This is a genomic window from Micromonospora sonchi (assembly GCF_014646235.1).
Taxonomy (GTDB): domain Bacteria; phylum Actinomycetota; class Actinomycetes; order Mycobacteriales; family Micromonosporaceae; genus Micromonospora; species Micromonospora sonchi.
Window position 1 is genome coordinate 1 of the sequence record NZ_BMNB01000031.1, and the last position, 81,746, is coordinate 81,746.

Genomic DNA, 81,746 nt, shown 5'->3' on the forward strand with positions numbered 1-81,746 from the left:
CTCCATCGGCTACCACCGCAGCAATGGCGAACCCAACATCGCCCGAGCTACCCGACGCGCCAACCGACGATCTACAGAACTCATCGATGCCGTAACCAGGAGTAACCCGACTACGCAATAGCCCTGGTGACCGGGCCGATGCCGGACGGGTCTTGACGGCGTAGTAGGTCGACGGTGCGATCTGCGCCGGTGTGTCTTCCAACGCCCGCAAGACCGACTGGACACCGTGCTGTTCCTTCTGCGAGTCGACGAACGCGACCCTCATCGCGACGGCCGGTCCAGTTCGGCCGCGAAGAAAGTCGCCGCGGAGCGCAGGATCTGGTTCGCCCGCCGCAGCTCACGATTCTCCCGTTCCAGGGCGGCGATGCGTTCGGCATCGCTGCTGGTCGTGCCCGGCCGATCACCGGCGTCGACCTCTGCCTTCTTCACCCAGGTCCGCAACGCCTCCGGATGAACCCCGAGCGACCCAGCGATCCGCCGGATCGCCCCGACCGCCGACGCCGGATCCCGACGAGCCTCGACCGCCAACCGGGTCGCACGCTCACGCAGCTCATCGTTGTACTTCTTCGGTGCAGGCATTGCCGGTGTTCCTCCAGGTTTCGATGTCTCCATCTAACCCGGGGCGGAACACCCCCTCAGCTCGACAAAGCACGGCCCAGGCACGACCAGGCAGCCAGCGTCCGGTACCGCGTGCGGGCAGAGCGCGCAGGCCAGGACGATGGCGACAGGCCCCGCGCCAACTCCACCACCGGCCGCCCCACCCGCCGCGCCAACTCCCGCGCTTGAGGGACAGACGTCCGGGCCGGGTCGCCTCAGCGAGAGCCGGTGGCGGGACGGTTCGGCCGCTCGCGCACCGCTCGACGTCAGCCGGGGCGGTTCGGCCGCTCGTGCCGCTCGACGTCAGCCATGACGCGTCAGCCGCCGGCGCCTTCCGCCGCCCCGTCCGCGGTCAGGGCGCCCTCCGCGCCGTCGCTGTCGAGGTGCACGTGCTGGTGGCCGTTTCCTGCATCGATGTTGATCTGGTCGAGTTGCGTCGCGGCCACCGACCACGTGGTCACCGCGAGCGCTGCCTGTCGCGTCGCCAGCGTCAGCAGCTCCGGTTGCCGGTCGGCGGGAGCGGCCACGGCCAGCGCGACCGTCTCAACGGCGACGGCGGCCAGTTCCACCGCGCTGCGCAACCCGCCGCGGGCGACGTTGGTCGCGGTCATGCCCGACGGCGGGTCGGCGAACTGCGCCGTCAACCGGCGCATGACGTCTTGCCACTGACCGACCTGAGCCGCCTCGGGCGCGCGCCCGGCTGCCGGTTCCTGCCGGACGGCAAGGAGGATCGGCCCGAGTTCCTCCCCCGTCCGGCGTGCCATGTCGGTGAGTTCGACGATCTGCTGCGCGTCGCGCCTGAGGTCCGCCTCGTGCAGCTTCGCGACGCTGGACTCGGTCGCGCTCGGTCGCCCGACGGCGTAGCCGACCAGGCCGCCGAGGAGGCCCACGACCAGCGCCGCCACGATGCCCACCGCGACGGCACGCGCCGGAGGACGTCCCGGCCGGGCCGGCGAGGTCGACAGATGAGAGGGCCGGCCGGTTCGACGGGACATGACACTCCTCGCATCGAAAGCTGTACGGCTCGGAGCCTAACCCTCACACCACAACACGTCGACACTTGCGCATGCCCCACAAAACCTTTGATCGGAACTGACGAGAGGGTGATGATCGTCCGATGTCCGCCACTCGTCGTGAGCTGCTGCGCTGGCAGTTCGAGCTGACCTGGTCGTTGTTCGAATACCACCTGGACCGGTTGCAGCCGGCACACTTTCGCTGGGAGGCCGCCGAGCATTCCTGGACGGTCCGCCCGGACCCGGCCGGCCGGTGGGTGCCGGACTGGGCCGACACCGAGCCCGATCCAGTGCCGGTTCCCACGGTCGCCTGGCTGACCTGGCACATCGGCTGGTGGTGGAGTGTCGCCACCGACCACCTCCAGGGCCGGCCGCCCCGGGAACGCACCGAGGTCCACTGGCCCGGCGACGGCGAGGCCACCATCGCCTGGCTGCGCGAGTTGCAGGCGGAGTGGCTCACCGTGCTGGACCGGCTCACCGACGTCGACCTCGACGCGGTCGCACCGTTCCCCTGGCCGCGCGACCCGCAGCACACGGTCGGACACCTGCTCGCCTGGGTCAACGCCGAGCTGATGAAGAACGTCGCCGAGATCGGCCAACTCCGGTTGCTGTACGAGGCGCGGACGGCCTGAGCCACCCCGTGCAGCGGGTCTGGGGGCCGCCAGAAGGCCGTCGCGCCGCTAGGGAGCGGCCATTCGGCGGGTGAGTTCGGCCGCCCGGTACGCCGCGACCTGACGTGCCTGCGCCGCCACGAACCGCCGCAGCGGCGCGGGCGCGAAGGCGGTGACCTGCTCCCGCACCTGGGTGCCGTCGGTCACGGCGACCAACTCCACCACCGCGCGCAGTCGCACCCGTCCCGGGCTGCGTACGTCGCTGACCAGTCGGTCGGGCCGGTGCGGGGTCAGGCGTACCCGGATCGGGTTGTCCCAGCGCAACGGACCGAACAGCCGGAACCGTTCGACGGCGAGATAGTCGACGATCTCCTGCCCCTGCGCGTCGTGGCCGGGCCGCACGTCCCGCACCGCGACGACCAGTGGCGACAGTCCGATGTAGCTGTGCGGGTCGCTCAGGTGGCGGTACACCCGCTCCGGCGACGCGGCGACGACAGCGGTGGTCTCGAAGGCGATCGGCGCCTGGCGTTCCTCGGGCACACCCCATCCTGGCACGTCCCGGACCACGGCAACCGCCGCCGATCCACGGTAGTGGCCCGGGGGGAGCGTTCCGACACCTAGAACGCTCCCCCCGGGTGGATCTCTGCTCGTCGTACGGTCACTCCCGCAGTAGCGGCAGCACCCGTTGGCCGAGCAGATCGATCCCCTGGTACGGGGTGAGGCCGTGTGGGGTGCCAAACTCCACCCGGCTTGCCCCCGCGTCGAACACGGCGGCGGCCTGCGCGGCGACCTGTTCGGGTGTGCCGGAGAAGGCGAACAGGTCGAGCAGGTCGTCGCCGATCAGCGCGCCGGCCGCGTCGTCCTCACGGCGGGCGACGTGGTCCTGGATCCGGGCGAGCAGTTCCGGATCGACCTCGACGGTGGGGTCGAGGGCGGCGACCACCGCGAGGTACATGGCCACCTCGGTCCGGGCCATCCGGCGGGCCAGCGCGCCGTCGGTGTCGACGACGGTGACCGCGCCCAGCACCACGCCGGTGCCGTGCCCGTCCGCCTCGTCCAGCCAGGCACGCATCGTCTTGGCCATGGCCGGATTCGCCGACCCGCCGACCTTGACCTCGCTGGCGAACGCGGCCGCCGCCCGGGCCGTCTGCTGCCCCCAGGTGCCGACCAGCACCGGCACGTCCGGGCGTACCGGGGTGTACCGCAGGGTGGTGCCGGGCTCAATGCTGAACTCCCGGCCCTGGAAGCCCTCGCCGTCACCGGCGAGCAGTCGCCGCACGACCTGCACCGTCTCGGCGATGCGCCGCAACGGCCGTGCCTGCGGCACCCCGACCTGTTGCAGCCAGGTGCCCCGGGCCAACCCGAGGTACGCCCGGCCGTGCGAGGCCAGGTCGAGGGCGGCTACCTGGCCGGCGACCTCGACCGGGTGCAGGGTGAACGGGTTGAGGCAGGCCGCGCCGAGGCGGATGCGGCGGGTGTGCCGGGCCGCCACCAGCAGCGGGAAGATCGGCGGCTGGTACATCAGGTCGCCGAAGACCGACAGCACGTCGAAGCCGTGCCGCTCGGCGAGCTCGGCCAACTCGGCGTACTCGTCGGCGGACTTGTCCGATTGCAGGCCGATGCCGACCAGCCGTTCTCCGTTCACGTCAACTCCTCGGTGGGGATCTGCCGGCGGCCGGTGCGCTCGATCCGCATGATCACCCGCTCGTCCGGGTCCGGGCAGGCCACGTGGCTGTCCCGGGCCATCCAGTCCCCCTCGGCCAGGGCCCGTTGCTTGGCCGGCAGCAGGGGCAGGCACGCGGCCAGCGCGTACACGCAGAAGTGCTGGCCGGCCGGGATGCTCAGCCGGCAGGATTCGGTCAGGTCGAAGTGGTCGCCCACCTTCATGCCGCACACCGAGCGACCCTCGATGCGCTCCACCACCACCCGCAGGTCGTAGACGTCGGTGGTGGGCTGCTCGCTGTGCTCGCTCATCGCACGGCCTCCGCGTGGTGGTGCACGATCCGCCAGCCGCTCTCCGCGCGGCGCAGCACGTCGGTGACCCGGAAGCAGACGTCCGGGCGGTCGTCGCCGTGGCGGGCGCGCAGCACGTACCGGACCAGGCCGGTGTCGCCCCAGGCGTCGGCGCGCAACTGCTCCGGCGCCACGGCCACCGGGGCCGGGCCCGTCGCGCCGGCGGCCCGCCGGTCACGCAGCTCGTCCAGCGCGGCCAGACCGTGAAGCAGCTGGTCGGCGTCGGACTCCCAGATGGTCAACTCGGGGTGCAGGTGGGCGTCGAAGGCACGCCGGTCGCCGAGTGATCGGTACATGTCTTCGATGGTGCTGGTGAGTTCGTCGATGCTCATCGGGGTCACTTCCGGTCGAGGGCGGGGGTGCCGGACCGCAACGTCTCGGCGAGGCGGGCGCGCAGCGGCTCCAGGCCCATCGGCCCGAGCGCCAGCGCGGTGTGGTGGAACCGTTTGCGGTCGAACCCGGCGCCGGCCCGCCGTTCGGCGTCGCGGCGGGCCTGCTGCCACAGCCGCGCCCCGACCTTGAAGGCCAGGGCCTGGGCCGGCCAGCCGAGGTAGCGGTCGACCTCGAAGCGGGCGGTCGCCGCGTCCAGGCCGGCGACGCGGGTGAGCAGGTCCACGGCGACCGCGGGCGTCCAGCGGGCAGCGTCGGTGAACCCGTTGCCGGCCGGGATCGGCAGGTCGAGGTGCAGGCCGAGGTCGATGACGACGCGGGCGGCCCGCCACATCTGGCCGTCGAGCATGCCGAGCCGTTCGGCGGGGCCGGCGTAGAGGCCGAGTTCGTCGGCGAGCCGCTCGGCGTAGTGCGCCCAGCCCTCGGCGTACCCGTGCACGTGGCAGAGGGTGCGCTGCCACGGGTGCAGGTCGGTGAGGGTGAGGGTGATGGCGTGTTGCAGGTGGTGTCCGGGCAGCCCCTCGTGGCACAACGTCCCGACGTGACGCCAGACGGGCACGGTCGACTCGCCCGGCGGCACCGACCACCAGATCCCACCGGGCCGGGTCAGCGCGGCGTCGGGTGGGGTGTAGTACATGACGCCGGACGCGGCGGGGCTGATCCGGCACTCGACGTGCCGGGTGGCCGCCGGGATGTCGAAGTGGGTGCCGTCGAGGGCGTCGGTGAGCAGGGCGGTCCGTCGGCGCAGCCACTCCTCCAGCGCCGGGCCGACCGGCACCCGGCCGGCCGGGTCCGCGTCCAGCGCCGTCCGCGCCGCCGGCACGTCCGGGTGCCCGCACTCGGCCGCCGCGGTGCGCAGCTCGGCGGCGGTACGCGCCAGCTCCGCCCAGCCGTAGGCGTACAGCTCGTCGAGGTCGACGGTGGCGCCGAGGAAGGCGCGGGAGGTGATCTCGTACAGCTCACGGCCGACACCGTCCACCTCGGACGCGGCGGGAGCCAGTTCGGTACGCAGGAAGGCGGCGAAGTTCGCGGTGGCGGCGGTGGCCAGCCGGGCGCCCTCGGCCAGCCGGGCGGCGAGCGGGCCGCTCGGGCAGCCGGCGACGAGCCGGCCGTAGAAGTCCGTGTCGCTCCAGCTCGCGCACTGCTCGGCGACGACCAGCACCTGCCGGCGGGCGACCAGTTGTCCGCGCTGCGCGGAGCGGCGCAGCGTGGCGGCGTACTGGTCGAGGGTGGTGGGTAGCCGGTGCAGGTGGGTGGCGATGTTCGCCCAGTCGTCGGGGGTCTGCCGGGGCAGGTTGTCGAAAACCTGCCGGGCCAGGTGCACCGGGGTGGCCAGCGGGGCCAGCAGGCGGGTGGTGAAGCCGGCGTCGTGCAGCGCGACCTCGCTGGTCAGCCGGTCGGCCAGGGCGCCGGCGAGCGCGCGTTCGCCCGGAGTGTGCGCGGTGGTCGTGGCGACGGCGGTCGCGGTGCCCCGGGCCAACGCGGCGCGGGCGTCGAAGCCCTCCGGTGACAGGTTCATCAGCTGCGATTCCGGCGTACGCCCGGCCGCCTCGGCGGCCTGCGGGTCGAGTTCGGCCAGCGCGGCGAGGTAGTCGTCGGCGACCCCGGTGATCCCGGTCATCGCGGTGCCCGGGTGCGCGAATGGTCGTCGCGGTAGACGACGCCGCCCTTCATGACCAGGTGCAGGCTGCGCAGCGCGGAGACCGATCGGGTCGGGTCGTCGCGCAACACCAGCAGGTCGGCGTGCTTGCCGGCCTCGATGCTGCCGAGCCGGTCGGACTGGCCGAGCCATTCGGCGGGCCGGATGGTGGCGGCCTTCAGGGCGTCCGCCACGGGCATCCCGGCGTCGACCATGAACTCCAGTTCCCGCACGGTCGCGGTGGTCTCGTCGTAGCCGGCGTGCGGCGGCATGTCACTGCCCAACGCGATCGGCACACCGTTGCGGATGGCGTGCTGGAGGCTCTCCCAGTGCCGGGGCCCGGCGGCGAGCGCCCGCTCCATCAGCCAGCCCGGCACCCCGGAGTCGCGGAAGAACTGTTCGCAGCGGCTGACCACGATGGTCGGGACGTACCAGACGCCCTTGGCCGCCATCAGCCGGGTGACCTCGTCGGTCAGCTCGTAGCCGTGCTCGACGCAGTCCAGGCCGAGTTCCACCGCCCGGCGTACCGTGTCGGCCGGGCCGGCGTGCGCGGTGACCTTGCGTCCCCAGTCGTGGGCGACCCGGATGACGGCGGCCATCTCGTCGTCGAGCAGCTGCGGGGTGTCGATCGCCTCGTACTGGCCGGCGATGCCGCCGGAGATGCACACCTTGATCAGGTCGGCGCCGGCGCGGATCTGCTCCCGGGTGATCCGCCGGAACCCGTCCGCGCCGTCGGCCTCCAGGGCATCGGCCTCCCAGCCGTGGCCCCCGGTGCAGCACAGCGCGTGCCCAGCGGTGAAGATCCGCGGCCCGTCCACGGCCCCGCCCTCGATGCCCTTGCGCAGCGCGAAGTCGGCGTAGCGGCTCTCGCCGACCAGCCGGGCGGTGGTGACGCCGGCGTGCAGGGTACGTCGGGCGGAGTCGGCCATCAGCAGCACCAGTTCGGCCAGGTTGGAGCGCTGCACCGCGTCGCCGAGGTGGCCGGGCAGGCCGAGGGAGAGGTGCACGTGCATGTTGGTCAGGCCCGGCATGACCACGTCGCCGCCGAGGTCGACCACCCGGACGTCGCCGGCCTCGGCGAGCACGTCGTCGACCGGGCCGACGGCGCGGATCATCCCGTCGGCGCCGATCCACACGCCCCGGTCGGGCTGGAGGTGGTCGTCGACGCCGTCGTAGAGGGCGAGGTTGACCAGGACCTGTTCGGTGACGGTGTGCATGTCGACGTCCTCAGTGCGCGGGCACGGCGGCCGGGGCCACAGTGGGGTCGTTGAGCCAGCAGGCAGCGCTGCGTCCGCCGAGCTGGAGGGTGGGCGGCTGGTCGCCGCAGGGGGCGAAGGCGTGCGGGCAGCGCGGCCGGAACCGGCAGCCGGTGGGGGCGTTGGCCGGGTCGGGCACCTCCCCGGCCAGGGTGCCGGGCAGCCGAGGGGTGGGGCCGATCTGCGGCACCGCGTCGATGAGCGCCCGGGTGTACGGGTGACGCGGATCGCGCCACAGCTCGCGGGTGGGCGCGGTCTCGACGATGCGGCCCAGGTACATCACGGCGGTGACATCGGCGATCTCGTGCACCAGGGCGAGGTCGTGGGAGATGAACAGCATCCCCATGTCGAGGTCCCGGACCAGCCCGACCAGCAGGTTGACCACCTGGGCCTGGGAGGAGGCGTCCAGGGCGGTGACCGGCTCGTCGGCGATGATCATCTTGGGTTGCGGGGCGAGCGCCCGGGCGATGGCCAGCCGCTGCCGCTGCCCGCCGGAGAACTGGTGCGGATAGCGGTCGGCGGCGGCGGCCGGCATGCCGACCCGGTCGAGCAGCTCGCCCACCCGGTCCCGGCGGGCCGCGCCGGTCACCGTCTCCGCCACCCCGTCGAGCAGTTGCGCGCCGATGGTGCGCCGGGGGTTCAGCGAGGCGTACGGATTCTGGAAGACCATCTGGAGGCCGATCTCCGCACCCGGTCGACGACGCCAGCCCAGTGGGGTGACCGGGCGGCCGGCGTAGCGGACCTCACCGGCGCTCGGCGCGGTGAGTCCCACCGCGGCCCGGGCCAGCGACGACTTGCCGCAGCCCGACTCGCCGACCAGGCCGACGATCTGTCCGGGCGCCACGTCCAGGCTGACCCCGGCGACCGCGCGTACCCGCCCGCGTCCCCGGAAGCGGTACTCCACCTCCACGTCCGTGATCCGCAGCAGATCCGTCATCGGGTCGCCACCTCCAGGTGCGGACGGACCACGCAGGCCACCGAGCGGTCCGCGCCGGCCGGAGCCAGGGGCGGCGGTGCGGTGCCGCAGGACGGCTGCGCGTACCCGCAGCGGGGTTGGAACGGGCAGCCCGGCGGCGCCTCCCCGGGCGCCGGCGGGCCGCCGGGGATGGGCCGCAGCGTGCCGACGGCCTGGGTGCCGTGCGGTCGGGCGCCGAGCAGCGCGGCGGTGTACGGGTGGGTGGGTGCGGTGAGCAGCGCGCCGGTCGGGCCGGTCTCCACCACCCGTCCGGCGTAGAAGATGTAGCCACGGGTGGTCAACGCGCTGAGCACCCCGAGGTCGTGGGTGATGAACGCGACGGCCAGGCCGGTCTCGGCGCGCAGCCGGTCGAGCAGGGCGAGGATGCCGGCCTGCACGGTGACGTCGAGGGCGGTGGTGGGTTCGTCGGCGATCAGCAGCCGGGGCCGGGCGGCCAGGGCGATGGCGATGGCCGCCCGCTGCCGCATGCCGCCGGAGAACTGGTGCGGATAGGCGCGCATCGCGCGTTCCGGGTCGGGGATGCGGACCTGGTCGAGCAGCTCCACCGCCCGGCGGTTCGCGGCCCGGCGGTCCATCCGCAGGTGCACCCGCATGTGTTCGGTGAGCTGGCGGCCGATGGTGAGCATCGGGTGCAGGGCGGCGGTGGAGTCCTGGAAGACCATGGCGATGCCCCCGCCCCGGACCCGCCGCCAGCCACGGTTGTCCAGGCCGAGCAGGTCGGTGCCGGCGAAGCGGGCCGAGCCGGTGACCGTCGCGCCGGGCGGGAGCAGGCCGAGCAGGGTCTGCGCGGTGAGGCTCTTGCCGCAGCCGCTCTCCCCCGCGATGCCGACCAGTTCGCCCTCGTCGACGGTGAGCGACACGTCGTGCAGGATCGGCAGCGGTCCGCGCGGGCCGGGCAGGGTGACGGCGAGGGAGTCGACGTCGAGCAGCGGTGCCATCAGCGTCCCTTCGCGTAGCGGGGGTCGAGCCGGTCGCGCAGCGCGTCGCCGAGCACGTTGAACGCCATCACGACGGTGAGGATGGCCAGGCCGGGGAAGACGCTGACCCACCACATCGACAGGTCCTGGGAGCCGAGAGCCACCATCGAGCCCCACTCGGCGGCCGGCGGGCGGGGACCCAGGCCGAGGAAGGAGAGCGCGGCGAGCAGCAGCACCGCGTTGCCGAGCTCCAGGGTGGCCAGCACGATCGCCGGCCCGATGCTGTTGGGCAGTACGTCGCGGCGCAGCGCGCGGACCGGCCCCACACCGAGCAGCCGGGCGGCGCTGAGGTAGTCGTCGCCGCGCATGCTCAGCACCGCGCTGCGGATGACCCGCGCGTACACCGGCCAGGAGACGATGACCAGGGCCAGCACGGCGTTGCGGGTGTTCGGGCCGAACGCGGCGGTCACCGCCATCGCCAGGATGATCTGGGGGAAGGCGAACACCAGGTCGGTCAGGCGCATCAGCGCCTCGTCGACGAACCGGCCGAGGTATCCGGCGATCAGCCCGAGCAGGCCGCCGACGAGCAGGGCCAGCGAGACGATGGCCAGGGCCAGCGGGATGGAGAGCCGGGCGCCGTGGATCACCCGGCTGAGGATGTCCCGGCCGAGGGAGTCGGTGCCGAACCAGTGCGTCGCCGACGGCGGAGCGTACGCCTCGGGGCTCTGCGCGAGCGGGTCGTAGGGGGCGATGAGCGGCGCGAAGAGCGCCAGCAGCAGCCAGCCGCCGAGGATGACCAGCGCCGCCACGGCGATCGGCTGGCGCCAGATCGGCCGGCCGGTCTGGCCGCCGCGCAGCCGGCCGAGCCAGCGGCGTCGGGTCAGCGCCCGCTCCACCTTCGGATCGGGAGCCACCGGGTCGGGTGCGATCATCGTCATGACAGCCGGATCCTCGGGTCGATGAGCCCGTACAGCAGGTCGACGGTCAGGTTGACCAGCGTGTAGACCAGGGCCACGAAGAGGCTGACGCCGAGGATCGACGGCAGGTCCAGCGCGGTGGCGCTGCGGTAGGCGTACTGGCCGAGGCCGGGCCAGCCGAAGATGCTCTCCACCAGCACCGTCCCGGACAGCAGCGAGGCGAAGGCCAGGCCGGAGACGGTGACCACCGGGACCAGGCCGGCGCGCAGCAGGTGTCGGCGCAGCACCACCCGGGCCGGCAGACCCTTGGCGTACGCGGCACGGATGTAGTCCTGTTGGAGCACCTCCAGCATGGCGGAACGGACGAAGCGGACCAGCAGCGCCACGGTCAGCGAGGTCAGCACCAGCACCGGCAGGGTCAGGTGCTGGGCGGCGTCCCAGGCGACGTCCCACTGGCCGGCCAGCGCGGCGTCGACCGTGTACATGCCGGTGACGGTGGGCGGTGGGCTGAACCCGGTGGAGAGCCGCCCGCCGCTGGGGGCCAGGCCGAGCTGGTAGAAGAAGACGTAGAGCACGACGAGCGAGAGCCAGAACGGCGGGGTGGAGAGGCCGAGCAGGGAACCCACCCGGACCAGCTGGTCGGTGAAGCGGCCGTTGCGCACCGCCGCGAGCATGCCGATGCCGGTGCCGATCAGCAGCGCCAGCACCATGGTGGGGATGGCCAGTTCCATGGTGGCCGGCACGTACCGCACCAGGTCGTCCAGGACCGACCGGCCGGTCTGCTGGGAGATGCCCAGGTCGCCGTGGAGCAGGTTGCCCAGATAGTGCAGGTACTGCGCCCAGAGCGGCTGGTCCAGGCCCCACTTCTCGCGGAAGGCGGCCACCGTGGCCGGGTCGTTGAGCGCCTGGTCGGAGAGGTTGGCCGTGACCGGGTCGCCGGGCACCACGTTGACCAGCCCGAACGTCACCACGGTGACGCCCAGCAGCAGCCCGGCGGTGATCGCCAGCCGCTTGGCCAGGAAGACCAGCAGCGGGTGTGCCCGGCGCGGCCGAAGCCGGGACGCGGTCGTGCTGACCGCGCCCGGCTCGCCGTCGTGGACCGTCGTCATCGGTGGCCGATTACTTCCGGCCGACCGCGGCGACGTCCACCTGCCAGCCCGCGGCGGTGTAGTCCGCGCCGGTCAGGTCGGCGGTCGCCACCACGGTGGAGGAGTTGCTGGCCAGCACGACGTACGGGGAGGACTGGTTCATCAGTCGCTGCCACTCCTGCATCGCGGTGGCCCGGGCAGCCAGGTCGAGGGTCTCGATGACCTTCTCGCCGGCGGCCACGATCGCCGGGTCGGCCCGCTCCACCGTCCAGCCGGAGCGCAGCGCGGTGGCCTGTCCGGGCGCCATGTTGTTGATCAGCGAGTCGGCGACCGGGTAGTTCAGGCTCTGCGGGGTGAAGCCCAGCGCGACCTTCCCGCCGCGCATCTCGTCCAGGAAGGTGGTCAGCGGCTGCGGGTTCAGCTCCAGGGTGATGCCGGCCTCGGCGACGTCGCCCTGCACCTTGGTGGCCACGGTGCCCAGGTCCACGCCCTTGTAGGTGATGGCCGGGTAGTTGAACTTCACCGTGGGGTTGGTCAGGTTGGCCTCCGCGAGCAGCGCCTTGGCCTTCGCCACGTCGCGGGTGGACGCCTCGCCCTCGGGCAGCGTGCCGGGGAAGGCGGGCGCGACCAGGCCGGCGCCGGGCGCGGCGCCCTGGCCGTACAGCGCGGCGACGCCCTGGTAGTCGATGGCGGCGCGCAGCGCCTGGTTGAACTTGGGGTTCGAGGCCACCGCCGACACGGTCGGGTCGGCGTTGAGGAAGAGGAAGTAGACGGTGTCCTGCACGCCGGAGGTCTGCAGGGTCTCCGGCAGACCGTCGAGGAGCTTGCCGGAGATGTCGAGCGAGATCTCGGCGGCCTCGGCGCGCTGCATGGTCAGCTTCTGGGTCTGCACGTCCATGTTGCGCAGCACCACCCGCTCGAACTGCGGCTTGTCACCCCAGTAGTTGGGGTTGGCCTCCAGCACCACCTGGGACTCCGGCTCGTACGACTTCAACACGTACGGGCCGCTGCCGATGGAATTGGTGTCGAGGTACTGCTGGGCGTTGTCGCCCTGCGCGGCGTCCTCGCCGTCCTTCGCGCCGTTCTCCCTGGCCACCTTGGCGTTGAGCACAGCGGTGGAGGGCATCGAGAGCACCACCGGGACGTTCGGGTTGGCGGTTTCGGAGGTGACCACGACCGTGCTGTCGTCGGTCTTGCTGACGCTCAGCTCGCTGACGGTGACCGCCGGGCTGCCCTTGATGTTCTTCAGCCGGTTGAGCGAGAAGACCACGTCGTCGGCGGTGAGCGGGCTGCCGTCGGAGAAGGTGACCCCCGAGCGCAGCTTGAAGGTGAACGTCTTCGCGTCCGCGGAAGCCTCGTACGACTCGGCCAGCGCGGGGACCGGCTTGCTGACGTCCGATCCCTCGAAGGTGAGCAGGGTGTCGTAGAGGGCGTGCACCGCGGTCAGGCCGGTCGCCTCGTAGACACGGCCGGGGTCGAGGGTCTTGAGCACGAACGAGGTGTTCACGGTGAGGGTGGTGGCGCCACCACCGCTCGCGTTCCCACCGCTGCCACCCGCGGTGCAGGCGGTGGTGGAGATGATGGCCAGCGTCGCCAGAGCGAGCGCTCCGGCGCGGAGCCGGCGGGGGGACACCGACATGCTGTTCCTACCTTCTATGTCGCGGGTCCGCCTGACGGATCCCGCTGCGACACCACCACCGGTCAGGCTCACGTGCCGGTGACGGGATCTCGGGTTTTCAAGAAAGCCGTCTCAGGGTTGGATGTAGCCGGACTCCGCGTTCGTCCGGTTCGTGCCTCGGCGCGGCATGTCTAGCAATACCGAACACTGCCCGCCTCTTGTTTGACCACCCTAAACAGTGCTGTATAGCTTGGTCAAACATTTCTAGCTACACTGTTATCGGATCGAGGTTTAGATGCTCGGTGACCGGCTCCGCGACCTGCGCCAGCAGCACACCTTCACGCTGCGACAGCTCGCCACAGCCGCCGACGTGTCACCCGCCCTGCTCAGCCAGATCGAGAACGGCGCCACCGATCCGAGCCTGTCCACCCTGCGCAAGCTCGCCCAGGTCTTCGACACCTCGATCGCCGAACTCTTCACCGAGCCGGAGGCACCGGCGGTGCACGTCAGCCGGGCCGGCGCCCGCAGTCTGCTCACCGCTCCCCCGGGCCAGATCACCTACGAGCGGCTCACCCCCGGCCGGGGGGACCTGGAGGTGCTCCAGGCCCGACTCGCGCCCGGCGACGCCAGCTCGGCCGAACCCTGGGCCCACCCGTCGACCGAGTGCGCCATCGTGGTCAGCGGCGAGGTGGTCGCCGAAATCGGCGGCGAGTCGTACGCTCTCGCGACCGACGAGGCGGTCACCTTCGACTCACGCCTGGCCCACCTCTACCGCAACGCCAGCGACCGGCCGGCCCACCTGATCATCGCGGTCACCCCACCCACCCCCTAACTAGCGGTAAGGAAGGGCCCCTTCTTAACGCCTCGTGTACAGGAAGGGCCCCTTCTTAACATTCAGCTCGGGTAGTCGGGCCTCTGGGCGGAGGGGACCCCGAGGTAGCAAGCAGGCACCGGCCGAGGGGAGCGCTTGATCATCACCGATCGCCGTTTCGCCGTGATGGCGGTGTCCCGAGCGATCGGACACCGCCGTACCGACGGAACGGAGTCGATCAACTGGCTGCGGAGGTCAGCGGCCGGTCGCTGAGAGAGACGCAATAGGACTGATGGTGCTGCGGCACGTCCTTGGCGTCGGCTGGCAGCGCCGTCGTCGTCGTCGGCCATGCCACGCCGGCATGGCTCCATCCTCTGCCTTGCCCGCCTCGGCCCGCCTCAGCCACATCGCCCTATTGCCGGTCGCTCTTTCTACATCCAGCTCGGTGGTCGGGCGTTGATCACCGATACGCTCCCGGGTTCTGCGCGACGGGATCCGGCCGAGGCGGCCGCACGTGGGTGGTGCACGATCGGGGTATGACGTTCGATGGGTTGGCGTACACCGGTACACCGCACGACCGGGCAGCGAGCCTGCGCACCGATCCGGGCTGGGTCGATGCGCAGCTCTGCCACGACGACACCCGGGTCGTACCGATGTGGCGCGACCGCACGCTGCTGACGGCCACCGGGCAACCGGCCGTGCTAACCGCCGGTCCGGGTCGTGCCGTGGTGGCCGCCGCCGGCCAGACCGTCCTACTGGGCCTCGACGGCACCGCGGCGACCTTCGCCGTGGACCTGAGCGAGGTCGAGGAGGCGGAGGTGCTGCGGCTCGCCGCCGCCGACACCAGCACCGACCTGCGCGCCCTGGCCGCGACGCTGTCCGGTCCGCTCGCCGCTACATTGGCGTACGCGCGGGGAATGCTGCACTGGCACCGGCACACCCGGTACTGCGGCTCGTGCGGTACGCCCACCAGCAGCGCCCACGCCGGCCACCTGCGCGTCTGCGATGGTCGGGACTGCGGCCGGCAGATCTTTCCCCGCCTGGAGCCCGCCGTCATCGTGCTGGTGGAAAGTCCCGACCCGGAGCCGCGTTGCCTGCTGGCCCGCCATCACGGCGCCGGGCCGGACCGTTTCTCGTTGCTGGCCGGGTTCGTCGAGATCGGCGAGGGCCTGGAGGGCGCCGTCCGCCGTGAGGTCGCCGAGGAGGCCGGCGTCACGGTAGACCGGGTGACCTACCGAGGTTCACAGGGCTGGCCGTTCCCCGCCGGCCTGATGGTCGGCTTCCATGCCCGGGCCGTCGACGAGACGATCGCCGTGGACGGCGCGGAGTTGCAGGAGGCACGGTGGTTCACCCGCGCCGAGGTCGTCGAACGCATCGTCACCGGTCCCGGATCCGGCCCGGTCGATTCCATCGGCGGCCGGCTCCTGCGCTCGTGGGCCGGCCTCGACGGAGCCTGAACCTCGGAATTCAGGTCAGTTTCATCGGCGGCTGGTTGCTACGCTGCTGCACCGCACCTGACCGCCGCCGGGATACCCCGGCCGGCGTCGGCTGCGATCTGTGTCGATGTCGAAGGAGCATCATGCGTTTGATCCGGGCCGCCGCACTGACCGCGGTGGTGACCCTGTCTCTGCTCGCCAGTGGATGTGGCAGCGCTGACGATCCCGCACCGACCGGCGAGGGCACCCGCTCCGCACCGGCCGGCGACAGCACCTCCTCCGCGCCGACCGCGCCGGGGCCGAAGGTGGTCGCCTCGACCAGCTGGGTCGGCGCGCTCGCCAAGGCCGCCGGTGCCAGCGAGGTCACCCTCGTCGCCCCAGCCGACGTCGAACACCCGCCGGACTACAAGCCGAAGGCCCGCGATCTCAAGGCCGCTGCCGACGCCGACTACGTCCTGTACGCCGAGACCGACGGCTTCGCGCCCCGGCTCATCAAGGCCGCCGGCGACGACAGCGAACTCATCACAGTGATCCCCGTCGAGGCCACCCCAGGGAAGATCACCACGGAGGTGACCCGGCTGGCCACCACGTTCGGCACCTCCGACGCGGCGAAGGCGTGGCTGAGTACCTTCAACGCCGAGTACACCGCCCTGTCCGCCCAGGCGAAGGCCGCCCTGCCCAACCCGGCGCCCACGGCGGTGTCGGAGTTGTTCGTCGGCTACTGGAGCTCTCTCGCCGGCATTGAGGTCACGGACGTGTACGGGCCGCAGCCGGTCACCGCGAGCGAACGGGCCGACCTGACCGCCAAGAAGCCCGACCTGGTCTTCATCAACGCCCACGTGCCGGACGCGGACCCGAAGATCCCCGGCGTCACCAAGGTCAAGCTCGTCAACTACCCCGGCAAGGATCTGGATCTGCTCGCCATGTTCCGGACCAACACCGAACGGCTGATCACCGCGCTCACCTCCTGAGCGCCCCGGTCCGTCGCGGCAGGTGCGTGGCGATCGCGCCCCGCACCTGCCGCGCCCGCCACGCGAGCACGGCCAACCAACTCCATCCGATCAGAATCGAGCCGCGTTGGACCAACCCCGCGCCTCCGTCGACAGGGTCGACCCCGCCGGCCGCGATGACGAGGACGCCGACCGCGACGCCCGTGAACCGGCAGTACCAGCGCCAGAGCCGGGTTGGTCGCCACCGGGCGGCGGTGAAGCAGGCGGCGATCAGCGCCACGAAGACGACGAGTGATACGAGGTCATGCGCGACACCGTGCCCGCTCGCCAGGTCGGACGGGACGGGATCCGAGACGAAGACGCCGGCCCCGATCAGGCTCACCGCGAAGATCCGGGTCAACCAGGCCGTCCATCGGGAGACAGTACGCCGCAGCCCGAATGAGAAAGCCGTCAGCAAGCCGCCGCTCACCACGAAGTTCGCGATCTGGAGCCACCCGCCACGGCCGATCGCGCCCTCGCTGACAAAGTCGTTGACCGGGTCATAATCGGGTTTGATCACCCCGTTGACCACGATCACCACGATGAAGAGCAGCGCGCCAACGGTGCCGCAAGCGAGAAGCTTCCTGGTCCCCGTCACCGGAACGTCGAGCTCAGGCGCGGTCGGCGATCCGGGTGACGAACGCCCGCCAGGCCGCCGGGCCGAAGGTCAACGCCGGACCGGCCGGATCCTTCGAGTCGCGGACCGCGACCACATCGGACAGATTGTCGGCCACCTCGACGCAGTTGCCGCCATTGCCGCCGCTCTTCGTGCTCTTGCGCCATCGCGCGCCAGTCACTTCCATGATGCCGTCGCTTCCTTGAGGAGATCCAGGCTCCGGCCCCGGGGAAGCGCCTCGCCACGGATGCGTTCCCATCGTCGCTCAAGGTTAGCAAGGTCGGAGGGCTGGTCCAGGATCTGCGCCTGCGCGGGCCCGTCCACATGCGCCACCCGGGTGCCGGCTGGCATGTCGGCGATGACGAAGGGGCCGTCCAGGCCGGGGTAGCTGGGTGCGTCGGCCGGCACGACGTGCAGCTGCACGCTCGGCAGTTCGGCGCAGGCGAGCAGGTGCGCGAGCTGGGCCGCCATCAGCTCCCTACTGTCGCCCACTCGTCGCCGCAGGACGCCCTCGTCCAGCACCGCGACCAGCAACGGCCCGCGCTCCCGGTGCAGGATCGCCTGCCGGTCGAGCCGGGCCGCGACCAGATCCTCCGTCGCGTCGGCCGTCAGCATCCCGCCCGACAGCGTCGCCTGCGCGTACGGCTCGGTCTGCAACAGGCCGGGCACCCAGGCCAGCTCGAAGGTGCGCAGGGTGGTGGCCTCGCGTTCGATGTCCACCCAGGGCCGGAACCAGACTGGCTCCCGGCGTCGGATCACGTCCGGCCAAAGTGCCTCGGTGTCCTGCCCGAGGAGTTCGGCGACGGTGGCGCGGTGCCGGGTCTGCGGGATGTGTCCCGGGTTCGCCCACCGGGCCACGGTTTTGGGATGGACGCCGAGCTGGTCGGCCAGGCTCTCCGCCGTGTGGCCGGCGTCGGCGAGCGCTGCAACAAATGCATGGTTCATCCCCGCTCCTCCCGAAACAAATCAACTGCCCGAAAGAACAATATCGAACGCTGTGTGATTGCCCAGCTACCCCGAGCAAAGTGATTCGTGGAATGTCATCCCTTGTCGACGAAGGAGGCTTGCTGTGGTCGTACGGAAAACCGCTAACAACGCGCCCGCGTCCCGCTGGACGCCGCCGGCGCGGTCGGCGCGGTCGGCGCGGTCGGCGCGGTCCGCCGGGGCGGCTCCGGGGCAGCGGGAGGACGGGACGCCGCTGGTCACCCCCGGCCTGTACCTGCTGACCCGGGCCGCCTCGCCGCAGTTCGGTACGCCGATCACGGTCCGGGTGATCCGGGAACGCACCGACCGTCGCACGTACCACGGCTGGACCTGGATCGAGGCGTACCAGATCAATGCCGCAGGCGATGCGATCGCCCGGCGGGAGTTGTTCGTGATGCCGGCGGGGATGCGGCCGGTGCCGCCGGCGCGTCGCGGACCGCGCAGGCCGGGAGGCGCGCGGGGTGACCGGTGAGCGGACGCTGCCGGGCGCACCTGCCGTCACGTCCCACCTGGCGCTGCCATGCCTGCGGGAACGCGTGGCCGTGCGGCGCCGCGAAGGTGAAGCTGCTCGCCGAGTACGGCAGGGACCGGATTTCCCTGCTGATCTACCTGGCGACACTTCAGGAGGAGTCGGCCGAACAGCTCGCCGAACTGGGCTACCCGGTCCGCCCGTCTACGTTGCACCACCGGTTCATCGGCTGGGTGCCGATCCGCTCCTCCCCCGACCGCCGCTGAGCACCTCGCGCTGCCGTCGCCCTCTTCCCCATGGCGGCCGCACCCTGATGCATACTAGGTATGCTCCTGCGTCATGCGATCTGAACCCGATGACCGTCGGATGGCACTCGCCGCGGTACTGGGCGGCTTCCTTCTGGGCTTCCTCGACTTCTTGTGGATCAAGTACCTGCCGTACCCGGTGGGCAACCTGGGCAACTCGAGTGCGGTCTGGGCGGTCGCGGCCTTCGCCTTCGGCTACTGGGTCCGATCGGGATGGTGGCGCGCCGCGGTCGGGGCGGCGGTCGCACTCGTCGTCGCGGTGCCCAGCTACTACGTCGCGGCGGCGCTCATCCAGGGCGACGAGTGGTCCGTACTGTGGGCGCCGACGTCGCTGCTCTGGATGTCCTTCGGCGTGCTCGCCGGGGCGCTTTTCGGTGTCGCTGGCACGTGGGCGCGCGGGCGGGGACGGCGGTCGGTGCTGGGCGTCGCGCTGCCGGGCGCGGTGCTGTTCGCCGAGGCGGGCCTGGAGGTACGCCGCATCGGTCACCCGGACTACGGGATCGATCCACTCTGGGACGCCCTACTCAAGGCCGCGCTCGGCATCCTGGTCGTGGCCCTGGCCGGCCGGACCAACCGGCAGCGGGCGCTCGCCCTGGCCACCGCCGTGCCGCTGGCCCTGGCCGGCGTCGCGGCCTTCCTGCTGGCCGGCTTCCGGTGAGCGCCCGCTGACCGGCGCAGCGGGGCCGGCGCGTGTCAGGGGGCTGCCGTACGGTAAGGCGATGACGGACATGGTGGCCACGATCCGCCGGGTGTGCCTGGGCCTGCCCGAGGTCAGCGAGCGCCTGAGCCACGGCACCCCGACCTGGTTCGTCCGGGGCAAGCGGAGCTTCGCATCGGTCTGGCCCGATGGGCACCACCAGGACGACTTCCCCCACCTCTGGTGCGCCGCGCCGCCGGGCTCGGCCGCCGAGCTGGTCGCCGCGAACCCGGAGGTCTACTTTCGGCCGCCCTACGTCGGGCATCGCGGTTGGGTCGGCGTACGCCTCGACACCGGTGTCGACGAGACCGAGCTCGCCGAGGTGATCGAGGACGGCTACCGGGCGGTGGCGCCCCGGCCGCTGGTGGCCCGGCTCGACACGGCAGCGACGCAGGACTGAGTTCAACCCGGCAGCGACGCAGGACTGAGGGCGACTGCGGGACTGAGGGCGACTGCGGGCCCGGTCGGCGGCCGGGCCCGCAGTCGGGTCAACGGGTCACTGGATGGTGACGTCGTCGAGGTAGAAGCTGTCGGTGCCCGACGCCGTCTCGACGTAGAAGCGGGCGTTGGTCAGGCTGCCGCTCCACGACACCGTCGCCGTGCCGGTGAGCTGGGTCCAGCCGTTCGCGTTCACCGTCGCCGACGGCGTCAGCTGGAGGTAGTTCGTGGTGCCGTTGGCGGTCAGCGCCAGCGTCGGTCGCATCGAGGGGGTGCCGCTCTGCGACCGTACCCAAAGGGTCGTGGTGTACGTCCGCCCGTTGGTCAGCTGCGACGTCAGGTCCTGGCTGGGGCCGTTCCACGAACCGGTGCGCCCGGTGTGCAGCAGCGACCGTGAACCGCTGCGGACCACACTGGTGTTGGCGGACAGCGTGCCGCTGCCGAAGACCGACCAGCCGGTCGTGCCGCTCTCCATGTTGCCGTTGGTCACCAGGTTTCCGCTGGTGCCGCTGCCGGCGGTGAACCGCCAGTTGTTGATGTTGAACAGGTAGCCGCTGCCGCCGGTGAAGCGCAGGTACAGATCGCGGGTGCCGGTGGCGCCGCTGACGTTGCAGGTGGTGTTCGTCCAGTTCTGCCAGCCGCCGGTGCCGGCCACCGCGCAGGTGCCGACCAGCGGACCGGTCGCGCTGTCCAGGCGCAGCTCGATGTTGCCGCCGCTGGAGCCCGAGGCCACCCGGGCGGTGAACGACGAGGCACCGGTGCCGAAGGCCACGCCCCGGACCCGGATCCAGTCGCCGTTCTCGATCCAGCCGGCGTTCACCCCGCCCTCGCTGGACGGTTCGGTCTCGATGCCGTTGGCCCAGTTGATGGTCTCGGCCTCCTGCGTGACGTACGGGTTGAGGGTGCCGATCTGGGGCGGGCCGGCGCTGGTCATGTTCATGGTCGGGATCGACCCGTCGGCGTTGTAGGAGAATCGTTCCACCGCGACCGAGCGGGTGTAGCCACTGCCGCCGGGCAACGCGCCGTTGTGGTAGAAGAAGTACGAGTTACCGGCGTAGTCGATGATCCCCGGGTGGTTGGTGAAGCTGGCGCCCTGCCGGGGCATGACCGTTCCTCGGTAGGTCCACGGCCCGGTCGGCCCGGGCGCGGTCGAGTAGCCGATGAACTCGCTGCAGCACTCCGCCGCGAAGATGTTGTAGTAGGTGCCGTTGCGCTTGTAGATCCAGGGACCTTCCTCGTACAGGGTTGGTCGGCTCGTGTTTCCGGTGCGGGTGCCGAAGCCCGCGGTGGTCAGCGGGATCTGCGTCGGGCTACCGGAGTACGAGATCATGTCCTGGTTCAGCCGGACGTACCACAGATTCGGGTTGCCCCAGTAGAGGTAGGCCTGCCCGTTGTCGTCGATGAAGGCGTGCGGGTCGATCTCGCCATTGCCGACCAGCGGCCGGCCGAGCGCGTCCCGGAACGGCCCGGTCGGGGAGTTGGAGACTCCGACGCCGATCGCCCTTGCCCCGGTCGACCGCTGACGCACCGGCACGTACCAGTAGAACTGGCCGTTGCGTTCGATGACGTGCCCGGCCCAGGCGTCCGCGTCCGCCCAGCTGAACGTGGCCAGGCTCATCGGCACGCCGTGGTCGGTCCAGTTCGACATGTCGGTGGTCGAGAAGACCCGCCATTCCCGCATGGTGAAGTACGTCGAACCGTCCTCGTCGCGGCCGGTGTAGAGGTACAGCCGACCGTTGTGCACCATCGGTGCCGGGTCGGCGGTGTAGACGTGTTGGACGACGGGGTTGTCCGCCCTGGCCGGGGCGGCGAAGAAGGTCGCCAGCATCAGGGGAATCACCGCCAGGGCGAGCAGGCGCCTGGTTCTGCCGCCGCGCGACGGCGAAGATGCGAAGTTCACAACGGGCTCCTGTGGGGGTGTGCTTCCGTCATGCAGCCGATCCGGGACGCGACCGCTGCGCGGAGCTTGATCGCGGTGCGGGCGGAACGCATTGCCAAGCGATGCAGGAGAGTGGGTGTTAGCGCCAACATCAATCGTCACAAACGGCACAAGCAAGCCGTGCGAGCAACGCTAACATGTGAGCGATAACATAGACAAGGAACCATTCGATGCTGACGAGGAAAGGCGACGGGCGGGCAGCCTAGGCGTCGACGGACCGGGCACCGCCGTCAATGCCGACGGCGAGGGTCTCGGGTGCCCGCATCCGCCACGCGTCGGTCACCAGCTCGTCGAGGCGGTCGACGTCCACCCGGGCCAGCCACAACATGACCAGGGGCAGCCCGTCGTATCCGCGGGTGGTGAAGAACTTCTCCGGCTCGCCCAGGAGCAACGCCTGTTTCTCGGCCTCGTCCCCGACGTACAGCACCGCGATGTCGGTGCGCAGGACGCGCGGCTTGCCGGGCCGGCGCTCGGGATAGGACCAGACGAAGCCCTTGTCGGCGACCCGGAAGTCGAAGCCGTCGCTGTCGATCTCCACCACGTGGGGCAGCGCCAACGCCAGGCGACGGACGTCGTCGGCGTCAGCCATCGCGACCTCCACGGGACACAGCCTGCTGCATGCCGCCAGGCTAGTGGCAGGGTCGGACATCGCCTCGCCGGCGCGGCGTCCGGGGCCGTCCAGCGGAACAGCATAGGGAAATGCCGGATTCGTCACCGGCCCGTACGCCCTAGCGTCGGGGCATGATCAGAGATCCGTTTCCGGGTCGGCGCGGCGGTGGTCGGGCCGGCGCGGTCGTCGTACGCCGCTGGGTCGGCGGCGGCCTGGCCCTGGCCTGTCTTGTCGTGCTGTCCACCGGATGCAGCAGGCTCGACCCGCCGGAGTCCGGGACCGCCGATGACCGGTACGGATACGCCCCGCAGCCGGACGGCTCCGTGGTCTACCAGCCGGACGTGGTGCTCGTCGAGGGCGGCGGCAAAGCCATCCGCTCGGTCAGCGAGGACGGGTTCACGTACGTGATCGACGGCGACGCCCGGGGTGCGGACCGGGTCGAGCCAGGCAAGATCATGTTCGTCACCAGCCAGGCGCTCGGGCGAGTGGTGCGGATGGAGCGGTCCGGCGGCGACCGGGCCGTCACCCTGGCGCCGGTACGCCTGACCGACGTGGTGCGGGACGCGCACCTCACCTTCGACCAGTCACTCGACCTTCAGGCCCAGACGTTGCGCCCGCTTCCCGACCTGCTCGGCGAGGTGGTCGAGGAGGCCGCGCCGGCGACGCCGGTGCTGCCGGACGCGGCGGACGCCACCGGACTGGGCGGGGCGATCGGACCGGGCGGGGCGATCGGACCGGGCGGAAACGCGATCGGCCTGCCCGGCTTCGGGATCGCCGCACCGCCGTTCGCCCTCGGCCCGGCCCGTGCCCCCGGCGGCGAGGGCGCGACCGATCGCATCGATCGGAAGATCGGTGAGTGGGCCGTCACCGCCTACAAGGACGACTCGAAGCTGGGCCTGACGGCCACACACGGGACGGCGGTGTCGGGACTCAAGGTCGACTTCGACATCCAGTTGCTGGTCAAGAACCTCCGAATGTCGGGCGAGCTGAAGGTGACCAACGGGGTGATCCCGCAGCCTGAGTTCCGTCTCGACGGGGTTCACGGCCTCGCCGTCACCATCGCCGCCGGCGCGCAGGGTGGGCTGAGTGACAACAAGAAGGCCCGGGTCGAGTTCCCGATCGAGGTGACGCAGCCGATCATCATCGGCGGCTTGCCGGCGACTCTCAAACAGACGTTCAAGTTCCTGGTGCAGACGGCGTTCACCGCGAAGAACGGCAACATCTCGGCCACCGGCCGGTGGGGGCTCGACGGGCCGATCGGGTACTCAGGGTCGATCCTCACGCCCACGTTCTCGGTGCAGGAAAGCATCATGCAGTCGCTGCGCGGCGTCTCGATCGGCGTCGAGGCGATCGTGGTGGCCGCGGAGTTCCGCTTCGGACTGATGCTCGGCCTGCCGGTGGCGGGCGCGGGCCCGTTCGTCGGCGTGGTGGCCTCACTGGGGTTGACCAACGGCTCGGCGGCCGGCCGGGTGGGCCTGCCGCTGGCCGGGCCATCGGTGAAGTGCCGGGGATCCACGCTGGTGCTGACCGTGCGGGCCGGTGAGGGCCTCAACGTCTCCGGACCCTTGACCAAGGCCATCGAACACACGCTAGGGGTGAAGATCCCGAAGGAAGCGGACTTCATCCACGAGGACATCGTCAACCGTACGGTCGTCGAGCCCGACGTGCCGCTGTGTCGAGGCTGATCCGCCGGGCCGCCCCCGCCGGGCCCGGCCGTCGCACAGCGTCGGTCCGGAAACGGGGCTCCGGCCCGGCGGGAGGCCGCCGGGCCGGAGCCTCTGGTGCTGTCGATCGGGGTACGGATCAGCTGGTCCGCACCGACCCGTTGATCTTGCTGTCCCGGATGATGGCACCGGGGGCGTTCACCGAGCCGTTCACGCTGCTCTCCACGATCGACACCACCGAGGCGTCGACGGCGTGCAGCGAGCCGTTGAGGCTCGAGTTGAAGACGATCAGGCCGGCGCCGGGGTTGATCTTGATCGCGCCGTTCTGGCTCACCCCGTCGAAGCAGGTGATGCCGGACTTGATGGTGAGGCTACCGTTCTGCCGGCCACGCAGGATGGTGGTGCAGGCCGGGTAGCTGGGCTGGGTCTGGACGTTCAGCTCCGCGAAGGCGATCGCCCGCGCGTTGTTGGTACGCGGGTCGTCCAGCTTCAGGACGTCCAAGCCCTTCTGGATGTCGTTCGAGTAGAGGTACCCGTTGTGCCAGTACGTCGACCAGGATCCACCGAGGACGGAACGGGTGTCCGACAGCGGGCCCCGCTCCCAGTAGGCGAGCTCGACCGGGTTCGCCGAATCGGTGAAGTCGATCACCGAGATGCCGCCCTGGTACCACGCCTGGACCATGATGTCGCGGCCCATCGCGGGGATCAGCGAGCCGTTGTGGGCGACGCAGTTCTCCCGAGGGGTGTTCAGCCGCGGGATCTTGAAGTAGCTGCGGAAGACCAGCTGCCGGTCGGCACCGGAACCCACGATGTCGTAGATCGCGTTGGCGCCCTGGTTGGTCCGGTAGTTGGCGGTGCAGATCGCGCCGCTGCCACCGCCCAGTTCGTCGGTGAAGACGACCTTGGTGCCGGCGTTGTTGAAGGTGGCCGAGTGCCAGAACGCGAAGTTCGCGTCCCGGACCTGGCTCAGGATCACCGGGTTCTCCCGGTCGGAGATGTCCATCAGCACGCCGTCACCCATGCAGGCGCCGGCGGCCAGGTCCAACTCGGGGTAGACGGTGATGTCGTGGCAACCGCTGGTGGAGCCGGCGCCGGTGGTTCCCGGGAACAGAACCGGGGCGGCCACCACGGCGGCGCTGGTCGGGGCGTCCAACGGGACCTTGATGATCGAGACCTTGTCGTGCGGCGGCTTGCAGTACGCACCGCTGCCGTTGGCCGGCGGGCCGTACGACTGGACGTAGACGTACACGTCCTTGTCGGCCTTGTCCGGCACCACCGTCAGCGTGTGCGAACCGCAGTCGGTGCGGACCGACTTGATGTAGCGCGGGTTGGCCTTGTCGCTGATGTCGAAGATCCGGACGCCCTCCCAGTGCGCCGGGTTGGACACCGAGCCGGCGGCGCTGTTGCACGAGTCGTCGCTGCGCGGCGCGTCCACGGCGAGGAACAGCAGGTCGCCGAAGACCGACGGGTCGCCCTGCCCGCCCGGGCAGACGACCTGGCTGACCACCTGCGGTGCGGCCGGGTCGCTGACGTCGAAGACGTTGAAACCGTTGTAGTTGCCGGCGAACACGTGGTCGCCCTGGAAGGCCAGGTCGCTGTTGTACGCCGACTCGTCGGCGAACGCGCCGAACTTCGGCACGTTGGCGATCTGGGTGAGGTTCGAGCTGCTGACGATCTCGTCAACGCCCGGGATCTCGTTCGCGGCGGCGCTGGCCGGTGCCGCCCCGACGGTGGCCAGGAGCAGGGCGCCGGTTGCGGCCAAGCCGAGAACCAGACTCCGTCTCCCTTGTGGGGATGATTGGGACATGTAAGAACACCCTTCCTCATGGGTGAGCGGGGTAGCGGGACGATAACCCGGCGCCGTCATCAGGTTTTGTGATCCAAATCACAGTCAGTGCGGTCGATGGGTCACGATTTGGCAACAGCGGGAACACCAAGAACAGCGAGCACGACCAATAACGTTTTTTTGCCACGCTCGATCCCTGCTGTCACATCCCGGTGCCGCGTTACGATCCCGGCCAACCTCGGTCCCATGGCGGGAGGCAAGTTGTGCTAGGCGTACCGATCCGCAGGTTTCTCCGCCAGTCGCGGTCCGTTGTGCTGATCGAGTTGGGCGTACTGGTGCTGGCCCTCGGGGCGGCGGCGTTCCTCTGGCTGCCCGACGCCGGGCCGGAGCCGGCGGCGACGGCGAGCCCGTCGACCCCCATCGAGTTGCCCGGCCTGCCGGACTCCACCGCGCCGGTGCTGATGCCCGGTCGCCCCGGTGAGCCGGCGAAGACGGCGGCGGCGAACGAGGTGTCCGCCCTGCCACGCCAGCCGCACAACAACGCCGACGTTCGCTTCGTCGCGATGATGATTCCGCACCACGAGCAGGCGCTGGTGATGGCCCGGCTGGTGGCCGACCGTGGCGAGAGTTCCCAACTCAAGAGCATCGCGGAGCGGATCCTGGCGGCCCAGGGGCCCGAGATCACGTTCCTGGAGGTCTGGCTCACCGACCGGGGCCTGGACCGCAACTCCGCCGGCGATCACCGGCACACCATGTCCGGCATGCAGTCGGCGGAGGCGCTGAACCGTCTCACCGCGACTCGCGGCCCGGAGTTCGACCGGATGTTCGTCGCCATGATGACCGACCATCATCAGGGCGCGATCGAGATGGCGAACGAGGTGCTCTCGCTCGGCACCGACGGCATCGTCAACGAGATGGCCAGCAGCGTCGTGGTGGAACAGGGAGTCGAGGTCAATCGAATGCGTGAGGCGCTGGCCGGCGGAGGCCAGTGAGTGACTGTGGACGCGTGACCGGCTTGCCGGTCACGCGCCGGAGTGGAATGTCGGTCGCTGCCGGTAGCGTCCGGGCGACGCCGGCAGAGAGGGGCCGTCATGGCCGAGGCGGCACTGACTCCCGACCGCGTGGACCTGCTGGGCACGTTGCAGCAACACCGCTTCCTGCTGCGCAACACCGCTCGGGAGCTGACCGACGAACAGGCCGCGCAGCGCAGCACGGTCAGCGAGCTGTGCATCGGCGGGCTGATCAAGCATGTCGCGGCCACCGAGCGGAGCTGGACGGACTTCGTCCTGGGCGGGCCGGCGGCGATGGCGAATCCCGCCGATCCGGCCACCTACGAGCAGCACGCCAAGTCGTTCCAGATGCTGCCGGGCGACACCCTGGCCGGCGTGCTCGCGACCTACGACGAAATCGCCAAATGCACCGACGACCTGGTCCGCACCCTGCCGGACCTGGACGCCAGCCACCCGCTGCCCGAGGCGCCCTGGTTCGAGCCGGGCATCCGCTGGTCCGCCCGCCGGGTGCTGCTGCACATCATCGCCGAGACGTCGCAGCACGCCGGCCACGCCGACATCATCCGCGAAGCCATCGACGGCGCCAAGTCGATGGGCTGAGCGACCGGATCGCATCGTGGTCGGGTAATCCGTGGGCTTGACGCGGCGGCCCGGCCGGCGCGAGGCGCTAGCATGTGGATCATCGATCCCCATCACCTCCTGGTCGACTCCGGCCACCAGCCGAGCGAAAGGAGACGCGCATGCGTCGAACCCCCCATCTGGCCCTGCTAGCCGTCGGCGTGGCCGGCACGCTGGCGCTGACCAGCGCACCGGCGGCGGCGCGGACCGCACCCGCCGGGACCACGCCATCACCGGGCATCGTGGTCAGCGACGGGATGACCCAGCCGGTGTTCTCGCTCGCCGACGCGATCGTGGAACGGGTGTACGTGGAGACCCCGGTGGACACCGACCGGGACGGCCGGCGCGACCAAGTCGCGATCGACATCTCCCGCCCCCGGGAGACCGCCACCGCTGGCTTCAAGGTGCCGGTCATCTTCGAGCACAGCCCGTACCGCAAGGACACCTGGGGCGACGTGCCGTACCCGAGCGTGCTGGTGGACGAGCTGCCGCAAAACGCTGTGACCCGCCGTTCCGGGCTGCGGACCGGCGACGTCGGGGCCCAGCGCGCGGTGGCGAAGGCCAACCTGCCCGGCCAGCTGGACGACTACTACGTGCCCCGCGGGTACGCGGTGGTGCTCGGCCAGAGCGTCGGCACCGGCGACTCGGACGGCTGCCCGACCAGTGGCGACCGGGCCGAGACGCTCGGCACCAAGGCCGTCGTGGACTGGCTCAACGGGCGAGCCAAGGGATACGACGCCACCGGCGCGCCGGTCACCGCCGGCTGGACCACCGGCGCCGTCGGCATGACCGGCGTCTCCTACAACGGCACCCTGCCCAACCAGGTGGCCACCACCGGGGTCAAGGGTCTGCGCACCATCGTGCCCGTCGCCGCGATCAGCAGCTGGTACGACTACTACCGGGCCAACGGCCTGGTCGTCGCGCCCGGCGGCTACCAGGGTGAGGACGCCGACGTCCTGGCCCAGTTCACCGCCGGCCGGGCCCGTGCCGAGGGCGCCTGCGCCGACGAGTTCGCCGAACTGACCGCCCGACAGGACCGCATCACCGGTGACTACTCGAAGTTCTGGCAGGACCGCGACCACCTCGACGCCAAGAAGGTGACGGCGAGCGTGCTCGTGGTGCACGGCCTCAACGACTGGAACGTACGCACCGAGCACTTCGCCGGCTGGTGGGACGCGCTCGCCAAGCGCGGCGTGCCGCGCAAGCTCTGGCTGCACCAGGGCGGGCACGGCGGCCCCGGCAACACCGCGTCGGTGACCCTGCCCGACGGTCGGACCTGGACCTGGAAGCAGACCGAGAACCGCTGGTTCGACTACTGGCTGTGGAACGTCCGCAACGGCATCATGGACGAACCGACCGCGGTGGTGCAGCGGGAGGACCGGGTGTACGCCACGTACCGCAACTGGCCCGACCCGGCTGCCCGTGCGGTCGCGTTGAAGCTCGGCGCGACCGACGTCGCCGGCCCGGGGACGCTCACCTCCGGCAAGTCGAAGGGCAAGGTCGAGCAGCGCTTCGTCGACCAGGGGCGGGCCATCGGCCCGAACACCCTGGTCGCCGGTCCGGACACGGCGAGCCCACACCGACTCGTCTACCGCTCCTCCGCGCTGGCCGGCGACGTCCGCATCTCCGGGCGCCCGGAGATGCGGCTGCGGATGGCGATCGACAACAAGCCGGGCGCGAACCTCACCGCCTACCTGGTCGACTACGGCCCGACCGGCACGCCGACGGTGGTCACCCGGGGCTGGATGGACCCGCAGAACCGCACGAGCGCCGCGCGCTCCGAGCCGCTGAAGCAGGGCAAGCTGTACGACCTCCGGTGGACCCTGGAGCCGAAGGACTACGTCTTCCCGGCGGGTCACCGGATCGGGGTGGTGGTCTTCTCCACCGACCAGGAACACACCCTGCTGCCGCTGGGCGGCACCGAGCTGCGGGTCGCGCCGCACCACAGCGAGCTGCGTCTGCCGGTGGTCGGCGGACGGAGCGCGCTCGGCTTCTGAGGAGTTCCGTGGCGCGCCGCCGGGAGCGCCACGGTTCTCAGTAACCGATTGTGCGGTGCAGCCGGAGGAACGTCTCGGTGAAGCCGAGCCTCGGCCAGGTACGGGAGGACAGCAGGTTGGTCACCCGCCAGTCGGTGACCACGCTGTCGAAGCCGCTGTCGACGGCCCAGTCGATGACGGCCGTCCCGAGCGCCCGGCCGGCGCCGGCCCCGCGGGCGTGCGGGAAGACCGCGGCGTACCCGAGGAAACCGGCGTTCTCCGGCCGGGCCGGGCCGAGGTGGGTGCTCGACTTCTCCAGCGCACATCCGATGGCGGAGCCGATCACCTGCCCGTCACGTTCGGCGACGAACGTGGCGTAATCCGGGTCGTCGATGTCGTCCGCCCAGTCGGCGAGGCTCTCCTCGATCGTCCCGAGCCGACCGGCCGAGAATGTCGGAGACAGACCGTGGTGCAGTGGTAGCTCGAGGTCCAGCCGGGCGAGCATCGGGATGTCGTCCCGGTTGGCCCGGCGCACCGACAGCCCTCCGGCCAGGGACGCCGTCGCCAGTTTCTCCGCCGGTCGGATGGCGTGCGCCTGCTGCTGGCCGAAGCCGAGCCGGAACCAGGCACGAACCAGTTCCTCGTCGTGGGCCGGCACGACGACGTAGTGTGCGGTGCGGCCCTCGTCGACCCAGCGGGTCGCGGCGATGCCGTACAGGTCGCGCATCACCTCGGCGTCGGTGACCGCCTGCCCGGCCGCCTCGACCCAGATGTTCGGCCCCCACAACGGCGACGTCTTCGGCGCTCCGAGCAGGAAGCCGACCGGCGCGCCGGCGCGGAGCGCGACCGCACCGGACGCCCCGGTCTCGAACACGGCGGTCAACTCGGCGATGGCCGCCTCGGTCGCCTCGAAACGTGGTGACAGCAGCGGCTGTGCGAGGCGATGTTGGTGGTGCCGAGTAGCCAGCAGTGCGCCACAGGAAGTCAGGTCATCGGCCTCGAAGGGCCGTATCTCTACTCGGGACACAGCCGGCACGATAGTCACGAAGGCCGAGGCGGGCACCCGCTTTTCCGCCCCGATCCGCTCGCGCCCTATTGACCTGCCCGGATCCGTCGAAGTGCGCACCGGGTGGACCACGGCCCGGGCCTGCCTGCGCTTGCTGCCTGCAACCCTGTCGAACTGAGCCGTTCGTGCTGTCACGGACGCGGTGTTGACCGGGTTGGAGGTGCTCGCCGAGCCACCGCGCTCACGGCAGTTCGGCGGCGTTGGCGAAGGTGGCGGCGACCGGCGGCAGGCCGCCGCCGTGATCCGTTCACGCCATCAGCTCGACAGGGCCTACGTGTCCTGGCACCTCGCCCTCAAGCCGCGACTGACGATTCAGCCCTCGGGGCTGGGCGCCGGGATCTCGCGCAGGCCGGCGCCGTCGAGCCGCAGCCACCGACGTACGCCGATGTCGCGCAGGAAGCGCTCGTCGTGGCTGACCACCACGAACGCCCCTCGGTAGGCGTCCAACGCGTTCTGCAACTGGCCCACGCTGACCAGGTCGAGGTTGTTGGTGGGCTCGTCGAGCAGCAGCAGGTGCGGCGCCGGCTGGGCGTAGAGGACACAGGCCAGGGTGGCGCGCAGACGTTCGCCGCCGGAGAGCACGCCGACCGGCAGATGGGCCCGGTCGCCCCGGAACAGGAACCGGGCCAGCAGGTTCATCCGCTCGGCCTGCGGACGCTCCGGGGCATACGCGGCGAGGTTCTCCGCGACCGTACGCTCGTCGTCGAGCAGGTCCAGCCGCTGCGACAGGTACGCCACCCGCCCGTCGGCCCGGCGTACCTGACCGCTCTCCGGCGTCAGCTCGCCGCAGATCAGGCGCAGCAGCGTCGACTTGCCGGCACCGTTGGGTCCGGTCAACGCGATCCGCTCCGGGCCCCGGATCGTCAACTCGACACCGTCGCCGGCGAACAACGGCCGGGCGTCGTGCCACACCTGCATCCGTTCGACCTCGACCAACGTCCGGCCGGCCGGCACGTCGGTCTCCGGCAGGTCCAGCGTCAGCGTCTGGTCCTCCCGCAGCGCCCGGCTGGCCTCGTCGAGCCGGCCCTGCGCCTCGCTGACCCGGCTGGCGTGGGCCTGCCGGGCCCGCCCGGCCGACTCCTGGGCGCTGCGCTTGAGCCCACCGGCGACGATCCGGGCCAGGCCGGCGTTGCCGAGGTTGCGGGCGGCGTTGCCGGCTCGGCGCTCGGCCCGTTCGCGGGCCTGCTGCATCTCCCGCTTCTCCCGCTTGACCTCCTGCTCGGCGCTGCGTACGTGGCGCTCCGCCGCCTCCCGGGCGGCCCGTGCCGCCTCGGTGTAGGCGGTGAAGTTTCCACCGAACAGGCGCAGCTGCCCGCCGGCGAGTTCGGCGATGCGATCCATCCGGTCCAGCAGCATCCGGTCGTGGCTGACCAGCAGCAGGCATCCGGACCAGTGCTCCAACACGTCGTACAGCCGGTGCCGGGCGTCGATGTCGAGGTTGTTGGTCGGCTCATCGAGCAACAGCACGTCCGGACGCCGCAGCAGCTGCGCGGCCAGGCCGAGCGAGACGATCTGCCCGCCGCTGAGGGTGTGCAGCCGCCGATCCAGGGCAACCTCGCCCAGCCCGAGCCGGTCGAGTTCGGTGCGGCTGCGTTCTTCGACGTCCCAGTCGTCGCCGATCGCGGCGAAGTTCTCGTCGCTGGCGTCGCCGGACTCGATGGCCCGCAGCGCTGCCAACGCCGGAGCGACACCCAGCACCTCCGCCACGGTCAGCTCGCCGGCCAGCGGCAGGTGCTGCGGCAGGTAGCCGAGTACGCCCTCGACGGTCACGTTGCCGTCGGTGGGGGTGAGTTCGCCGGCGATCAGGCGCAGCAGGGTGGATTTGCCGGCGCCGTTCGGCGCGACCAGGCCGGTCCGGCCCGGCGGCACGGTGAAGGAGAGGTCCCGAAACACGGCAGTGTCGTCGGGCCAGGAAAAAGACAGGTTGGTGCAGACGACGCAGGCGTCGAACATGACGGGCAGACCTCGGGAAGAAGCCGGGACGCGACCGGCGCCCCGGTCGGGAGGACAGGGCAACGACAGGGCAGCTGACCGCAACCAGCTGCGGGGCTGCTCACCCAGAGATGTCGTCGTCTCCCGACAGCATGTCGCGCTCCCCATTCCCACCGCGCGGTCGCCCGCGCCACGCCCTCAGGCTAACAACTCCCCACCCCCGCCGCACCACCCACCACCCCTTCGCCCGCACCGTTGATCATGAAGTTATTGCCCCGGTAAGCGTTTGCCGATGGCGATAACTCCATGATCGACAAGGGGTTGTGGGTGGGCTAGCCGGCTGGTCAGCACCACCAGCAGCTCGAACCGCGCGGTGGGATCGTCCAGGTCGTCGCCGTAGAGGCCGCGCAGGCGCTTGAGCCGGTAGCTGACCGTCTGCGGGTGCACGAACAGTTCGGCGGAGATCTCGGCGCGCGAGCCCCAGTGCCGCAGCCAACTGTGCAGGGTCACCAGCAGGTTCTCCCGCTGGGCGGGGCGCAGCTCGGCCAGCGGCGCCAGACGGCGGGCGGTGAGCACGGCCAAGGCACCCGTCTCGCCGCGCAGGGCCAGCGCGATCAGGTGGTCGTCGGCGAAGAGCGGGCCGGGAGCCGGCCCGACCAGCCCGACAACCAGCTCGGCGAGCCGGACCGCCGCCGGCACCTGGGGCCAGGGCAGCTCGGGACCGACCACGACCCACCGCCCGGCCAGCGCCCCGGTCAGCGCGGCCCGGGTTGCCCGGGGGCCGGCCCGCAGCAGCAGCACCGCGTCGCGTCCACGTTCGACGACCAGGCCGTCCGGGCCGTACCGGAACCGTACGGCGCGAGCCTGGTCGAGCGGCAGCAGGACGGGCACCACGGCGTCGAGGTCGGGCCAGCCGATCCGGGCCGCCGCGGCGTCGACCACGCTGGGCATGCCGTCGCCGCGCAGCAGCAACTCGGCGAGTTGACGGCGGCGGTCGCCCTCGCCGGCCTGCTCGCGCAGTTGCAGGGCGTACCCGTCGGTGCTCGCCGCGGCCAGCTCGTCCACGTACGCGGTGACCGCGTCGGACAGGTCGATCAGTTCCTCGGTGCCGACCGGACGGAGCCGGGCCAGCGACTGCGCCGCCGTACGCAGCAGCTGCCGCGCCGCCATCCGCAGCGCGGCGAGCAGCGCCTCCGGTCCGCGCTCCTCGCGGGCCTCGGCGGCGCCCAGCGCGACGAAGACCTCCCGGACGGGCGCCGGCAGCGCCGGCTCGTCGGTGCCGACCAGGTCGAGGAAACGGTCGAGCGCGACCTGGACGCCGCGATGCACGTCCCGGGTGAACTTGTCGTCGGCGATGCCGGCGAAGGCCGGCGTGGCCTCGGTGACCGCCACCGCGACAGCGGCCACCGTCACCGGCAGGTGCGGGCGCATCGCGGTAGCCAGGTCGGCGGGCAGGCGCCGCCAGGCAGGCACGGACCCGGGCGCGGTCACGCCGCGATTTTGTCACGGCGGGACAAGAACAGCCCGGATTGCCGATGCCGGCGGGACGTTGTTTCGGCGTGCCCGGCCGGGTGACCATGGGCGCCCGAGCCGTACCCGGTGGCGACGACCCGAGCAGAGGAGAGCGCGTGCAGCATCGACGGTCCCGTCAGCACGTGGTCGACATGTGCCGCACGATGCTCGCGCGGGGCTATCTGAAGGCGACCGAGGGCAACGTCTCGGTCCGCGTCCCCGGCCACCGGCTGTACGCGGTGACCCCGAGCAACTACGACTACGACCGGATGCGGGTCGAGGACGTCTGCCTCGTCGACTTCGACGGAAAGCATGTGCCCGACGAGTCCGGCGCCGGCCTGAAGCCGTCGATCGAGTGCGGGATGCACGCCAACATCTACCGGGAACGCCCGGACGTCAACGCGATCGTGCACACCCACCAGCCGTACGCCTCGGCGCTGGCCTTCCTGCGCAGGCCGATCCCGGCACTCACCGACGAGCAGGTGCGCTTCCTCGGCCGGGAGGTGGCCATCATCGACTACGCCCCGTCGGGCACCTCGTTCCTGGCCCGCAAGGTGCAGAAGAAGGTGGCCGGTGGGGACAACGCGTTCATCCTCGCCAACCACGGCATCGTGGCGGTGGGCACCGACCCGGACCGGGCGGTGTTCAACATGGCCCTGCTGGAGAAGGTCTCCATCGCGTACCTGCTGGCGTTGACCAGCGAGGCGGGCAAGGTGCACACCATCCCCACCGCGATCCGAGAGATCGCCTTCGGCAAGCTGCGGGCCGACGAGAAGCGGATCGCCGCGCAGATCACCGAGGCGGTCGAGCCGGTGCGGGTGCCGGCCGACGAGGACCTGCCCAGCGCCGACGCGACCGCCGCCGCCCAGACCGCAGCCACCGAGACCGCCGACGAGGTCGAGAAGCCGGGCGCGGAATCCGCCCGGCTCGGGTACGCGATCAGCGAGTACCCGGACGTCGACGACGTGCTGCGTCGGCTGAAGGCGCTGACCGCCCAGCCGGTCCGCGGGCTGCGCCACGACGCGCTGCTCGACGTGCTGAACTACTTCGACACCAGGTGCCGGGCCAGCAGGGAGATCACCGACCGGGCCAGGCGACGCATCCCCGGCGGGGTGCAGCACAACCTGGCCTTCAACTATCCGTTCCCGCTCGCGGTCGACCGGGCCGAGGGGGCGTACCTGGTCGACCGGGACGGCAACACCTACATCGATTTCCTCCAGGCCGGGGGCCCGACGATCCTGGGCAGCAACTACGGTCCGGTCAACGAGCGGGTCGCCGAGGTGGTCCGGGAATCCGGTCCGGTCACCGGCCTGTTCCACGAGTACGAACTCAAACTCGCCGAGATCATCCACCGGTTCATGCCGCACGTGGAGATGTACCGGTCCCTGGGTTCCGGCACCGAGGCGGTGATGGCGGCGGTACGCGGCGCCCGTGCCTTCACCGGCAAGAAAATGGTGATCAAGGTCGGCGGCGCCTACCACGGCTGGTCCGACACGATGGTGTACGGGCTACGGGTGCCCGGCACGTACCGGATGAACGCCAAGGGCATCCCGTTCGGCGCCACCGCCCGTACCCGCGAGGCGTTCCCGCACGACCTCGGGCAGCTCAAGCGCAAGCTGATCGAGAACCGGCTGCGCGGCGGCACGGCGGCGGTGATCGTCGAGCCGGTCGGCCCGGAGTCCGGCACCCGGCCGGCACCGCGCGACTTCAACGCCCGGGTCCGCGAGCTGTGCGACGAGTTCGGGACGCTGCTGATCTTCGACGAGGTGGTCACCGGTTTTCGCCTCGGTCTGGGCGGCGCGGCCGGGTACTTCGGCGTCACCCCCGACCTGACCGTGCTCGGCAAGGCGGTCTCCGGCGGCTACCCGATGGCCGGTGGCGTCGGCGGCCGGGCCGACGTGATGGCGGTCTTCGGCTCCGGACTGGACGGCCGCAGCGGCGCGCACATCCAGGTCGGCGGGACGCTGTCGGCCAACCCGCTGTCCTGCGCGGCCGGCTACTTCGCCATCGAGGAGATGGCCCGCACGAACGCGCCGGTGATCGCCGGCCGGGCCGGTGACCGGCTCACCCGGGGCCTGCAACGGCTGATCGACTCCTACGGCCTGCCGTACGTCGCGTACAACCAGGGCTCGATAGTGCACCTGGAGTGCAGCGGCGTGATGCTGCTGGACATGCGCAACCCGGTGAAGCTGCTGAAGGAGAACAAGGCCCGCAAACGGCTGATGGAGCAGATGGGCGCCGCGTACACCGCGCACGGCGTCATCACCCTGGCCGGCTCCCGGATGTACACCTCGATGGCCGACATCGACGAGGTCATCGACGACGCACTGGCCCGGTTCGACCGGGTCTTCGCGCTGGTCGAGGGGGTCTGAGCCGGTGACCGCCAGCCCGCCGCAGGTGCTCGCGATCGACCTGGGCACCTCGGCGATGAAGGCGGCCCTGGTCGCCGCCGACGGCACGGTCACCGGTTGGGCCGAGCGGCCGGTCCCGCTGCGGGTGCTGCCGGGCGGCGGCGCCGAGCAGGACCCACTCGCCTGGTGGACGGCGCTCGGCGAGGTGACCGTCGAGTTGGGCCGCGCCCATCCCGAACAGCTGCGGGCGGTCGGCACGGTCTGCGCCTCCACCCAGGGCGAGGGCACCATCGCGGTGGACGCCGCCGGGGAGCCGCTGACCCCGTGCATCAGTTGGCTGGACATGCGCGGCGCGGCGCACCTGCGGCGGCAGTTCGGCGGCTTCCCCGCCTACCAGGGCATGTCGCTGCGCCGGATCGCGCGCTGGCTGCGGCTCACCGGCGGGATGCCGTCGCCCACCGGCAAGGACCCGGCCGCCCACATGCTGTTCGTCCGCGACAGCATGCCGCAGGTGTACGCGCGCACCGCGGCGTTCCTCAACGTGCTCGACTGGATCAACCTGAAGCTGACCGGGCGGGCGGTGGCCACCGTCGACTCGATCCTGACCTCGTGGGTGACCGACAACCGGCGGCCCGGCGCCATCCGCTACTCCCCCGCCCTGGTCGCCGACTGCGGCATCGACGCCGACAAGCTGCCGCCGATCGTCGCCTGCACCGACGTGATCGGCACGCTGACCCCGGCCGCCGCCGCGCACCTGGGGCTGCCGGCCTCGGTCCGGGTGGTCGCCGGGGCGATCGACACCACCGCCGCCGCGATCGGCGCCGGCACCACCGGCGACAACGACCCGCACCTGTACGTCGGCACCTCCTCGTGGATCGCGGCCCACGTGCCCCGGAAGAAGACCGACATCTCCGCCGGCATCGCCTCGGTGCCCTGCGCCATCGGCGACCGCTACCTGATGACCGCCCTCCAGGCCACCGCCGGCGCCAACCTCACCTGGCTCCGCGACAAGATCGTCGAGTACGACGACCCGCTGCTCGGCGCCGGCCAGGTCAGCCGCGACGAGGGAACGATCTTCGACGCCTTCGACACGATCATCCCGACCGTGCCGCCGGGCGCGGGCGGCGTGCTCTACACCCCCTGGCTGTACGGCGAGCGAGCCCCGGTGGACGACGCGAACCTGCGCGCCGGCTTCCTCAACATCTCCCTCGACACCACCCGCTCCGAACTGCTGCGGGCCGTCTTCGAGGGGGTCGCGCTCAACACCCGCTGGCTGGCCGACGCGGTGGACCGGTTCCTCGGCGCCCCGGTCACCTCGCTGGCCATCACCGGCGGCGGCGCGCTGTCGGACTCCTGGTGCCAGATCTTCGCCGACGTGCTCGGCGTCGAGATCCGGCGCGACGCCCAGCCCCTCGCCGTCAACGCCCGGGGCGCGGGCTGGATCGGCGCGGCCGGCACCGGGCTGCTCACCTTCGCCGACGTCCCCGGCCTGATGCGTACCGATCAGGTCTTCGCGCCGAACCCGACCCATCGGGCCACCTACGACGAGATCTTCGACGTCTACCGGCAACTGCACCGGCGGCTGGCCCCGGTGTACCGCCGCCTGAACCGCCCCGCATCCTCCTCAACCCGGGCCTGACCTCTTCGTCCTGGTCGTGCTGGTGGTGGGCAAGCGCAGCACGGACCTGTCCGGCTTCGCCGGCCGGGCGCTGACCCGCCCTCCTGGTGGCTCTCCGCCCGTTCCCAACCTGTTGGCTGCACGGCCGATCAAGTTCCGGTAGCCATCGATATGGCTTTTACCCTCCCACCGATGCGACGCTAGGACGTGGCGCCGATCATCAACCGGAGGGTACGTGCAGGCGATACGTCGAAGGCTTCTCGGAACCTCTTCCGTTGATCGCCGGCAGTCGGACCCGGACCAGGCAGAATCGGAGTTCCAACCCGGCCGCGGGCAAGGCCGGCTGGCAGCGACCGCTCGTCTGCTGCGTCATGAATGGGTGGTGGCGACATTCGCCGGCGTGGCGCTGGCCGTGCTCCTCACCTGGCCGACCCTGAGGCATCCCTGGACGACGATTCCGGGCGACATCGGGGATCCCACCTTGCAGGCATGGCAGGTCGCCTGGGCCGGGCACGCCCTGCTCACCGATCCGCTCGGGCTCTGGCACTCCAACACGTTCTTCCCGGAGTCGTACACCTACGTCTACAGCGACACACTGCTCGGCTACGCTCCCGCCGGTCTGCTGGGCCACGGCGTCGAGGCGGCCGTGTTCCGCTACAACCTGCTGTTCGTCCTGGCCTACGCACTCGCCTTCGTCGGGGCGTACGCCCTGGTCCGCCAACTGGGCAGTGGCCGGACGGCGGCGGCGGTCGCGGGCATCGCCTGGGCCTTCGCGCCGTGGCGGCTTGCCCACAGCGGTCATCTGAACATCCTCTCCATCGGCGGCATCGCGCTGTGCCTGGCGATGCTGGCCCGTGGCCATGGCTGGTCCCTGCGACACGGTCACCGACCGGCGCTGCACCGCCCAGGGTGGATCGTCGCCGGTTGGCTGGTCGCCGCGTGGCAGGTGAGTCTCGGCTTCGGGATCGGTCTGCCGCTGGTGTACTTCCTGGCCGGCACCGGGCTGGCGGTGGCCGCGGGCCTCGCCTGGTCCCGGTGGCGCAACGGCAGGTGGGTGCTGGGCCGCCGGGTGGTGCTGGCGAACCTGATCGGTGGCGCCGTCTTCGGTGGCGTCTGCCTGTGGCTCGCAACCACCTTCCTGCGGGTGGTGGAGCTGAATCCGCAGGCCCGCCGCGACCTGTCCTGGACCGAGTGGTTCTCCCCACCGCTGCGGGGATACTTCGTCGCGCCCGCGGACTCGTGGCTGTGGGGTGACTATCACGAAACCGCCCGTGCGGAGTTGTTCTGGCCGCCGGAGATGGCGCTGCTGCCGGGCGTCACGTTGATCGTGCTGGCCGCTGTCGGGCTGAGCTATTCGGTGTTCCGGGTTCGACACCGCGTCCTGCTCGGGCTCGGTGTGTTGATCACCGGAGCCCTCGGGCTGGGCAGCAATCTCGGCGATCGGGGCCATCCGGGTTACCTGACCCTGTCGCGACTGCTGCCCGGCTGGGATGCGCTACGCACCCCGGGACGGATGATGGTGTGGACGAGCCTCCTGCTCGCCGTTCTCGCGGCGGGCGCGATCACCCAGTTCGGCAGGGAACTTTCCCGCCGGGCCACGCCGCTCGACGCGACCGGGAGTCAAGCCGCGGAAACGGCCCCACCGGCCGCCCCGCCGGCGACGCCACGTCCGCGACCGGCGTGGCCGCGACTGGCCGGGCGCGTCGCTCTCCTGGTGCCCTTGCTGCTGGTCCTCGCCGAAGGCGTCAACCGGACACCACATCCCACCGTGCCGCCGGCGCCGGCAGCGATCCGGTCGGCCGCCGAGCCGCTGCTGGTCCTGCCCAGCGATGGTCTGGGCGAACTCCATGTCATGCTCTGGTCCACCGACGGATTCCCCCGCATCGCCAACGGTCTCGCCGCGTTCGTGCCGAACCGGCAGGAGCAGATCCGCTCGATGAGCATGTCGTTCCCCGACCCGGGCAGCATCGAGTTCCTCCGGCAGACCGGCATCCGGTCGGTGGTCGTGATGCCGGACCGGCTCGCCGGCACACCCTGGGACGGCGTCGCCGACCGACCGGTGGAGGGTCTCGGCATCACCCGCGAGGAGGTGCACGGGGTGCTCGTCTACCACCTCGAACCGGGTGGCGGCGAGCAGCCGCGCTGACCCCCCGATTCACTCGCCCGAGCACGTCGCGGACCCGCCGGCCGTGCTGGCCCGCGCCAGCGGCCGAACGGCCTGGCCGACAAGGCAGATTGGAGCAGACGGTGCGGCTGTCGATAGTGGTGCCGTGCTACAACGAGGAATCGTCCATCGGTCCTCTTCATGCGGCGGTGACCGCCGCCGCCGCGGCGCTGCCCGACGACGAGGTGGAGATCCTCTTCGTGGACGACGGCAGTACCGACGGCACCCTGGCGGCCCTGCGCGGCCTCGCCGCCCGTGACGCGGCCGTTCGGTACGTCTCGTTCAGCCGCAACTTCGGCAAGGAGGCGGCGATGCTCGCGGGCCTGCAGCGCACGAACGGAGACGCGGTCGTCCTGCTCGACGCCGACCTGCAACATCCGCCCCACCTGCTGCCCCAGATGGTCGCGCTGCACAAGCAGGGCTACGACCAGGTCGTCGCGTGCCGCGACCGGCAGGGGGAGCCGGCGCTCCGGCGGATTCCGGCCCGCCTGTTCTACCGGACGGTCAACCGCTGGGTCGATGTCCAGTTGCACGACGGCGCGGGCGACTTCCGACTGCTGTCGCGGGCGGTGGTGGACGCCCTGCTCTCGCTGCCGGAATACCACCGTTTCTCCAAGGGGCTGTTCTCCTGGGTCGGCTTCAGCACCGTCACGCTGACGTTCCGTCACGAGGCACGACAGGCCGGCACCAGCACCTGGAGCTTCGGCAAGCTGGTCAACTACGCCCTGGACGGGATGCTCTCGTTCAACAACAAGCCACTCCGCCTCGCCGTGTACGCGGGCCTGCTGCAAACGCTGTTGGCCACCGGCTACGCCGCCTGGGTGATCGTCAACGCGCTGGTCGAGGGCGTGGACATGCCCGGCTACGCGACGCTGATCAGCGCGGTGATCGGGATGGCTGGAATCCAACTGATGGTGCTCGGCGTGATCGGCGAGTACATCGGACGTATCTACTACGAGAGCAAGCACCGCCCACATTTCCTCGTCCGTGAAACCGACAGCCGCCCGACCGGACGCGACCAGTTGACTCGGCCACGGGCACGATCGGACGGCGATTCCCCGACGGCCGAGGTCGGGACCGTCGCCTGAAGCGCAGACTCGTCAGCCCTTAGGAGGTGAGGCGGAACGTCGCGTCGTTGCGTGCCTGGGTGTCGCCGATCGGGTCGAGGCGGAGCAGGTAGTCGTAGTGCCGGAGGTAGCGATCGGGATAGTTGTACGACTGGAACGACGACCAGGCCGCGTTGCCCAGCCCGGCGACCTGCCGGAACGTGGCGTCAGCGGCGAAGATCGAGCTGCCGTCGTTGGCCGCCAGCACGAAGTCGAAACCGTAGTGCCGCAGGTAGTAGCCCGGGTGGTTGACGGACTCGAACGACACGTACCCGGAGTTGTTGGCCAGGCCGGGCACCACCCGGAACTGGGCGTCCTGGGCGGGGTTGACGTTGGCGTCGATGCGTACGTCGTAGTTGGCGTGCCGCACGTACCGGTCCTGGTGGGTGTACGCCTGGATCCGGTTGACGGTGGTGGTGGAGGGCCAGCGGGCGAGCACCCGGCTCTCCTCGGCGGCGGTCAGGTTCATGATCGAGCCGTGCCGCTTGCGGCTGGCACCCATGTTGTAGTCGGTGCGGGTCCGGAAGTTGGTGACGCTGCCCAGGTTCGTCGAGGTGATTGGCATGTACCCGCGTCCGGTGGCGAACTGGTCCAGGTAGAGCGCCCACTCGTTGCGGCCGTTGAACTGCATCCACATCGGCCCCTCGACGACGTTGCCGCCGCCGGTGCCGTTGGAGATGCCCAGGTGCGACAGGTTCCCCAGGCTGGTCCAGGACCCGAGGATCGAGTTGCTGGCCTCGATCGGGATGTGCCCGTCGGCTGAGGCCCGGTAGTAGCGGTAGCCGCCGATGCTGTTGGGCACCTCGATGATCTGGGTATCGATGATGCCCTGGCTGCCGGGACGGTCGATGAACAGCTGCGGGGCGGTGAAGGTGCGGAAGTCGCTGGTGCGCACGTACCAGATCCGGTTCTTGGTGACGCCGTTGCGCGGTGAGTTCGTCGCCCAGTAGAGCACGTAGTCGCCGGTCGCCGAGTTGTAGATGGCCTCCGGCGCCCAGGCGTTGCCGGCGCCCGGGATCGCGCCGGCCACGTTGATCAGCCAGGGAGCGGACCAGTTCACCAGGTCACGGGACTCCCACACGACCAGCGAGGTGCTGCCCCGGTTCGCCGCGTCGCTCCACGAGGTGCCGCTGGCGATGCGCAGGTCGGTGGCGACGATCCAGTACCGGTCGCCGGCGGGCGAGCGGACCAGCGCCGGGTCCCGGACGCCGCGCGTGCCGAGCGTGGAGAGCAGCACGGGCGAGCCGTTGTTCAGGTCCCGCCAGGTCAGCCCGTCGCGGCTGTGCGCGAGGTAGATCTGCTCGCCGTTGGCGGACTCACCGGTGAAGTGGGCCAGCAGATAGCCGGTGAACGGGTCGAGCGCGGCGGCCTCGGCCCCGGGCGCCTGCGCGGCGGGCAGCAACAGCAGGCAGATCGCGGCGAGCAGCGCGCTCACCCTGGCGGCGACTCTCGGCATCGGGCTCTCCTCACCGGCGGGGTTGTGAGCGCTAACGTCACCGACGGCGACATCGGCGTTGATCACTGCTTTGGGCTTGTGTCGAAGTGTCGACCGACGACCCCACGCTGTCAAGGCATCGACGCGAGCACGGCACCTTCCGCCCAACCACGACACGCCGCCGAAGACGGCGTCCTCCGCCTGACCTCGATCCCTTGACACCCCACCCCACCCCGCTCAACCATCGCAGTGATGATTTTCGATGCTCGGGGGATTTCGATGAGAAACCGGATCGTCTATCTGGTCATCGCTGTGCTCGCCGTCGCCTCAGGCCTGCTCGCCGCGATGCTCCCGGCGTCCGCCGCCGGCGGGTGTGCCGTGGAGATGCACCACCGCTCCAGCTCCGCATCGGTGAGCTACGGTCAAATCCGCGTCATGAGCGTCGGTCGGCCACTGCCCGACTGGACGCTCCAGTTCCAGCTTCAGTACGTGACCGAGCAGATCAAACACGTCGGCTACCTGTTCGGGGAGCAGCCCTGGGAGCAGCACGGCAAGCAGGTCACCCTGCGCGGCCTGCCCGGTGACGTGTTGCCGGCAGACTTCCCGGTGTTCATCGACTACGTCATGACACGCGGGGCCAAGCTTGGCAACGCGTCCGCCTTCACACTCAACGGCATCGCCTGTGCGACCGTGCTGCCGCCATGGGCCTCGCCCAGCCCGTCGCTGAACCCCAATCCGAGCTCGACGGTGAGCCCCAGTCCCGGGCCGGACCCGAACCGGCCGCTCGTGGAACTCACGCGGCCCGAGGCCGGTGACCCGTTCTTCGCCTCGGCGACGATCATGACGGAGGCCACCGCCACGCCGGCACCGGGTCGACAGATCACCCGGGTCGAGTTCTTCGGCTGGGGCAACGGGCGGGAACGCGTCCTGCTCGGCACCGACACGACCGCGCCGTACACCGCGCAGTGGCGCGCCCTGCCGGCGGGCGTGTACGGCCTGGAGGCCTGGGCGTACGACAACGAAGGCGCAACGCGGAACAGCGTGTCGGTGATCATTCGGGTATATACACCCAGCGAGAAACGACAGGCGCCATACATCAGCGTGGTACGCGACAAGCTCTGGGGCATCTCCCCGGTCATCGAAGCGGCAGCTCCCCGCCGGCTGGCACCTCTCACGCGCACCGGCGCGGAGTCCCGATGCGTACATGGGCAGGGCATCTGGGACGGTCTGGTCGACGCGACCACCGTCGCCCGGCTCGCCAGCCGCGGCGTCAAGGCGGTGTACATCCCGCTCAACGAAGCCTGCTGGCTCGGCCTGCCGTACGTCCAGCGGCGCTACGGCGGCGAGCCGTATCAGCAGGAGGTGGCCGCGTACGTACATCGGCTGAGGGCCGTCGGCATCACGCCGATCGTCGCGCTCGCCTGGAGTCACGGCCGGTACACCGGCCCGGGTGCGATCTGCCGGGAGGAGCGGGCGGTCTGCGCCAAGCCGATGCCGCACGCCACATACGCCCTCGACTTCTGGGCGAGCGTCGGTTCAAGGCTGGGCTCCTACGAATCGGTCGTGTTCGACCTGTTCTCGACGCCCCACCCGGACCGGGCGATCGACGATCCCGCGCTGGCCTGGACGTGCTGGCGAGACGGGGACCAGGCATGCTCCGCGCTCGGCTATCCGGTGATCGGCATGCAGAGGCTGCTGATCGAGACCCAGCGCCATGTCCCCGGTGTGATGCTCGCCAGCAGCCTGGACGGCGGAAACGACCTCTCCCGATGGGAGACCTACCGGCCGTTCAGCGGGACCTACAACGCGGCCGCGGCCTGGCGGCCGGCGACACCCGGTGACTGCCGACCGCCAACGCTGGCGCAGGCACCCGTCGTCGTCACCGCCACCTGCCGTCAGGGCACAGGCAATCCTGGCAATGTTGACAATTCGCGGGTGAACTCCATGACCCAGTTCGATTCCCAGGTCTGCCCGCCGTCGGCGGAGAACTCCTGCTCCCAGCGCGCCGAGGTGGGCGTGATGTCGGACCAGATGAAGTGCGCTCTGATCGGCTTTCCGTCGTGTGTGTCGTCGCCGAAGAAGTCGCCGCGGCCGTCGGTGAAGGTGCCCACCACCGGCGGGAAGAGCCGGCCGCTGCGGCTGTCCGCCCAGTAGAGCGACCACTCCTTGCGCTCGGTGTCGAACAGGCGCAGGGTGAAGCCGCGGCTGCCGAGCGTCGGGAAGTCGATCTCCTCGGTGTTCCCGCCGCCGTTGAAGATCGACTGGCAGGTCACCGTGCTGGGGAAGGTCTCCCATTCGTCGCTGCCGACGAACAGGGTCCGGAGTCGGCGGTTGGCCACGTTCCACGAGCCGACGAGAAAGTCAAAATCGTTCATAGCGACGATCATCGCGGACTACCCCTGACAGCTCCTGTCAGTGGCGTGGCAGACTCTCACAGATGCGCGCCAGCCGACTGCTGTCCCTGCTGTTGCTGCTGCAGAACCGGGGCCGGATGAGCGCCGCGCACCTGGCTGCGGAACTCGGCGTGACCTCCCGGACGGTCTACCGCGACGTGGAGGCCCTCGCCGCAGCGGGCGTGCCGATCTACGCCGAGCACGGCCCGACCGGCGGATACCAGCTCATGGCGGGCTACCGCACCCGACTGACCGGGCTGACCGCCGACGAGGCCGAGTCGCTGTTCCTGACCGGCATGCCGCAACCCGCCGCCGAGCTGGGTCTCGGTGCCCAGGTGGCCGCCGCCGAACTCAAGCTGATGGCGGCGCTGCCGATCCCGTACCGGGATGCCTCGATCCGCATCCGGCAGCGCTTCCACCTCGACGCCCCGGGCTGGTACCACGAGCCCGACGCGGTGCCGCACCTGCTCGCCGTCGCCGACGCCCTCTGGCAGGACCAGGCCATCGAGGTCCAGTACCGGCGCTGGTCGCCCCGGCCGGGCGAGGTCACCCGACGGCTGCACCCGCTGGGTCTCGTCCTCAAGGCGGGCGTCTGGTACCTGATCGCCGCCGCGCATGGTCAGCCACGCACCTACCGCGTCTCCGCGATCGTGAGCCTGCGACCGCTACCCGAGCGGTTCACCCGACCGGACGGCTTCGATCTGGCCGCGTTCTGGCACGCGCACGTCGAACGCTACGAGCAGGCCGACACCGACGAGGTGGCCACCGTACGACTGACACCGGCCGGAGTCAGCGCCCTGCCCGACGCACTCGGACCGAAGGCCGCCCGGCTGGCACTGCGTACCCTCACTCCCGCCGACCCCGACGGCTGGCGACAAGCGACGGTCCCGTTGGAGAACGTGCCACACGCCGTCGCAACTCTGCTCCGCCTCGGACCGGACGTTCAGGTCCTCGCTCCCACCCAGCTCGTCACCCACATGGCAGCGACGATCCAGGCGATGGCCCGCCTCTATCCCGCCTGACCAACGCTACGGCAGTCCGCTGTAACCGGTCCCTCGCCACGATCCGGTCCCCCCCTTGTCAAGGTAGAGCGCGCCGGTGAGGCTGTCGACGTAGACCAACGGAGGTTCAAGAGGTTCCGAGGTGCCGGGCACTTTCGGGAACTCCAGGGCGATGAACCCGGAAGTCATGCCGGCGTGCGCGCCGGCAGCCAGCGGAAGCACCCGGAGCTGCACGCTGGGCGAGAGGGTCACGTCGAGCAGGTGCTGAAGCTGGGCGGCCATCACCTTCGGCCCGCCGACGGCTTGACGGATGACCGCCTCGCTCAGCACCACCGACAGGTGCGGTGGCCGAGGGTTGCGCGGCCAGCTCGGACGAGCGGCGTGCCGCGCTGGACGCGATCGCCGGTGGTCATGCGTTGAAGTTCCTGCTGCTCGAGGAGATGTTAGGCGCTTGGCAGCCCGAGCAGCCGCATCACTATCTCGCCCTCCTTGCCGTTGACCCGCGACGGCAGCGTCAGGGCCTCGGCAGCGCCCTGCTCGCGGCGCATCATCGTCGGCTCGGGCAGCGCAACCTGCCCGCGTACCTGGCGGCCACCACCCTGCGTAACCGGCGGTTCTACCGACGCCACGGTTACACCACGGGCCCCAGCATGGCGCTACCCGACTCCGGCCCGATCCTGTGGCGCATGTGGCGTGGCACGAGCGACGGTCACCGCCGCTCCCCCGGCCTGTCCGCCCGGTTGCACCGCCGGTCCCTGTGACTGCCGCCCGCCCGGCAGAAGCATTGCCGCCACCACTACCTGCTGATCAAGAGGTTTGCGTCTCGCGATACGCCTGTCAGAGACCAAAACCTCTTGGTCAACTAATTCTCGGTGCCGAAGCCGTCGAGCGTGGCGCGCTCGTCGAGCGTACGCTGCTCTTGGAAGATCGTGATGTGCAGGCCGGCCGGCGCGTCCAGGCGGGCGTTGACCGACTGCCATGGCGTGGTGGTGGGCGGGGCGACCTGGGTGGCACCCGCGGCTACCAGGCGGCCGGTGGTGCCTGCGGTGTCGTCGACCTCGAATGCCACGCGCAGTCGGGGCGCGACCTGCCGTCCCACCTCGACGTCGTCGATCATCCGCTTCTGTGCCGGATTGGCGATTTCCAGGGTGGCGCGTCCGGCGTCCAGGATCACCACTCGGGCCTCGTCGCCGCTGGAGAAGGCGGCCTGCTCCGGCAGGCCGAGCACGTCTCGATAGAAGGCCACCGCCGCCTCGTAGTCGTCGGCTTCGACCACCAGCCGCAACTGGCGGACCGAAGGGGGCGTGGGCTGCTCGGACGAGTTCACTGTTTCGATCTCCAGCGGGTCAAGGGTGGACGCCCGCCATGGGGACAAACACCCACGCTGCGGCGCCCCCAACGGTGCGGGCTCGTTTCGTGAGCAACGCTACCGAAGCTCCGGGAGGCGATGGAGTTGCCGGGTCGGGTGGGCGGTGGGTGAACGTTGCGTCTGCCGGCGCAGATCAGGTCCGCCTCGGCCCACCCCACCCCAGGTGTACCGGTACTACGACGTGGACCGGCCACACTGAGCGGGACGCCAACCGGACCGGGAGCACATCGATGACCACCGAAGAGCGGATCCAGCCGAACGAGTCCGCCGTGCCGTTGCTGCCCTGCGTGGCGGTGGATGAAACGCTCACCTTCTGGCGGGCGCTCGGTTTCGCGGTGACCTGGGAGCAGCGCAAGCCCTACCTCTACCTGGCCTTTCACTACAGTGGCTTCGAGCTGCACTACGGCCGGGCACCCCACGGGATCGACACGCCGACCGAGAGCGGCTGCGGCGCCCTGGTGATGGTCGACGCGGTCGCGCCGTACCATGGCGCGTTCACCACGGCGATGCGCGCCGCGTACGGCAAGGTGCTCGCCCGCGGACTGCCCCGGATCACCCGCTACCGGCCCGGGGCGTCACGCTTCAGCATCGTCGACCCGTCCGGCAACACCATCATCTTCATTCGCCGCGACGAACCGTCCGAGTTGGAGTACGGCGGATCGCCGCGGCTGTCGGGACTGGCCCGGGTCCTGGACAACGCGCGCATCCTGCGCGAGTTCAAGCGCGACGACCTGGCCTCCTTCCGGGCGCTGAACTCGGGCCTGCGCCGGCACGGTGAAGCGGCACCCACCGTCGAGCAGGCACTGGCACTCGCCGCGTTGATCGAGCTGTCGGCCGCGCTGGAGAAGCCGGACCTCGTGCCCGGGTGGGGTGCCCGGCTGCGCGCCCTGCCACTGACCGCCGAGGAACTGGCGCGGGTACGGCTGGCGGTCGCCGATCCCGCCGTACTCGAACCCTGGTTGCCCGAGGCTCGCTGAGGCCGGACGCCGGTGCGGCCACTCGCGGCGACGCGGACAAGTATTTGATCTGATACAGTACTTGTCGTGGTAGATAAGTCCACTCTCTCCGACGACGAGGTGCTCGCCGCCGACCTGCTACGCGGTCACACCGACACGATCGTGCTGGGGATCCTGCGCCGCACCGACAGCTACGGCTTCGAGATCTTCAAGCGGATCCGGGACAGCACCGGCGGCCGGCACGAGATCAAGGAAGCCACCCTCTACGCCAGCTACCGCCGGCTCGCCCGCGACGGGCTCATCGAGTCGTACTGGGGTGACGAGACCCAGGGCGGCCGACGCAAGTACTACCGCATCACCGACGCCGGCCGGGCCGTCTTCCAGCGCAACGTGGCGGCCTGGACGGTGACCCGCGACCTCATCGACACCCTGCTCGACCTGGCCGGCCGGGCCGACAACCCATCTGGAGGGCAGCCCGCATGAACACCCCACACCCCACCGACGCCACCCTGGACATCCACCGCCTCCTCGACGAGGCGTTCGCCGGGGTTGCAATGAGCCCGGAGCGGCAGGACCTCAAGGAGGAGATCCGAGCCAACCTGGTCGCCCGCGTCGGCGAACTGGTCGACACCGGCCACTCCCCCACCACCGCCGCCCGCCAGGCCATCACGGAACTCGGCGACCTGGCACCACTGCTCGACGCCACTCCGGCGTCCGGCCGCGACGAGGCGAGCGCGGAATGGGCGCGGCACCGGGTACGCCCCGCTCCCGGGTTCCTGGTCCGCACGGCGCTGCTGGCCGTACTCGGCGTCGCCGGGCTCGTCCTGCTGGTGCTGGCGGCGACCGACATCGCCGTACCGTCAGGGTGGCTGCCGCTCGCGGTCGCCGTCGTCGCGGTCGCGGCCGGTGCCGGCACCGCGGACGCGCTGCGCCAGGAGACGTCGATCAGCTATCCGGTGCCGACCGCCCGCGCTGCCGGGTACGGTCTCGGCGTCGCGCTCGGCCTGGCCGGACTCGGCGCGGGCTGGCTCCATCTGACCGGTGCCGGCCTGCCGTGGCTGCTCGGCGGAGCGCTCGCGGCGGTCGCGTCGGTGGTGTTCTTCACCTACCTCGGCGGCACCCAGACCAATCGGCACAAGCCGTGGGTGCTGCGGATGGCGGCGAATCACCACCTTTCCGACCGATTCTCCGAGGACCCGGCCACCGCCGCCCGGTTCGGGCTCTACACGGCCGCCATCTGGCTGGTCGCGATCGCCGCCTTCGTGGTGCTCGGTCTCAGCGCCGGTTGGGCCTGGTCCTGGCTGCCCCTGCTCGGCGGCACGGTCGTCATGCTGCTCACGCTCGCCCGCATGCAGTTCGGCCCACGCCCCTCGGCGTGAGTCCGCGTGCGGACCGGCCGACAGCGGCGGGCTGCCCTTCGCTCCTGAAGGCGTGATGTCACACGGACATAAATATTTCACAGTGACATGACGCTCAACCAGAAAAGCACCTGCTCGCTGGGCACGGATCCTCTTCATACCCGACGACGCTGAGGGGCGTCGATGTTGCCGGGGCGGGGCCAAACGTGTTGGAATGACTCACATCGCCGCAGCGCGGGGGCAACCGCGTTGGGAACGGCCAGCACGGGAGCATCGCAGTGCCGGCAGCGCGCCGGTTTGGCAGACGGTCGCGCGCCGCATCACCGGGCCATCTCCATGACGACGGGCACATGTACCCGGGCAGATGTCCCGATGCGGTCTGCCAACGCACCAGAACCGGCGACGAGGTGAGAAGCAAACATGATTTCCCGGGAGAGTTCCGCGGGGTGGTATCGAAACCGCTTCGTGTGGGTGGCGGTGATCCTGCTGACGGTGTCGGTCGGCGCGGTCGCACTGGTCAACTCGGCCGGCTCGAAGGCGGAGCCGGCGGATGTGCACGCGCAGGTCGTGACCCGGATGCGGACCATCCTCGAACAGGCGGACCCGGGGCAACACAACCACGCGCACCATGGCCAGCAGGTGACCGCCGAGGGGGAGGCGAAGCCGCCGGTGATCTGCGGGGTGCACGTCTACGGCTACGAGCCGGCCGACGTGACCACGCTCGCCGACGTGCAGACGGTCTACGCCTTCCACCTCTGCGGGATCGCCGAGCCGCAGCGCCCCTGGGACGTGGCGGTCAAGCTGGCCGGCCCGCTCATCATGGACCTGTCCACCCAACCGCCCGGCATCCAGGTGGTCGAGGCGACCGAGGACGTCATCTTCGTCGACCGGCTGCGGCAGATGTTCCCGGCCAAGTACCTCGAGCCGGCGCTCAAGGAGGCGGTGGGCGCCTCGGAAATGGCCGAGCTACGCCGGCGGTACGACGCCGCAGCCGGGCTCTGACCACGCTGACCGGCCGGGCAGGACACCGCCGCCCCGGCCGGTCAGGACCACCGCCGCCCCGGCCGGTCAGGCGATCGTCAGCGCGGTCCACGACACCGGCGGCAGCTCGACGGTGAGCAGGCCGTCGGAGAGTCGCGCGGTGTCGTTCGTCCGCAACCCCACCCGTTGCGTGTCCCGCAGGTCGTTGGCGGCGCGTACGTCGGTGTCCCAGATTCCCCGGGCCGAGACCGCACCGGTCGGCTGGAACGCGCTCAGGTCGATCGTCACCGTCGTCGCCTCGGTGAGGTGCCGGTTCTGCAGGAACACCGAGAGCGAGGAACCCTCGCTGGTCGCGGCCGCCGCCACCACCGGCACCGAGCCGTGGGTCGCGGTGTCCGTCGCGTCGGCGTCGACCGCGACCCGCAGCGCGTCGCCGCGGGCGGCGTGCGAGGTCACCGAGAACGGGAAGAACGTCGTCTGCCGCCAGGCCGGTCCGCCCGGCTCGGTCATGATCGGCGCGATCACGTTGACCAACTGTGCGAGGTTCGCCGAGGTGACCCGGTCGGCGTGGTTGAGCAGCGAGATCAGCAGACCGCCGAGGACGACCGCATCCGCGACGTTGTACCGATCTTCGAGCAGGCGCGGCGCCACCGGCCACTCGTCGATGGTGAAATGGCGGGCTTGCTCCTGCCACCGGGTGAGATACCAGACGTTCCACTCGTCGAACGAGATGTCGATGCGCTTGGGTGACCGCTTGACCGCGCGTACGTGGTCGGCGGTCGCGATCACCGACTCGATGTAGGCGTCCATGTCCACGCCGGAGGCGAGGAAGCTCGCGAGATCACCGTCGTGCTCCTGGTAGTACGCGTGGCAGGAGATGTAGTCGACATCGTCGTACGCGTGCGTCAGGACGACGCGTTCCCACTCACCGAACGTCGGCATGCCGCGCCCGGACGACCCGCAGGCGACCAGCTCCAGGTCCCGGTCCACCTGCCGCATCGCCTTCGCCGTCATCGCCGCGAGCTTGCCGTAGTCCTCGGCGTCGCGGTGGCCAAGCTGCCAGGGGGCATCCATCTCGTTACCGAGACACCACATGGCGACGCCGAACGGCGCCTCCCGGCCGTCGGCGGCCCGCTGGGCGGCGCGGGCGGTGCCGGCCGGCACGTTGGCGTACTCGAGCAGCTCGACGGCCTCCTTCGGGCCTCGGGTGCCGAGGTTGACGGCGAGCATCAGCTCGCTGCCCACCAGATCGAGCCAGCGCTGGAACTCGTGCAGGCCGACCTGGTTGGTCTCGGTGGAGTGCCAGGCGAGATCGAGCCGGCGGGGGCGCTCGGCCACCGGCCCCACGCCGTCCTCCCAGTTGTAGCCGGACACGAAATTGCCACCCGGGTACCGGACCGTGCTGACGCCGAGCTCCTTGACCAGCTCGATCACGTCGCGGCGGAACCCGTCCGGTCCGGCGCTCGGGTGCCCGGGCTCGTGGATGCCGTCGTAGATGTGGCGACCGAGGTGTTCGACGAAACCGCCGAAGAGCCGGCGACGGACCGGACCGATGGTGAAGGCCGGGTCGATGGTGAGGTGCGCGCGGGCCATGAGGCTCACGATAGCGCCGTCGGCGGCCCGCCTCGCTCGCGGGCTTGACCTTGACGCAGCGTCAACCCCGCATGCTGGCGTCATGTCCATCAACCAGACGACAACCGGGCAGGTCCGCGGGCCGGCGATCCAGGTCCAGGGCCTGGCGAAGTCCTACCAGGAGCTGCGCGTGTTGCGCGGCGTGACCTTCGACGTGGCGCGGGGCAGCGTATTCGCGCTGCTCGGCTCCAACGGGGCGGGCAAGACCACCGTCGTGCGGATCCTGTCCACGCTGCTCAAACCGGACGCGGGGACGGCCAGCGTCATCGGCTTCGACGTCGCCAGGCAGGCGGCGAAGGTGCGGGAGTCGATCAGCCTGACGGGACAGTTCGCGGCCGTCGACGAGATCCTCAGCGGGCGGGAGAACCTGGTGCTGATCGCCCGGTTGCGGCATCTGCGGGACCCGGGCCGGATCGCGGATGACCTGCTGGCCCGCTTCTCGCTGACCGACGCGGCCAACCGCAGGGTGTCGACGTACTCGGGTGGCATGCGCCGCCGTCTCGACATCGCGATGAGCCTCATCGGCAACCCACCGGTGATCTTCCTCGACGAACCGACGACCGGGCTTGACCCACAGGCGCGTCTCGAGGTGTGGCAGGCCGTCCGGGAACTCGCCCGGCAGGGCACGACGGTGCTGCTCACCACGCAGTACCTCGACGAGGCCGAACAACTCGCCGACCGGATCGCGATCCTGCACAGGGGGCGCATCATCGCCGACGGCACCCTTTCCGAGCTCAAGCAGTTGCTTCCGCCGGCCAAGGTCGAGTACGTCGAGAAGCAGCCGACCCTCGAGGAGGTCTTCCTCGCCATCGTCGGTGCCGAGGGCACCGACAGCACGGTAGCCGCCGCCAGCCCCGACGGACCGAAGGAGCTCCAATGACCAGGCACTTCTTCGGCGACACCGCGGTCCTGCTGGGGCGGTCCCTGCGCCACATCAGCCGCAGCCCGGACACCATCATCACGACCGCGATCACGCCGATCGCGATGCTGCTGCTGTTCGTCTACGTGTTCGGCGGCGCGATCCAGACCGGGTCGGACAGATACGTGAACTACCTGCTGCCCGGCATCCTGCTCATCACGGTCGCCTCCGGCATCTCCTACACCGCGTACCGACTCTTCCTGGACATGAGAAGTGGCGTCTTCGAGCGGTTCCAGTCCATGCCGATCGCCCGCTCCTCCGTGCTGTGGGCACACGTGCTGACCTCGCTGGTCGCCAACCTGATCTCGCTCGTGGTGGTGGTGCTGGTCGCCCTCGTCATCGGCTTCCGCTCGGGTGCCGCAGCGCTGGACTGGATCGCGGTCGCCGGCGTCATGATGCTGTTCACCCTCGCGCTGACGTGGCTCGCCGTCATCCCGGGCCTGACCGCGAAATCCGTGGACGGCGCGAGCGCGTTCTCCTATCCGCTCATCTTCCTGCCGTTCATCAGCTCGGCCTTCGTACCCACGCAGAGCATGCCCGGCCCAGTGCGCGCCTTCGCCGAGCACCAGCCGGTGACGTCGATCGTCAACACGATCCGCGGCCTGTTCGCTCAGCAGCAGGTCGGTGGCGACATCTGGATCGCCCTCGCCTGGTGCGTCGGCCTTCTCATCGTCGCCTACGGCATCGCCATGGCCATCTATCGCCGCAAGATCAGCTGATCACGGGTCTCCCTGATGCAGGCTGAAGCCATGCTGACGATCGGACGCCTGGCGTCCTACGCCGGAGTGACCATCCGCGCGGTACGGCACTACCACCAGGTCGGACTGCTTCCGGAGCCGGAGCGCGACGCCTCCGGCTACCGGTCGTACGACGCGAACGCCGTCGTACGACTCATCCGGATCCGGACCCTGGCCGAGGCCGGCGTCCCGCTGGCCCGGGTCCGCGAGCTGCTCGACGCCGACCCCGAGGCGTTCGCCGCCGCGTCCGCCGAGATCGACCGGCAGCTGCGTACGCAGATCCGCGCGCTACAGGAGCATCGGCGGCGGATCGCGCGGTTGGGCTGCGGCGATTCCCTGGCCGTTCCTGAAAAGGTGGTCGACTACCTGGACCGGCTGGCTGCCATCGGTGCGCCGGCGGCCGCCATCGAGGCTGAACGCGACGCGTGGATCCTGATAGCGGCGCGCTGGCCGGAATCGATCCCGATGTTGATGACCGACAAGGTGACCCAGCTGGCCAACCCGAAGGTCGTCCGGCTCTACCGGCTCATCGGTCGGATCGCAGAGGACTGGACGGACGAGAAGCTGCTGCGAGAAACGGCCGACCTGATGAGCGAGCTACTCGAGCAGGCCGCAGTCAGCGGCGAACTGGACCAGCAGACCGAGGTCATGCCCGATGCGGCGTTCATCCGCCTGATGGACTCGTTCGCCGACGCCGCCCACCCCGCCGTCGCGCGGCTGCGGGAACTGGTCGCCGAGCGGGGCTGGACCGGCTGGACCGTGTTCGCGAAGCGCGACCCCTGAGGTGTCACGCCGCGCCCGCCCCACAGCTTCTCAGCCATCACATGCTCGTCCTCTGGGCGTACGTTGGAAAGCAGCGGAAGAGGAGGTCGCTCGCGATGATCCCGGCACTGATCCTGTTCGGCCTCCTGTGCGGCCGCTGGTGGCGGTTGTCGCTCATCGCCGCCGCGCTGGGATGGCCGGTCCTGCTGGTCGCCGGCGACGTGATGAATGTCGGGCCGGAACTGCTCGGCGCGGCTGGGCTCGCCATAGCCAACACCGGCGTGGGCGTGTTGATTCACCAGGGCATCCGGCTGGCGATCCGCAAAATCCGCCATACGTGATCGTCGGGTCAGGCCTTCAGACGCCGTGTTCGGTCTGGCCGCTTCGGTCGCCGCCGTGGCCCTCATCTCCAGCAACCGCGCGACCCGGATCCCCGCGGCGGTAAGCCTGCTCGCCGCTGCGGCACTGTTGGTAGCGGGCGACATCCACGGTGGGGCGGCCGCCGTCGGTGCCGCGACGGGAATCATCCTGCCAACGGCGGACGACGGACGCCACCCACCCGCAAGCTCACGACCGTGAGCCCGACCGGAACGCCACTGCGCACGCCACACCTACTCATAGATCTTGGACAGTTTCCGTTCCGGGGGGCTCGCAGAGAAACGCCGGGTCGCCCGGCCAGAGGCACATCCAGAACAGGCGTCATGTCACCCTGACATATTTAGGGCGACCGGCAATCGGGCGGAGGCGGCGGGATCGGGTCCTGGCGCGTCAGGCGGCCGGACGATGAGACCAGATCCGCGACCGGCGACGTCGCACTGGACACCGCAACTCGCGGCCCTGCCACGCGATGCCGCAACCCGTGGGCCTACGCGCGGGGCCGCGCGCACCTGATCATCGCCGATCGCCGTTCCGCCGTAACGGCGGTGTCCCAACCGATCGGACACCCCCGTACCGACGAAACGGAGTCGATCAACTGGCTGCGGAGTTCCCCGCACACCAGCCAGGTGCCCGAGACGATCGAGCCGCTCGAACCCAAGCGGGTCGGACAGCCTCGGCGGGATGCACCAGTCCCGCCGCGTCGAGGAGCCCGGGCTGAACGGAAACTGTCCAAGCGGGCTTCGCCCCGCGCCCGATCCCCGCGGCACCGTCACGTCGTCCTAGTCCAGGTCGATGCCCCGGCCCGCGTCGTCAACCGCGGCCATGCAAGTCTTGCTCCGACGTGGCGAGTCTTCCTCGATCCGGCATCGTCGGACCGTCATCATCACCTGTCAGCGCGGCGAAGCATCGCGTCTGTTTCGGGATCGGGCATGAGCTCCCGGACCTCCTGGGCGCAGCGGCAAGCGCCGGCAATCTTGGCAGCCCACGTCAGTGCCTCCTCGCGTGAGGCCACGTCGATGACCACGAACCCGCCAATGACCTCCTTGGCCTCCGGGTACGGGCCATCGGTGACCATCCCGTCCGTGGCCACGACGCTCGCCCTCTGGCGTTCGAGCCCAGCGCCGAACACAAACACGCCGGCGTCCACGGCCTCCTGGACCACCGCGTGCGAGGCCTTGCCCACGTCGGGCCAATCCTCGTCGGGGATGTGATCCATCGCGCCGTCATTGAACGAAATCAGGTACCGCGTCATCCCATGACTCCCTCGTCCCGGCGGCCTCGTCCAGCCGCCTCTCGCCTGCTCTACGAACGACTCCACCCGGATCCGACGCTATGCGGGAAGACTCGCACGAGATCTTCCCCGCACAACGCCCGCGGGCGTCAAGTCGCCCGTTCTCGCAGGGAACATGGCCGCCGATGCTGGCGCAGTCGCCGGTCGTCGTCACGGCCGTCTGCCGTTGAGGCTCGGCAGCGAGGGCGGATCTCGGCACAGTGAACACCGTCGCTAACCTGCTGTCATGGATGTCGAGGAGCGTCTGCGGTGGACCCGCCGCTGGCTGTGGATCGTGGTGGTGGGGCTCTTCGTCAGCGGGGTGACCGCGTTCCCGCTCGAGATCGAGATGCGCTGGCTGCTGCGGGCGGTCGACCCACTCGCCGAGCAGCTACCGGCGTTGGTCGGCTGGATCGAACGGGTGCACACCGGGCTGGTCGAAACCGGAGACCGCTACCCGTTCATGCGGTACGGGACCGACTGGCTCGCGTTCGCCCACCTGGTGCTCGCGGTGGCGTTCTGGGGGCCGCTGCGCGACCCGGTGCGCAACGTCTGGGTGGTCCAGCTCGGCATGATCGCCTGCATCGGAATCGTGCCGCTGGCGCTGATCTGTGGGCCGCTCCGGGAGATCCCGTGGTTCTGGACGATCGTGGACCTGTCCTTCGCGGTTGGGGCGTTCCCACCGCTGTGGTTCGCGTACCGGCACATCCGGGCGATCGAGGCGCAGCAGGCCGAGCCTGCGGACCGGGCCCCCTCGTCGAGGCCCGAGACCTCCGGATCGACACGCCCGTAAACGCCGATGGTCGCCGAGCAGCGTGGGCGGCCAGTCCAACCGCCGCGACCTGCGACCCACGGTGCCGGGGCTTCCGCCCGTGGGCGAGTTACGGCTTGCGGCCGACCGCGCAGTACTGGTCGATCTCCTTGGTCGGGGAGTCCGCGCCCTCGGGCCGCCAGCGGGTGACCGAGACGACGCCGGGCTCGACCAGTTCCAGGCCGTCGAAGAGGGCCGCGATCCGCGCCGGGCTACGCAGGTGGTACCTGGGGTTGGCGGAGAGGTTCCAGATCCGCACGGCCTCGGTGACCGCCTCGCTGGTGTCGCTGCCGTCGTACATCGCCAGGTAGCTGCCGGAGGGCAGCCGGGCCATGATGCCGTCGATGATCGACTTCGCTTCGACGTCCGACTCGATGTGACCGAGGATGCCCATCAGGATGAGGGCGACCGGCTGGCTCAGGTCCAACGTCCGCGACGCCTCCCGGAGAATGGTCTCGGTGTCCCGGAGATCCACATCGATGTAGTCGGTGGCGCCCTCGGGCGTACCCACCAGCAACGCCCGGGCGTGCGTCAGCACCAGTGGGTCGTTGTCGACGTACACGATGCGTGCCTGCGGGTTGACCGACTGCGCCACTTCGTGGGTGTTGTCGGCGGTGGGCAGGCCGGTGCCGATGTCGAGGAACTGCCGGATGCCGGCCGCACCGGCCAGGTAGCGCACCGCTCGGGTGAGATAGGCCCGCGACAGGCGAGCGTTCTCGGCGAGGTGCGGCAGGTTGGTGATGATCTCGTCACCGACCTCGCGGTCGGCGGCGAAGTTGTCCTTGCCGCCGAGCAGGTAGTTCCAGATCCGAGCCGTCTGCGGCATCCCGGTGTCCAAGGTAGGCCTGTTCTTCTCAGTGCCCGCCACGGCCTTACCGTCCACCACGATCGCACCTCAGTCCTCTTCAGAGCAGCGCCGAGCTACCGCGGCAAGCCTAGGCCACTCCCGGTGCAAATCCCATCGGGGCCGGCTCAGGTGCCGCGGTCACCGCTCGCCTTCCCTCCCCCGACCACGCACCATCGGACGAGTCCGGCCGACAGTGCGACGGTACGGCCCGTCTCGCGTCACTCGTCCACTCAGCGATTGGTCGATAACGATTTCAGGGGATGGGCCCGGCCTGACGAAACTCGCCGCAAATGGCGGAGACGGTCCGTCCGGCCACCAAACATATCGATACCGACGATTCTTTTCCATCGCCACTTCTCTATATGTTGAACGGCAGCCGGCTCCCCATCCACCACCCACCCCTCGGAGGTGCAGAGGTGAGAAAGCGACTGCTCACGTCCCTCGCCGTCGTCTTCGCCCTGATCGCCACGGCGTTCGCCTCGGCGACGCCGGCCCAGGCCGCGTACGGTGCCGAAATCCCGGTGACCGTGCAGGTCTCCGCCTACAGTCAGAACGTCGGCATGGTGACCGGCTGGGTCCAGTTCGACGACGGCCGCACGAGCTTCCGCTATGAGCTGAGCTTCTGCCGGGAGTCCAGTTTCGCGGCGCCCACCCTGGAAATCCACGTCAACAACGCGCTGTACCGCACGATCTACCACAGTGGCGGCGGCTCGATGACCCCCTGCCGCTTCGCCATGGGCGTCGCACAGACGGAGAACTACGGAAGCCCGGTCTCCAGCGTCCAGTTCATCGTGATCGGGTCGAGCTTCAACCAGAACGTCTATCGCACCCACCGCAGTTCCAACGGCTCGTCGTACGGCAAGGTCATCAACCCGTACTTCTGACCGGTGACATCGGCGCGGATCCGGCCCGTCCGGGTCCGCGCCGAACGCGTGCGGGGCGGCGGGCAGGCTCCCTGCGACGACGGCGCCCGTGGCTCTTGTGGGCACCATGACCGTCTATTAGTTTGTTTGACATCCAGACGAACTTGCGCCCGCGTCGGTTCGCCGACCGAACCCTTCTCGAAGGGGAGACCGATGACATATCAGCACCGCGGCGCGAGGAGCACCCGCCGCAACTTCCTCGGCATGGTGGGCCTCGGCGCGGCGGCCATCGCCGGCGGTCCCCTGCTCACGGGCTGCTCCGAGAAGCCGGCCGGCAGCGGCAGCGCCCAGAACCTGGACGCCTTCGCCGACCTGCTGCCGACGCACAAGGAACTGTCCCAGAGCATCGCGCCCGACATCATCGGCACCCGCCCGGTGCCGGACGGATACACCAGGTACCCGAGCAGCCTCGTCGACCTGATCACCGAAAAGCCGGGCACCAGCGGCAAGGAGATCAGCGCGATGACCCCGCAGTGGGGTCCCGCGCCGCCCGGCATCGCCCAGAGCGCCTACCTGCAAGCGGTCAACGCTGAGCTCGGCACCCCGGTCAACTTCGCCGTACAGGACGGCAACACGTACGCGGACAAGCTCAACGCCATGTTCGGTGGCCGGGACGTCCCCGAACTACTCTGCGTGCCGGGCTGGGAAGTGGAGAAGATCCCGCGCTTCGCCCAGGCGATCGACGTACTCTTCGAGGACCTGACCGAGCACCTCAGGGGCGACGCGGCCAACAACTACCCGATGTTGGCCACCTTCCCGACCGGAGCCTGGCGGCACGCGATCTGGAACGGGCGCCTGGCGGCGGTGCCCAACCCGACCGACGGGCCGTTCCCGTGGGTGATGTTCACCCGCAAGGATCTGCTGGACGCACGCGGCCTGGCCGTTCCGACGTCGCTGGACGAGCTGCTGGCAATCGCCAAGCAGGTCACCGACCCGGCGAAGAAGGTGTGGGCGTTCGACGACGTCTTCGCCATGATCCAGATGTACCACAAGGTGCCCGGCTCCAAGGGTGGCTGGCGACTGCGGTCCGACGGGACCCCGGAGTTCAAGTACGAGACCCCGGAGTTCCGCCAGGCGCTGGAGGTGATGGCCAAGATCTACCAGGACGGCCTGGTCCATCCCGACATCATCGCCAGCAGGGGTGCGGACAGCGCCCAACTGTTCGCCAAGAACGGCGCGATCGTCTTCACCCGGAACGGGACCGGCATGTGGCAGCCCGCCCAGGCCGAACACCAGAAGGTCAACCCGAAGCTGAACATCCAGCCGGTGCCGATCTTCTCCGCCACCGGCGGCAATCCCCTGGTCTGGGGTGACGACGAGCCGATCTCGTTCACCTTCGTCAAGAAGGGCGTCGGCAAGGAGCGCATCGAGGAGCTGTTGCGCGTCATCAACTGGTGCTCCGCGCCGCTGGGCAGCCAGGAGGCGCAGCTACGCGACTACGGGGTCGAGGGTAGACACCACACCCCGGGGCCGAACGGGCCCCGCAAGACCGACCTGGCGTTCAAGGAGATCGCCAACCAGTACTTCTTCATCAGCGGCCGCAACCCGACCGTGGGTCCGTACCCGGACACCCCCAACTACGTCCAGGACCTGCTGGCCTACTCCAACGAAATGGTCAAGTACCTGGAGAAGAACCCCTGGCAAGGGGTGAAGCTGGAGATGCCGGCCGCGTACAAGGCCAACCAGGTGCCGACCGAGGACAAGATCAACGACGTGCTGCGGGGTCGTCGGCCGCTCTCCGATTTCGAGGCCATCGTGCAGGAGTGGAAGACCAGCGGCGGTGAGGAGGCCCGGCGCCTGCTCGCGGAATCGCTGCCCAAGGCTGGATGATGCACACCCGTCACGCGCCCGCCGAGGCCGGGACCGAAGCGTCCCGGTCTCGCGGGGCGAGCCCACCGACGACGGTCGATCCGCCCCGTGCCCGCCGCGCCGGTCGCCGGGTGTCACTGCGGGCCCGGCTGCGCCGCGACTGGCAACTGCTGGCCATGGTCGCCCCGGGCTTCGTCATCCTGCTGGTCTTCAGCTACGTGCCGATCCTCGGCAACGTCATCGCCTTCCAGGACTACAACCCCTATCTCGGGGACAATCCGCTGGAGGCGTTCCTCCAGAGCAACTGGATCGGCTTCGGGCAGTTCCAGCTCCTCTTCGAGGACCCGGCGTTCTGGGACGCGTTCCGCAACACCCTGGCGATCACCGCGTTCCAACTGGTCTTCTTCTTCCCGCTGCCGATCGTGCTGGCCGTCGCGCTGCACAACCTGCTCTCCAGCCGACTGCGCGGCCTCATCCAGACGGTCGTGTACCTGCCACACTTCTTCAGCTGGGTGCTGGTGGTCAGTTTCTTCGTCGCCATGTTCGGTGGTGCCGGCCTGTTGGCGCAGACGATGCGCGAGGCCGGGATGGAGCCGTGGCAGATCATGACGAACCCGGACACCTTCATCATCCTGGTGACCGCCGAGGCGGTGTGGAAGGACGTCGGCTGGGGCACCATCATCTTCCTGGCCGCGCTCTCCACCATCGACCAGAACCTCCGCGAGGCCGCGGCCGCCGACGGTGCCGGACGGTGGCGCCGGCTGTGGCACATCACCCTGCCCGGCCTGCGCCCGGTGATCGTGCTGCTGCTCATCCTGCGCCTGGGCGACGCGCTCTCGGTCGGCTTCGAACAGTTCCTCCTGCAGCGGGAAGCCGTTGGCCGGCAGGCCTCCGAGGTGCTGGACACCTTCGTCTACCACTTTTCCATCGCCACCGGGAACTACGGCTACGGTTCCGCCGCTGGCCTGTTCAAGGCCGTCATCGGGCTCTGCCTGATCCTGGCCGCCAACAAGGTCGCACACATGCTCGGCGAACGAGGGATCTACTCACGGTCATGACCACCACCATCGCCGGGAAGCCGCCCCGGCCGCGCGCCCGCCGACCGGTCTGGGAGGAGAGACCCACCCCTATCGGCCAGGCCGGCAAGGCTCTTCTGCTCGGCCTGCTCGTACTCAGCGTGCTCTTCCCGCTCTGGGTGATCCTGGTGACCAGCCTCTCCTCCCGGGAGACGATCGCCAACGCCGGTGGTCTCGTGGTCATTCCCCGGGGGATCGACACCTCCGCCTACGAGGTCATCTTCGCCGGTGGCGCCGTCACCCGGGCGTTGTGGATCAGCACCCTGGTCACCGTCATCGGTACCGTCATCGCGCTGACCGTGACCGTGCTCGCCGCGTACGGCCTGTCCCGGCCGCGCTCACTCGGATACCGGTGGCTGCTCGCGTACTTCCTGCTGCCGTTCCTGATCTATCCGCCGCTGGTGCCGAAGTACCTCGTGGTCACCGGGCTGGGTCTCAAGGACACCATCTGGGCGCTGATCCTGCCGCCCGCGATCAGCGTGTTCAACCTGGTCGTCGTGCGCGGCTTCTTCCAGGGCATCCCGCAGGAACTGCTGGACAGCGCCCGCATCGACGGCGCCAACGACTTCCGCACCCTGGCCCGCATCGTCCTGCCGCTGTCGCGGGCGGTCATCGCGGTGGTCGGCCTCTTCTACGCGGTCACCTACTGGAACGTCTGGTTCGACGCGGTGCTGTTCATCGACCGCAACGACATGTACCCGATCCAGCGGGTGTTGCAGAGCTACCTGCTGGCCGGGCAGGCGCCGAAGACCTCCGGCGGCGCCAGCGGGATCACCATGCCGCCCACCGAGGCGATCAAAATGGCGGTGGTCGTGCTCACCGTCGCGCCGATCGTCGCCGTCTATCCGTTCATCCAGCGGCACTTCGTCAAGGGCATACTGATCGGCGCCATCAAGGGCTGACGAGCGACCTGGACGTGGCCGGCACGGACGGTGCGGTCGGTACGCGCGCTCGGCCGCGCTGGCGATCCGGACCTCGGCTGTGTTGGTGGCCGCTTTGAGCGACCGGCAGTAGGTGGTGGCGACGAGGGTGGGTTCGATCCGCCGAGTGGGTCGGGTCGCTGCTGTCGGGTTTGGTGAGGCTGTGCCCTGTCGGTGGTCGGGGGCGTGGGTTGCGGTATGTCGGGGTGTTCGGGCCGGTCGGGTGGGCGCGAGTTGCGGCGTGTCGGGGTGTCCGGTCCGGTGAGTGGCACGAGTTGCGGAATGTCGGGGTGCCCGGGCTCGCTGAGGCCGCGAGTTGCGGCATCTCGTGCGCCGATCCATGAGTCGCGGCATCTCGTGCGCCGATCACCGAGGTGCGGCATCTCGTGCGTCGTGCTGTCCGAGGACGACACGTGCAAGGTGTACGCCGTCGCTCGGCGCCCAGCTTCACAGTGGGGCGACGATCATGATCGCCATCCGTTGGCGAAACGGGGAAGGTGGGGTGCCGACGGTTGTCGGCACCCCACCTTCGGTCGATCAGATCACCCGGTCGAGCAGGTTGCTGTGGGTGTGGTGTTGTTGCCGTTCTTGTAGAGCGTGATCCCGAAGTTGTTGCCGTTGCCGTTCGGGCGTGCCGTGAGCGTGCCGCTGTTGCCGCTGACCGAGGCGTTCCAGCTGTTCTGCAGGCTCTGGCTGCCGTTGGTGCGGATGGTGACCACCCAGTTGTTGCTGCCGCTGACCGAGAAGGTCGTGTTGAACCGGTCGTTCCAGTCTTCGGCGCGGTTCACGCTGACCGTACAGCCGCCGTTGCCGGGCGGCGGGGTGCTCGGCGGCGGGTTGGTCGGGTTGGGGCTGCTGCCTTCCCGGACGGTGATGTCCGAGCTTCCCTGGCTCTGGTAGCCCTCGGTGGCCATGATCTGGTAGTAGTGGTTGCCGAGGTTCAGCCCAGCGCGGGCCCAGGCGTCGAAGTGGTTGGCGGTGGTGATGGTGCCGCTGCTGCGCTTCTGCTGCCGGACGCTCCAGTACTGGTAGAACGTCGCGGTGCCGTCGATCGAGGGCTGGTTGACCCGCTGACTGCGCAGGATGTCGTAGGTGCCGCCGTCGGTGGTGACGGTGCCGAGCCGGGTGGCGCCGCTGCTCGGGTTGTAGCTGCCGAAGTTCTCGACGATGTAGTACTCGACGAGCGGGTTGCGGGTCCAGCCATACAGGGCGAGGTAGCTGTTGTTGTTGCCCGGGTTGTAGGTGCCCGAGTAGGTGATCGTGCGGCGGGTTCCGGGGTTCCAGCCCTTGCCGCCGACCCAGTTGTTGGTGCTCCTGCTCCACGAGCTGCTGTAGCGGCCGTTCTCGCGCAACACCATGCAGGCGTCGCCGCTGTCCTTCCAGAACGAGAAGAAGAACCCGTTGTGGGTGCCTTCCGTGCTCGAGCAGACCTGCCGGTCGGCCTCGGCGTGGGCGGGGCTGGCCACGAGCGCGGTGGTGCCGGTCGTGATCAGCGCCACGGCGCAGGCGGCACCGATGAGCGACCTGAGGCGTCCACGCCTGCGACTTCGTGGTGGGACGGGGACGTTGTTCATGCTTCCTCCTCATGACGGCTGGCCGGTGGCCAGCAGTGCGCTACGAACCGGCGGTCTCGGTGGCCGGGCGGCCACCATCGACTGTCGACGTCGTACCGGGTGGTGGTCTGCCGGTCGTCCTGCACCGTGACCGGCGGAGTAGGTAGCGACAGTCGACGATCATCTAGATGCGTCGATGGCCAACAGTATTGGCTCGACGTTGCCAACCAGTCAACAACTTCCGGAAATACTGAGTTGGCCGCAGCTTACGAATCCGCCCTCGCGTCCAGCGTTGGTGCTGCTCAGCCGCAGGGCGGGCAGCAGCGAAAGTTCCAGGCACCTTCCGGACGATGGCGCGCGTCCGGATCTTTCGCGGGGCAGGGAGTCTCTGGTCGGGGTATCGACCCGTTGGGCAGCCCACGGATCCAGGGCAGGAACCGAGCCGGCATCGTGGGCGACTAGCATCCTGCCGTGTCGATTGCGATCGGGCCGGGTGCCCGCCGAGGCCTGCTCGACGTGCTCCTCGGCGCCGCCGACCGCTCTCCCGACCAGGTCATCGTGCATGTCCGGGAGGACGGCACCGAGCGTACGGTCAGCTTCCAGCAGTTGCGGGACGAGTCGCTGCGGGTCGCCGGCGGTTACCGGGCCGCCGGGGTGGCACCGGGCACGCCCGCGCTCCTGCTCGCCGACGCCGGGGACGATTTCCAACCGATGTTCTGGGGAGCGCTCGCCGCCGGGCTGGTGCCGGTGCCGTTGCCGCCCGAGCCGAACCGGGTACGCGCGGTGCGGGACCTGCTTCCCGACGCGGTGGTCGTGACCGACGACGCCACCGCCGCGGTCGCCGACGACGTCACCGCCGCGGTGGCCGACGGGCTGCCCGCCCCGGTGTTGCGACTGGCCGCGCTGCGCGCCGGAACCCCACCGGAGGATTTGCCGACGCCGGCCGGGGACGACCTCGCCTTCCTCCAGTTCTCCTCGGGCAGCACCGGCGCGCCGCGGGGCGTGGAACTGACCCACGACAACGTGCTGGCCAATCTGGAGCAGTCCAGGGTGGCCAGCGAAGCCCGCCCGGACGACGTCCTGGTCACCTGGATGCCGTACTTCCACGACATGGGGCTGATCGGCACCCATCTGACCCCGCTCGCCGTCGGCCTCAAGCAGGTACGCATCGGTCCGCTGGCGTTCGCCAAACGTCCCGTGCTGTGGTTCACCACCGCCCACCGGCACCGGGCCACCCTGCTGTCGGCGGCGAACTTCGCGCTGGCCCTGGCGGTACGCCGGGTGCCGGTCGAGACCCTCGCCGGACTCGACCTGAGTTCGGTGCGGTGCGTGGTGGTGGGGGCCGAGCCGATCTCGGCTGCGGTGTGGCGGTCCTTTCTGGCACACACCCGAACGGCCCGGCTCGACCCGGCCGCGCTGCGACCGGTGTACGGGCTCGCCGAGGCGACGCTCGCGGTGACCTTCCCGCCGGCCGGGGAGGTGGCCGCCCCGCTGGTGCTGGACCGGGCCGAGTTGAGCCGGGGCCGGGCGGTGCCGACCGACCCCGGCGCGCACGCGGTCGAGGTGATGGATCTCGGTCACCCGGTGACCGGCTGCGCGGTGCGTGTCGTCGACGACCACGGCCGGCCGCTGCCCGACCGGCAGGTCGGCCAGATCGAGGTGCGCGGCCCGAACGTGGCGCGGGGCTACCACCGGGCGCCGCAGGCCAGCCGGGACACCTTCGTGAACGGCTGGCTGCGTACCGGCGACCTGGGTTTTCTGCGCGACGGGCGGCTCTGCGTCACCGGCCGGGCCAAGGACGTGGTCTTCGTCAACGGCCGGACCTTTCACGCCTCGGACCTGGAGGCGGTGGCCGTTGCCACCCCCGGCCTGCCGGGCGACCTGGTCGCGGTGGTCGGCGCGACCGACCCGGTCCGCGGTGGTGAGCGGATCGTGGTGTTCGTGCCGTGGGCCCGCCCGCCGGCCGACGCGGCCGGGGTGCTCGCCGCGGTCCGGGGGCGGGTGGCCGAGGCCTGCGGCCACGACGAGGTCCGGGTGCTGCCCTTGCCGCCCGGCGCGTTCGCCCGAACCACCAGCGGAAAGCTACGCCGGCGCCGGATGCGCGAGCGGTACCTGGCCGGCGACTTCGCCGACCGGGAGCGGCGCTGGTGCGCACCGGCCGAACCGGCAGCGTGCACCCCGGCCGACCGTTTCCCGCAGGACAGCGCTGCCGCTACCATCCTCCGGCCGCCCGACGCCGGGCGGTCCCGACGGGAACTCGAAGAGCTGGTCCGCGAGGTCTGGGCCCGGGTGCTGAAACGGCCGCCGGCCACGATCGGCCCGGACGACCGCTTCCTGGCCGTCGGCGGGTCGTCGCTTAAGGCGATGGAGGTGCTCGCCGGGCTGGAGGACGCCCTGGGCACCCCGTTGCACCCGGCGGACCTGCGGGACTGTCCCACCGTCGCGGCGCTCGCCGACCGGCTGGCCGCCGGGCCGGTCACCGGCCGGGAGCCCGTGACGAAGTCCCCGACCGGACCGAGCCGGACGACGACCGACGGTGACCGCACTTCGGCCGGCGTGGCGGTGATCGGGATGGCCTGCCGGTTCCCCGGTGCGGACACCCCGGAGGAGTTCTGGCAACGGCTGGTCGACGGCGTCGACCCCGTCGCTCCGGTCCCCGCCCACCGCTGGATCCCGTCGGGCACCGGACCACGCTGGGGCTCCTTCCTGGACGATCCGATGCTCTTCGACGCCGGGTTCTTCGGTCTCACCGAACAGGAGGCGCGGCTCACCGACCCGCACGCCCGGCTCTTCCTGGAGATCGGGTACGAGGCCCTGGAGCGCGCCGGGTACGCCGGACCCCGCCGGCACGGCCACCGGATCGGTGTCTTCGCCGCCGTCGGCGAGAGCGGCTACCCCGAACTGCTGGCGGCCAACGCAGCGGCGGAGCTGGTCGGTGGCACGGCGCCGGCCAGCGGGGCGGCGATGCTGGTCGGGAACCTGCGGAACCTGATTCCGGCCCGGTTGGCGCAGGCACTGGACCTGACCGGGCCGGCGATCGCGGTGGACACGGCATGCTCGTCGGCGCTGGTCGCGCTGCACCTGGCCGCCCGCAGCCTGGCCGCCGGCGAGTGTGACGTGGCGGTGGTCGGCGGGGTGAATCTCAACCTCACCGAGACCGGATACCGGCTGCTCGACGCCGCCGAGGCGCTTTCCCCCACCGGGCGGTGCCGCGCCTTCGACGCCGCCGCCGACGGTCTCGTCCCCGGCGAGGGCGGCGCCGCGCTGGTGCTCCGCCGCGCCGACGACGCGTACACCGACGGGGATCCGGTCCTGGCTCTGGTCGCCGGGACCGCCGTCGGCAACGACGGACGCTCGTTGAGCCTGCTCGCGCCGAACCCGCACCGGCAGTGGGAGGTGATCGCGCGGGCGTACCGGGACGCGGGCATCGACCCGGCACAGGTGTCGTACGTGGAGGCCCACGGCACCGGCACCGAACTCGGTGACCCGGTGGAGGTCCGGTCGCTGGCCGCAGCGTACCCACCGCCGGCCGACGGGGTGCCACGCGCGCTGGGCTCGGTCAAGACCAACGTCGGTCACCTGCTCAACTCGGCCGGGCTGCCCGCGCTGGTCAAGGTGGTGCTGGCGCTGCGGCACCAGCACCTGCCGGCCTCCCTGCACCACACCCGGCCCTCCGGCCGCTTCGACCTCGCCCGGGCCGGTTTCGCGGTGGTCACCGAGGGAAGGCCGTGGACCGCGCCCGGCCCGCTGTTCGCCGGGATCAACGGATTCGGTTTCGGCGGGACGAACGCGCACGCGGTACTGCGGGAGGCCCCGGAAGCCGACCGGCCCGCCACCGGACCGGACGATTCCGGATGCCGCCTGGCCACCCTCAGCGCGCACTCGGCGACCGCGCTGCGCCGGGCCGCGCGGGAACTCGCCGCGCACCTGCGCGCCCACCCGGAACTCGCCGAGGCCGACGTCTGCGCCAGCGCGGGTACCGCCCGCGACGACGCCCCGTACCGGCTGGCCGTGGTCGCCGACGGGGATTTGGCCGACCGGCTCGACGCCGGCGCCGACGCCGTCGGCGCGACACCGGTCGGCCCGCGCCCCCGGACCGTGTTCGTCTTCCCGGACGACGGCGCGGCGCTGCCGGCGTCGGCCGTACGCGACCTGCACGACCGGTTGCCGGTCTTCCGGGAGCTGCTCGGCGGTGCCGCTGCCGCGCCGGTGGCGGGACGTCCGCTGCTGGCCTGGTGTCTGGCCGGCTCGGCACCCGACCCGAGGATCGCCGCAGCGGTGGCGGTCGCGGTGGGCATCGCCCTCGCCGGTCAGCTGGCCGCCTGGGGGGTACGGCCGGACACCACGCTCGGGTACGGCGTCGGTGAACTGACGGCGGCCGTCGCCCGGGGCGAACTGGACCCCGCCGAGGCGGTCCGGCTCGCCGGGACGGACACGCGATCGGCCCAGCCGCAGTTGCGCGCGGCGCTGCGGCGGTTGCGCGACGACGGGTACGACACCGTCATCGACCTGGGGGCGGGAAGCCTGCTCGGCGCCGCACTGAAAGCTGGCGACGACGATCCGGTGCAGGTGCTGTCGGTGCTGGACCCCGCGGGGCCGCCGGGTGCGGCGACCGGAACGCTGTTGGCGGCGGTGGGCCGGCTCTGGGCCCTCGGCGGGCCGCTGGACCGGGCCGCCCTCTACGCCGGCCGGCGGCGGGTGCCCGTGCCGGCTTACCCGTTCCAGCGGCGGTCGTACCCGCCGTCACCGCGGACCGTCGTGCCGCTGCACCGGGTCGCCTGGCGGGACACGCCGGTACGCGCCGGTGACCTGCCGGCCCGGGTACGGCTGCGCGGGCCCGGTGTCGGCGGTGACCTCGCCGGCCGACTCGCCGCCACGCTCACCGCACGCGGCGTCACGGTCCAGGTCACGCCTGACCCGGCCGACGACCTCGCACCGCCGGAGGTGACCGTGCTGCTCGCCGGGCCCGCGGTCGACCCGCCGGACGTGGCGGCCCTCGATGCCGCCGTGGCCGGGCAGGTAGGCGCGGTGCGTGCCCTGCTCGACGAGCCGGCCGGTCGGCTCGGCCGGCTGTTGGTGCTCACCGAGGACGTGCAGGTGACCGGGGCCCGGGAGCGGCCCCGGCCGGTGCAGGCGGTGCTGACCGGGCTGTGCTGGACGCTGGCCGACGAGCGTCCCGAACTGGGTACCCGGGTGATCGACCTGGCCGCTGCGGACGATGTCGCGGTCCGGGTGGAGGCGGTGTGCCGGGAGTTGTCCGACCTGCGCCGCGACGACGTTGCCCCGGTTGCCAGCACCGACGGGCCACCGGTGACCGGGGTGGCCTGGCGGGCCGGGCGTCGGCTCGCGCGGCACCTGGCGCCGATACCGGACCCCGTCGACCGGTCCGGCGAACCGGAGAGCGCATTTCCCGACGGCGTACACGTGATCGTCGGGGGTGGCGGCGGGATCGGGGCCGAGTTGGCCCGTACCCTCGCCCGGCAGGGCCGCCCCACCCTGCTGCTGGCCGGGCGGTCGGAGCGGGCCCCGGACGGCCTGTTGCGGGAGTTGATCGAGGCCGGCGCCACCGCCACGTACCTCCGCTGTGACGTGGCCGTGCCGGCCGACGTCGACGCGCTGCTCGCCGGGGCGTCCCGGGTGGACGTCGTCTGGCACGCCGCCGGGACGGTACGGGTCGGCACCCTGGCCGCGAAGTCCGTGCCGGACATCCTGGCCGCGCTGGCGCCCAAGGTACGCGGCAGCCACCTGCTGGCGCGGGCGCTGCGCCAACACGGTCACGAGCGGGCGGCCCTGGTCGGCTTCTCCTCGGTCAGCGCGGTGCTGCCGGGTTTGGCCGGGGCGCTCGGCGACTACGCGGCCGGCAACGCGTTCCTCGACGCCTTCGCCGCCGCGCAGCGGGCCGCCGGCCGCCCCTTCCAGACGGTCGGCTTCGCCGCGATCACCGACACCGGCATGGCGGCCCGAATCGGCACCGGCCGGGGCGTCGGCGCCCTGACCGTCGGCGCCGCGCTCCGGGCCCTCCAGGCCGCCCGGGAGGTCGACGCCGCCCACCTGGTCGTCGCCAACCTGCCCGCCGGTCCCCCGCCCACCGGCCCGACCACCGGCCCAGCCGTCGGCCCGGCCGCTGTTCCAACCACCGGCTCGGCCACCGACTCGGCCGGCGGCCTGGTCACCGGGCAGCCGGCACCGGGTGGGCCGGGCGTGGGCGACCTGGCCCGGCTGCTGCGCCGGCTGCTCGCCGAGCCGCTGCACCGCCCGAGCGAGGAGATCGCCGACGACGCCTCGTTCCTCACCCTCGGGCTGGACTCGCTGGCCGCCGTGGACCTGGTCAAACGGCTGGAGGACGAACTCGGCCGGCAACTGCCGGTCACCCTGTTCTTCGAGCACACCACCGTCGCCGCGCTGGCCGCCCACCTGGCCGAGGCCGGCACCCCAGCGCCGCCGGCCGGCCTGTCCGCGTCGCCGGCACCGTCCGGGGCGGAGCCACCGCGAGCGGCGGTGCCGGTCGCCGACGGGGAGCCGTTCCCGCTGACCCCGGTGCAGCGGGCGTGGTACGTCAACGAACGGCTGCACCCGACCGTGGCCAGCTACGCCTTCGTCCGGCAGACCGTCACCGGGCCGCTCGACGCCGACCTGCTCGGTCGGGCCCTGGCCGGCCTCGCCGCCCACCATCCGATGCTGCGGGTCCGCTTCATTCCCGGCACCACCGCCGACCCCCCGCGCCAACTGGTCCTGCCGCCGTCCGCTGCCGCGATTCCCTACCAGGTGCGCCCGCTCACCGGCCCGCTCACCGACCTGGCGGAAGAGCTCTGCAACACCCCGGTGGACCTGACCCGGCAACCGCCGTTGCGGGCGGTACTCGCCCCGGAACGCCCCGACCGCGCCCACCTGCTGCTGGCTCTGCACCACGCGGCCGGGGACGGTTTCAGCCTCAACCTGCTCAGCGAACAACTCTGGGCCGACTACACCGCGTTGGCCCGGGGCCGAACTCCCGGACCATCGCCCGCCTCCCCCGGCTTCGCCGAATACGCCCTCGGTGTGGTCCCGTCGAGTGAGGCGGATCGGACGTACTGGCGCCAGCGACTCGACGATCCGGGATGGACGCTTCGGCTGCCCTACGACGGCGACCCGGCGGGCCTGCCCGCACCGCCGTCCGTGACGCATTTGGACGAGTTGGACGACGCGCTGGTCGCGCGGTTGCGTGAGCGGGCCGCCGAGGCCGGCGTCTCCCTGTTCCACCTGCTGCTCACCGGTTACCTTCGGTGCCTGGCCGGGTGGAGCGGGCAGCGGCGGGTGCCGGTCAGTGTCGCGCGGGCCGGCCGCGAGGCCCGACTGCCCGGCATCGAGCGGATCGTCGGCCCGTTCGCCGACACCCTGCCGCTGCTGGTCGAGGTGGATCCGGACGAGCCTCCCGCGCGGCTCGCCGACCGGATCCGGCGATCCTGGGCCGTCGCCGAGCGGCACGGGTCGGTGTCCAGCCTCGACCTGGCCCGAATGCTGCGCGCGAGCGGCGACGGCCCGCGCACCGCCAGCCCGGCCGGGTTCAGCTTCGCCCGGTTCCCGGTCACCGCCGACCCGGACCGCCCGGTGGCGGTCGTCCCGACGGCGGCCGGCTCCGGTTCCGCGGCCACCGGGCTCAGCCTGCTGTGGTGGGAGTCGGGGACGACGCTGCGGCTGTCGTGGAACTTCCCGCTGCGGTTGTTCCGGCGCGAGACGGTGGCCCGGCTCGCCGCCGAACACCACCGTGAACTGCTCGACCTCGCCGCCGAGCGGCAGCGCGGGCACGGCACCGCCGAGCGGCAGCGCGGGCACGGCACCGCCGAGCGGCAACGGCCGGGGCGCAGCGATCCGCGCCGGGCCGAGGTCGACGGCGGGGACGTCAGCGCGCGGATCCGGGCGGTCTGCCGGCGTACCCCGGACGCGACGGCCGTGACCGACGGCGACCGGACGATGACCTACCGGGACCTGGACCGGGCCGCCGGCCGGGTGGCGGCGCTGCTCGTGGCCCACGGCGTACGCCCCGGGCAGCACGTCGGGATGCTCACCGCGCCCGGCGTGGGGTCGGTCGTCGCGGTGGTCGGGATCCTGCGCGCCGGGGCCGCCTGGGTGCCGCTGGACGCCGCCCATCCCCCGGCCCGCCTGGACGACCAGTTGCGCCGTGCCGGGGCCGATGTGGTGCTGCACGACGACTACTGCGCGGTCGCCGTGGCCCGGCTCTCCGGCGCGGCCCGCCCGATCCGGCTCGGAGCGGACACCTCCGACCTCCCCGGCGAGGTGCTGGCCGCCGCGCCGGACGACACCGCGTACGTGATCTTCACGTCGGGGTCGACGGGACGGCCGAAGGGGGTGCCGATCACCCACCGGTCGATGGTCAACTACCTCGACTGGGCGATCGACACGTTCGGCTACCGGCCCGGCGACCGGCTGGCCCAGACCTCGTCGACCTGCTTCGACGCCTCGGTCCGGCAGATCCTGGCACCGCTGCTGGTCGGCGCCACCGTGGTCACCTTCGGCCGGTCGGTGCTGCGCGACCCGCAGGCGCTGCTGTCCCGGATCGAACGGGACCGGATCACCGTGTGGAGTTCGGTACCCACCCTGTGGGAGCGGGTCCTGCAGGCCGCCGAGGAACGGGCGGTGCGCGACGGCGTACCGCCGGACCTCGGTGCCCTGCGCTGGGTGCACGTCGGCGGGGAAGAGTTGTCGCCGGTGCCGGTACGACGGTGGTTCGACCTGTTCGGCGACGGTTGCCGGATCACCAACCTGTACGGCCCCACCGAGGCGACGATCAACGCCAGCTGGCACCTGATCGACCGCCGCCCGGACGACGCGGTACGCCGGTTGCCGATCGGCCGGCCGGTCGGCGGGGCGCGGATCCGCGTCGTCGACGCCGACGGCGCTTTCTGCCCACCCGGCACCGCTGGCGAACTGCACCTCGGCGGCGTCGGCCTCACCCCCGGCTACCTGGGTGAGCCCGAGCTGACCGCCGCCGCCTTCGTGCAGCACGACGGTGAGCGGTACTACCGCAGTGGGGACCGGGGCCGGGTCGCTCCGGATGGCAGCCTGGAATTCCTCGGCCGCCTCGACGACCAGGTGAAGATCCACGGCTATCGGTTGGAGCCGGGCGAGATCGAGGCGGTGCTGCGCACCCACCCGGGGGTGGCCGCCACGGTGGTGCTGCACCAGGCCGAGCCGCACCCGCGACTGCACGCCTTCGTCGTACCCGCACCGCGGACCGGGCCGACCGTGGCGCGGCTGCGCGGGTTTCTCGCCGACCGGCTGCCCGAGCAACTGGTACCGGCCCGGATCCACCTGCTCGACAGCCTTCCGCTGACCCCCACCGGCAAGGTCGACCGGGACCGGCTCCGCTCGCACGCCGGTTTCGCACCGGGGCCTTCTCCGGCCCCGACTGAACCGGCCGCCACCGTCGGTGCTGACACCGGCAGCGGCAGCGACACCGAGGCGAAGCTGGCCCGGATCTGGGGCGAGCTGCTCGACCTGCCGGCGATCGCCCCCGACGACGACTTCTTCGCCCTCGGCGGCGACTCCATCCTGGTGCTGGAGGTCTTCGCCCGCGCACGGGACCAGTTCCCCGCCACGCCGAGCCCGACCGTGATCTACCAGCACCGCACCCTGCGCAAGCTCGCCGCCGCGATCGACGCAGTCGCCGAGGGCGCGGTGCCGACCGCCGAGCCCGTGGAACAGACCGCCGACGTCGCGGGGCGGACCGCCGACATCGCGGATCCCACCGTCGGGGTCGGGGGCCGGAGTGCCGGGGTGGCGGCAGTCAGCCATCCGGGCGGGCCGTACCCGGTGACGGCCACCCAGCGGGGCTTCCTGCTCGCCGACGCCGTCGCACCGGGCGCCGGCACCGCCTGGCTGGCCCGGCTGCGACTGCGCGGCCGGTTGCACCGCGAGGTCTTCCAACGCGCCGTCGACCTGCTGGTGGCCCGGCACCCGATGCTGCGTACGGTCTTCCCCGCCGGGGCCCGCCCCCCGGTCCAGCAGGAGTTGCCCACGTCGCTGCGGCTGCCGGTCGGCTACCAGGCGGTCGCCGACCCCGCCGAGGTGGCCGCCCTGGTCGACGAGGAACGCCGCCGGCCCTTCGAGCCGTGGGCCTGGCCACTGCTGCGGCTGCGGCTGCTGGCGCTCGCCCCCGACGACCACATCCTGCTGGTGCACGCCCACCACCTGATCGGCGACGGCTACAGCGCCGCCCTGCTCGGCCAGGAACTGTCGGCGGTCTACCACCGCCTGGTGGCGGACCTCCCCGGCGATTTGCCTCCGCTGCGCACCCACTTCCGGGAGTACGTCGCCCTGCTGGCCCGCCGCGCCGCCAGCCCGCCCGAGCCAGACGCCCACACCTGGTGGAGCGGGCGCTTCGCCACGCCGTACCGCCCGCCGACGCTGCGCGCCCACCGCACCGGATCCGAGGCGACCGGTGCGCCGGGGCAGGTGTGCGGCTTCACCCTGGACGGTTCCGTGGTCGGCGAACTGCGCCGGCTGGCCACCGACACGGCGACCACCCTGTACGCCCCGGTGCTGACCGCGTACCACCGGGCGGTGGCCCGCCTCACCGGGCAGGACGACCTGGTGATCGGCCTGGCGCTGACCGGTCGGGACCATCCGCTGCCGGACCTGCACCGGGTCTTCGGCCCCTGCGCGGCGATGCTGCCGCTGCGCCTGGGCGGATCGTCCGGCTTCGCCGAGCATCTCGCCCGGGTCGCGGCCGAGGTCGCCGCCGCCCGGCGGTACGACGACCCGCCGTCGATCGCGGCAGCCGTCCCCGCCGGCTCGGGCGGAACGCCCGCCGGAGCCCAGTTCTTCTTCAGCTTCCTGGACTTCGCCACCCTCGGCGCGCCACCGGCCGCGGCGCCGGGTGCGCCACCGGCCGCGGCGGTCGACGCCGACCGGCTCAGCCTCGACTGGGACGCCGAGAGCGAGCTGACGCCGCCGCCGCTCGGCACCGACCTGTTCCTGACCGCGCGCCCGGTTCCGGACGGTCTCCGGGTGACCCTGCGCGGCTCCCTCGCCGCGGTGGCCCCGGCCGAGCTGCGCCGGCTCGCCGACTGGCTGCGCGCCGACCTGACCGACGCGGCCACCACCGTACGGGCGACGATCGGGTCCGGGCGACGGACCAGGTTGGACTCAGCCATCGTCGGTTACCTGCCGCCGCCGGCGCAGCTCGCCGCCATCGCCGGGCTGCCCGCCGAAAGCCTGCCCCGGGAACGGCTACGCGAGCTGCTCTTTCCCGGCGGTCGACCACGGCTGCTGGAGGAGTTGACCACTCCGCTGGGCGTCTCCGGCTTCGTCTGCCTGCCCCGGTTCGCCGACGAGCTGGCCGACGCCGGAGATGCCCTCGCCAGCGAGGCCGGTGCGGCGGTCGACCTGGCCGCCCGGCTCGGCGCACGGTGTGTGTCGCTGGCCGGCATGATCCCGGCCCGCACCGGCTACGGTCTCGGCGTGCTGCGGCGTACCCGCAGCGGGGTCGCGGTGACCACCGGCCACGCGGTCACCGTCGTCTCCGTCGTCCGCACGGTGGAGGCCGCGTTGGCCGCCACCGAGCGGAGCCTGGCCGGCCGTGGCCTCGCCGTGGTCGGTCTCGGCTCGATCGGGTTCTCCGCGCTGCGGCTGCTGCTGGACCGGGCGGAACGCCCGCCTGCGCGGCTCGTGCTCTGCGACGTCCCGGCGGCCGCGCCCCGGCTGGCCGAGCACGCCGCGCGGCTGCGGGCGGAGGGCTTCGCCGGCACCATCGAGGTGTCGCCGTCGGCACCGGGGATCGCCCCGGCCGGCTACACGGCCGAGGTGATCATCGCGGCGACCAGCGCCGCGACCGAGCCGATCGAGGTCGACCGGCTGGCACCAGGCACGATCGTGGTGGACGACTCGTTCCCGCCGGCCGTGGACACCGGGCGGGCGCTGGACCGGATGCGCCGCAACCGCGACATCCTGGTGGTCGGCGGTGGGCTGCTGCACGTCGGCGAGACCGGGCGCGACATACCAGCAGACCTGCCGCCGGTGCCGGTGGACGGCACCGTTCTCGGGCTGCCCGGCACGATCGCCTCCTGCCGACTCGAGTCACTACTGTGGGCGGCCGTGCCGGGCCTGCCGCTGGTGCACGGTCTGGTGGACGACCCGACCGCGGCGGCGTACGCGCGGGCGCTCACCGGAGCCGGAATCACCGCCGCTCCCCTGCACCTGCTGCACCACCTGATCGACCCGGACCTGCCGCGGTCACCGGTTGCCGGAGAATGGTCCGTCGCTTCTCGGGTGCGACCCGGCGGAAGTCGCTGAGATAGATCTCGTGGTGCCGGCCGGTCATGCGCAACCCGTGCGCGGGAATGAACTCGTCGTGCAGCCGCGCGAGGACGTCCGCCTCGTCGTCGAAGGAGCCGATGTGCAGTGTCTGCACACACCGTCCCTCGGAGAGGGGCTCCAAGCGGACATCGTCGAGGCGTACCGGGGGATTCTTCGCCCCGGCCTGCTCGACGGCCTTCGCGTACACGGCCTGGTCGATCCAGTCGGGAACCATGAGCATCAGGGTCCAGTACCAGCTTGACTTGTCCCGGGCCGTGGTGAAGGAGTTCATCTCCTCGGCCCACCACAGGCCCTCCAGCGGCGGGACGACGTAGTCGCGCCCGAGGTCGCGCTTGCTGGCGAACTTCAGCTTGTACGCCACGGGGTAGAGCGCCTCGACCGCCGCTGCGAAGGCCGGCGAGACATTGGGGTCGCCCTGCCCATCGATCATCAGGTACCGCAGGTCGGGCACGTCCACGACCCGGAACTTGCCATGTTGTGCCCGGTAGGAGTCGAGCGTCTTCTTGAAGTCAGTTTTGTCGATCACTGGCTAACGCTGTCATATCGGTGGTGGCGATGCGGAGGGCAGACCAACGCGATATCCCATGGGTCGGACGACGCCAACAGCCGTCACGGCACGATCCGGCTCACCGAACGGCTGCCGCTGGCTCGTCATTTTCCGAGAACTTCCGGAAGTTGTGGTCACGATGATCAGTTCGGCATAACATGCACGCGCTTGGATCCGTCCAGGGAAGCCCGTGTCAGGGGCTCCCACCACCGTCCAACCTGCACAAAGGGACCACCGATGCGTTTCTGGAACCTGTCCCGTCGATCACGACACCGATCGCGCGCCCTCGCCGCACTCTGTTCGACCGCGCTCGTCGCGGCCGTCGCCGCCGCACCCGCCCCGGCCGCCGCCGCGGAGGTCGTGCTCGCCAACGACTTCGAGTCCGGCTCGTACGCCCCGTGGGGGCAGCGCGGCGACGTGACCCTCGCCATCGCCGACGAGGGCCACGAGAGCGACAACAGCCTGTCGGTCACCGGCCGGACCGCCAACTGGCAGGGCCCGGCGACCAGCGCGACCGCACTGTTCAAGCCCGGTACCCCCTACACGGTCAGCGCCTGGGTGAAACTTCCGGCCGGCACCGAGGGCACCGCCGGCGTGCACTTCACCGTCGAGGCGACCCCGGCCGGCGGCGGTGACAACACCTACACCTGGATCGGTGGCAACGTCCCCACCACCGCCGACGGCTGGGTGCGGATCGGCGGCGACTACACGCTGCCCACCGGACTCAGCGCCGCCACCCTCTACGTCGAGGCGGAGGGGAACACTCCGTTCCTCCTCGACGACGTCCTGATCACCGCGCCGGACGGCAGCGGCGGGAACGGGCCGCAGCCGGGCACCGTGGTCATCGACACCGACTTCGAGGACGGGCTGGACGGCTGGGGTCCGCGCGACAGCGGACCGGGGGCCCCGAGGGTCACGCTCACCGACGTCGCGCACGGCGGTACGTCCGCGGCGCTGGTCACCGACCGGGTCAACCAGGGCGCCGGCCTGGGCCGCGACGTGACCGGCCTGTTCGAGGCGGGAGTGACCTACGAGGTCGACGCCTGGCTGCGGTTCGCCGAAGGCCAGCCCAGCGACCAGATCTGGCTCAGCCTGGCCAGCACCAGCGGCGGCAGCCAGTCGTTCAGCACCCTGGCCCAGTTCGAGACGATCACCAACTCCGGGTGGACGCAGGTGAGTAGCCGCTTCACCATGCCGGCGGCGGACGACGCGCTGCTCTACTTCGAAACCCGCTGGGAGGGCGCGGACGTAGCCGGCAACACCAGTGACTTCCTCGTCGACGACATCGTCGTTCGCGTGCCCGAGCCCCCGGTCATCGAGGACCTCACCGGCATCCACGAGACCACCGACTTCCCGGTCGGCGTGGCGATCGACAGCCGGGAGATCGTCGGCGGCGCCGCCGAGTTGCTGACCCGGCACTTCAACCAGATCACGCCGGAAAACCACATGAAGCCCGAGGCCTGGTACGACGACGAGGGCACCTTCCGCCCGCACGACCAGGCGCTGGCCATGATGGACTTCGCCCGCGACAACGACCTGCGCGTCTACGGCCACGTACTGGTCTGGCACAGCCAGACCCCGGACTGGTTCTTCCAGGACGCCGCCGGGCAGCCGCTGACCACGTCGGCGGCCCACCAGCAGCTGCTGCGCGAGCGGTTGCGGACGCACATCTTCGCCGTCGCCGAGTCGCTGAGTCAGCGGTACGGCAAGTTCGGCTCCGCCACCAACCCGCTGCACGCCTTCGACGCGGTCAACGAGGTGGTCAGCGACAGCGGCGAGTACGCCGACGGTCTGCGCCGCAGCGAGTGGTACCGGATCCTCGGCGAGAGCTTCATCGACCTGACGTTCTCCTACGCCGACGAGGCGTTCAACGACGTCCACGCGGTCGAGGGCACCGACCCGGTCGCCCTGTTCATCAACGACTACAACACCGAGCAGAGCGGCAAGCTGGCCCGCTACCGGGCGCTGGTGCAGCGCCTGATCGCGCGCGGCGTGCCGATCGACGGGGTGGGTCACCAGTTCCACGTCTCGCTGGCCACGCCGGTCAGCAGCCTGGAGGCCGCGCTGGAGGCGTTCGCGAACCTGCCGGTCACCCAGGCCGTCACCGAACTCGACGTCACCACCGGCACTCCGGTGACCCAGGCGAAGCTGATCGACCAGGCCTACTACTACCGGGACGCCTTCCGGATCTTCCGGGCACACAGCGACCACCTGCTGGCCGTCACGGTCTGGGGGCTCACCGACGGACGCTCGTGGCGCTCCGGCAACGGCGCCCCGCTGCTGTTCGACGACAGCCTGCGGGCCAAGCCCGCCTACCACGGGGCGGTGGACGGGAAACTGCCCGCCCGGCTGCGTACCGCCAACGTCTTCGCCGGTGACGTGGCCCTCAGCGCCGCCGCGCCGAAGGACCTGACCTGGCGCAAGCTGCCGCTGCACCCGGTGGAGGACAAGGCGGAATTCCAGCTGCGCTGGGCGCCGGACCACCTCACCGCGTACGTCACGGTCGACGACGCCACGGCCTCCGGCAAGGACGGGGTCAGCTTCGTCCTCGGCGACAAGACCTACCAGGTCAACCGTAAGGGCAAGGGTGACGTGCCGGCCGTGGTGGCCACCCGGGACGGCGGCTACCACCTGGTCGCGCACCTGCCGCTGGCCGGCGCCGCCCAGGGCGACACGCTCACCCTGGACGTACGGGTCGACGACAGCGGCGCCACGTCGGGCTGGAACACCCCGGGGGCGGTGGGCACCCTCACTCTGGTGGAGGAGCTGTCGTACCTGGAGGTGCGGCAGGCCGGCACCGCGCCGGTGATCGACGGCACGGTGGACGCGGTGTGGGCCCAGGCGGGCGTGGTGACCACGGCCAAGCAGGTCTCCGGCACCGACGGCGCGACCGCGAACGTCCGCACCCTCTGGCGGGGCCAGACGCTCTACGTGCTGGCCGAGGTCACCGACCCGGTGGTGGACGTCTCCGGCTCCGACCCGTGGACGCAGGACTCGATCGAGATCTACGTCGACGCCGGCAACGCCAAGAACGGCAGCTTCCGCTACGACGACACCCAGATCCGGATCAACGCCGACAACCGCGTGTCGTTCGGCACCGGTGACGAGGCGTTCCAGGCGGGCCGGCTCAACAGCGCGACCGTACGCACCGCGACGGGCTACACCATCGAGGCGGCGATCAGCCTGCTCGAGTATGGCGGCCTGGACACCTTCCACGGCCTGGACTTCCAGGTCAACGACGCGTCGAACGGCGCCCGTACGTCGATCCGCAACTGGGCCGAGCAGGAGGGCGCGGGCTACCAGAGCACCGCCCGCTGGGGCGTGGGCCGGCTGGTTGCCGGTTCCAACGTGGAGGTCACGCTGACCAGGTTCGCCCGGTGGAACTCCGACAGCGGCGGTGGCTACTGCTCGACCATCACCGCCACCAACACCGGCGACAAGACCGCCGAGTGGAGCGCTGTGGTGAGCCTCGAGGGCGACATCTACGACGCGTGGAACTTCAAGCGGGAACGCCTGGACGACGGCAGTTACCGGATCCGGGGCGTGGACTGGAACAAGACCCTGGCACCCGGCGCCAGCACCTTCAGCATCGGGTACTGCGCGAACCTGTAACACGGATGACGGTGGCGGTCACCACGGTGATCGCCACCGGCATTCCTCAGGCCGCCGAACGCCAGCACTAGTATCGGTCTGGACAACTGCTCACGGTCGGCGCCCTGTGGCAGGGGAACGGTTGCGTGGGCAGCGGCGCTGAGATGTACATCCAGTACTGCGCCGGATTCCGCGGCCGGGCCTCTGCGAAAAACGGCTTGCCGCCGTCGTTCAGGATGAGGGTCCCGCCGCCTTCCTCGGTGGAATCGTGGTAGGTAGCTTCGATCTCCCACGCGCACGATTTGTCTTCGACCAGCGCCTCGACACGCAGCCCGCCGGGAGACATGCCGCCGCCGAGGTCTATTTTTCGCTCATTGAAGTACCGCCGCCCGTACTTCTCAGGCTCGTCGCTGTCGCTCATGTACGGGACGGGTTTGTCGGCGGCGAGATCGAAACTCACCCCTTCGTACTCTCCCTGGCTGTCAGGCGCGAAGTCGACAACGGTCTGGGCCGTCGACGCCTGGCACACGACATTCACCGCGCGCATGTCGACGATCGACATCTGCGCCGTCCGGTCACTGACGATGTTCATCGTGAAGACCGTGGCGTCTTGCGCAGTCGATCGGTAGTCGCCTGGCATGTAAGAAGATCCTGCTGACGGGTACCACACGCGGCGCGCGCCGAGCGGTTCCATGAAGTCCCAGAGGGCCTCGGGACGTGTCGACTGAAGGATCTCCTGCTCACCCTCGGTGAGTGGTCGGTCCAGGATGACCCGGAAAGACGGAGCTACGTCCTCGTCGTACCTGATAGCGGCCGCAAACGGCTTCCTGCTCCGATCGTTCTGCTGTCGCGCGTCCTCTTCCGCTGCCACCCGCCTACTCGCGGTGAGAATGTCGGTGATCAGCCTCGATTCGTCAGAGAGTTTTGATCCCTGCTTGACGGTTTCGGCTTGACCGTTTTGTCTGCCTGTGGTGGGTGTGGGTTGGTCGCGTGTCGCTGCGGGTGCGCCGGTTCTCCGCGTCCGGGGCTGT

The 81,746-nt window shown here is 70.9% G+C and carries 64 protein-coding genes and 3 pseudogenes; 35 read left to right on the top strand and 32 right to left on the bottom strand.

Translation table 11 applies throughout. The features are described 5' to 3' along the window. The 3 genes and pseudogenes from IEY61_RS31495 to IEY61_RS25120 all read right to left on the bottom strand — a co-directional run. Positions 1 to 265 (bottom strand): annotated as a pseudogene (locus IEY61_RS31495) (hypothetical protein); the annotation flags it as partial. After that, positions 262 to 579: a transposase gene (locus tag IEY61_RS25115; protein WP_189048569.1), complete on the bottom strand. Its 318-nt coding sequence runs from the start codon at positions 577 to 579 to the stop codon at positions 262 to 264. The gene IEY61_RS25115 and the pseudogene IEY61_RS31495, both read right to left, overlap by 4 nt. Positions 580 to 914: 335 nt before the next feature. After that, positions 915 to 1,592, bottom strand: a complete 678-nt coding sequence (locus IEY61_RS25120) for a hypothetical protein (RefSeq protein ID WP_189048571.1) — start codon at positions 1,590 to 1,592, stop codon at positions 915 to 917. Positions 1,593 to 1,714: 122 nt separating this feature from the next. Between IEY61_RS25120 and IEY61_RS25125 the strand changes: the two genes are divergently transcribed. Then, positions 1,715 to 2,242 (top strand): DinB family protein, encoded by a 528-nt coding sequence (locus IEY61_RS25125; protein ID WP_189048573.1) that lies wholly within the window; start codon positions 1,715 to 1,717, stop codon positions 2,240 to 2,242. A gap of 48 nt (positions 2,243 to 2,290) precedes the next feature. Here IEY61_RS25125 and IEY61_RS25130 read toward each other — a convergent pair whose 3' ends face one another. The 11 genes from IEY61_RS25130 to IEY61_RS25180 all read right to left on the bottom strand — a co-directional run bounded on the left by IEY61_RS25130 (position 2,291) and on the right by IEY61_RS25180 (position 13,056). Next, positions 2,291 to 2,761, bottom strand: a complete 471-nt coding sequence (locus IEY61_RS25130) for an SRPBCC family protein (protein ID WP_229706429.1) — start codon at positions 2,759 to 2,761, stop codon at positions 2,291 to 2,293. 118 nt (positions 2,762 to 2,879) lie between these two features. After that, a complete protein-coding gene (locus IEY61_RS25135; RefSeq protein ID WP_189048576.1) occupies positions 2,880 to 3,866 on the bottom strand; it encodes an LLM class flavin-dependent oxidoreductase in 987 nt (328 codons plus the stop codon). Continuing rightward, positions 3,863 to 4,195 carry a TIGR04076 family protein gene (locus IEY61_RS25140; protein WP_189048578.1) on the bottom strand — a complete coding sequence of 111 codons (333 nt, stop codon included), beginning with the start codon at positions 4,193 to 4,195 and terminating at the stop codon, positions 3,863 to 3,865. Before IEY61_RS25140 ends, IEY61_RS25135 begins: the two co-directional genes overlap by 4 nt. Then, entirely contained in the window at positions 4,192 to 4,566 is a 375-nt protein-coding gene (locus IEY61_RS25145) for a nuclear transport factor 2 family protein (RefSeq protein WP_189048580.1), read from the bottom strand. Before IEY61_RS25145 ends, IEY61_RS25140 begins: the two co-directional genes overlap by 4 nt. Before the next feature lie 5 nt (positions 4,567 to 4,571). Further along, entirely contained in the window at positions 4,572 to 6,245 is a 1,674-nt protein-coding gene (locus IEY61_RS25150; RefSeq protein WP_189048582.1) for a DUF885 domain-containing protein, read from the bottom strand. Beyond that, complete coding sequence (locus IEY61_RS25155) at positions 6,242 to 7,480, bottom strand: amidohydrolase family protein (RefSeq protein ID WP_189048585.1); 1,239 nt, start codon at positions 7,478 to 7,480, stop codon at positions 6,242 to 6,244. Before IEY61_RS25155 ends, IEY61_RS25150 begins: the two co-directional genes overlap by 4 nt. A 10-nt stretch (positions 7,481 to 7,490) precedes the next feature. Continuing rightward, on the bottom strand, positions 7,491 to 8,456 hold the full coding sequence (locus tag IEY61_RS25160; RefSeq protein ID WP_189048587.1) for an ABC transporter ATP-binding protein: 966 nt from the start codon (positions 8,454 to 8,456) through the stop codon (positions 7,491 to 7,493). Then, positions 8,453 to 9,433 carry an ABC transporter ATP-binding protein gene (locus tag IEY61_RS25165; protein WP_189048589.1) on the bottom strand — a complete coding sequence of 327 codons (981 nt, stop codon included), beginning with the start codon at positions 9,431 to 9,433 and terminating at the stop codon, positions 8,453 to 8,455. Before IEY61_RS25165 ends, IEY61_RS25160 begins: the two co-directional genes overlap by 4 nt. Then, positions 9,433 to 10,350, bottom strand: coding sequence for an ABC transporter permease (locus tag IEY61_RS25170; RefSeq protein ID WP_189048591.1), 918 nt, complete (start codon positions 10,348 to 10,350; stop codon positions 9,433 to 9,435). The genes IEY61_RS25165 and IEY61_RS25170 overlap by 1 nt, the downstream gene beginning before the upstream one ends. Further along, entirely contained in the window at positions 10,347 to 11,438 is a 1,092-nt protein-coding gene (locus IEY61_RS25175; RefSeq protein ID WP_189048593.1) for an ABC transporter permease, read from the bottom strand. The genes IEY61_RS25170 and IEY61_RS25175 overlap by 4 nt, the downstream gene beginning before the upstream one ends. A 10-nt stretch (positions 11,439 to 11,448) precedes the next feature. Beyond that, complete coding sequence (locus IEY61_RS25180) at positions 11,449 to 13,056, bottom strand: ABC transporter substrate-binding protein (RefSeq protein WP_189048595.1); 1,608 nt, start codon at positions 13,054 to 13,056, stop codon at positions 11,449 to 11,451. A 274-nt stretch (positions 13,057 to 13,330) separates the two neighbouring features. Between IEY61_RS25180 and IEY61_RS25185 the strand changes: the two genes are divergently transcribed. The 3 genes from IEY61_RS25185 (at position 13,331) to IEY61_RS25195 (ending at position 16,253) form a co-directional block, all read left to right on the top strand. Continuing rightward, a complete protein-coding gene (locus tag IEY61_RS25185; protein ID WP_189048597.1) occupies positions 13,331 to 13,867 on the top strand; it encodes a helix-turn-helix domain-containing protein in 537 nt (178 codons plus the stop codon). 515 nt (positions 13,868 to 14,382) lie between these two features. Then, a complete protein-coding gene (nudC, locus tag IEY61_RS25190; protein ID WP_189048599.1) occupies positions 14,383 to 15,303 on the top strand; it encodes an NAD(+) diphosphatase in 921 nt (306 codons plus the stop codon). A 122-nt stretch (positions 15,304 to 15,425) separates the two neighbouring features. After that, the gene (locus IEY61_RS25195; RefSeq protein ID WP_189048601.1) at positions 15,426 to 16,253 is read left to right on the top strand and encodes a metal ABC transporter substrate-binding protein; all 828 of its coding nucleotides are present in this window, start codon (positions 15,426 to 15,428) and stop codon (positions 16,251 to 16,253) included. Here IEY61_RS25195 and IEY61_RS25200 read toward each other — a convergent pair. From IEY61_RS25200 to IEY61_RS25210, 3 genes are read right to left on the bottom strand one after another with little or no spacing between them, the layout of a single operon-like run. After that, complete coding sequence (locus IEY61_RS25200) at positions 16,243 to 16,869, bottom strand: DUF998 domain-containing protein (RefSeq protein ID WP_189048603.1); 627 nt, start codon at positions 16,867 to 16,869, stop codon at positions 16,243 to 16,245. The two genes, IEY61_RS25195 and IEY61_RS25200, sit on opposite strands and share 11 nt — an antisense overlap. Before the next feature lie 13 nt (positions 16,870 to 16,882). Further along, complete coding sequence (locus IEY61_RS25205) at positions 16,883 to 17,074, bottom strand: DUF397 domain-containing protein (RefSeq protein ID WP_189048605.1); 192 nt, start codon at positions 17,072 to 17,074, stop codon at positions 16,883 to 16,885. Continuing rightward, positions 17,065 to 17,832: a DUF5753 domain-containing protein gene (locus IEY61_RS25210; RefSeq protein ID WP_189048607.1), complete on the bottom strand. Its 768-nt coding sequence runs from the start codon at positions 17,830 to 17,832 to the stop codon at positions 17,065 to 17,067. Before IEY61_RS25210 ends, IEY61_RS25205 begins: the two co-directional genes overlap by 10 nt. A gap of 124 nt (positions 17,833 to 17,956) precedes the next feature. On the opposite strand from IEY61_RS25210, the gene IEY61_RS31500 reads away from it, so the two are divergent. The 4 genes from IEY61_RS31500 to IEY61_RS25230 all read left to right on the top strand — a co-directional run bounded on the left by IEY61_RS31500 (position 17,957) and on the right by IEY61_RS25230 (position 19,742). After that, positions 17,957 to 18,343, top strand: coding sequence for a hypothetical protein (locus IEY61_RS31500; RefSeq protein ID WP_229706430.1), 387 nt, complete (start codon positions 17,957 to 17,959; stop codon positions 18,341 to 18,343). Beyond that, positions 18,340 to 18,606: a flavin reductase gene (locus IEY61_RS25220; protein ID WP_189048609.1), complete on the top strand. Its 267-nt coding sequence runs from the start codon at positions 18,340 to 18,342 to the stop codon at positions 18,604 to 18,606. The genes IEY61_RS31500 and IEY61_RS25220 overlap by 4 nt, the downstream gene beginning before the upstream one ends. Before the next feature lie 73 nt (positions 18,607 to 18,679). Continuing rightward, complete coding sequence (locus tag IEY61_RS25225) at positions 18,680 to 19,303, top strand: DUF6518 family protein (protein ID WP_189048611.1); 624 nt, start codon at positions 18,680 to 18,682, stop codon at positions 19,301 to 19,303. A 61-nt stretch (positions 19,304 to 19,364) separates the two neighbouring features. Further along, on the top strand, positions 19,365 to 19,742 hold the full coding sequence (locus IEY61_RS25230) for an MmcQ/YjbR family DNA-binding protein (RefSeq protein ID WP_189048614.1): 378 nt from the start codon (positions 19,365 to 19,367) through the stop codon (positions 19,740 to 19,742). A 96-nt stretch (positions 19,743 to 19,838) separates the two neighbouring features. Here the strand turns inward: IEY61_RS25230 and IEY61_RS25235 are convergent, their stop codons facing one another. Together IEY61_RS25235 and IEY61_RS25240 are read right to left on the bottom strand one after the other, a co-directional pair. After that, the gene (locus IEY61_RS25235; RefSeq protein ID WP_189048690.1) at positions 19,839 to 21,608 is read right to left on the bottom strand and encodes a family 43 glycosylhydrolase; all 1,770 of its coding nucleotides are present in this window, start codon (positions 21,606 to 21,608) and stop codon (positions 19,839 to 19,841) included. 313 nt (positions 21,609 to 21,921) lie between these two features. Further along, the gene (locus tag IEY61_RS25240) at positions 21,922 to 22,308 is read right to left on the bottom strand and encodes an MmcQ/YjbR family DNA-binding protein (RefSeq protein ID WP_189048616.1); all 387 of its coding nucleotides are present in this window, start codon (positions 22,306 to 22,308) and stop codon (positions 21,922 to 21,924) included. Positions 22,309 to 22,460: 152 nt separating this feature from the next. Between IEY61_RS25240 and IEY61_RS25245 the strand changes: the two genes are divergently transcribed. Continuing rightward, positions 22,461 to 24,014, top strand: coding sequence for a hypothetical protein (locus tag IEY61_RS25245; protein ID WP_189048619.1), 1,554 nt, complete (start codon positions 22,461 to 22,463; stop codon positions 24,012 to 24,014). 400 nt (positions 24,015 to 24,414) lie between these two features. Here IEY61_RS25245 and IEY61_RS25250 read toward each other — a convergent pair. Further along, positions 24,415 to 25,800 (bottom strand): annotated as a pseudogene (locus IEY61_RS25250) (LVIVD repeat-containing protein); the annotation flags it as partial. Positions 25,801 to 26,090: 290 nt separating this feature from the next. Between IEY61_RS25250 and IEY61_RS25255 the strand changes: the two are divergent. From IEY61_RS25255 to IEY61_RS25265, 3 genes are all read left to right on the top strand, one after another. Then, positions 26,091 to 26,771, top strand: a complete 681-nt coding sequence (locus IEY61_RS25255; protein WP_189048623.1) for a DUF305 domain-containing protein — start codon at positions 26,091 to 26,093, stop codon at positions 26,769 to 26,771. A 99-nt stretch (positions 26,772 to 26,870) separates the two neighbouring features. Beyond that, a complete protein-coding gene (locus tag IEY61_RS25260) occupies positions 26,871 to 27,389 on the top strand; it encodes a DinB family protein (RefSeq protein ID WP_189048625.1) in 519 nt (172 codons plus the stop codon). A gap of 140 nt (positions 27,390 to 27,529) precedes the next feature. Next, positions 27,530 to 29,404 (top strand): Xaa-Pro dipeptidyl-peptidase, encoded by a 1,875-nt coding sequence (locus IEY61_RS25265; protein ID WP_189048627.1) that lies wholly within the window; start codon positions 27,530 to 27,532, stop codon positions 29,402 to 29,404. A 37-nt stretch (positions 29,405 to 29,441) separates the two neighbouring features. Here IEY61_RS25265 and IEY61_RS25270 read toward each other — a convergent pair whose 3' ends face one another. The 3 genes from IEY61_RS25270 to IEY61_RS25280 all read right to left on the bottom strand — a co-directional run bounded on the left by IEY61_RS25270 (position 29,442) and on the right by IEY61_RS25280 (position 33,872). Then, a complete protein-coding gene (locus tag IEY61_RS25270) occupies positions 29,442 to 30,410 on the bottom strand; it encodes a GNAT family N-acetyltransferase (RefSeq protein WP_229706431.1) in 969 nt (322 codons plus the stop codon). Positions 30,411 to 30,761: 351 nt separating this feature from the next. Beyond that, on the bottom strand, positions 30,762 to 32,402 hold the full coding sequence (gene abc-f, locus IEY61_RS25275) for a ribosomal protection-like ABC-F family protein (RefSeq protein WP_189048629.1): 1,641 nt from the start codon (positions 32,400 to 32,402) through the stop codon (positions 30,762 to 30,764). Between the two features lie 246 nt (positions 32,403 to 32,648). Beyond that, the gene (locus IEY61_RS25280; RefSeq protein ID WP_229706432.1) at positions 32,649 to 33,872 is read right to left on the bottom strand and encodes a PucR family transcriptional regulator; all 1,224 of its coding nucleotides are present in this window, start codon (positions 33,870 to 33,872) and stop codon (positions 32,649 to 32,651) included. 137 nt (positions 33,873 to 34,009) lie between these two features. On the opposite strand from IEY61_RS25280, the gene IEY61_RS25285 reads away from it, so the two are divergent. From IEY61_RS25285 to IEY61_RS25300, 4 genes are all read left to right on the top strand, one after another. Then, on the top strand, positions 34,010 to 36,265 hold the full coding sequence (locus IEY61_RS25285) for an aminotransferase class III-fold pyridoxal phosphate-dependent enzyme (protein WP_189048631.1): 2,256 nt from the start codon (positions 34,010 to 34,012) through the stop codon (positions 36,263 to 36,265). Positions 36,266 to 36,269: 4 nt separating this feature from the next. Further along, positions 36,270 to 37,883, top strand: a complete 1,614-nt coding sequence (locus tag IEY61_RS25290; RefSeq protein WP_189048633.1) for a xylulokinase — start codon at positions 36,270 to 36,272, stop codon at positions 37,881 to 37,883. A gap of 322 nt (positions 37,884 to 38,205) precedes the next feature. After that, on the top strand, positions 38,206 to 40,008 hold the full coding sequence (locus IEY61_RS25295; protein ID WP_308424593.1) for a hypothetical protein: 1,803 nt from the start codon (positions 38,206 to 38,208) through the stop codon (positions 40,006 to 40,008). A 101-nt stretch (positions 40,009 to 40,109) separates the two neighbouring features. Continuing rightward, entirely contained in the window at positions 40,110 to 41,114 is a 1,005-nt protein-coding gene (locus IEY61_RS25300) for a glycosyltransferase family 2 protein (RefSeq protein ID WP_189048637.1), read from the top strand. 19 nt (positions 41,115 to 41,133) lie between these two features. Here IEY61_RS25300 and IEY61_RS25305 read toward each other — a convergent pair whose 3' ends face one another. Next, positions 41,134 to 42,588: a glycoside hydrolase family 43 protein gene (locus IEY61_RS25305; RefSeq protein ID WP_189048639.1), complete on the bottom strand. Its 1,455-nt coding sequence runs from the start codon at positions 42,586 to 42,588 to the stop codon at positions 41,134 to 41,136. Positions 42,589 to 42,846: 258 nt separating this feature from the next. On the opposite strand from IEY61_RS25305, the gene IEY61_RS25310 reads away from it, so the two are divergent. The 3 genes from IEY61_RS25310 to IEY61_RS25320 are packed head-to-tail and all read left to right on the top strand — an operon-like array spanning position 42,847 to position 45,982. After that, the gene (locus tag IEY61_RS25310) at positions 42,847 to 44,721 is read left to right on the top strand and encodes an Ig-like domain-containing protein (RefSeq protein WP_189048641.1); all 1,875 of its coding nucleotides are present in this window, start codon (positions 42,847 to 42,849) and stop codon (positions 44,719 to 44,721) included. Between the two features lie 39 nt (positions 44,722 to 44,760). Further along, a complete protein-coding gene (locus IEY61_RS25315; RefSeq protein ID WP_189048643.1) occupies positions 44,761 to 44,970 on the top strand; it encodes a hypothetical protein in 210 nt (69 codons plus the stop codon). A gap of 34 nt (positions 44,971 to 45,004) precedes the next feature. Further along, a complete protein-coding gene (locus tag IEY61_RS25320) occupies positions 45,005 to 45,982 on the top strand; it encodes a helix-turn-helix transcriptional regulator (RefSeq protein ID WP_189048645.1) in 978 nt (325 codons plus the stop codon). A 6-nt stretch (positions 45,983 to 45,988) separates the two neighbouring features. Here IEY61_RS25320 and IEY61_RS25325 read toward each other — a convergent pair. Then, a pseudogene (locus IEY61_RS25325) lies at positions 45,989 to 46,330 on the bottom strand (DUF5753 domain-containing protein); the annotation flags it as partial. A gap of 71 nt (positions 46,331 to 46,401) precedes the next feature. Here IEY61_RS25325 and IEY61_RS25330 point away from each other — a divergent pair. After that, the gene (locus IEY61_RS25330) at positions 46,402 to 46,722 is read left to right on the top strand and encodes a GNAT family N-acetyltransferase (protein ID WP_189048694.1); all 321 of its coding nucleotides are present in this window, start codon (positions 46,402 to 46,404) and stop codon (positions 46,720 to 46,722) included. A 101-nt stretch (positions 46,723 to 46,823) separates the two neighbouring features. On the opposite strand, the gene IEY61_RS25335 is transcribed toward IEY61_RS25330, so the two are convergent. After that, positions 46,824 to 47,288: a VOC family protein gene (locus IEY61_RS25335; protein WP_229706434.1), complete on the bottom strand. Its 465-nt coding sequence runs from the start codon at positions 47,286 to 47,288 to the stop codon at positions 46,824 to 46,826. Positions 47,289 to 47,560: 272 nt separating this feature from the next. On the opposite strand from IEY61_RS25335, the gene IEY61_RS25340 reads away from it, so the two are divergent. From IEY61_RS25340 to IEY61_RS25355, 4 genes are all read left to right on the top strand, one after another. Next, the gene (locus IEY61_RS25340; protein WP_189048647.1) at positions 47,561 to 48,307 is read left to right on the top strand and encodes a DUF8817 family protein; all 747 of its coding nucleotides are present in this window, start codon (positions 47,561 to 47,563) and stop codon (positions 48,305 to 48,307) included. A gap of 66 nt (positions 48,308 to 48,373) precedes the next feature. Then, positions 48,374 to 48,769 carry a PadR family transcriptional regulator gene (locus IEY61_RS25345; RefSeq protein ID WP_189048649.1) on the top strand — a complete coding sequence of 132 codons (396 nt, stop codon included), beginning with the start codon at positions 48,374 to 48,376 and terminating at the stop codon, positions 48,767 to 48,769. Beyond that, positions 48,766 to 49,665, top strand: coding sequence for a permease prefix domain 1-containing protein (locus IEY61_RS25350; RefSeq protein WP_189048652.1), 900 nt, complete (start codon positions 48,766 to 48,768; stop codon positions 49,663 to 49,665). The genes IEY61_RS25345 and IEY61_RS25350 overlap by 4 nt, the downstream gene beginning before the upstream one ends. A gap of 399 nt (positions 49,666 to 50,064) precedes the next feature. Continuing rightward, entirely contained in the window at positions 50,065 to 50,646 is a 582-nt protein-coding gene (locus IEY61_RS25355; protein WP_189048654.1) for a hypothetical protein, read from the top strand. Positions 50,647 to 50,712: 66 nt separating this feature from the next. Here the strand turns inward: IEY61_RS25355 and arfA are convergent, their stop codons facing one another. Further along, positions 50,713 to 52,218 carry an arabinosylfuranosidase ArfA gene (gene arfA, locus IEY61_RS25360; protein WP_189048656.1) on the bottom strand — a complete coding sequence of 502 codons (1,506 nt, stop codon included), beginning with the start codon at positions 52,216 to 52,218 and terminating at the stop codon, positions 50,713 to 50,715. A gap of 82 nt (positions 52,219 to 52,300) precedes the next feature. Between arfA and IEY61_RS25365 the strand changes: the two genes are divergently transcribed. The 4 genes from IEY61_RS25365 (at position 52,301) to IEY61_RS25380 (ending at position 55,016) form a co-directional block, all read left to right on the top strand. Further along, positions 52,301 to 53,137 carry an ABC transporter ATP-binding protein gene (locus tag IEY61_RS25365; protein WP_189048658.1) on the top strand — a complete coding sequence of 279 codons (837 nt, stop codon included), beginning with the start codon at positions 52,301 to 52,303 and terminating at the stop codon, positions 53,135 to 53,137. After that, the gene (locus tag IEY61_RS25370) at positions 53,134 to 53,895 is read left to right on the top strand and encodes an ABC transporter permease (RefSeq protein WP_189048660.1); all 762 of its coding nucleotides are present in this window, start codon (positions 53,134 to 53,136) and stop codon (positions 53,893 to 53,895) included. The genes IEY61_RS25365 and IEY61_RS25370 overlap by 4 nt, the downstream gene beginning before the upstream one ends. Before the next feature lie 30 nt (positions 53,896 to 53,925). Continuing rightward, complete coding sequence (locus IEY61_RS25375; protein ID WP_189048662.1) at positions 53,926 to 54,696, top strand: MerR family transcriptional regulator; 771 nt, start codon at positions 53,926 to 53,928, stop codon at positions 54,694 to 54,696. A 95-nt stretch (positions 54,697 to 54,791) separates the two neighbouring features. Next, complete coding sequence (locus tag IEY61_RS25380; protein WP_189048664.1) at positions 54,792 to 55,016, top strand: hypothetical protein; 225 nt, start codon at positions 54,792 to 54,794, stop codon at positions 55,014 to 55,016. Between the two features lie 920 nt (positions 55,017 to 55,936). Here IEY61_RS25380 and IEY61_RS25385 read toward each other — a convergent pair. Continuing rightward, positions 55,937 to 56,305 carry a YciI family protein gene (locus IEY61_RS25385; protein WP_189048666.1) on the bottom strand — a complete coding sequence of 123 codons (369 nt, stop codon included), beginning with the start codon at positions 56,303 to 56,305 and terminating at the stop codon, positions 55,937 to 55,939. A gap of 265 nt (positions 56,306 to 56,570) precedes the next feature. Between IEY61_RS25385 and IEY61_RS25390 the strand changes: the two genes are divergently transcribed. Then, positions 56,571 to 57,116, top strand: coding sequence for a hypothetical protein (locus tag IEY61_RS25390; protein WP_189048668.1), 546 nt, complete (start codon positions 56,571 to 56,573; stop codon positions 57,114 to 57,116). 88 nt (positions 57,117 to 57,204) lie between these two features. Here IEY61_RS25390 and IEY61_RS25395 read toward each other — a convergent pair whose 3' ends face one another. Then, positions 57,205 to 58,020 carry an SAM-dependent methyltransferase gene (locus IEY61_RS25395; RefSeq protein WP_229706435.1) on the bottom strand — a complete coding sequence of 272 codons (816 nt, stop codon included), beginning with the start codon at positions 58,018 to 58,020 and terminating at the stop codon, positions 57,205 to 57,207. Positions 58,021 to 58,397: 377 nt separating this feature from the next. Between IEY61_RS25395 and IEY61_RS25400 the strand changes: the two genes are divergently transcribed. The 4 genes from IEY61_RS25400 (at position 58,398) to IEY61_RS25415 (ending at position 62,691) form a co-directional block, all read left to right on the top strand. Next, positions 58,398 to 58,865 carry a hypothetical protein gene (locus tag IEY61_RS25400; RefSeq protein ID WP_189048671.1) on the top strand — a complete coding sequence of 156 codons (468 nt, stop codon included), beginning with the start codon at positions 58,398 to 58,400 and terminating at the stop codon, positions 58,863 to 58,865. A 192-nt stretch (positions 58,866 to 59,057) separates the two neighbouring features. Continuing rightward, on the top strand, positions 59,058 to 60,734 hold the full coding sequence (locus tag IEY61_RS25405; protein WP_189048673.1) for an extracellular solute-binding protein: 1,677 nt from the start codon (positions 59,058 to 59,060) through the stop codon (positions 60,732 to 60,734). Further along, positions 60,734 to 61,771, top strand: coding sequence for an ABC transporter permease (locus IEY61_RS25410; protein ID WP_189048675.1), 1,038 nt, complete (start codon positions 60,734 to 60,736; stop codon positions 61,769 to 61,771). The genes IEY61_RS25405 and IEY61_RS25410 overlap by 1 nt, the downstream gene beginning before the upstream one ends. Further along, entirely contained in the window at positions 61,768 to 62,691 is a 924-nt protein-coding gene (locus IEY61_RS25415; RefSeq protein WP_189048677.1) for a carbohydrate ABC transporter permease, read from the top strand. The genes IEY61_RS25410 and IEY61_RS25415 overlap by 4 nt, the downstream gene beginning before the upstream one ends. 560 nt (positions 62,692 to 63,251) lie before the next feature. Here the strand turns inward: IEY61_RS25415 and IEY61_RS25420 are convergent. Then, positions 63,252 to 64,283, bottom strand: a complete 1,032-nt coding sequence (locus IEY61_RS25420; RefSeq protein WP_189048679.1) for a glycoside hydrolase family 11 protein — start codon at positions 64,281 to 64,283, stop codon at positions 63,252 to 63,254. Between the two features lie 450 nt (positions 64,284 to 64,733). Between IEY61_RS25420 and IEY61_RS31875 the strand changes: the two genes are divergently transcribed. After that, positions 64,734 to 76,553, top strand: a complete 11,820-nt coding sequence (locus tag IEY61_RS31875; protein ID WP_268240689.1) for a non-ribosomal peptide synthetase — start codon at positions 64,734 to 64,736, stop codon at positions 76,551 to 76,553. Here the strand turns inward: IEY61_RS31875 and IEY61_RS25430 are convergent. Beyond that, positions 76,438 to 77,100: a GyrI-like domain-containing protein gene (locus tag IEY61_RS25430; protein ID WP_229706438.1), complete on the bottom strand. Its 663-nt coding sequence runs from the start codon at positions 77,098 to 77,100 to the stop codon at positions 76,438 to 76,440. The two genes, IEY61_RS31875 and IEY61_RS25430, sit on opposite strands and share 116 nt — an antisense overlap. Before the next feature lie 261 nt (positions 77,101 to 77,361). On the opposite strand from IEY61_RS25430, the gene IEY61_RS25435 reads away from it, so the two are divergent. Then, positions 77,362 to 80,736 carry an endo-1,4-beta-xylanase gene (locus IEY61_RS25435; protein WP_189048684.1) on the top strand — a complete coding sequence of 1,125 codons (3,375 nt, stop codon included), beginning with the start codon at positions 77,362 to 77,364 and terminating at the stop codon, positions 80,734 to 80,736. Positions 80,737 to 80,803: 67 nt separating this feature from the next. Here the strand turns inward: IEY61_RS25435 and IEY61_RS25440 are convergent. Further along, positions 80,804 to 81,746 (bottom strand): hypothetical protein (locus tag IEY61_RS25440; RefSeq protein ID WP_229706436.1); only part of this gene is annotated, 943 nt, incomplete at its 5' end.

Bases quoted from the DNA above. Each gene is read 5' to 3' on its own strand.
- IEY61_RS25115 (WP_189048569.1), bottom strand. From the start codon at position 579: ATGCCTGCACCGAAGAAGTACAACGATGAGCTGCGTGAGCGTGCGACC.
- IEY61_RS25120 (WP_189048571.1), bottom strand. From the start codon at position 1,592: ATGTCCCGTCGAACCGGCCGGCCCTCTCATCTGTCGACCTCGCCGGCC.
- IEY61_RS25125 (WP_189048573.1), top strand. From the start codon at position 1,715: ATGTCCGCCACTCGTCGTGAGCTGCTGCGCTGGCAGTTCGAGCTGACC.
- IEY61_RS25140 (WP_189048578.1), bottom strand. From the start codon at position 4,195: ATGAGCGAGCACAGCGAGCAGCCCACCACCGACGTCTACGACCTGCGG.
- IEY61_RS25145 (WP_189048580.1), bottom strand. From the start codon at position 4,566: ATGAGCATCGACGAACTCACCAGCACCATCGAAGACATGTACCGATCA.
- IEY61_RS25150 (WP_189048582.1), bottom strand. From the start codon at position 6,245: ATGACCGGGATCACCGGGGTCGCCGACGACTACCTCGCCGCGCTGGCC.
- IEY61_RS25155 (WP_189048585.1), bottom strand. From the start codon at position 7,480: ATGCACACCGTCACCGAACAGGTCCTGGTCAACCTCGCCCTCTACGAC.
- IEY61_RS25160 (WP_189048587.1), bottom strand. From the start codon at position 8,456: ATGACGGATCTGCTGCGGATCACGGACGTGGAGGTGGAGTACCGCTTC.
- IEY61_RS25165 (WP_189048589.1), bottom strand. From the start codon at position 9,433: ATGGCACCGCTGCTCGACGTCGACTCCCTCGCCGTCACCCTGCCCGGC.
- IEY61_RS25170 (WP_189048591.1), bottom strand. From the start codon at position 10,350: ATGACGATGATCGCACCCGACCCGGTGGCTCCCGATCCGAAGGTGGAG.
- IEY61_RS25175 (WP_189048593.1), bottom strand. From the start codon at position 11,438: ATGACGACGGTCCACGACGGCGAGCCGGGCGCGGTCAGCACGACCGCG.
- IEY61_RS25180 (WP_189048595.1), bottom strand. From the start codon at position 13,056: ATGTCGGTGTCCCCCCGCCGGCTCCGCGCCGGAGCGCTCGCTCTGGCG.
- IEY61_RS25185 (WP_189048597.1), top strand. From the start codon at position 13,331: ATGCTCGGTGACCGGCTCCGCGACCTGCGCCAGCAGCACACCTTCACG.
- nudC (WP_189048599.1), top strand. From the start codon at position 14,383: ATGACGTTCGATGGGTTGGCGTACACCGGTACACCGCACGACCGGGCA.
- IEY61_RS25195 (WP_189048601.1), top strand. From the start codon at position 15,426: ATGCGTTTGATCCGGGCCGCCGCACTGACCGCGGTGGTGACCCTGTCT.
- IEY61_RS25205 (WP_189048605.1), bottom strand. From the start codon at position 17,074: ATGGAAGTGACTGGCGCGCGATGGCGCAAGAGCACGAAGAGCGGCGGC.
- IEY61_RS25210 (WP_189048607.1), bottom strand. From the start codon at position 17,832: ATGAACCATGCATTTGTTGCAGCGCTCGCCGACGCCGGCCACACGGCG.
- IEY61_RS25225 (WP_189048611.1), top strand. From the start codon at position 18,680: ATGCGATCTGAACCCGATGACCGTCGGATGGCACTCGCCGCGGTACTG.
- IEY61_RS25230 (WP_189048614.1), top strand. From the start codon at position 19,365: ATGACGGACATGGTGGCCACGATCCGCCGGGTGTGCCTGGGCCTGCCC.
- IEY61_RS25235 (WP_189048690.1), bottom strand. From the start codon at position 21,608: ATGCTGGCGACCTTCTTCGCCGCCCCGGCCAGGGCGGACAACCCCGTC.
- IEY61_RS25240 (WP_189048616.1), bottom strand. From the start codon at position 22,308: ATGGCTGACGCCGACGACGTCCGTCGCCTGGCGTTGGCGCTGCCCCAC.
- IEY61_RS25245 (WP_189048619.1), top strand. From the start codon at position 22,461: ATGATCAGAGATCCGTTTCCGGGTCGGCGCGGCGGTGGTCGGGCCGGC.
- IEY61_RS25260 (WP_189048625.1), top strand. From the start codon at position 26,871: ATGGCCGAGGCGGCACTGACTCCCGACCGCGTGGACCTGCTGGGCACG.
- IEY61_RS25265 (WP_189048627.1), top strand. From the start codon at position 27,530: ATGCGTCGAACCCCCCATCTGGCCCTGCTAGCCGTCGGCGTGGCCGGC.
- abc-f (WP_189048629.1), bottom strand. From the start codon at position 32,402: ATGTTCGACGCCTGCGTCGTCTGCACCAACCTGTCTTTTTCCTGGCCC.
- IEY61_RS25305 (WP_189048639.1), bottom strand. From the start codon at position 42,588: ATGCCGAGAGTCGCCGCCAGGGTGAGCGCGCTGCTCGCCGCGATCTGC.
- IEY61_RS25310 (WP_189048641.1), top strand. From the start codon at position 42,847: ATGAGAAACCGGATCGTCTATCTGGTCATCGCTGTGCTCGCCGTCGCC.
- IEY61_RS25320 (WP_189048645.1), top strand. From the start codon at position 45,005: ATGCGCGCCAGCCGACTGCTGTCCCTGCTGTTGCTGCTGCAGAACCGG.
- IEY61_RS25330 (WP_189048694.1), top strand. From the start codon at position 46,402: ATGTTAGGCGCTTGGCAGCCCGAGCAGCCGCATCACTATCTCGCCCTC.
- IEY61_RS25340 (WP_189048647.1), top strand. From the start codon at position 47,561: ATGACCACCGAAGAGCGGATCCAGCCGAACGAGTCCGCCGTGCCGTTG.
- IEY61_RS25350 (WP_189048652.1), top strand. From the start codon at position 48,766: ATGAACACCCCACACCCCACCGACGCCACCCTGGACATCCACCGCCTC.
- IEY61_RS25355 (WP_189048654.1), top strand. From the start codon at position 50,065: ATGATTTCCCGGGAGAGTTCCGCGGGGTGGTATCGAAACCGCTTCGTG.
- arfA (WP_189048656.1), bottom strand. From the start codon at position 52,218: ATGGCCCGCGCGCACCTCACCATCGACCCGGCCTTCACCATCGGTCCG.
- IEY61_RS25365 (WP_189048658.1), top strand. From the start codon at position 52,301: ATGTCCATCAACCAGACGACAACCGGGCAGGTCCGCGGGCCGGCGATC.
- IEY61_RS25370 (WP_189048660.1), top strand. From the start codon at position 53,134: ATGACCAGGCACTTCTTCGGCGACACCGCGGTCCTGCTGGGGCGGTCC.
- IEY61_RS25375 (WP_189048662.1), top strand. From the start codon at position 53,926: ATGCTGACGATCGGACGCCTGGCGTCCTACGCCGGAGTGACCATCCGC.
- IEY61_RS25380 (WP_189048664.1), top strand. From the start codon at position 54,792: ATGATCCCGGCACTGATCCTGTTCGGCCTCCTGTGCGGCCGCTGGTGG.
- IEY61_RS25385 (WP_189048666.1), bottom strand. From the start codon at position 56,305: ATGACGCGGTACCTGATTTCGTTCAATGACGGCGCGATGGATCACATC.
- IEY61_RS25390 (WP_189048668.1), top strand. From the start codon at position 56,571: ATGGATGTCGAGGAGCGTCTGCGGTGGACCCGCCGCTGGCTGTGGATC.
- IEY61_RS25405 (WP_189048673.1), top strand. From the start codon at position 59,058: ATGACATATCAGCACCGCGGCGCGAGGAGCACCCGCCGCAACTTCCTC.
- IEY61_RS25410 (WP_189048675.1), top strand. From the start codon at position 60,734: ATGCACACCCGTCACGCGCCCGCCGAGGCCGGGACCGAAGCGTCCCGG.
- IEY61_RS25415 (WP_189048677.1), top strand. From the start codon at position 61,768: ATGACCACCACCATCGCCGGGAAGCCGCCCCGGCCGCGCGCCCGCCGA.
- IEY61_RS25420 (WP_189048679.1), bottom strand. From the start codon at position 64,283: ATGAACAACGTCCCCGTCCCACCACGAAGTCGCAGGCGTGGACGCCTC.
- IEY61_RS25435 (WP_189048684.1), top strand. From the start codon at position 77,362: ATGCGTTTCTGGAACCTGTCCCGTCGATCACGACACCGATCGCGCGCC.